This is a genomic window from Geodermatophilus poikilotrophus (assembly GCF_900111455.1).
Lineage (GTDB): Bacteria > Actinomycetota > Actinomycetes > Mycobacteriales > Geodermatophilaceae > Geodermatophilus > Geodermatophilus poikilotrophus.
In genome coordinates, this window is sequence record NZ_FOIE01000008.1 from 270,548 (window position 1) to 354,975 (window position 84,428).

General features: G+C 75.3%; 88 protein-coding genes (1 of these 88 cut by a window edge). 45 read left to right on the forward strand and 43 right to left on the reverse strand.

Translation table 11 applies throughout. The features are described 5' to 3' along the window. Together BMW27_RS18875 and BMW27_RS18880 are read left to right on the forward strand one after the other, a co-directional pair. On the forward strand, window positions 1–1,091 hold the final stretch of the coding sequence (locus tag BMW27_RS18875; RefSeq protein WP_091446806.1) for a bifunctional MFS transporter/dTMP kinase. 1,093 nt of this gene lie to the left of the window's left edge; only the last 1,091 of its 2,184 coding nucleotides appear in the window; the start codon falls outside the window, past its left edge; it ends in the stop codon at window positions 1,089–1,091. A gap of 4 nt (window positions 1,092–1,095) precedes the next feature. Next, on the forward strand, window positions 1,096–1,944 hold the full coding sequence (locus BMW27_RS18880; protein ID WP_091446810.1) for a class I SAM-dependent methyltransferase: 849 nt from the start codon (window positions 1,096–1,098) through the stop codon (window positions 1,942–1,944). A gap of 121 nt (window positions 1,945–2,065) precedes the next feature. Here BMW27_RS18880 and BMW27_RS18885 read toward each other — a convergent pair whose 3' ends face one another. Next, entirely contained in the window at window positions 2,066–3,064 is a 999-nt protein-coding gene (locus BMW27_RS18885; RefSeq protein ID WP_091446814.1) for a helix-turn-helix domain-containing protein, read from the reverse strand. Between the two features lie 81 nt (window positions 3,065–3,145). On the opposite strand from BMW27_RS18885, the gene BMW27_RS18890 reads away from it, so the two are divergent. After that, window positions 3,146–3,352, forward strand: a complete 207-nt coding sequence (locus BMW27_RS18890) for a hypothetical protein (RefSeq protein WP_012950572.1) — start codon at window positions 3,146–3,148, stop codon at window positions 3,350–3,352. A 10-nt stretch (window positions 3,353–3,362) separates the two neighbouring features. Next, window positions 3,363–3,572: a DUF3072 domain-containing protein gene (locus BMW27_RS18895; RefSeq protein WP_012950573.1), complete on the forward strand. Its 210-nt coding sequence runs from the start codon at window positions 3,363–3,365 to the stop codon at window positions 3,570–3,572. 198 nt (window positions 3,573–3,770) lie between these two features. Here BMW27_RS18895 and BMW27_RS18900 read toward each other — a convergent pair whose 3' ends face one another. Together BMW27_RS18900 and BMW27_RS18905 are read right to left on the reverse strand one after the other, a co-directional pair. Further along, window positions 3,771–4,451 carry a response regulator transcription factor gene (locus BMW27_RS18900; protein WP_091446817.1) on the reverse strand — a complete coding sequence of 227 codons (681 nt, stop codon included), beginning with the start codon at window positions 4,449–4,451 and terminating at the stop codon, window positions 3,771–3,773. Further along, complete coding sequence (locus tag BMW27_RS18905; protein WP_091446819.1) at window positions 4,448–5,692, reverse strand: sensor histidine kinase; 1,245 nt, start codon at window positions 5,690–5,692, stop codon at window positions 4,448–4,450. Before BMW27_RS18905 ends, BMW27_RS18900 begins: the two co-directional genes overlap by 4 nt. Window positions 5,693–5,915: 223 nt before the next feature. Between BMW27_RS18905 and phoU the strand changes: the two genes are divergently transcribed. Further along, on the forward strand, window positions 5,916–6,575 hold the full coding sequence (gene phoU / locus BMW27_RS18910; RefSeq protein ID WP_091446822.1) for a phosphate signaling complex protein PhoU: 660 nt from the start codon (window positions 5,916–5,918) through the stop codon (window positions 6,573–6,575). Window positions 6,576–6,740: 165 nt separating this feature from the next. Here phoU and BMW27_RS18915 read toward each other — a convergent pair whose 3' ends face one another. From BMW27_RS18915 to mshA, 5 genes are all read right to left on the reverse strand, one after another. Next, a complete protein-coding gene (locus BMW27_RS18915) occupies window positions 6,741–7,493 on the reverse strand; it encodes a phosphoglyceromutase (protein WP_245743706.1) in 753 nt (250 codons plus the stop codon). 91 nt (window positions 7,494–7,584) lie between these two features. Further along, window positions 7,585–7,887, reverse strand: a complete 303-nt coding sequence (locus BMW27_RS18920; RefSeq protein WP_139206938.1) for a hypothetical protein — start codon at window positions 7,885–7,887, stop codon at window positions 7,585–7,587. Between the two features lie 41 nt (window positions 7,888–7,928). Continuing rightward, window positions 7,929–9,500, reverse strand: a complete 1,572-nt coding sequence (locus BMW27_RS18925; protein WP_091446830.1) for an MFS transporter — start codon at window positions 9,498–9,500, stop codon at window positions 7,929–7,931. Beyond that, window positions 9,497–10,030 (reverse strand): type III secretion system chaperone family protein, encoded by a 534-nt coding sequence (locus BMW27_RS18930; protein ID WP_091446833.1) that lies wholly within the window; start codon window positions 10,028–10,030, stop codon window positions 9,497–9,499. Before BMW27_RS18930 ends, BMW27_RS18925 begins: the two co-directional genes overlap by 4 nt. Then, a complete protein-coding gene (mshA, locus tag BMW27_RS18935) occupies window positions 10,027–11,379 on the reverse strand; it encodes a D-inositol-3-phosphate glycosyltransferase (protein WP_091446837.1) in 1,353 nt (450 codons plus the stop codon). Before mshA ends, BMW27_RS18930 begins: the two co-directional genes overlap by 4 nt. Window positions 11,380–11,499: 120 nt before the next feature. Between mshA and BMW27_RS18940 the strand changes: the two genes are divergently transcribed. Continuing rightward, window positions 11,500–12,246, forward strand: a complete 747-nt coding sequence (locus tag BMW27_RS18940) for an SDR family oxidoreductase (protein ID WP_245743707.1) — start codon at window positions 11,500–11,502, stop codon at window positions 12,244–12,246. Between the two features lie 308 nt (window positions 12,247–12,554). Here the strand turns inward: BMW27_RS18940 and BMW27_RS18950 are convergent, their stop codons facing one another. Then, window positions 12,555–13,562, reverse strand: a complete 1,008-nt coding sequence (locus BMW27_RS18950; RefSeq protein WP_091446844.1) for a UDP-N-acetylmuramate dehydrogenase — start codon at window positions 13,560–13,562, stop codon at window positions 12,555–12,557. A gap of 34 nt (window positions 13,563–13,596) precedes the next feature. Here BMW27_RS18950 and BMW27_RS18955 point away from each other — a divergent pair, with 34 nt between their 5' ends. The 6 genes from BMW27_RS18955 (at window position 13,597) to BMW27_RS18980 (ending at window position 18,198) form a co-directional block, all read left to right on the forward strand. Further along, window positions 13,597–14,454 (forward strand): class I SAM-dependent methyltransferase, encoded by an 858-nt coding sequence (locus BMW27_RS18955; RefSeq protein ID WP_091446847.1) that lies wholly within the window; start codon window positions 13,597–13,599, stop codon window positions 14,452–14,454. 250 nt (window positions 14,455–14,704) lie between these two features. Beyond that, the gene (locus BMW27_RS18960) at window positions 14,705–15,841 is read left to right on the forward strand and encodes an EAL domain-containing protein (RefSeq protein WP_091446850.1); all 1,137 of its coding nucleotides are present in this window, start codon (window positions 14,705–14,707) and stop codon (window positions 15,839–15,841) included. A gap of 74 nt (window positions 15,842–15,915) precedes the next feature. Beyond that, entirely contained in the window at window positions 15,916–16,092 is a 177-nt protein-coding gene (locus tag BMW27_RS18965) for a DUF1059 domain-containing protein (RefSeq protein WP_091446853.1), read from the forward strand. Window positions 16,093–16,182: 90 nt separating this feature from the next. After that, on the forward strand, window positions 16,183–16,941 hold the full coding sequence (locus BMW27_RS18970) for a maleylpyruvate isomerase N-terminal domain-containing protein (protein ID WP_175486565.1): 759 nt from the start codon (window positions 16,183–16,185) through the stop codon (window positions 16,939–16,941). A gap of 123 nt (window positions 16,942–17,064) precedes the next feature. After that, entirely contained in the window at window positions 17,065–17,928 is an 864-nt protein-coding gene (locus tag BMW27_RS18975) for a spermidine synthase (protein ID WP_091446860.1), read from the forward strand. Window positions 17,929–17,994: 66 nt separating this feature from the next. After that, window positions 17,995–18,198 carry a PspC domain-containing protein gene (locus tag BMW27_RS18980; protein WP_091446864.1) on the forward strand — a complete coding sequence of 68 codons (204 nt, stop codon included), beginning with the start codon at window positions 17,995–17,997 and terminating at the stop codon, window positions 18,196–18,198. A 13-nt stretch (window positions 18,199–18,211) separates the two neighbouring features. On the opposite strand, the gene BMW27_RS18985 is transcribed toward BMW27_RS18980, so the two are convergent. The 10 genes from BMW27_RS18985 to murD form a co-directional block, all read right to left on the reverse strand. Continuing rightward, window positions 18,212–18,502: a DUF2516 family protein gene (locus BMW27_RS18985; protein ID WP_091446867.1), complete on the reverse strand. Its 291-nt coding sequence runs from the start codon at window positions 18,500–18,502 to the stop codon at window positions 18,212–18,214. A gap of 200 nt (window positions 18,503–18,702) precedes the next feature. Next, window positions 18,703–19,425, reverse strand: a complete 723-nt coding sequence (locus tag BMW27_RS18990) for a hypothetical protein (RefSeq protein ID WP_091446872.1) — start codon at window positions 19,423–19,425, stop codon at window positions 18,703–18,705. Continuing rightward, window positions 19,422–19,934, reverse strand: coding sequence for a helix-turn-helix domain-containing protein (locus BMW27_RS18995; RefSeq protein WP_091446875.1), 513 nt, complete (start codon window positions 19,932–19,934; stop codon window positions 19,422–19,424). Before BMW27_RS18995 ends, BMW27_RS18990 begins: the two co-directional genes overlap by 4 nt. Before the next feature lie 85 nt (window positions 19,935–20,019). Continuing rightward, complete coding sequence (locus BMW27_RS19000) at window positions 20,020–21,057, reverse strand: asparaginase (protein ID WP_245743708.1); 1,038 nt, start codon at window positions 21,055–21,057, stop codon at window positions 20,020–20,022. After that, window positions 21,054–21,611, reverse strand: a complete 558-nt coding sequence (locus BMW27_RS19005; protein WP_091446878.1) for an RsiG family protein — start codon at window positions 21,609–21,611, stop codon at window positions 21,054–21,056. Before BMW27_RS19005 ends, BMW27_RS19000 begins: the two co-directional genes overlap by 4 nt. A gap of 28 nt (window positions 21,612–21,639) precedes the next feature. Then, window positions 21,640–22,746 (reverse strand): CAF17-like 4Fe-4S cluster assembly/insertion protein YgfZ, encoded by a 1,107-nt coding sequence (gene ygfZ, locus BMW27_RS19010; RefSeq protein WP_091446881.1) that lies wholly within the window; start codon window positions 22,744–22,746, stop codon window positions 21,640–21,642. Further along, entirely contained in the window at window positions 22,746–23,225 is a 480-nt protein-coding gene (locus BMW27_RS19015; protein WP_091446882.1) for a Fur family transcriptional regulator, read from the reverse strand. The genes ygfZ and BMW27_RS19015 overlap by 1 nt, the downstream gene beginning before the upstream one ends. Window positions 23,226–23,235: 10 nt before the next feature. After that, the gene (locus tag BMW27_RS19020; protein ID WP_175486566.1) at window positions 23,236–24,138 is read right to left on the reverse strand and encodes a glutamate cyclase domain-containing protein; all 903 of its coding nucleotides are present in this window, start codon (window positions 24,136–24,138) and stop codon (window positions 23,236–23,238) included. After that, window positions 24,135–25,460: a MurL-like N-terminal domain-containing gene (locus BMW27_RS23525; RefSeq protein WP_175486567.1), complete on the reverse strand. Its 1,326-nt coding sequence runs from the start codon at window positions 25,458–25,460 to the stop codon at window positions 24,135–24,137. The genes BMW27_RS19020 and BMW27_RS23525 overlap by 4 nt, the downstream gene beginning before the upstream one ends. Next, window positions 25,453–26,790, reverse strand: a complete 1,338-nt coding sequence (gene murD / locus BMW27_RS19025) for a UDP-N-acetylmuramoyl-L-alanine--D-glutamate ligase (protein ID WP_175486568.1) — start codon at window positions 26,788–26,790, stop codon at window positions 25,453–25,455. The genes BMW27_RS23525 and murD overlap by 8 nt, the downstream gene beginning before the upstream one ends. 168 nt (window positions 26,791–26,958) lie before the next feature. Here murD and nhaA point away from each other — a divergent pair, with 168 nt between their 5' ends. Continuing rightward, window positions 26,959–28,344 (forward strand): Na+/H+ antiporter NhaA, encoded by a 1,386-nt coding sequence (gene nhaA, locus BMW27_RS19030; protein WP_175486569.1) that lies wholly within the window; start codon window positions 26,959–26,961, stop codon window positions 28,342–28,344. A gap of 409 nt (window positions 28,345–28,753) precedes the next feature. After that, window positions 28,754–29,365, forward strand: a complete 612-nt coding sequence (locus BMW27_RS19035) for a hypothetical protein (RefSeq protein WP_139206939.1) — start codon at window positions 28,754–28,756, stop codon at window positions 29,363–29,365. On the opposite strand, the gene BMW27_RS19040 is transcribed toward BMW27_RS19035, so the two are convergent. The 3 genes from BMW27_RS19040 to BMW27_RS19050 form a co-directional block, all read right to left on the reverse strand. Beyond that, the gene (locus BMW27_RS19040; protein WP_091446899.1) at window positions 29,362–31,053 is read right to left on the reverse strand and encodes a DUF885 domain-containing protein; all 1,692 of its coding nucleotides are present in this window, start codon (window positions 31,051–31,053) and stop codon (window positions 29,362–29,364) included. The two genes, BMW27_RS19035 and BMW27_RS19040, sit on opposite strands and share 4 nt — an antisense overlap. Next, complete coding sequence (locus BMW27_RS19045) at window positions 31,050–31,595, reverse strand: heme-binding beta-barrel domain-containing protein (RefSeq protein WP_091446902.1); 546 nt, start codon at window positions 31,593–31,595, stop codon at window positions 31,050–31,052. The genes BMW27_RS19040 and BMW27_RS19045 overlap by 4 nt, the downstream gene beginning before the upstream one ends. A gap of 323 nt (window positions 31,596–31,918) precedes the next feature. Further along, entirely contained in the window at window positions 31,919–32,848 is a 930-nt protein-coding gene (locus tag BMW27_RS19050) for an NAD-dependent epimerase/dehydratase family protein (protein WP_091446906.1), read from the reverse strand. Between the two features lie 128 nt (window positions 32,849–32,976). Here BMW27_RS19050 and BMW27_RS19055 point away from each other — a divergent pair, with 128 nt between their 5' ends. Together BMW27_RS19055 and BMW27_RS19060 are read left to right on the forward strand one after the other, a co-directional pair. Then, window positions 32,977–33,660: a TetR/AcrR family transcriptional regulator gene (locus tag BMW27_RS19055; RefSeq protein ID WP_091446907.1), complete on the forward strand. Its 684-nt coding sequence runs from the start codon at window positions 32,977–32,979 to the stop codon at window positions 33,658–33,660. A 218-nt stretch (window positions 33,661–33,878) separates the two neighbouring features. Beyond that, the gene (locus BMW27_RS19060; protein WP_091446910.1) at window positions 33,879–35,162 is read left to right on the forward strand and encodes a PP2C family protein-serine/threonine phosphatase; all 1,284 of its coding nucleotides are present in this window, start codon (window positions 33,879–33,881) and stop codon (window positions 35,160–35,162) included. Window positions 35,163–35,258: 96 nt separating this feature from the next. Here BMW27_RS19060 and BMW27_RS19065 read toward each other — a convergent pair whose 3' ends face one another. The 6 genes from BMW27_RS19065 to BMW27_RS19090 all read right to left on the reverse strand — a co-directional run bounded on the left by BMW27_RS19065 (window position 35,259) and on the right by BMW27_RS19090 (window position 39,070). Beyond that, window positions 35,259–35,552: a DUF1416 domain-containing protein gene (locus tag BMW27_RS19065; RefSeq protein ID WP_091446914.1), complete on the reverse strand. Its 294-nt coding sequence runs from the start codon at window positions 35,550–35,552 to the stop codon at window positions 35,259–35,261. 2 nt (window positions 35,553–35,554) lie between these two features. Continuing rightward, on the reverse strand, window positions 35,555–36,388 hold the full coding sequence (locus BMW27_RS19070) for a sulfurtransferase (protein ID WP_091446917.1): 834 nt from the start codon (window positions 36,386–36,388) through the stop codon (window positions 35,555–35,557). Window positions 36,389–36,424: 36 nt separating this feature from the next. Next, window positions 36,425–36,871, reverse strand: a complete 447-nt coding sequence (locus tag BMW27_RS19075; protein ID WP_091446920.1) for a DUF4395 domain-containing protein — start codon at window positions 36,869–36,871, stop codon at window positions 36,425–36,427. Between the two features lie 150 nt (window positions 36,872–37,021). Further along, window positions 37,022–37,462 (reverse strand): thioredoxin family protein, encoded by a 441-nt coding sequence (locus BMW27_RS19080; RefSeq protein WP_245743709.1) that lies wholly within the window; start codon window positions 37,460–37,462, stop codon window positions 37,022–37,024. An 89-nt stretch (window positions 37,463–37,551) separates the two neighbouring features. Next, on the reverse strand, window positions 37,552–38,241 hold the full coding sequence (locus BMW27_RS19085) for an LmeA family phospholipid-binding protein (protein ID WP_091446922.1): 690 nt from the start codon (window positions 38,239–38,241) through the stop codon (window positions 37,552–37,554). A 10-nt stretch (window positions 38,242–38,251) separates the two neighbouring features. Continuing rightward, window positions 38,252–39,070, reverse strand: coding sequence for a hypothetical protein (locus BMW27_RS19090; RefSeq protein WP_091446925.1), 819 nt, complete (start codon window positions 39,068–39,070; stop codon window positions 38,252–38,254). A 288-nt stretch (window positions 39,071–39,358) separates the two neighbouring features. Here BMW27_RS19090 and BMW27_RS19095 point away from each other — a divergent pair, with 288 nt between their 5' ends. From BMW27_RS19095 to pstB, 6 genes are all read left to right on the forward strand, one after another. Continuing rightward, window positions 39,359–40,108, forward strand: a complete 750-nt coding sequence (locus BMW27_RS19095) for a winged helix-turn-helix transcriptional regulator (protein WP_091446928.1) — start codon at window positions 39,359–39,361, stop codon at window positions 40,106–40,108. A gap of 7 nt (window positions 40,109–40,115) precedes the next feature. Beyond that, window positions 40,116–41,042 (forward strand): mycothiol synthase, encoded by a 927-nt coding sequence (gene mshD / locus BMW27_RS19100; protein WP_091446930.1) that lies wholly within the window; start codon window positions 40,116–40,118, stop codon window positions 41,040–41,042. Between the two features lie 261 nt (window positions 41,043–41,303). After that, the gene (gene pstS, locus BMW27_RS19105; protein ID WP_091446933.1) at window positions 41,304–42,419 is read left to right on the forward strand and encodes a phosphate ABC transporter substrate-binding protein PstS; all 1,116 of its coding nucleotides are present in this window, start codon (window positions 41,304–41,306) and stop codon (window positions 42,417–42,419) included. Window positions 42,420–42,551: 132 nt separating this feature from the next. After that, window positions 42,552–43,508 carry a phosphate ABC transporter permease subunit PstC gene (gene pstC / locus BMW27_RS19110; RefSeq protein ID WP_091446935.1) on the forward strand — a complete coding sequence of 319 codons (957 nt, stop codon included), beginning with the start codon at window positions 42,552–42,554 and terminating at the stop codon, window positions 43,506–43,508. Continuing rightward, complete coding sequence (pstA, locus tag BMW27_RS19115) at window positions 43,508–44,596, forward strand: phosphate ABC transporter permease PstA (RefSeq protein ID WP_091446938.1); 1,089 nt, start codon at window positions 43,508–43,510, stop codon at window positions 44,594–44,596. The genes pstC and pstA overlap by 1 nt, the downstream gene beginning before the upstream one ends. Before the next feature lie 23 nt (window positions 44,597–44,619). Continuing rightward, entirely contained in the window at window positions 44,620–45,399 is a 780-nt protein-coding gene (pstB, locus tag BMW27_RS19120; protein ID WP_091446943.1) for a phosphate ABC transporter ATP-binding protein PstB, read from the forward strand. A gap of 157 nt (window positions 45,400–45,556) precedes the next feature. On the opposite strand, the gene BMW27_RS19125 is transcribed toward pstB, so the two are convergent. Continuing rightward, complete coding sequence (locus BMW27_RS19125) at window positions 45,557–47,536, reverse strand: LCP family protein (protein WP_245743710.1); 1,980 nt, start codon at window positions 47,534–47,536, stop codon at window positions 45,557–45,559. A 338-nt stretch (window positions 47,537–47,874) separates the two neighbouring features. On the opposite strand from BMW27_RS19125, the gene BMW27_RS19130 reads away from it, so the two are divergent. Further along, window positions 47,875–48,993, forward strand: coding sequence for a hypothetical protein (locus tag BMW27_RS19130; RefSeq protein ID WP_175486570.1), 1,119 nt, complete (start codon window positions 47,875–47,877; stop codon window positions 48,991–48,993). Window positions 48,994–49,033: 40 nt separating this feature from the next. Here BMW27_RS19130 and BMW27_RS19135 read toward each other — a convergent pair whose 3' ends face one another. Continuing rightward, the gene (locus BMW27_RS19135; protein WP_091446949.1) at window positions 49,034–49,465 is read right to left on the reverse strand and encodes a DUF2795 domain-containing protein; all 432 of its coding nucleotides are present in this window, start codon (window positions 49,463–49,465) and stop codon (window positions 49,034–49,036) included. A gap of 40 nt (window positions 49,466–49,505) precedes the next feature. Beyond that, entirely contained in the window at window positions 49,506–49,715 is a 210-nt protein-coding gene (locus BMW27_RS19140) for a hypervirulence associated TUDOR domain-containing protein (protein WP_091446952.1), read from the reverse strand. Between the two features lie 279 nt (window positions 49,716–49,994). Here BMW27_RS19140 and BMW27_RS19145 point away from each other — a divergent pair, with 279 nt between their 5' ends. The 7 genes from BMW27_RS19145 (at window position 49,995) to BMW27_RS19175 (ending at window position 57,107) form a co-directional block, all read left to right on the forward strand. Further along, window positions 49,995–50,849: a siderophore-interacting protein gene (locus BMW27_RS19145; protein ID WP_245743712.1), complete on the forward strand. Its 855-nt coding sequence runs from the start codon at window positions 49,995–49,997 to the stop codon at window positions 50,847–50,849. A 29-nt stretch (window positions 50,850–50,878) separates the two neighbouring features. Further along, window positions 50,879–51,601 (forward strand): response regulator transcription factor, encoded by a 723-nt coding sequence (locus BMW27_RS19150; protein WP_091446955.1) that lies wholly within the window; start codon window positions 50,879–50,881, stop codon window positions 51,599–51,601. A 79-nt stretch (window positions 51,602–51,680) separates the two neighbouring features. Continuing rightward, window positions 51,681–53,201: a sensor histidine kinase gene (locus tag BMW27_RS19155; RefSeq protein WP_217638206.1), complete on the forward strand. Its 1,521-nt coding sequence runs from the start codon at window positions 51,681–51,683 to the stop codon at window positions 53,199–53,201. A gap of 30 nt (window positions 53,202–53,231) precedes the next feature. Beyond that, complete coding sequence (locus BMW27_RS19160) at window positions 53,232–53,945, forward strand: PaaI family thioesterase (protein WP_091446958.1); 714 nt, start codon at window positions 53,232–53,234, stop codon at window positions 53,943–53,945. 58 nt (window positions 53,946–54,003) lie between these two features. Beyond that, a complete protein-coding gene (locus BMW27_RS19165) occupies window positions 54,004–54,753 on the forward strand; it encodes an inositol monophosphatase family protein (protein WP_091446961.1) in 750 nt (249 codons plus the stop codon). A gap of 96 nt (window positions 54,754–54,849) precedes the next feature. Beyond that, entirely contained in the window at window positions 54,850–55,758 is a 909-nt protein-coding gene (gene cysD, locus BMW27_RS19170; RefSeq protein ID WP_091446964.1) for a sulfate adenylyltransferase subunit CysD, read from the forward strand. Further along, window positions 55,758–57,107, forward strand: coding sequence for a sulfate adenylyltransferase subunit 1 (locus BMW27_RS19175; protein ID WP_245743713.1), 1,350 nt, complete (start codon window positions 55,758–55,760; stop codon window positions 57,105–57,107). The genes cysD and BMW27_RS19175 overlap by 1 nt, the downstream gene beginning before the upstream one ends. Before the next feature lie 93 nt (window positions 57,108–57,200). On the opposite strand, the gene BMW27_RS19180 is transcribed toward BMW27_RS19175, so the two are convergent. The 3 genes from BMW27_RS19180 to BMW27_RS19190 form a co-directional block, all read right to left on the reverse strand. Beyond that, window positions 57,201–58,031, reverse strand: coding sequence for an FAD binding domain-containing protein (locus BMW27_RS19180; protein WP_091446966.1), 831 nt, complete (start codon window positions 58,029–58,031; stop codon window positions 57,201–57,203). A gap of 73 nt (window positions 58,032–58,104) precedes the next feature. Continuing rightward, window positions 58,105–58,608 (reverse strand): (2Fe-2S)-binding protein, encoded by a 504-nt coding sequence (locus tag BMW27_RS19185; RefSeq protein ID WP_091446969.1) that lies wholly within the window; start codon window positions 58,606–58,608, stop codon window positions 58,105–58,107. Beyond that, window positions 58,608–60,884, reverse strand: coding sequence for a xanthine dehydrogenase family protein molybdopterin-binding subunit (locus BMW27_RS19190; RefSeq protein WP_091446973.1), 2,277 nt, complete (start codon window positions 60,882–60,884; stop codon window positions 58,608–58,610). Before BMW27_RS19190 ends, BMW27_RS19185 begins: the two co-directional genes overlap by 1 nt. Between BMW27_RS19190 and BMW27_RS19195 the strand changes: the two genes are divergently transcribed. Beyond that, on the forward strand, window positions 60,883–62,241 hold the full coding sequence (locus tag BMW27_RS19195) for a CynX/NimT family MFS transporter (RefSeq protein WP_217638207.1): 1,359 nt from the start codon (window positions 60,883–60,885) through the stop codon (window positions 62,239–62,241). The two genes, BMW27_RS19190 and BMW27_RS19195, sit on opposite strands and share 2 nt — an antisense overlap. Before the next feature lie 111 nt (window positions 62,242–62,352). Here BMW27_RS19195 and BMW27_RS19200 read toward each other — a convergent pair whose 3' ends face one another. From BMW27_RS19200 to BMW27_RS19205, 3 genes are all read right to left on the reverse strand, one after another. Continuing rightward, on the reverse strand, window positions 62,353–63,699 hold the full coding sequence (locus tag BMW27_RS19200) for a cytochrome P450 (protein WP_091446980.1): 1,347 nt from the start codon (window positions 63,697–63,699) through the stop codon (window positions 62,353–62,355). A gap of 147 nt (window positions 63,700–63,846) precedes the next feature. After that, window positions 63,847–64,023: a hypothetical protein gene (locus BMW27_RS23530; RefSeq protein ID WP_175486571.1), complete on the reverse strand. Its 177-nt coding sequence runs from the start codon at window positions 64,021–64,023 to the stop codon at window positions 63,847–63,849. Then, complete coding sequence (locus BMW27_RS19205; RefSeq protein ID WP_091446983.1) at window positions 64,020–64,466, reverse strand: ATP-binding protein; 447 nt, start codon at window positions 64,464–64,466, stop codon at window positions 64,020–64,022. The genes BMW27_RS23530 and BMW27_RS19205 overlap by 4 nt, the downstream gene beginning before the upstream one ends. Window positions 64,467–64,686: 220 nt before the next feature. Here BMW27_RS19205 and BMW27_RS19210 point away from each other — a divergent pair, with 220 nt between their 5' ends. Beyond that, on the forward strand, window positions 64,687–65,049 hold the full coding sequence (locus BMW27_RS19210; RefSeq protein WP_091446986.1) for a hypothetical protein: 363 nt from the start codon (window positions 64,687–64,689) through the stop codon (window positions 65,047–65,049). A 25-nt stretch (window positions 65,050–65,074) separates the two neighbouring features. Here the strand turns inward: BMW27_RS19210 and hrpA are convergent, their stop codons facing one another. Then, window positions 65,075–69,010, reverse strand: a complete 3,936-nt coding sequence (gene hrpA, locus BMW27_RS19215; RefSeq protein WP_091446989.1) for an ATP-dependent RNA helicase HrpA — start codon at window positions 69,008–69,010, stop codon at window positions 65,075–65,077. Window positions 69,011–69,203: 193 nt separating this feature from the next. Here hrpA and BMW27_RS19220 point away from each other — a divergent pair, with 193 nt between their 5' ends. Both BMW27_RS19220 and BMW27_RS19225 read left to right on the forward strand, forming a co-directional pair. Further along, the gene (locus BMW27_RS19220; protein WP_091446992.1) at window positions 69,204–69,725 is read left to right on the forward strand and encodes a MarR family winged helix-turn-helix transcriptional regulator; all 522 of its coding nucleotides are present in this window, start codon (window positions 69,204–69,206) and stop codon (window positions 69,723–69,725) included. Then, a complete protein-coding gene (locus BMW27_RS19225) occupies window positions 69,722–71,506 on the forward strand; it encodes an MDR family MFS transporter (protein WP_091446994.1) in 1,785 nt (594 codons plus the stop codon). The genes BMW27_RS19220 and BMW27_RS19225 overlap by 4 nt, the downstream gene beginning before the upstream one ends. 58 nt (window positions 71,507–71,564) lie before the next feature. Here the strand turns inward: BMW27_RS19225 and BMW27_RS19230 are convergent, their stop codons facing one another. Continuing rightward, window positions 71,565–72,734, reverse strand: a complete 1,170-nt coding sequence (locus BMW27_RS19230) for a zinc-dependent alcohol dehydrogenase (protein ID WP_091446997.1) — start codon at window positions 72,732–72,734, stop codon at window positions 71,565–71,567. 52 nt (window positions 72,735–72,786) lie between these two features. Beyond that, the gene (locus tag BMW27_RS19235; protein ID WP_091447000.1) at window positions 72,787–73,263 is read right to left on the reverse strand and encodes a hypothetical protein; all 477 of its coding nucleotides are present in this window, start codon (window positions 73,261–73,263) and stop codon (window positions 72,787–72,789) included. Between the two features lie 333 nt (window positions 73,264–73,596). On the opposite strand from BMW27_RS19235, the gene BMW27_RS19240 reads away from it, so the two are divergent. After that, window positions 73,597–75,390, forward strand: coding sequence for an acyl-CoA dehydrogenase (locus tag BMW27_RS19240; RefSeq protein WP_091447003.1), 1,794 nt, complete (start codon window positions 73,597–73,599; stop codon window positions 75,388–75,390). A gap of 116 nt (window positions 75,391–75,506) precedes the next feature. Here the strand turns inward: BMW27_RS19240 and BMW27_RS19245 are convergent, their stop codons facing one another. Beyond that, entirely contained in the window at window positions 75,507–75,689 is a 183-nt protein-coding gene (locus BMW27_RS19245) for a hypothetical protein (RefSeq protein WP_091447006.1), read from the reverse strand. A gap of 190 nt (window positions 75,690–75,879) precedes the next feature. Between BMW27_RS19245 and BMW27_RS19250 the strand changes: the two genes are divergently transcribed. Together BMW27_RS19250 and BMW27_RS19255 are read left to right on the forward strand one after the other, a co-directional pair. Beyond that, the gene (locus tag BMW27_RS19250; protein WP_091447008.1) at window positions 75,880–77,325 is read left to right on the forward strand and encodes an MFS transporter; all 1,446 of its coding nucleotides are present in this window, start codon (window positions 75,880–75,882) and stop codon (window positions 77,323–77,325) included. Between the two features lie 98 nt (window positions 77,326–77,423). Continuing rightward, the gene (locus tag BMW27_RS19255; protein ID WP_091447011.1) at window positions 77,424–78,467 is read left to right on the forward strand and encodes a YihY/virulence factor BrkB family protein; all 1,044 of its coding nucleotides are present in this window, start codon (window positions 77,424–77,426) and stop codon (window positions 78,465–78,467) included. 117 nt (window positions 78,468–78,584) lie between these two features. On the opposite strand, the gene BMW27_RS19260 is transcribed toward BMW27_RS19255, so the two are convergent. Further along, entirely contained in the window at window positions 78,585–79,292 is a 708-nt protein-coding gene (locus BMW27_RS19260) for a hemerythrin domain-containing protein (protein WP_091447017.1), read from the reverse strand. 306 nt (window positions 79,293–79,598) lie between these two features. Here BMW27_RS19260 and BMW27_RS19265 point away from each other — a divergent pair, with 306 nt between their 5' ends. The 7 genes from BMW27_RS19265 to BMW27_RS19295 are packed head-to-tail and all read left to right on the forward strand — an operon-like array spanning window position 79,599 to window position 82,418. After that, window positions 79,599–80,069 carry an Asp23/Gls24 family envelope stress response protein gene (locus BMW27_RS19265; RefSeq protein ID WP_091447020.1) on the forward strand — a complete coding sequence of 157 codons (471 nt, stop codon included), beginning with the start codon at window positions 79,599–79,601 and terminating at the stop codon, window positions 80,067–80,069. Next, a complete protein-coding gene (locus BMW27_RS19270; RefSeq protein WP_091447023.1) occupies window positions 80,066–80,401 on the forward strand; it encodes an Asp23/Gls24 family envelope stress response protein in 336 nt (111 codons plus the stop codon). Before BMW27_RS19265 ends, BMW27_RS19270 begins: the two co-directional genes overlap by 4 nt. Window positions 80,402–80,424: 23 nt before the next feature. Then, window positions 80,425–80,682 carry a hypothetical protein gene (locus BMW27_RS19275; RefSeq protein ID WP_091447026.1) on the forward strand — a complete coding sequence of 86 codons (258 nt, stop codon included), beginning with the start codon at window positions 80,425–80,427 and terminating at the stop codon, window positions 80,680–80,682. Between the two features lie 36 nt (window positions 80,683–80,718). After that, complete coding sequence (locus tag BMW27_RS19280; RefSeq protein WP_091447028.1) at window positions 80,719–80,901, forward strand: hypothetical protein; 183 nt, start codon at window positions 80,719–80,721, stop codon at window positions 80,899–80,901. Then, window positions 80,898–81,311: an Asp23/Gls24 family envelope stress response protein gene (locus BMW27_RS19285; protein WP_091447032.1), complete on the forward strand. Its 414-nt coding sequence runs from the start codon at window positions 80,898–80,900 to the stop codon at window positions 81,309–81,311. Before BMW27_RS19280 ends, BMW27_RS19285 begins: the two co-directional genes overlap by 4 nt. 13 nt (window positions 81,312–81,324) lie before the next feature. After that, window positions 81,325–81,855, forward strand: a complete 531-nt coding sequence (locus BMW27_RS19290) for a DUF6286 domain-containing protein (RefSeq protein ID WP_091447035.1) — start codon at window positions 81,325–81,327, stop codon at window positions 81,853–81,855. Beyond that, entirely contained in the window at window positions 81,852–82,418 is a 567-nt protein-coding gene (locus BMW27_RS19295; protein WP_091447037.1) for an alkaline shock response membrane anchor protein AmaP, read from the forward strand. The genes BMW27_RS19290 and BMW27_RS19295 overlap by 4 nt, the downstream gene beginning before the upstream one ends. Before the next feature lie 208 nt (window positions 82,419–82,626). Here BMW27_RS19295 and BMW27_RS19300 read toward each other — a convergent pair whose 3' ends face one another. Then, window positions 82,627–83,406: a TetR/AcrR family transcriptional regulator C-terminal domain-containing protein gene (locus tag BMW27_RS19300; protein WP_091447040.1), complete on the reverse strand. Its 780-nt coding sequence runs from the start codon at window positions 83,404–83,406 to the stop codon at window positions 82,627–82,629. A 206-nt stretch (window positions 83,407–83,612) separates the two neighbouring features. Here BMW27_RS19300 and BMW27_RS19305 point away from each other — a divergent pair. After that, the coding region (locus BMW27_RS19305; protein ID WP_091447043.1) for a PRC and DUF2382 domain-containing protein at window positions 83,613–84,428 on the forward strand (816 nt) is incomplete at its 3' end.

Here is an 84,428-nt window from a genome sequence, read left to right on the forward strand (position 1 = left end):
TCAGCTGGATCATCGGCTACACGCTGATCGGCTTCGAGGTGGAGGACCGGCTGCGCGGCCGCGTCTTCGCCTTCGTCATCTCCTCGGTGCGCATCGTCCTGCTCCTGGCGGTGGCGGTCGGCCCGGGCCTGGCGGGGCTGCTCGGCACCCACGACGTCCGCCTGGGCGACCTGGTGCTCACCCTGACCGGTCCCGGCCTGACGCTGCTGGTGGGTGGGGTGGTCGCCCTCGTGGTGAGCGCCTACGCCACCCGCCAGGTGGTGCCGCCGCGCTCGCGCACCCGGTTCCGCGACGTGCTGCGGCTGCTGTGGGGCCGCTCGGACCTGTTCTCGGCCGCCTCCAGCGGCGTGGGGCTGTTCGTCGTCGTCGAGGGGGCCGACCGCGAGCTCACCCGCCGCTACGCCGCGGACCTGGCGCAGGTGCTGCGCGACTGCGGTTGCCCGGTCGAGGTCACCTCCGAGCCCAGCGACACCGAGCTGGGCCGGCAGGTGCGCGGCCTGCTCTTCCCGCCCCCGCCCGGCTCGGGCACCGGCTCCCCGCAGCCGGCGCCGGCCGTCGACGACACCGGGAGCCCGATCGGCGCGCACACCGCCGCGCTGCTGGCGGCCGCCGACCGCGCGCAGCACGTCGCGGCGGTGATCCGCCCGGCCCTCGAGCGCAGGCGGGTGGTGGTCAACACGCACTACGTGGACACCTCGATCGCCTTCCACGGCGCCGGCCAGGGGCTGGACGCCGACCGCATCTTCCGGACGTCGCTGTGGGCCACCCGCGGGTTGCTGCCGGACCTCACCGTGGTCGTCGACTCCCCCGTCACCTCCGCCCCCGCGGACGCGGACGCGCAGGCGGTGCGCCGCGCCTTCCTCGCCCAGGCCGAGGCCGCGCCCGACCGCTACGTCGTCGTCCCCGGGGAGCTGCTGGACGCCGACGGCGGGGACGGGATGGTCTCCCCCGTCGTCCGCCGCCGGCTGGCCACCCTGGTGGCCACGCGCTACCCGGCCCCCGCCGAGGACCCCGCGGTCCCCGCGGAGCCGGCGGCGCCGGACGCCACCTCCACCGCTGCCGCGGAACGGGCAGGTCGCTCCGTAGGCTGACCCGGTGGACGAGCTCACCGGCTGGACGGCCGAGGACACCGAGGACGTCGTCTGCTGCCTGTGCCGGGTGCCCGGCACGCTGGTGCACGACGTCGCCCCGTTCGGGGTCGTCCGCTGCCCGCAGTGCCAGCTGGTCTTCACCAGCCCGCGGCTGCGCCCCGAGGCGCTGCAGCGGATCTACGACGACGCCGGCTACTTCGAGGGCGGCGTGTACGGCTCAGCCGTCTCCACCGGCGCGGAGGCGCCCTCGGCCGAGGCGCGCCTCTCCCCCGCGATGCTGCTGCAGCGCACCTGGACGGCGGGCCGGCTCGCCCTGGTCGACCGCGAGCGGGGCGGCGCGGCGGCGGGCGGGCGGCTGCTGGAGGTCGGCGCGGGCTACGGCCTGTTCCTGGCCGCGGCCCGGGAGGCGGGGTGGACGACGTCCGGCGTCGAGCTCTCCCGCACCGGGGCCAAGCACGCCCAGGACACCCTCGGGCTCGACGTGTTCTGCGGTCAGCTCGAGGAGGCGCCGCTGATCCCCGGCTTCGACGTCGTCTGCGCCTGGGACACGGTCGAGCACGTACCCGACCCGCTGTCGTTCTGGCGGACCGTGCGCACGCAGGTCGCCGACGACGGCGTCGTCCTGTTCTCGACGCCCTACGTCTCCTCGCTCCCGGCACGGCTGCTCGGCACCCGCTGGTGGACGCTCAAGCCGACCGAGCACATCTGGCACTTCACCCCGCGCACCCACGCGCTGCTGCTGGCTCGGGCGGGGCTGGCGCTGACCCGCGTGGTTCGCAACCCGCTGGCCCCGGCCAACGCCGGGCGGTTGGACTCGCTGGTCGGCGTCGCCCGGCCCATCCCGGGCCCCTGATCCCGGGTCCTGTCGGCCCTCCGCAGGGTCCCGCCGCAGGCCCCGTCCCGAGGCTCGCCCCGAGCGTGCGAGGGGTGAGGAGGACGGGGTCCTCGAACGGTGGGGGGCAGGGGGTCCTCGATCATGCGGCCCGGTCGTCGTCCGCCGCGACGAGCGCGCGGCGGAAGGTCTGCCGGTAGGCCCGCGGGGAGACGCCCCGGCGGCGGGTGAACTGCTCGCGGAAGCCCGCGGCGGTGCCGAAGCCGACGAGCCGGGCGATCTCCTCGACCGGGGCGTCGCTGCCCTCCAGCAGCGCCTCGGCCGCGGCCAGCCGCTGGGCCAGCAGCCAGGCGTGCGGCGTCGTCCCCGTGGTGGCCTTGAACCGGCGGGCGAAGGTGCGCGGGCTCATCAGCGCGCGGCGGGCGAGCACCTCGACGCTGATGTCGTCGGCGAGGTTGCCCTGCGCCCACTCCAGGACCGCGCCGAGCAGGTCGTCCTCGACCTCGGCGACCGGGGCGTCGATGAACTGCGCCTGCCCGCCGTCGCGGTGCGGCGGCACCACCATCTCGCGCGCCAGCGCGTTGGCGGCCGCCGCGCCCCACTCGCGGCGCACGAGGTGGAGCAGGGTGTCGACGCCGGCCGCCGTCCCGGCGCCGGTGATGACCCGGCCGTTGTCCACGTAGAGCACCGAGGGGTCGACGTCGACGGCGGGGAACCGGGCGGCCAGCTCCCCGGCCCACTTCCAGTGGGTGGTGACGCGCTTGCCGTCGAGCAGCCCGGCCTCGGCGAGCACGAAGGCGCCGGTGCAGTGGCTGATGATCGTGGCGCCGCGGGCGTACGCCTCCTGGAGGGCGTCGAGCAGCGCGGGCGACGGCACGCGGTCGAACAGCTCCCAGGCCGTGATCGAGACGATGTCCGAGCGGGCCAGCCGGTCCAGGCCGTGTTCCACCGTGATCGGGATGCCGGTGTCGGTGCGCAGCACCCCCGGCGCCTCGCTGACCAGCGCGAAGTCGAAGCGCGGCAACCCCATGTGCCGGCGGTCGTAGCCGAAGACCTCGGCGCACACGCCGAGCCCGAAGCTGCCGACCAGACCGTCGGCGACGACGACGCTCACGACCAGTGGGCGCTCGGTTCCGGCCATGCAGGCAGTATGGCAGGAAAGCTGCGATCAGCGTCACACCTGCCACTCGTCGCGTGAGCCTCCCGGGAGCACGCTCGTCCCATGTTGCTGATCACCTGCCCCGTGACGAACACGGACGAGTTGGTCGCCGAGCGGCGCATCCGCTCGGTGGTCAACCACCCGACCCACATCGCGCTGCACGTCGAGTGCCCCTGCGGCGGCGTGCACGTCTACCGCACCGGCCGCCGGTGGGAGTCCGCCCGCCGTCCGGCCGCCGCTCGACCTGCGCCGGAGCTCACCCCGGCCTAGACTCGAACACATGAGCGAACCGACTGCCAACGACGACCGCAGCGCTGAGAAGGACCCCTCGGACTGGGTGACCGGTGACGAGCCCGCCACCGGCGCGCAGAAGAGCTACCTGCACACGCTGGCCCGCGAGGCCGGCGAGGAGGTGCCGGACGACATCACCAAGGCCGACGCCTCGCGCAAGATCGACGAGCTGCAGGACGAGACCGGCCGGGGCCAGTAGCCCCGGTCGGCCCGCCTGCGCGAGCCACCCGACGCACGCCGGGGAACGGCACGTGGCCGCGGATGCCGACGAGCGCCGCTCCGCGAGGTGCCGTCGAGGAGCGGGCCCCGGAGGGGTCCGCGACGAGGCGGCGGTGGGGCTCCGCCCAGCTGGGGAACGGCACCTGGCCGCGGTGTCGGCCGGTGGGCCGACGGTGTGTCAGGCCTCGAGCTTGTAGCCCAGGCCGCGCACGGTCACCAGGTACTTGGGGTTGGCCGGGTCCGGCTCGATCTTGGCGCGCAGCCGCTTGACGTGGACGTCGAGGGTCTTGGTGTCGCCCACGTAGTCCGAGCCCCACACCCGGTCGATCAGCTGGACCCGGGTGAGCACCCGCCCGGCGTTGCGCAGCAGCAGCTCGAGCAGGTCGAATTCCTTCAGCGGCAGCGCCACCGGCTCGCCGTCCACCGAGACGACGTGCCGCTCCACGTCCATGCGCACCGGGCCGGCCTCCAGCGCCGACTCCACCGGCGCCTCCACGTCGCCGCGGCGGCGCAGCACCGCGCGGATGCGGGCGACCAGCTCGCGGGCCGAGTACGGCTTGGTCACGTAGTCGTCGGCACCGAGCTCCAGGCCCACGACCTTGTCGACCTCGGCGTCCTTGGCGGTCAGCATGATGATCGGCACGCTGCTGCGGGAGCGCAGCTGACGGCAGACCTCGGTGCCGGGCAGCCCCGGGAGCATGAGGTCGAGGAGGACGACGTCGGCGCCACCCCGGTCGAACTCGGCGAGCGCCCCCGGCCCGTTGGTGGCCACGACGGGGTCGAACCCCTCCTTCCGCAGCATGTACGACAGCGCGTCGGAGAAGGACTCCTCGTCCTCCACGACCAGCACTCGGGTCATGACCGTCCCTTCGGGGCGTCAGCGGCGGGCGGACCGCCGGCGAGGTCGTGCTCGGCCGGCGCGTCGCCGGCGGGTCCGGAGGTGGCGGGGGTGTCCGCGCCGGCGGCCAGCGGGATCCGCAGGGTGAAGGTGGAGCCGAGGCCCTCCTCGCTCCACACGCTCACCGAGCCGCCGTGGTTGGTGGCCACGTGCTTGACGATGGCCAGCCCGAGGCCGGTGCCGCCGGTGCGGCTGGCCCGGGACTGGTCGACCCGGTAGAAGCGCTCGAACACCCGTGAGCGGTCCTCCCGCGGGATGCCGATGCCGTTGTCGGTCACGGTGATCTCCACGAAGCCGGCCCGGGCCCGGGCGCCGACGGCGATCCGGGTGTGCTCGGGGCTGTAGGCGACGGCGTTGGCCAGCAGGTTGGTGACGGCGGTGGCCAGCTGGTACTCCACACCGCGCACGACCAGCCCGCCCTCGCCGCCGGTGACGATCGCGATCTGCTTGGCCGCGGCGGCCAGCTTGGTGCGGTCGACGGCCTCGGCGATGACCGTGTCGACCTCGACCGGCACCAGCTCCGGCAGCGGCTCGCCACCCTGGAGCCGGGATAGGTCGATGAGCTCGCGGACCAGGCGGGCCAGCCGGTCGGCCTCGTGGGTCATCCGGGTGGCGAAGCGGCGCACCGTCTCCGGGTCGTCGGCGGCGTCCTCGACCGCCTCGGCGAGCAGCGACAGCGCGCCCACCGGGGTCTTCAGCTCGTGGCCGACGTTGGCGACGAAGTCCCGGCGGACCGCCTCCACCCGGCGGGCCTCGGTCACGTCCTGCAGCACCAGCGCCACCGGTCCCGCCGCCGGGCCCGATCCCCGCTCCAGCCGGACACCCAGGACGCCGACCTGCCGCGGCCCCCCGCCCACGACCGAGCCGGGCAACGACACCTCCGCGCGCCGCCGGCCGCCGTCCCGCACCGCGCGGGCCAGCTCCAGCAGCTCGGGGACCAGCAGGCGGGTGTCGCGGACGATGCCCAGGGAGCGCGCCGCCGGGTTGGCCAGGAGGACGACGTCGCCCCGGTCGACCAGGACGACCGCGGGGTCGATCAGGTCGAGCAGCCGCCGGGACAGGACCGCCTCGGGGGCCGCTCCGTCGGACGGCGCGGACCGCTCGAGGTCGGGACGGCGCGGACGCCGCAGCAGCGTGGCGACCAGGACGCCGACGACCAGACCGACGACGCCGCCGACCAGCAGGGCGACCGACGAGCTCACGCGCCGATGCTAGGCCGCGCTCCGCGACGGACACCCCCCGTCCGGGTGACGGCGACACCCCGGACCGTCACTGTTCACGTCCCGGTGCCTCCCCGTTCACCGACAGGGCCGAGGTGGGTCGACGATCGGTCCTACCCTCGGGGTCCGGAGATCGTCGGGGCCTCGATCAGCGGGTCACCCCGAGCGTTGCGCCACGGCCGACGGGCCGATGAGGAGGACGACGGTGCGTCAGCACTACCACGAGGAACTCGACGACATCAACAACTGCCTGGTCGAGATGGCGAACTCGGTCGGGTCGGCCATGAGCAAGGCCACCACCGCACTGCTGGACGCCGACATCGAGCTGGCGAACCTGGTGATCCAGGGCGACGAGCACATCGACGCCACCCGGGAGAGCATCGAGCAGCGGTGCTTCACCCTGCTGGCCCGGCAGGCGCCGGTCGCCACGGACCTGCGCACCATCACCGCGGGGATGCGGATCATCAGCGACCTCGAGCGCATGGGCGACCTCGCCGTCCACGTCGCGAAGCTCGCGCGGATGCGCTTCCCCGAGCACGCCGTCCCGCAGGAGCTGCGGCCGATCTTCCTGCAGGCCGGGAACGTCGCCGAGAGCCTGGTGACCCAGACGGCGACCGTCATCGCCAAGCTCGACGTCGAGGCGGCCGCGGCGCTGGAGGCCGAGGACGACCTGATGGACCAGCTGCACCGGCAACTGTTCAACGAGCTGCTCGTCAAGGACTGGCCGCACGGTATGGAGGCGGCCATCGACATCACCCTGCTCGGCCGCTACTACGAGCGCTTCGCCGACCACGCGGTCAGCGTCGCGCGCCGGGTGGTGTACCTGGTCACCGGCGAGCGGGAGATGCACGCGCACGCCGACTGACGAGGGCACCGCCGTCCTGCGGACGGCACCGCGGCCACGAGCCGTCCCCCGCCCGCGCGGAGCCCTCCCCGACCCTCGCCGGGGAGGGCTCCGCCGGCCCGCTCCTCGGGCCGCCCTGCGGGGCCCGTCCCGCGCGTCCTCTGCGACCCCTCCGGGGCCGGCCCGTCAGCGCTTGCCCTGGTTCCGCACGGCTTCGATGGCGGCCGCGGCGGCCTCGGGGTCGAGGTACTGGCCACCGGGGTTGGTCGGGCGCAGGTCGTCGTCCAGGTCGTAGCGCAGCGGGACGCCGGTGGGGATGTTGAGCCCCACGACCTCGTCCTCGCCCATCCCGTCCAGGTGCTTCACCAGCGCCCGCAGGCTGTTGCCGTGCGCGGCGACGAGCACGGTCAGCCCCGCGCGCAGGTCGGGCACGATGGCGTCGTACCAGTACGGCAGCATCCGGACGACGACGTCGGCCAGGCACTCGGTCTGCGGGCGCACCTCCGGCGGCAGCACGGCGTAGCGCGCGTCGCCGTCCTGGGAGTACTCGCTGCCCGGTTCGATGGGCGGCGGCGGGGTGCTGTAGGAGCGGCGCCAGACCGTGAACTGCTCCTCTCCGTACTCGGCGAGCGTGGCGGCCTTGTCCTTGCCCTGCAGCGCGCCGTAGTGCCGCTCGTTGAGCCGCCAGGAGCGCTTGACCGGGATCCACTGCCGGTCCGCGGCGGCCAGCGCCAGCTCGGCGGTGGTGATCGCGCGCCTGAGCACCGAGGTGTGCGCCACCTCCGGCAGCAGGCCGTGCTCGGCGAGGAGCTCACCGCCCCGGGCGGCCTCGCCGCGGCCCTTCTCCGACAGCGGCACGTCCACCCAGCCGGTGAACAGGTTGGCCTTGTTCCACTCGCTCTCGCCGTGGCGGAGCAGCACGAGCGTTCCGGTCGTCACACCGGCCATCCTGCCCGACGGGTGAGGTGGTGGAACGGCCTGCCTGCAGGAAGGAGGACGGGGCCTCCCACGGCGGGGGCAGGGAGGTTCCTCACCCGGTGAGCAGCGGCCACAGCAGCCAGGCCTCGAACGCCGCCGGCGGCAGCAGGCCGCTGAACAGCCAGGGGCTGCGGACGGGTCGGTCCACCCCCCAGCGCAGTGCCGCGACGGCGGTCACGCTGCAGAGCGCGCCGGCGGTCAGCCACAGCAGGGTGCCACCCACGTCGACGGCGAGGAGCTGGGCGAAGGTCAGCCGCACCGCGCACAGCAGCAGCGGGTACACCAGCGCGGTCGCGGCGAGCAGGCCCACGAGCGCCCGGACCTGCCGCTGCTGCTGACCGGGACCCTCGTGCACCGCCGCCACGCTAACCGCTGGCCGCGGCCGGCGGGCCGCCGTCAGCCCGCCGACCGGGCCCGCCGCCCCGGCAGCCAGACGAGGACGACGACGGCGGCCAGGGCGGTCGCCGCCGCGGTCCCCAGGGCGGTGAGGTGCATCGCCGCCACGAACGCCTCCCGGGCCGGGCCGACCAGGTCGCCCGCCGCGGCGGCGGCCTCGGGGTCCCCACCGGTCACGGTCCGCTGCACCGCCGCGAGGGTGCCCACCAGCGAGGTGCTCGCCTCCGCGCGGGCGTCGGCCGGCAGCGCGTCGACCGCGCTCCCGAGCTGGGCGGCGTAGGCGTTGGCCAGCAGCGAGCCGAGGACCGCCACCCCCAGCGCACCACCGACCTGGCGCACGGAGTTGTTCACCGCCGCGCCGGCGCCGGCCTTGTGCCGGGGCACCACGGACATGATCGACTCGGTCGTGGGGGCCATGACCGTCCCCATCCCGAGGCCCTGCACCGACAGGACCACGAGCAGCAGCCACAGCGGCGAGGTCGTGTCCAGCAGCTGGAAGCCGCAGACCGCCGCCGTCAGCAGGCCGAAGCCGGCGCCGACGACGGCCTTGGCGCCGAACCGCTCGGCCAGCCGGGAGCTGCCCGGCGCCATGACCGCCATGCCCACGGCCATGGGGATGAGCGCCGCGCCGCTGGCCAGCGGGCCGTGGGCGAGCACGCCCTGCAGGTAGTAGACGACGTAGAAGGTCGCGCCCATGAGGGCGAAGAAGTTCAGCCCGAGGGCGGCCGCGGCAGCGGAGAAGGCCGGGTTGCGGAAGAGCGTGACGTCCAGCGCCGGGTGCGCCGAGCGGCGCTGCAGCCAGACGAACAGCCCGAGCAGGGCCAGCCCACCGAGCAGCGGCACGAGGACGCCGGGCGAGCTCCAGCCGGCTCCCGAGCCACCGTGGATGATCCCGTAGACCAACCCGGCCAGCGCCAGCACCGACAGCAGGACGCCGGGGACGTCGAGCCGGCCCGGCGACGGGTCGCGGGACTCCGGGACGACGAGCACCGTCGCCACGATGCCGAGGATCGCGACCGGCACCGTGATGAGGAAGATCGCGCCCCACCAGAAGTGCTCGAGCACCGCGCCGCTGGCCAGCGGGCCGCCGGCGACGGCGATCCCGGCGGCGCCCGCCCACACGCCGATCGCGCGGCCGCGCTCACCCTCCGGGAAGACGTTGGTGATGACGGCGAGGGTCGTCGGCTGGACGGCGGCGCCGCCGATGCCCATGACAGCCCGCCAGGCGATCAGCTCGCCGGGGCTGCTGCTGAACGCGCCCAGCAGCGAGCCGGCCGTGAAGACCGACAGCCCGATCAGCAGCACCCGGCGCCGGCCGATCCGGTCGCCCATGACGCCCCAGGAGAAGAGCAGGCCGGCGAAGACGAGGATGTAGGCGTCGATCGCCCACTGCAGCTGGCCCTGGCTGGCGCCGAGCTCGCGCTGCAGCGTGGGGATGGCGACGTTGAGGGTCGTGTTGCCCATGATCACCACGAGCAGGCAGACCGTCATGGTGGCCAGCACCCACCACCGGCGGGCGTAGCCGGGCGGCTCCTCGGCGGCCTCGGGGAGCGACCGTTCGGTCGCCGTCACGCCCCGCCGTCCGGGGCGCCGCCGGCGCGGGACCTGCGACCGGGGTCGACGAAGTCGGCGAAGGCCTCCAGGTTGCGGAGGGACTCCCCGCGCTTGACCCGCCACTCCCACTCGCGCCGGATCGACGTGCCGAAGCCGATCTCGAGCATCGTGTTGAAGTGGTCGTCGGCGTAGCTGAGCACCGCGCCGAGGACGCGGTCGAGCTCCTCCGGCGTGACCGCGGCGTGCGGCAGCCGGCCGGTCAGGTAGACGTCGCCCACCCTGTCGACGGAGTACGCGACGCCATACATGCGCGCGTTGTGCTGCAGCAGGTAGGTCCACAGCTGCTCGCGGTTCTCGTCGGGCTGGCGGCAGACGAAGGCCTCCACCCGCAGCGCGTGCTCGCCGACGATCAGCCCGCAGACGGTCTTGAGCTTCTGGGTGCCGGGCAGGTCGACCAGCCAACGGCCCGGCGCGGGGTGCTCGTGCACCAGCTCGTTGTCGCGCAGCGTCTGCTCGATGACCGCGTCGAACTCCTCGACGACGCTCACTGGGCCACCTGCGCACCGAGCGCACGGACCCCGGCCCGCGCCCAGGCCGGGCGCAGCAGCGTGCCCGGAGCCGCCCGCTGGGATGCCGCGGCCATCCCCTCCGCAGCGGCGGTGTAGGCCGCGACCAGGCTGTCGACGGTGCGCTCCCAGGAGAAGGCGCCGGCGTGCCGGCGGGCACCCACCGAGAGCAGCTCCCGACGGGCGAGCACGGCGCGGATGGCGGCGGCGTAGTCGGCCGGGTCCCGGCCCTCGACCAGCACCCCGGAGACGCCGTCCCGGACGGCCGTGCGCAGACCACCCACGGCGGCCGCGACGACCGGCGTCCCGCAGGCCTGGGCCTCCAGGGCCACCAGCCCGAAGGACTCGTTGTGGCTGGGGACGACGGCGACGTCGGCGGCGCGGTAGTGCTCGGCGAGCAGCTCGGCGTGCACCGGCGGCAGGAAGCGCACCAGGTCGGCGATGCCGAGCCCGGCGGCGAGCTGCTCGAGCTGGCGCGGGGCCTCCAGACCGGTGCCGCTGGGGGCGCCGACGACGTGCACCTGCAGGCGGTCGCGCAGCGCCGGGTCGTCGGCGAGCATCCGCGCGGCCGCCTCGAGCAGCAGGTCGGGGGCCTTGAGCGGCTGGATGCGGCCGACGAAGAGCAGGACGACCGCGTCCTCGGCGACCCCGAGCCGGCGGCGGGCCACCGTCCGGTCGCCCGGGGTGAAGCGGTCGAGGTCCACGCCCGGCGGGACGACCAGGGTGCGCCGCGGGTCGGCGCCGTAGTGGTCGACCAGCTGGCGGGCCTCGTCGTCGGTGTTGGCGACCAGCCGGTCGGCCTCGGCCACGACCTGCTCCTCGCCGATCACGCGGGCGCGCGGCTCGGGGCGGTCGCCGACCGCGAGCGCGGCGTTCTTCACCTTCGCCAGGGTGTGCGCGGTGTGGATCAGCGGCACGCTCCACCGGTCGCGGGCCAGCCAGCCGACCTGGCCGGACAGCCAGTAGTGCGAGTGGACGACGTCGTAGTGGCCCGGCTCGTGCTGGGCCTCCTCGCGCAGGACGGCGGCGGTGAAGGCGCACAGCTGGGCGGGCAGCTCCTCCTTGCCCAGGCCCTCGAACGGGCCGGCGCTGACGTGCCGCACGGTGACGCCGGGGCTCATCTCCACCACGGGCGGCAGGTCGCTGGAGACGGCGCGGGTGAAGACGTCGACGGCGACGCCGCGCTCGGCCAGCCGGCGGGACACCTCGACGACGTAGACGTTCATGCCACCGGCGTCGCCGGCACCGGGCTGGTCGAGGGGGCTGGTGTGCACCGAGAGGGTGGCCACCCGCCGGGGCACGGCCGAGCGGGGACGGCGGCGAGCGGCCACGTGCGACCTCCCGCCTCGCTCCAGGGCGCCGGGAGGCACCCGCTCGACATTGCAGTCTGCAACAACGCCAGGATGGGCCTCATGCCCGGTCCCTCGACCCATCCTGCATCCGGTCCCCGCGTGCTGCCCGGCACGGGGCGGACCGCCGTCGTCACCGGCGCCTCCAGCGGCATCGGTGCGGCCACCGCGACCCGCCTGGCGGCGGAGGGCTTCGACGTCGTCCTCGGCGCGCGGCGCATGGACCGGCTCACCGAGCTGGCCGCCTCCATGGGCGCCCGGGCGCTGCCGCTGGACGTCACCGACCCCGACTCGGTGGCGGCGTTCGCCGAGGCCCTGGACCGAGTGGACGTGCTGGTCAACAACGCCGGCGGCGCCTTCGACGCCAACCCCGTGGCCGAGGCCGACCTGGACTCCTGGGCACGCACCTACGAGGTGAACGTGCTGGGCACCGTCCGGCTGACCAAGGCGCTGCTGCCCGCGCTGATCGCCTCGGGCGCCGGCGACGTGCTGTTCGTGGGTTCGACCGCGGGCCTGGTCAGCTACGAGGGCGGCGCGTCGTACACCGCGGCCAAGCACGGCGTGCACACGCTGGCCGAGACGCTGCGCCTGGAGCTGTACGACCAGCCGGTGCGGGTGGTCGAGATCGCACCCGGGATGGTGAGGACCGAGGAGTTCGCCCTCAACCGGGTCCGGGACCAGGACCGGGCGGAGGCGGTCTACCGCGGGGTCCGCGAGCCGCTGGTGGCCGACGACGTCGCCGACTGCATCGCCTGGGCCCTCACCCGCCCGCACCACGTCAACGTCGACCTGCTCGTCGTCCGCCCCCGGGCGCAGGCCGCCCAGCACAAGGTGCACCGCGAGGGCTGAGCCGGTGCTGGCACTCGGCGAGCACGTGGTCGGCTGGGCCCGCGACGCCGGCCACCGCGGCATCCAGTCCGACGCCGAGGTCGAGACCGACACCCCCGCCGTGTCGCTGTGGCGGTCACTCGGGTTCGTCGTCGTCGGCACGGTGCCCGGCGCGTTCCACCACCCCGAGCACGGCTACGTCGGCCTGCACGTGGTGTTCCTCGACCTGACCCGACCCGAGCCCCCGTCGCCGGGGTTCCTCGGGGGTTGCCGGTCCTGCAGCGCCGCCGGCGCACGAGGAACGCCGGCAGGGCCGGCCCCAGCGGCCGTCAGGGACGGATCGCGGTCGGCTCGCGCTTCAGGGTCACGCCGAACCGCTCCTGCACCGCAGCGATGATCTTCTCGGAGAAGGCGAGCAGCTCCTCGGCGGTCGCGCCGGGCTCGGTGGTCAGCGCGAGGCTGTGGCGGGGCGAGGTCCCCACGCGTCCGGAGCGGGTGCCGCGACCGAAGCCGGCGTGCTGCACCAGCCAGGCGGCGCTGAGCTTGACCTCACCCTCGCCTGCCGGCCAGCTCGGGCAGCCCTCGACGGCCTGCGTCACCGGGACCACCGGGTTGGTGAAGAACGAGCCCGCGCTGCGGCTGGTGGGGTCGGCGAGGTCCCAGACCATGCCCTTGCCGCGGCGCAGTTCCAGCACGGCGGAGCGGACGTCGGCCAGCGGGGCCCGCTCCCCCAGCTCGACGCCGAGGGTGCGCGCCAGCTCGGCGTAGCCCACCGGCCGGGACAGCTCGCCCGGCTCCAGCTCGAACGAGACGGTCAGGACGACGAACCGGCCGGGCTCGCGCTTGAGCCGGCTGTCCCGGTAGGCGAACCCGCACTCCTCCGCGGCGAGCACCTGCTCCGCCGACTGCGCGCGGTCCCACACGCGGACGGCGGTGACGACCTGGCCGACCTCCTGGCCGTAGGCGCCGACGTTCTGCACCGGTGTCGCCCCGGTCGAGCCCGGGATGCCGGACATCGCCTCCATGCCGGCCAGCCGCTGCTCGACGGTGTGGGCCACCAGGTCGTCCCAGGGCTCGCCGGCCTGCACGACCAGCCGGCCGCCGTCGCGCTCGACACCCCGGCTCCGGACCACGACGACGTCACCGGGCCACCCGGCGTCCGGGCCGATCAGGTTGGAGCCGCCGCCGAGGACCAGCAGCGGCCGCCCGGCGGCGTCGGCCTCGCGGACGGCGGCGACCAGCTCACCGGGGTCGGCGACCTCGACCAGCCGGTCGATGGGACCCCCCACGCCGAGGGTCGTCAGCTCCGCGAAGCGGGCGTTCCGTCGGACCTGCACGGCACCACGCTAACCGGGACTACGCTCTGGGCCGGTGAGCGAGGCAGGGGGCGGCGACCACAAGCGCCGGGCCAGCCTCCCCAGGAAGGCCGGTCCGCGGCTGGCCGCCGGCCGGGCCCGCGCCCTGGGCCTGCCGACCCGCGGCACCACCAACGCCAACCGGTTGCGCCGGGTCGACCGCTGGCTGCTGGCCACCCAGGTGCCGCGGCTGCGCGACGCCGCCCGGCCGCTGGTCGTCGACCTCGGCTACGGCTCGTCGGCGGTGACCACCCTGGAGCTGGCCGACCGGCTGGGCCCGGAGGTGCACGGCCTCGAGGTCGTCGGCCTGGAGATCGACCCCGCGCGGGTGGCCGCCGTCGCCGCCGACCGCGACCCGCCCCGGGTCGACTTCCGGGTCGGGGGCTTCGAGCTGGCCGGCCTGCGCCCGGTGCTGGTGCGGGCGTTCAACGTGCTGCGCCAGTACGACGAGGAGTCCGCCGCGCAGGCCTGGCAGACGATGTGCGCCGCGCTCGGCCCCGGCGGGCTGCTGGTGGAGGGCACCTGCGACGAGTGGGGCCGGCGCTCGGCGTGGGTGGCCCTGGACGCCGACGGACCGCTGACCCTGACGCTCTCGGCCCGGGTGTCCGACCTCGACAGGCCCTCCGATCTCGCCGAGCGGCTGCCCAAGGCGCTGATCCACCACAACGTGCCCGGTCAGCCGGTGCACGAGTTCCTCCGTGCCCTGGACACGGCCTGGGCCACCGCGGCCGGGCTGTCCACCTTCGGCCCGCGCCAGCGCTGGACCGCCGCGGTCGAGGCCCTCGCCGAGCAGGGCTGGCCGTTCGTCGGTTCCAGCCGCCGGTGGCGGCACGGCGAGGTCACCGTGCGCTGGTCCGCCCTCGCCCCCGTCTGAGCCCGTCTGAGCCCGCCGGGGGGCGCAGCGGCGGACGAGCCCGGCGACCGGGTCGGTGATCCGGCCCACACCCCACCGACTGACCTGCACCTCGTCGCCGCGACCCCGTCGACGGCCGGACGGCCCTCCGCCAGCGTCCGCGGGCCTGGTTCCGATCCGCTACGGTCCGTACTTGCGGGGCGACGCAGTCGGACTGCAGAGGGGGCGGTGCAGGCACGACCATGCACTGGCTGACCCACGGCCCGAGGCCGTGACCCCCGCCGGTACGGCAGCGGAGTGGCCACGGCGGGTGGCGTCCGTCCTCGCCGAGCCGTCGCGGCTGCGACTGCTGTTCCAGCCGATCGTCGACCTGCAGCGCGGCGTCGTCGCCGGCTACGAGACCCTCGCCCGCTTCTCCGAGCCCGATGGCCGGCCGAGCCGGGTGCCACCCGACCAGTGGTTCGCCGCGGCAGGCGCCCAGGGGGTCGGTGCACGGCTGGAGGGCCTCGTCGTCAGGCGCTGCCTGGACCTGTTGCGCACCGTGCCGCCCAACTGCTTCCTCACCGTCAACGTCAGCCCGCACCTGCTCACCGACCCCGAGCTGGCCGGGGCCCTCCTGGCCGTCCCGGACCTCGCCCCCCTCGTCCTCGAGCTGACCGAGCACCAGGACGTCACCGACCTGGACCCCCTCATCGACCTCCGCGACCGGCTGCGCAGCCGGGGCGCGCTGCTCGCGGTCGACGACGCCGGGTCGGGCTACTCGGGCCTGCAGCAGATCGCCGCCATCAAGCCCCAGCTGGTCAAGCTGGACCGGGCGATCGTGAACGGGGTGGACGGCGACGAGGTCAAGCTGGCGCTCACCGAGCTGCTCGGTGAGTTCGCCGGACGGATCGACGCGTGGCTGCTGGCCGAGGGGATCGAGGCCTGGAGCGAGGTCGAGGCGCTCCTCCGCCTCGGGGTCCCCCTCGGCCAGGGCTGGCTCTTCGGCCGGCCCGGACCCGCCTGGCCCCGGCTCGACCCGGGGACGGCCGCACCGCTGCGGTTCCGGTCGGCCAGGGCGCGCCTCGTCGAGCACGTGGCCAGCCTGGTCGAGGAGGTGCCCGTCGAGGGCGGGCCGGCGGGCGGCGTGGTCCCCGGTGGCCAGACGGGGCTGCGGGTCGACCCCGGCGGCCGGCCCCAGGCGCTGCTGCTGCCGCGCCGCCGCGGCGACGACGACCCGGGGCACCGGATCGCCCCGGTGAGCCTCCGCGTCCCCGTCTTCGCGGGGGTCCGCGAGGTGGCCCGACGGGCCGCGGCGCGCCCCGAGCACTCTCGCTTCGACCCCATCGTGTGCGTCGACGACGTCGGCGTCGCGGTCGGCGTCGTCCGCGTGGAACGCCTCCTGCTCAGACTCGCCGCCGGTGGGTAGGAACCAACGGGCACCGCCGGACGGCGGCCCGGCCCACACCCCCCACCCGTACCACCACCACGTTCGAGGCACCCGTGAAGCAGTTCTCCTGTGGCGACGTCGTCCCCACCTGCACCCGCACCTTCGTCGCACCCACCGACGAGGAGATCCTGGCCGCCGTCGCCGCGCACGCCCGCGCCGACCACGGCCTCACCGACATCCCGGCGCACCTCGTCGAGGAGGTCCGCAGACGCATCCGGAGCGACGCCTGAGGAAGGACCCCCTCCTCCCCGCCCCTCGCGAGCTCGAGGCGGCGCCCTGGAGGAGGCCGGGCCGAGAACCGCTGCGGCACCATGGCCGACGTGCCGATCGAGGAGCGCCTGCGGCTGCGCTGCGTCGAGGCCGTCGCCCGCGAGGGCGAGCGGTTCGGCGTCCTCGCCCGGGAGGTCGAGGCCGGGCTGACCGCGGTGCCGGGGCTGCACGCCCCGGTCCCCTGGGTCCCCGCCTGGAGGGTCCGCGACCTCGTCGGCCACCTGGGCGCCGTCCACCGCTGGGCGACCGCCATCGTGCGCGCCGGGACCACCGACCGCCCCGCAGCGCCGCCGCAACCGCCGGACGACGGCCTGCTCGACTGGTACGCCGCCGGTCTGGCCGACCTGCTGCACGCCCTGCGCAGCACGCCGCCGGACCGCCCCGCCTGGCACATGAGCCCGGCGGCGGAGCGGACGGCCGCCTCCTGGGCCCGCCGGCAGGCGCACGAGCTCGCCGTCCACCGGATGGACCTGGAGGCCGCTGCGGGCGTGCCGGTCACCGAGGTCGACTTCGAGCTGGCCGACGACGGCGTCGACGAGGTGCTGCGCGTCGTCGTCCCCCGGTGGGCGCACACCGAGCCGGTGTCCACCGCCACGGCAACCGTCGCGGTGCGCAGCACGGACACCGGCCGGGTGTGGACGGCGCGCGTGACGCAGGGGGACGTCGCCGTGACCGACGAGGACGCGGAGCGCGCCGACGCGCGGCTCGAGGCGCCCGCCGCCGCCCTGCTCCGCCGGCTGTGGGGCCGTCCGGCCGAGGTCGTGGTGACCGGCGACCCGGCCGCCGAGGCGTTGCTGCGCGGACGCTGACGGGCGCCCCTGCGCCACGGCAGGACCGCCGACCTCGTGCGTTCCGGGCCCCCCGACCGCGCGAGGTCGCCGATCCCGCCGGTACGGCACGATGGGCGACGTGCCCCCCGTCCCGGTGACCCGGTGAGCCGGCGCCGGCAGGCCGAGCCCGTCGTCCCGCCCGGCCCCACACCCGTCGCCGGCGGCACCGCCGAGCTGCTCGGGGACGCCGACCGCGACGGCTCCTGGGTCCTGGTGGTGGACGGCACGCCGCAGTCGCACGTCGACCTCGAGGACCCCGCCCACCTGGAGTTCGAGTACGTGCGCCGGATGGGCCACGTGCTCGACCTCGCCGCCGAGGAGGGCCGGCCGATCGACGTCGTGCACCTGGGCGGCGGCGCGCTGACGCTGCCCCGGTACGTGGCAGCGACCCGCCCTGGTTCCCGGCAGCGGGTCGTCGAGCTCGACCAGCCGCTCACCGAGCTGGTCCGGGCACACCTGCCGCTGCCGCGCGACGCCCGCGTCCGGGTGCGCGCCGCCGACGCCCGCGAGGGGCTGGCCGCGCTGCCGAGCGCCGGCGCGGACGTCGTCGTCAGCGACGTCTTCGCCGGGGCCCGCACGCCGGGGCACCTGACCAGCGTCGAGTACGCGCAGGAGGCCCACCGGGTGCTGCGGCCCGGCGGCACCTACACCGCCAACGTCGCCGACGGCCCGCCGCTGCGCTTCGCCCGCACCCAGGTGGCCACGCTGCGCGCCGTCTTCGCGCACGTGTGCCTGCTCGCCGAGCCGGGCACGCTGCGCGGCCGCCGCTTCGGCAACCTGGTCGCGGTCGCCTCGGACGCCGAGCTGCCGATCCCGGCGCTGGTGCGCCGCTGCGCCGCCGACCCGATGCCGAGCCGGGTGGTCGGAGGCGCGGACCTGGACCGCTTCGCCGGCAGCGCGCAGCCGGTGCACGACGCCGACGCGGTCGCCTCCCCGGAGCCGCCGGAGGGGGTCTTCAGCCGTTGAGCGCGGCCTCGGTGATGCCGCAGCGGATCGCGCGCAGGAGCACCGCCCGACCGTAGGGTCGGGGCCATGACCTCGCCTGCCCGACTCCCCCTGCGCCGCGACACGCACAACAAGGTCATCGCCGGTGTCTGCGCGGGGATCGCCCGGCGCTACGGCATCTCGCGGAGCGGTCTGCGCCTGGCGTTCGTGCTCTCCTGCGTCCTGCCCGGCCCGCAGTTCATCGCCTACCTGGTGCTGTGGATCGTGATCCCGAAGGACACCCGGTACTGAGTGCCCCCGCGGCTCACCAGCTGTTGCCGCCCCGGCTCAGCCCGCGCACCGCGGGCCGGACGTCGACGAGGTAGACGATCGCGGCGATGACCGCCGGCAGGCCCAGGAAGCTCAGCGGGGTCTGGAAGACGACGATGACCAGGACCGACAGCCCGAGGATGGCGGCCCAGCCGGGCTTGGTGAGCTTGCCCGCCGCGACGTAGCCGGCGGCCGGGCGGACGAGGGCGTCGACGAGCGCCCACACCGTGAGCGCCAGAGCTGCGTAGAAGAGCACCGCGTACACGGCTCCCTGGAAGCTCAGCATGCCCGGGAGGGTACCCGCCGGGGCGCGCCCGGCCGTGTCCTGCGCCCCCTCCGGGGGAGTCCCGGACGCGACAGGACCCCGGAGCGCTGTGCGCGGCTCCGGGGCCCTGGGATCGGGACGGACCTCCTACGAGGTCCCGCCGTGGCCCCGTCCGGAGCTCACCGCGAGCGGGCGAGCGGTGAGGAGGACGGGGTCCTTCGTCAGTTGCGCTTGGCGGTGCGGGTCACCCGGGCGGAGGTGCCGGCCGGGGCCGACTTCCGCGCCGCGGAGGTCGTCTTCGCCGCGGCACGCTTGCGAGCCGGCTTGACCTCGGGCTCCTCGGCCGCCTCGAGGGTGGCCTTGGCCTGCTCGGCCGCCTCGTGGGTGGCCTCCTCGGCCTGGTCGATGGCCTTCTCGGCCTTCGCCGCGGTCTTCTGCGCGATGGAGGTGACCTCGTTCGAGGCCTCGGCGACGGTCTCGGCGGTCTCCTCGAGCACGTCCTCGAGGGCGTCCTCGACGGCGTCCACCGCACGCTCGGCGCGGCCCACGACCTTGCGGACGACGGGCTGGCGGCGCAGCTCCTCGACGACCTCGGCACCGCGGACGGCGAGGGTCTCGATGGTGGCGACGGTCTGCGTGCGGGCGGTGCTCACCAGGCCGGCCACGGTGCTGGCGACGACGTCGGGGCGGACGGCGGTGGCGACCTGCTGGGCCGACGTGCGCGCGGTCCGGACGGCCTCCTCGGCGCGGGTGCGGGCCTCCTTGGCGGCCAGGTCGATCTGCACCTGGGCCTCGCCGGGCAGCGCCTCGGCGCGGGCCCGCAGGGTGCCGACGACGGCACGGGTGCGCTCGACGGCCAGGTCACCGGCGCCGACGGCGGCCAGCAGGACCTGCTTGTTCTGGACGGCGACGGTCTCGCCGTACTCCTTGAGGCTGTTCTTCATGCCGACTCCTTCGCGGGGCGGGACGGGGTGGGGTCAGAGGGGGCGACCGGGGCGGGGACGCTCGCGGCGTGCTCCCGCACGTAGGTCTCGTACAGCTCGAGCAGCACCGCCCTGTGCCGCTCGGAGAGCGACTGGTCGGCACGGATGGCCGCCACGGTGTCGGGGTTGCCGTTCCGGCGGTCGAGGATCCCGGCCTGCTCGTAGAGCGTCTCGGCGGAGATCTTCAGACCCTTGGCGATCGCCGCGAGGATCTCCGCCGACGGCTTGCGCAGCCCCCGCTCCACCTGCGACAGGTAGGGGTTGCTCACCCCCGCCGTGCGGGCGAGCTCGCGGAGGGACACCCGGGCGGCGCTGCGCTGCTCGCGGATGAACTCCCCGACCTGGGATCCGGTGGCCGAGACCTTGGAGCGCTCGGCGGCGACCGTCTCGGCGACGCTGCCCGCGAGCTGGTCCACCACGCCGCGGACGGTGGTCACCTGTTCGCGGACGAAGTCCCCCGGGTTCTGCACACCTCGACGCTAGGCCCGGGTGCTAGCTCCTGCAAGCGGAGGAGCTAGCACCTGGCTGTGAAACGCCTCACGTGCGGCGTGTCGGTCACGACAGCAGCGCAGCGGCCGCTCGCACCTCGCCGACCACGCCGTCCCCACCGGGGACCGGTGTCAGCGACCAGGCGGCCAGCTGCTCGGCCGGGACGCCGAGGCGCAGCAGCCCGGCGCACAGCGCGGGCGTGCGCCCGCGGTCGCCGCCGTCGTCGAGCTTCAGCGCGACCGCGCCACGACCCGGCAGGGCGGCGACGTGCACGCCGTCGGCCCCGCCCTTGACCAGCAGGCCGTCGACGGCGCGCATGAGGTCGGTGTCCTCCCGGCCGGTGCCCGCCACGAACCAGGGGTGCGCCCGCATCGCGTCGGCGACCGCCCGGCCGGGCGCGCCGGCCGCGGCCTCGACCAGCGAGGACACCCCCCGGGCCAGGCCCGTCAGCGGCAGCCCGTGCTGCGGGGCGCCGCAGCCGTCGACGACGACCGCCGCCACCGGCGTGCCCGCCGCCTCGCCGAGCCGGGCCTCGATCGCCTGCTGCAGCGGGTGCTCGGGCTCGAGGTACCCCTCCGTGGGCCAGCCGGCGGCGACGCAGGCAGAGAGCATCGCCGCGTGCTTGCCCGAGCAGTTCATCGCCAGTCGCTCCGGCGCCCGGCCGGCGGTCAGCCAGGCGGCGCGGGTGGCCTCGTGGGAGGGCAGCGCCGGCGGGCAGCCGAGGTCGTCGGGCGAGAGACCCGCGGCCGCGAGCACGCCGGCGACCAGCTCACGGTGGCCGTCCTCGCCGGAGTGCGAGCCGGCGCCGATGGCCAGCTCCTCCCCCGAGCGCGGTGTCCAGCCGGCGGCCAGCAGCGCGGTCGCCTGCACCGGCTTGTTCGCCGACCGCGGCAGCACCGGCCGCTCGACGTCCCCCACCGCGGACAGCACCCCGCCGTCCGGGCCGACGACGACCAGCGAGCCGCGGTGCACCGATTCGAGGAAGCCCGAGCGCTCCACCTCCACCAGCACCGGGTTGTCCGGCCAGGTGAGGTGCTGGAGCCGGCCCCGCTGCAGGGCCCCGCCGCGAGCCCGCGAGTGGCGGGGGGCAGCGGGGTCCGTCAACGGCCCTCGTCGGCGAGCAGCGCGGCGACGTCGGCCTCGCCGTTGCGGTACCGGCGGCCCAACTCGGCGGCCAGCCCGTCCATGACCTGCTGCACACCGCGGCGCCGCTCGGACAGCGACGCCTCGGCGGCGGCCAGCGCGCGGGCGGCCCGCTCCAGCTCGGCGTCGGACAGCTGGGGGACCGCGGACAGGTCGACCCCCGGGGTCAGCGAGTTGACCCAGCTCTCGTACTCCTCGGGCGCCGCCGGCTGCACGGTCTGGTGCCGGCCGAGACCGTGGGCCGGGCCCCGGCCCTTCTCCGCGAGGATCTCCGGCAGCAGGTCGACCAGCGAGCGGCCGTCGTGCTCGGCGCGGCGCTGCAGCTCGCGGCGCACGATGTCCAGCCGGCCCTGCAGCAGCCGCCGGGTGTAGGAGAGGTTGACCTCCTCCTGCTCGGCCTGGCGGCGGAGCCGGCGGACGTCGGCCATCGGCCGCTGCACTGCGGCCTCGAGGAAGCCGGGGTCGAGCAGCGCGTCGACGGCGGCGCCGCCGGCGCGGATCGGTTCGGGGGTCACGAGCGGGCCTCTCCGGTGGGTCGAGCGGTCACCGGGGGATGGTCCCAGACCGGACGGCCCGGACCCGGTCACGCGCCGCAGCGACCGTGTCGTCGAGGGTGACCGGGGCGTCGTCGGGGTCGATCGCGGCGCGGGCGCCGGCCACGGTGAGCTCCGCGTCCATCGCGACCGACTGCTTCACCAGCGCCAGCGCCACGACGCCGAGCTCGTGGTGGCGGACGACGGAGCCGACCCGGCCGACGTCGCGCGTGCCGAGCTGCACCGGCGTCCCGGCCTCGGGGAGCTGCTCGGCCAGCCCGTCGAGGTGCAGCAGCACCAGCCGCCGCGGCGGGCGGCCCAGGTTGTGCACCCGGGCCACGGTCTCCTGGCCGCGGTAGCAGCCCTTGGCCAGGTGGACGGCGCTGGTCAGCCAGCCGGTCTCGTTGGGGATGGTGCGGTGGTCGGTGTCGACGCCCAGGCGCGGGCGGCGGGCCTCGACCCGCAGCGCCTCGTAGGCGTCCACCCCGGCGGGAACGGCGCCGGCGACCAGCAGCGCGTCGGCGCGGGCGGCCAGCTCGCCGCGCGGCACCAGCAGGTCGACGACGGGGGCGCCGTCCCCGATCGGGGGCATCCGGCGCACCCACCCGCCGCCGTCGAGGGCGAGCACCGCGTAGGGCGCGGCGGGGACGGGCAGGCCGGCGGCGGCGAGCACCGCATCGCCACGCGGGCCGACCAGGGACAGCAGCGCCCACCCGTCGGTCACGAGCGCCGGCTCGACGCGGAGCATGAACCGCATCCGCTCCAGGTACGTCTGCAGCGCCGCGCCGGTGCCCGGCTCGACGTCGACCCAGGTGGTGCCGGCGAGCTCGGCGAGGACCAGGTGGTGCTCGACGTGCCCGTTCGGGGAGAGCTCGAGGGCCTCCGCGCCGGCGCCGTCGTCGAGCTGCTCGAGGTGCTGGGTCAGCAGGCTGTGCAGCCAGGTCAGCCGATCGGCACCGGGGACGCCGAGCACGTCGCGGTCGCTGCGGTCGACCAGGCCGGCGCCCTCGGCGAGCTCGCGCTGCTCGCGGAGCGGGCTGCCGTAGTGCGCCGGGACGGACCCGTCCTCCACGGGGACGGCACCGGGGCGCGACAGCAGCGGGCTGGGGGTGGACATCAGGACTCCGATCCGGCTCGTTCGCGGCACGCGCGGCACGTCCCCGACAGCGCGACGTGCCCCACGTCCAGCTGGAAACCGAGATCGGCCGCCAGACGTTCCGCGGCGCCGTCGAGCAGTGCCGGGTCGACCGAGGAGATCTCCCCGCAGCCGGCGCACACCACGTGCAGGTGCGGGTGCTCCGCGGCGTGGTAGACCGGCGCACCCTTGCCGAGGTGGGTGTGCCACACCAGCCGGAGCCGCTCGAGCAGTTCGAGGTTGCGGTAGACCGTCGAGGTGTCCGGCGCCGCGCCGTCCGGGCCGGCCTCCTCGCGCAGCCGGGTGGCGATCTCCTCGGGGGTGGCGTGCTCGAGCGCCGCGACCGCGGCGAGCACCCGCTGGCGCTGGGTGGTCAGCCGCAGCCCACGGGCGCGCAGGCGCTCGGCCAGCGGCTGGTCACCCGTCGGCGGGGCGTCGGAGGGTGGGTGCGGAGCGGGCACGCCGTCGAGCCTATGCCCGGGCCAGAGCGCCCAGATCGGTCAGCAGGTCGGCGTAGCCGGTCCCCGGGACGCCGTCCACGCTGAGCCCCGGCCGCCCGGTGACGCCGTCGATCGCGCCGGCCGCGGTGGCGGCCGCGAGCACCCGGGCGTCGACCCCCGGGGCGAGCAGCGCGGCGAGGACGTCCCGGTGCCCGGGGGCGAGCCGGGCGAGGCCGGCGACCAGCCCGGCGCAGCCCCAGTTGGAGGTCCCGGCGACGACGAGGGCGTCGACGGGCACCCGGCAGGCGATCCGGTCGCCGTGCGCGATGCACGCGGCGACGACGTCGGCGGGCACGTTGCCCATGCCGATCTCGTTGCCGCCGTCGCCCACCGCCCCGGTGACCAGGCCCGGCAGGGCGAACGCCGCGTGCAGCGGGGCGGTGGAGCCGGTGACGTCGACGCCGCGCATCGTCAGCACCCGCCCGTCCGCAGTCGGCCCCAGCCGCTCCACCGCGACCAGGTGCGAGAGGCCGAGCCCGGCCACCCGCGCCCGGACCTGCCCCTCGTCCGCGGACACCGGCAGCACCTCCGGCCGCCCGGCGCCGAGCACCGCCAGGCAGGCGGCGGTCACCTGCGCGCACGGCTCGTCGGTGAGCACCACCGGCTCGGCGCCGAGCACGGTCAGCGCGGCGGCCAGGACGGCGGTGCCGACCGGCCCGTCGGTCTCGGCCGCCGGGGTGGGCGCCCAGGCGATGTGCACGCCGGTGACCAGGCCGACGCGGCTGCCGGCGCGACCGGCGGCGGCGAGCTCCCCGGCCAGCCGGGCGAACTGCCCGGGGACGGCGGCGGCCAGCCCGGTGACGTCGCGGGCGCCGGGGCGCAGCAGCAGCCGCCCGACGTCCGCGAGCGCCTCGTCCACCGAACCGGGGCTCACGCCACCGGCGGGCGGGCCTCCGCGAGCACCCGCTGCAGCGAGGTCAGGTACCGGTCGGGCACCGAGTGGTCGCCGCGCGGCGGCAGGAAGCCCTCGACGGTGGCGCCGGTGACCGCAGCGAACGACGCGGCCTCGGCCCCCAGCGCCCGGACGACGGCGTGGTCGCCCCAGGCGGTGCTCCGCGCCAGGTGGGCCATCGCGGCGGCGCTCTCGGCCCGCTCCCCCACGCAGTCGAACGGCTTCTCCGTGGCCCACAGCCGCCGGAAGCCGTCGGCCAGCGAGGGGTCGGCCAGCGGGTCGCCGCCGAACATCGCGCGGGCCTCCTCCGGGGTGAGGAAGACCGCGAAGCACAGGAAGGTGAACAGGCACTTGTCGCAGTGCAGGCACCAGCGCTGCGTGGCCTCCCCGCCCATGTGCGCCTGCGTGTAACTGCGGTTGCAGCTGAGGATCTCGCCGCGCAGGTCCGGCAGGTCGGCCACCGCGGCGACCGTCGCCAGCTCCGAGAGCTGCCGGGTCAGGCTGAAGTAGCCGACGCCCACCTCCGCCGCGGCGGCGGCGAACAGCCGCTCGAACTCGTAGGACTTCGAGTACTGGTGGTTCACCCGCGCGCCGTTGACCGTCAGCGTCTCCTCGTCGGCGGAGCGCTCGTTGGCGAAGACCACCGGGTCGAACCCGCCGAGGACGGCGACCAGCGTGGAGATCGCCGAGTTGATCGCGGTGACCGGCACGTGCCCGTTCAGCCCCCCGGCCCGCGTGCGCTCGGCCAGCAGCGGGTCCAGCCGCCGGCGGACGCCGATCAGCGGGACGCCGGCGGCGCGGGTCACGTCGCGCTGGGCGTCGGTCGGGTTGACCGCCAGCGCGGTGGCCGGGGTGACGACGACTAGCGCGAGCGCGGAGTCCTTGCCGCCGCCGACCGGCAGCAGCGCCTCGTGCCCGCCGCCCTCCACCGGCGCCGGGAGGTCGTCGGTCAGCTCGAGGTCGAAGGCGACCTCGTGCGGCACCGGCAGCCGGTTGACCGCCGCGAACTCACCGAGCCCGTGCGTGTACGCGGCCTCCGCGACGGCGGCCTGGGACTTGGTCACCGGCCGCTCGACGACGACCCGGCCGGGCGCGCGCAGCTTGTAGTAGCTGGTGCCCATGACCAGGTGCACCAGGTCCAGGGCTGCGTCCACCCGCGCGGGGTCGGCTCCGGCGACCAGGCCCGGGTCCAGGGTGAGGCGCTCGGTGAACTCGTCACCGGCCAGCCGGTAGGTGAAGGCGGCCTCGCCGGTGGTGGGGTCCAGCGAGCGGCCGGCGACGACGAAGGCGTCCTGCTCAGACACGCGACGCTCCGGCGTCGAGGAGGATCTGCTCATAGGTCCGTGCCAACTCCTCGTAGTTGCGGAAGCGGTTGTAGCTGGGCGCGCCCGGGGAGAGCAGCACCAGGCCGCCCGGGCGGGCGGTGCGCAGCGCCTCGGCGACGGCGTCGGCCAGGGAGCCGGTCTCGGTGACCGGCGCGTCGACCCCCGCGGCGGCCGCGGCGGCGCGCAGGTCGGCGGCGAAGCGGGCGCCGGTGTCCGGGATCGTCAGCACCTGCACCGTCCCGCCGCGGGCGACGACCGCCGCGGCGAGGTCGGTGTAGTCCAGCCCGCGGTCCTGCCCCCCGGCGATCAGCGTGACCTGCTGCCCGGCGAAGGCGTCGATGGCGGCGCGCACCGACACCGGGGTGGTGCTCAGCGCGTCGTCGACGAACGTGACGCCGTTCCGCGTGGCCACCGGGGAGAGCCGGTGCGGCAGCGCCCGGAAGCCGGCGACGGCGGCGCGGACGGCGTCGGCCGCCCCGTCGAGGTCGGCACCCATCCGGACGCAGGCGGCCAGCGCGACGTGCAGGTTGGCGACGTTGTGCACGCCCGAGAGGCGCTCGAGCGGGAAGCCCGCCAGCCGCGCCTCGGGGACGACGTCGGCCGGGTCGACCAGCACCGCCGGGTCGAGGTGCTGCTCGGCGACCGGGCGGGCCTGCGCGCTGACGACCACCGAGCCGGGCCCGCAGCCGGCGAAGACGTGCAGCTTGTCGCGGTAGTAGGTCCCGACGTCGCCGTGCCAGTCCAGGTGCTCGGGGGCCAGCGAGGTCACCGCGCCCCACCCGGACCAGCCCTCGACCGCGGCCGCCTGGTAGCTGGACACCTCGACCACCAGCGGGCGGGTGGGGGATGGACTCGTGACGGCGTCGTCGAGCAGGACGTCGAGCAGCGGGGTGCCGATGTTGCCGGCGTGCACGGCCGGCCGGCCGGCCGCGGTGAGGACGACGGCGGCCAGCGCGCTGGTCGTGCTCTTGCCCTTGGTGCCGGTGACGCAGAGCGTCGGGACGTCGCGGGCGGCGAACTCGGCCAGGGCCACGCCGGTGCCGGAGGTGAGGGTGGTCCGGGCGGCCAGCGCGCGGGCGTCCTCGCGGTAGGGGCTGATGCCCGGCGAGCGGAACACCACGTCGCAACCGGCGAGCGCGGCGACGTCCGCGCCGGCCCGCACACCCGGCGGCAGGTCCGTCGGGGGGACGACGTCGACGACCACGACCTCCGCCGCCCCGGCGGTCAGCGCGGCGCGCACCGCGGCGCGTCCCTCGCGCCCGTGACCCCAGACGCCGACCCGGCGCCCGGCCAGCTCGGCGAGCCTCACCGGCCGTTCCCGGACGGCCGTGCAGCGCGGTGGGTCACGGCGCCCACTGTACGGAGCAGGGGCCCGCCGGACGGTGCCCGCGGCGGGTCGCCGGTAGGCTCCCGGGACAGGTGCGCCGGGAAGTCTGGTCGGCAACGTCCTCGCCGACCCCGTCTCCTGGAGTTGCTCGTGCCGTCCACCTCCACCGCCCGTCTCTTCGGCCGGGGCTCCTGGGCCGAGACCAGCCGGATCGCCGACATCCTGCGCAAGGAGACCGTCGGCGGGGCGCTGCTGCTCGTCGCTGCAGCGGTCGCGCTGGTGTGGGCCAACTCGCCGTGGGGCGGGGCCTACGAGACGCTGCGTGACACCCGCGTCGGGCCGGCGTCCCTGCACCTCGACCTGACCCTGGGGACCTGGGCGGCCGACGGGCTGCTGGCGGTCTTCTTCTTCGTCGCCGGTCTGGAGCTCAAGCGGGAGTTCGTCGCCGGCGACCTGCGGGAGCCACGCCGCGCCGCGCTGCCGATCGCCGCGGCAGTCGGCGGCATGGCCGCGCCCGCCCTGCTGTTCGTGCTGTTCAACCTCGGCCGGGACGACGACGCGCTGCGCGGCTGGGCCATCCCCTCGGCCACCGACATCGCCTTCGCCCTCGCCGTCCTCGCGGTGATCAGCACGCACCTGCCGGCGGCGCTGCGCACCTTCCTGCTGACCCTCGCGGTCGTCGACGACCTGCTCGCGATCGTGGTGATCGCGGTCTTCTACACCGACGACTTCTCCGCCGGGTCCCTGCTGCTGTCGCTGGTCCCGCTGGCGGTCTTCACCGTCCTCGTGCAGCGGCGCGTCCGCTCGTGGTGGCTGCTGCTGCCGCTGGCCGCGCTCACCTGGGTGCTCGTGCACGAGTCCGGTGTCCACGCCACGGTCGCGGGGGTGCTGCTCGGCTTCGCCGTGCCGGTGGTGCGCAGCGCGGCCGCGGGCGGCCCGGAGGCCGGTCCTGGCCTCGCGGAGCACTTCGAGCACCGGTTCCGGCCGATCTCGGCCGGTGTCGCCGTCCCGGTGTTCGCCTTCTTCTCGGCCGGTGTCGCCGTCGGCGGGCTCTCGGGTCTCACCGAGTCGGTGACCGACAGCGTCGCCGTCGGCATCACCGCCGGGCTGGTCGTCGGCAAGGCGATCGGCATCACCGGGGCCACCTGGCTGGTCTCGCGCTTCACCCGGGCCGAACTCGACGAGGCCCTCGGCTGGCCCGACGTCGTCGGCCTGTCGCTGCTCGGGGGGATCGGGTTCACCGTCTCCCTGCTCATCACGGAGCTGGCCTTCGGCCTGGGGACGCCGACCTACGACCACGCGAAGGTCGGCATCCTGTCCGGCACCCTGCTGGCCGCACTGCTGGCGACCGTCGTGCTGCGGCTGCGCAACCGCCGCTACAAGCGCATCCACGAGGACGAGCGGGCCGACGTCGACCGGGACGGCATCCCGGACGTGTACCAGCGCGAGACGGTGGACGACCGCGCCGACCACCGGCCGGACCGGGACGGAGCACCCCCACCCGGGCGCGCTCCCGGCGGTTCCGCCGAGGGCTGAAAAAGCGCGTTGCCGACCTCCCGGGAGCGACGTACCGTCGAGGTACACGAGAGAGGAGGTGGTCCGTAACTTGCATGCTTATCGGACTCGTGAGGTGGCTGTCCGCTAGCCGCCGTCCAGATGGGCCGCCCGTTCAGACGACAGTTTGAGCGACGGCAGATCGCCCGTCCGTCGTACGGCGGCGAGCGAGAACCGGACAGTCACCCGACCCCCGGGCCGCCGGCATTTGTCCAGCCGGCCCGCGTGCTGCTCCCCTCCTCGGAGGGCCGGGCGCCGCGGAGCAGCCCGGGGGTTGTCCGTTCTCCGGGGAGGGTCAGCGCTGACGACCGGCCGCCCCGTCGGGACCGACGTCTCCCCCGGCGCCTGGGTCGCTGCGGCCCTCCGGCGCGACCGCTCCGTCGCGTCCCTCGTGCCCCCGGTCTTCCAGGCCTACGCCCGCGTGCTGCACCCCGCCGTGCGCTACGCCGGGGACGACGACGTCGACGTCCGCTGGGACGAGGTCGCGGCCTACAACGGCACCACCGCGCACCGGCTGATGCAGTGGCCGGCGATCACCGGCTCGTGGGAGTACGTCGGCGAGGAGGACCAGCCCGACGTCTGGAACGACAGCCCCGCCGAGGGCCACCTCCCCGCGCACGTCGCCGCCGCCCTGGGCGCACTGCTCGCCGGGTGGACGACCACGCCGCAGGAGTGCTGGTTCGGCTGGTGCGACGACGCCGCCACCGACCGGCCGCACCTGACGCTGCCCACCTGCGACCTGCTGGTGCGCAGCGGTCCGATCACGCTGGCCGCGGCCAACTTCGCCCCCGAGCCGCAGGAGCAGAGCGCGGCCGTGTGGTGGCCCGCCGACCGCGCCTGGTTCGTGGCCACCGACCCCACCCTGATGAGCACCTACGTCGGCGGGCCGGCCGGCGCGGTCGACGCCCTCCTCGGCTCCCCGCTCGAGGTGCACCCCGCCGCCCCGGACGACCCGGTCGGCCACGACACCGACCCGCTCAACCCGCCCCCGACCCGGTTCTAGAGGACGGCGAGTTCCGCGGCCAGGTCGTCGAGGCCGAGCGAGCCCTGCGACAGCGCGGCCATGTGCCAGGCCCGGCGGTCGAACGCGGCGCCGCGGGCCCGCTGCGCGGCCGCCCGGCCCTGCAGCCAGGCGCGCTCCCCGAGCTTGTAGCTGATCGCCTGCCCCGGCAGGCCGAGGTAGCGGACCAGCTCGCTGTCGAGGAAGGCCGGCGTCGCACCGCTGTGCTCGCCGAGGAAGGCGCGGGCCAGCTCCGGCGTCCACGGCCGGCCACGGTGCTCGGCCAGGGCGCCGTCGGCGTCGTCCGGGACGGGCAGTCCGAGGTGCACGCCGATGTCGATGACCACCCGGACCGCGCGCAGCTGCTGGGCGTCGAGGAAGCCCAGCCGCGTGCCGGGATCGGGGAAGTGACCGAGCTCGTCCATGAGGCGCTCGGCGTAGAGCGCCCAGCCCTCGACGTTCGCGCCGACCGAGCCCAACGAGGTCTGGTACGTCGACAGCTGCCCGGAGACGTACGCCCACTGGCCCAGCTGCAGGTGGTGGCCCGGGACGCCCTCGTGGTACCAGATCGAGGTCAGGTCCCAGAGCGGGAACCGCTCCCGGCTCAGGGTGGGCAGCCAGGTGCGGCCCGGTCGGGAGAAGTCCTGCGCGGGCCGCGTGTAGTACGGCGCGGCGGCGCTGCCGGGCGGCGCGATCATCGCCTCGACGCGGCGGACCGGCTCGGCGAGGTCGAAGTGCACGCCGTCCAGCGCCTCGATCGCGTCGTCCATCATCGCCTGGAGCCGCTCCCGGATGGCCTCGACGCCGTCGACCGCGGGACCGTGCACGTCCAGCCAGCGCATCGCCTCCATCGGCGTCCCGCCGGGCACCACGCGCTCGGCCTCGGCCCGCTGCTCGGCGAGGATCCGCCGGTGCTCGGCCCAGCCCCACGCGTAGGCCTCCTCCAGCCCGTCCCCGGCGCCGAGGTCCGAGCCGGTCCAGCGGCGGGCGGCCAGCGCGTAGCGGTCGCGGCCGACGGCGTCCGGCGTCCCCTCCGTCTGCGGCAGGTAGACGTCGCGGAGGAAGTCCCGCACCTCGGCGACCGCGCCGTCGGCGGCCTGCGCGGCGGCGTCCAGCTCACCGCGGAGCGACTCCGGGCCGCCCGCGGCGAACCCGCCGAAGAAGGGCCCGGCCAGCCACTCGCCGAGCTGCGCCACGACCGTCGACACCTGGCGCGGCGCCACGAGCAGACCGCGCCGGGCACCCTCCTCCAGCGAGGCGCGGAACCCGCGGTAGGCCTCGGGGACGCGCGCCATCCGGCGGGCGACGACGGCCCAGTCGTCCTCGGACGCCGTCGGCATGAGCAGGAAGACCTGGCGGATCGAGTGCACCGGGCTGAACAGGTTCGACAGCGCCCGCAGCCCCTCCCCGACCTCGTGGACGTCCAGCTCGGCGCCCAGCCGCTCGCGCAGCAGCCGGGCGCAGCGCCGCTCGACCGGGTCGCCGTCCAGGGCGGGGTCGGCGGCCAGCACGCCGTCGAGCTCGGCGAGGGTGGTGCGGGCCAGCTGCGCCTCGGCCTCCAACCCGGCGGGGCCGGGATCAGGCAGCCGGTCGTCGCCGGGGCGGGTGCCCAGCGAGGTCGCGACGATCGGGTCGAGGTCGCACACGGCGTCGACGTAGCGGTCGGCGACCTGCCTCGGGGTGCTGCTCACCGCAGGCGCTCCAGCCGGGCCGACATGGTGGGCCGCAGCGGCTCGTCGCCGGCGGCACGGTCGATGGCGTACATGAGCGCCCCCTCGACGATGCCGTAGAGCCGCACCGCGCGGGACACCTCGGGGGCGTCCGGCGTCCGGGCGAGGACGTCGGTGGTCAGCTCCCAGCTGGTCGTCGTCCGGGCCCGGCCGACGTAGAGCTCGACCAGCCCGTCGGGGCTGGTGACCAGCAGCTCGACGTCGTCCCCGCCGCGGGGACGCCAGAAGCCGGACTCGCGGACGGCGGGCCCGACGACCGCACCGTCGTCGGTGAGCCGCCAGGTGCGCGAGTCGTAGGCCAGGAAGCCGCGGCCGTCGTGGCTGAACCGGATCCACTGGCCGAAGCGGTGGTCGCCCCCGGCCCCGGCGGCCTGTCCCTCGCCGTGCCACTCGCCGAGCAGCGGCAGGACGGCGAGCAGCTCCTCGGACACCTCCGGGCCGGAGCGGACGTCGACGGTGTCGGCGACCGGCAGCTCGGTGGCACCGCTGACGGACTCGCTCACGAGACCTCCTCGCCGGCGCTCGTCGGCCGCGTTCGCGGCGCTGCTGTGCTCATGGACGAGCTCGCGGGCTCGCTCATCTGCGCACCTCCCGCGGGCGGCGGGCGAGCCGGGCGGCGCCGTACCCGCAGCCGAGCGCCGCGAGCGACGTGAGGGCGACGAGGACCCAGGCAGAGACCATGCGCTCCACCGTAGGGCCGCCTGGTGACGCGCTGGGACGGCCCCGTCCAGGGCACCGTCCTGAGCCCGGTGACGGGTTGGACCGGCCACCCTGCAGGGTCCCGCCCGCGAGCTGGGCGAGTGGTGGGGAGCAGGGTGGTCCCTCCTCAGGCGGTCGCCGGCACCGCGGCGGCCGTCGCCGCGACCACCTCGTCCCAAAGGGTGGCGGTGAGCCCGAAGGTGGCCGTCGTGGCCGATGCGTCGATGACGTAGGGCCGGTCGAACTGGTGCCGGATGTCGACCACCTCGCGCATCACCGGCGAGACCAGCGCGACGGCACGCAGCACCGGCCACGGGACGGCGCGCACCCGGGCCGGCGGGCCGCCGACCGCCGCGGCCAGGTCGGTCAGCGCCTGCCGCTGCGAGCGCGGGGGTGCGCTGGGCACGTGCCAGGCCCGGCCCGGTGCCCGCTCGTCGGTCCCCAGGGTCACCAGCGTCGCCGCGACGTCGGGCAGGTACGCCCAGCTGCGGGGGACGTCGGGGTCGCCGACCACCCACGCGGTCCGGCCCCGGCGCAGGGCGGGGAGCTGCCGGACCAGGTGCGAGTGGGCGGCGGGCACCTGGGGACCGACGAAGTCCGCGGCGCGCGCCTCGGTCACCCGCACCCGGCCGGCCTCGTGTGCGGCCAGCGCCTCCCGCCACATCGCGACCCGGATCCTCCCCTTGAGGTCGGTCGCGGCCAGCGGGCTGTCGGGTGCCATCGGACCGGTCGGGCTCCCGTAGCCGTAGAGGTTGCCCATGGTGACCAGGACCGCGCCGGTCCGCTCGGCGGCGGCGAGGAGCGCGGCGGCCACCGGCGGCCAGTCGGTCGCCCAGCGGTGGTACGCGGGGTTGACGGGGTTGTACAGCGCATCGGCGCCCCGCGCCGCGGCGGCGAGGGCGCCGGCGTCGGCGGCGTCCACCCGCCGGTGCTCGACGGCGTCGGTCGACGTCCCGCCGCTGCGGGAGAGCACCCGGACCCGGTGCCCACGACCGGCGAGCAGGTCGGCGGTGGTCGTCCCGACCGGGCCCTTGCCGACGACGACGTGCAGTGCCATGGCTCCTCCTCGGCTCCCTGTCCAGGAGCGCGGCTCCCGGTTGCGGACGACGCTGGCAGCTGCGCCGGTCACCGTCAAGAGCACTGCTCTCGGTTGCGTACACCGCTCTCGCAGCCGATCATGGCACTGTGCCCCCGACCGTCCGGCAGCGCGTCCGCGCCGAGCTCACCGCCGAGATCACCGCGGCCGCGCGCCGGCAACTGGCCGAGGTGGGCGCCGCCGGCCTGTCGCTGCGGGCGGTCGCCCGGGAGATGGGCATGGCATCGTCGGCGGTCTACCGCTACTTCCCCAGCCGCGACGACCTGCTCACCCGGCTGATCACCGACGGCTACGACGCACTCGGAGCGGCCGCGGAGGACGCCGACGACCCGGCTGCGGCGCCCCGGGAACGCTGGCTGGCGGTGTGCCGCTCCGTCCGGTCGTGGGCGCTGGCGCACCCGCACGAGTACGCGCTGCTCTACGGCTCCCCCGTGCCCGGGTACGCGGCTCCGCGCGACACCGTCCCCGCGGCCGCACGGGTCGGCGTGGTCCTGGGCCGGGTCCTCGGCGACGCGGCCCGCGGCGGCGTACTGCCGACGGCGGCAGGCGTCGACCGGGACCCGGAGCTGGTGAGCGACGAGACGGCCGCCGTCCTCGGCGGGGACCACCCCGCTCTCGACGACGCCGTGCGGCTGCGCGCGCTGCTGGCCTGGAGCTCGCTCCACGGGACGATCGGCTTCGAGCTCTTCGGCCACCTCGTCGGGTCGGTCGCGGACACCGACCGCTACTTCGACCTGGCGATGGCCGAGCTGGCCGGGCTCGTGGGGCTCTGACGTGCCCCGCACCGGCAGCCACCCGGCCGCGGCGTCCCGCGGAGGGGGCGTGCGGCTCGCGACGGCCGTCGTCCTGGCCCTCGGCGCCGGCTGCCCGGCGGCCCGGGTCCGCCGGGCAGCCGGCGCCGATCGGTGGCACCCCGGTCGGCTGCCGACCCGATGGGGCAGGCTGGCGGACCGGAGCGGTACCGGTGGGGGCGTGGGGAGGTGGCCTGAGCGTGGGTGCACGGGCAGCCGACGAGGGCGGTGACGGCGTGGCCCTCCACGACGTGGAGACGCTGCTCTCGCGCACGCTCGCCCGGTACGAGCGCGTGCTGGCCAACGTCGCCGACGGCATCTACGGCCTCGACGCCGACGGGCGGGTCGAGTTCGTCAACCCGGCGGCGGTGCGCATCACCGGGCTCGCGGCAGAGGAGCAGCTCGGTCGCGACCAGCACGCGGTCATCCACGGCCGCCGGCCCGACGGCTCGCCGTACCCCAAGCAGGAGTGCCCGGTCTGGCGCGCCCTGCAGACCGGCCGGCCGGTCACCGCCGACTCCGAGGTCTTCTGGCACAGCGACGGCACCGCGGTGCCGGTCGAGCTGATCGCCGTCCCCACGCTGGAGGACGGCGCGGTGACCGGTGTGGTGGTCTCCTTCCGGGACCTGACCGACCGGCTGGCGGCCCGGCGCCAGGCTGACGAGCTGCGCCGGGTGACCGCGCGGGCCGCAGCGGAACGGGCGCTGTCGGACCGGCTGCAGCAGGCCCTGCTGACCCCGCCGCCGGAGCCGGACCACCTGCAGGTCGCCGTGCGGTACCGCCCGGCGGCCCACGAGGCGCAGGTCGGCGGGGACTGGTACGACGCGTTCCTGCAGCCCGACGGCGCGACGGTGCTCGTCATCGGCGACGTCGCGGGCCACGACAGCAGCGCCGCGGCGGCGATGGGCCAGCTCCGCGGCCTGCTGCGGGCCCTGGCCTACGACAACGAGGAGCCGCCGTCGGCCACGCTGTCGCGCGCCGAGCACGTCGCCCGCGGGCTGGCCGTGAGCACGATGGCGACCGTGGTGCTCGCCCGCATCGAGCGCCAACCGGACGTGCCGGTCGCCGGCACCCGGGTGCTGCGGTGGAGCAACGCCGGCCACCTCCCACCGCTGCTGCTGGCGCCGGACGGCACCACGACGCTGCTCGAGACCCGTCCCGACCTGGTGCTCGGCGTCGACCCGGACGCACCGCGCGCCGACCACACCGCCGACCTGGCCGACGGCCACACCCTGCTCCTGGTCACCGACGGCCTGGTCGAGCGCCGGGACAGCGACCTCGACGCGGGGCTGGCCGCGCTGCAGGACGCGCTGCGCGACCTCGGCGGCACGCCGCTGGAGGAGCTCTGCGACACGCTGCTGGCGCGGATGCTGCCCGAGCCCGGCGCCGACGACGTCGCGATCATCGCCGTCCGGACCCACCCCGAGGACCGTCCTCGGCCGCCCGAGGCCGGCCCGAACCGCCTGCCGCCCGGCGTCGATTGACGGACCCCGTCCTCCCCACCCCGCGCAGGCCCGGGACGGGGCCGGACACGACAGCGCCCCTCCCGCTCGGGCGGGAGGGGCGCTGTGCCGTGTCGCTCAGGCGATGGCGACCGTCGTCTCGTTCAGGCCGACGTCGGCGGTGAGCGCGCGCTCACCCCTGCCGACCGGGGCCAGCGAGCGCAGCTTCCAGGCGCCCGGGGCGGCGAAGAAGCGGAACTCGCCCTCGGGGCTGGTCACCACCTCTGCGGTGAACTCGTCGGTGGCGTCGAGCAGCCGGACGTAGGCACCGGCGACGGGGGCGCCGTCGTGCCAGACCTGGCCCTGGATGACCGTCTGGGTCGCCAGGTCCACGCCGGCCAGCGTGCCGCCCTGCTTGGGAGCGCCGCACATGCTCAGGCCCCCTTCTCGATCGGGACGCCGACGAGGGAGCCGTACTCGGTCCAGGAGCCGTCGTAGTTCTTGACGTTCTGGTGGCCGAGCAGCTCGCGCAGCACGAACCAGGTGTGGCTCGAGCGCTCGCCGATCCGGCAGTAGGCGATGGTGTCCTTGCCGGTGTCGAGGCCGGCCTCGGCGTAGAGCTTGGCCAGCTCCTCGTCGCTCTTGAAGGTGCCGTCCTCGTTGGCCGCCTTGCTCCACGGCACGTTCACCGCGGTCGGGATGTGACCTGGGCGCTGCGCGCCCTCCTGCGGCAGGTGCGCGGGGGCGACCAGCTTGCCGGCGAACTCGTCGGGCGAGCGGACGTCGACCAGGTTCTTCTCGCCGATCGCGGCGACGACCTCGTCGCGGAAGGCGCGGATCGAGGTGTCGGGCTCGGACGCCTTGTACTGCGTGGCCGGGCGGGAGACGGCGTCGGTGGACAGCGGGCGGCTGTCGAGCTCCCACTTCTTGCGGCCGCCGTCGATCAGCTTGACGTCGGAGTGGCCGTACAGCTTGAAGTACCAGTACGCGTAGGCGGCGAACCAGTTGTTGTTGCCGCCGTAGAGGACGACGGTGTCGTCGTTCCCGATGCCGCGCTCGGACAGCAGCTGCTCGAACTGCTCCCGGTCGACGAAGTCGCGGCGCAGCGGGTCCTGCAGGTCGGTGCGCCAGTCGAGCTTGACGGCGCCCTCGATGTGGCCCTTGTCGTAGGCGCTGGTGTCCTCGTCGACCTCGACGAAGACGATGCCGGGGGCGCCGATGTGCTCCTGGGCCCAGTCGGCGGTGACGAGCACGTCGTTGCGGCTCATGGGGGGTGTTCCCTCCTGTGGTGGGTGTGCGGTCGGTCAGGCGGTGCGCGCGGGACGGGCCCGGCGGACGATCAGGTACAGCTCGCAGCCGAGGCAGGAGCCGGTGGCCGCGTTGAGCAGGGCCGCCACCAGCGCGAGGCCGGTCGCGACGGCGCCGACCAGCGGCGCGCCGGAGAGGTACCCGGCGGCGGCGACGACGGCGAAGACGAGCCCGACGAGCTGCGCGAAGCGCAGCGGCGCCTCGGGCTCCCGCTCGCGGACCGGGCCCAGCCGCGGGGCGACGAGGACGCGGAACAGCACCCCGTAGGGTGCGTACCGCAGCCCGGCGAGCGCACCGACGGCGAAGACCGCCGCCTGGCCCGCGACGAGCACGCCGCTGCCGGTCAGCAGGACGACGGCGAGGACGGCGCTCGTGAGCCACGCGGCGAAGCGCGGACCACGGACGTCGACCTCGCGCGGGGTCGGGAGGTGTGCGTCAGGCATGGGGCAGGGGGGCTTCCGGACGGCGGGCGGGGCACGTCGGGGCGAGGCTGGGCTCGCCCTAGGAGGCCGGACACAGGCAGCTGCCGACGCGGCACAGGTCCACTGTGCGGCGGCTGGTCAGCAGGATGCCCACGGCGTGAGGGTAACCGATCACACGTCCCGCCCGTCCCGGGCACCGGCGGGGCGCACGTGCGCCCCGACCAGCGCGGCCAGCTCGTCGGGGCGCGGAGCACCGCTGCTGCGGCCGAGGAGGGTGCCCGCCCGGTCCAGGTAGAACAGCGTCGGCGTCCGCCGGACGTCGAGCTCCCGGACGGCGTCGAGGTGGCTCTCGGCGTCGACCTCCAGGTGCGCGAGCCCGGGCCGGGTCGCCTGCAGCTGCTGCAGCCGGGCCCGCGTCGCCCGGCACGGCCCGCAGAAGGCCGTCGAGAACTGCACGACGGTCAGGTCGGCCTCGCCCGGGCGCACGCCCAGGCCCTCGAGCACGGCGGTCGTCGTCCGCTCCCGCGCGTCGTCGGCTCCGCGCACCGCGCCGTCCCTCCTCCGCTGCCACCAGGCCGCCAGCGCGGTCAGCGCGAGGGCACCACCCAGCACGCCTGCTCCGACGGGGTCCACGTCGGGCAGCAACCCGCCCGGCCCGCCGGCTGTTCCGGGTCCCCCGTCCGGGGGAACCGGGGAGGCGGTCAGCCGCGCAGCACCGTGTCGACCGCCTCGACGCGGACCTGCGCGCCGTCGTCGGCCGACTCGACGCCGGTGACCTGCAGGCCGAAGGGCAGCTCCGGGATCGGGTAGCGCACGTCGAGGGCGTCGCTCACCTGCTCGACGAGGAAGGACGGGACGTCCACGCCGGCGCCGGAGACCTCCCCGACGTCGACCACGAGGGTGTCGCCGTCGAGCGAGACCGTGCCCCTGGCGGTCAGCGGCAGGCTCACGCCGGCCACCTCCACGGTGCGCTGCACGCGCAGGCCGTCGCCGTCGCGGGTCACGGTCGTGCCGGTGCCCAGCTCGTCGGCGAGCAACGCGTAGGGCAGCGTCACGGTCCCGTCGATGCCCTGCACCGGCACCTCCTGCACCGACCCGGACAGGACGTCGGACAGCGCCACCTGGACACCACGCAGCGACACGTCGGCGCGGGTGCCCTCGGGCTGCCCCAGGTCGGCGCCGGTCGCCGAGATCCGCACGTCGTCGTAGCGCCCGGCCACCGCCTGGCTCAGGAACGGGAAGCCCCCGATCTCCACCGCCGGTTCGCCGGCCAGGCCACCGCGCTCGGCGACCAGCCGGGCGACGCGGTCCTCGGCGACCGCCTCGGCGCCCCGGTCGGCGGCGACCACCAGGCCACCGAGCAGCAGGGCGAACACCAGGAGGAAGCGCACGGCAGGCCCTTCAGAGCGCGTTCTGCAGGACGACGGAGAACGCCACCGGGGCGGCCGCGGCGACCGGCAGCACCCCCTGCAGCAGGGACACCGCCCACGCCCGGCCCGGTCCACCCGCGACGACGTAGGACGCGGCCAGCCCGACCAGCGCGGCGACTCCACCGAGGACGAGGCCGGCGAGGAGCGCACCGAGCACCGCGGCCACGTCGTCGGCGCCGTGGCGGACCACCGCGACCGCACCCCCGGCCAGCACGGCCAGCACCAGGCCGGGCACTCCGCGCGGCACGCCCGCGGCGACCGGCGGCCGGGGCAGCGCCAGGTCGACCAGCGGGCCCACCGACAGCGCCGTCCCGACGACGAGCAGCGTGGTGACGGCTGCTCTCGCGTCGCCCGCCCGGGGCAGCAGCAGGAGCACGGCGAGCGCGCAGACCGCACAGACCAGCAGCAGGACGCCGGCCAGCGAGCCGACGACGTCGGAGCGCGGCGCCCGGCGCAGCATCTGGTGCAGCACCGCGACGAGCAGGCCCAGCCCCGGCACGGCGAGCAGCGCGCCGATCCCCGGCCGCTCGGGCAGCACCACGAGCAGGTCCGCGCCGGCCGCCGCGGCGAGCCCGAGCGCGGGCGCGCCGGCCCGGGCGGGGATGCCGGTCGCCGGCACCCACGCGACGACCAGCGCCACCTGCAGGAGGGCGACCGCGGCCAGCCGACCTGCGTCCCCCGCGGCCGCGGGGAGCAGGATCAGCAGCGCCGTCGCCGCCACGACCGCGGCGGCCGTGGGCAGGTGCCACGCGCGGGCGGGGAGCCCGGACCCCACCTCGGTCGCCGTCACGGGCCCGATCGTCGCAGACACCCGGCGCCCACTCCGCTCGGCCGGCGGCGCGGTGGCCCCGGTCCCGGCGTGTCCGGGGCCGTACTCCCCTACCGGCGGCGCGGCGGCCCCGGTCCCGGCGTGTCCGGGGCCGTACTCCCCTACCGGCGGTGCGCAGACGGTTCCGTGTCGCCATCGGTTCCGGACGGGGAGTGCAGCGACACGTCGGTTATCCTGCTGGCTCATCGACAGCGCTGTCGTGGGCTCCTGGACGACACCGGTCGTCCCCGGCTCCCCTGAGGAGACGTCATGCGACTCGTGCTCATGACCGCCGCACGCCAGGCCACGACCGAGGTCCTGCCCGCCCTCGGCCTGCTGGGCCACCACGTCCGGGTGGTCGCACCGGAGCTGTCGAGCCTGCTGGACGGTGACTCCGGCGACGTCGTCCTCGTCGACGCGCGGCACGACCTCATCCAGGCCCGGACCCTGTGCGGGCTGCTCTCCTCCACCGGCGTGGCCTCCGCGCTGGTGGCCGTCCTCGCCGAGGGCGGGCTGGTCGCGCTGTCGGCCGACTGGGGCATCGACGACGTCCTGCTCGACACCGCGGGCCCGGCCGAGGTCGACGCCCGCCTCAAGTGGGCCACCGCCCGCCGGCTGGCCGCCACCTCCCCCGTCGACGGTGCCGACAGCGGCGTGACGCAGGCGGGCGAGCTGGTCATCGACGAGCACAGCTACTCCGCGAAGCTGCGCGGCCGCCCGCTCGACCTCACCTACAAGGAATTCGAGCTGCTGAAGTACCTGGCCCAGCACCCGGGCCGGGTCTTCTCCCGGGCCCAGCTGCTGCAGGAGATCTGGGGCTACGACTACTTCGGCGGCACCCGCACCGTCGACGTCCACGTGCGCCGGCTGCGGGCCAAGCTGGGCACCGAGCACGAGGCGCTGATCGGCACCGTGCGCAACGTCGGCTACAAGCTCGACCAGCAGGTCGCCGACGCGACCGCGGCGGCCGCACGGGCCGAGGCCGGGTCCCCGGCCCGGAACGACACCGAGCTGGTCTGAGGCCCTCCTGTCCGCTGCCCCCCTCGTCCGGGACGTCGACCGGCTCGACCCGGCCGGCGTCGCCGCGGTCCTCGCGCTGCTGCGCGCGGCGACCGCGGCCGACGGCGTCTGCCCGCTGTCGGAGGAGGCTGAGCTGCGGCTGCAGCACGGCGGCCCGGCCGGCGGCCGGGACGTGCTGGCCACCTCCCCAGACGGTGCGCTGACCGGCTACGCGCGCTTCGAGGGCGGCGACAGCAGCGGGGACGCCGAGGCCGAGCTCGTCGTCGCCCCGGGGTCCCGGCGGCGGGGTGTCGGCCGCGGGCTGCTGACCCGGCTCGAGCAGCTCGCCGGGGACCGTCCGCTGCGGGTGTGGGCTCACGGCGACCTGCCCGGGTCGGCCGAGCTGGCGCAGCGACACGGCTACGTACGGGCGCGGGTGCTGCTGCAGATGCGCCGCGAGCTGGCCGGGGTCGACCCCGAGCCCCGGCTGCGGCTGCCCGAGGGCCTGCAGGTGCGCACCTTCCGGCCCGGCACCGACGAGCAGGCGTGGCTGCGCACCAACGCCCGCGCCTTCGCCTCCCACCCGGAGCAGGGCAGCTGGACGGCGGAGGACCTGCGGCTGCGCGAGGCCGAGCCCTGGTTCGACCCGGCCGGCTTCTTCCTCGCCTGGGACGGCGACCGGCTGCTGGGCTCGCACTGGACGAAGGTCCACCCGCCGGGTGACGAGGGCCCGGAGGCGGTGGGCGAGGTCTACGTGCTGGGCATCGACCCGGACGCGCAGGGCCTGGGCCTGGGTCGTGCGCTGACCGACGTGGGGCTGGCCCACCTGCGCCGCCTCGGGCTGCGCCAGGTGCTGCTCTACGTCGAGGAGGACAACACCGCGGCGGTGACGCTCTACGAGCGCAGCGGCTTCACCCGGTACGCCGTCGACGTCTCCTGGCGCCGCGCCCCCTGAGGTGGGGGTTCCCAGCCCCCTCGCAGGGCCCGCCGCGAGCTCGCGAGCGGTGGGGGCAGGGGGGTCCTCCTCCAGTCGGCGCGCCCGGGTTCACCCGATGGACGTGAGCTGGTCCACACCGCGTGACGCAAGCCTCGGCCGCCGTTCACCTGTCGTTCACCGGCGGACGGGGAGGCGTCAACCTCGGCTCCCTAGCGTCGGTCCTCGTTGGTTCCGCGCTGCCCGGCAGAAGGCCCGGGCGCACCGTCGAAGGGCCCTGCCTTGAAGCTCAGCACCACGTCGCGCGCTGTCGTCCTCTCGGCTGCGCTCGCCGGCACCCTCACGCTGACCGCGTGCGGCGCCGCCAACGAGGAGACCGCCGGTGGCGGCAGCACCAGCACCACCGGCAGCTCCACGGAGCTGAGCGGCGCGCTCGACGGCGCCGGCGCCAGCAGCCAGCAGGCCGCCATGCAGGGCTGGACCGCCGGCTACTCGGGCGTGCAGCCCGGCGTGACGGTGAACTACGACCCGGTGGGCTCCGGCGGTGGCCGCGAGCAGTTCACCTCCGGCGGCGTCGACTTCGCCGGCTCCGACGCCGCGCTCGACGAGGAGGAGCTGACCGCCGCACAGGAGCGCTGCGCCGGCGGTGAGGTCTTCGAGCTGCCCAACTACATCTCGCCGATCGCGGTGGTCTACAACCTCGAGGGCGTCGACGAGCTGAACCTGTCGCCCGAGGTGGTCGCCGGCATCTTCAACCAGCAGATCGCGAACTGGAACGACCCGGCCATCGCCGCCGACAACCCCGGCGTGACGCTGCCGGACCTGCAGATCACCCCGGTGAACCGCTCCGACGAGTCCGGCACCACCGAGAACTTCACCGAGTACCTGGCCGCCGCGGCCGCCGGCGCCTGGCCGCACGAGGCGGACGGCAACTGGCCGGTCGCCGGCGGCGAGGCCGCCCAGGGCACCTCGGGCGTCGTCAGCGCCGTCAGCGGCGGCAACGGCACCATCGGCTACGCCGACCTCTCGCAGGCCGGCGAGCTGGGGGTGGCCAACATCGGCGTCGGCGAGGAGTTCGTGACCCCGAGCCCCGAGGCCGCGGCCGCGGTGGTCGAGAACTCCGAGCGGCTCGAGGGCCGGGGCCAGTACGACTTCGCCATCGAGCTGGCCCGCGACACCGCCGAGTCCGGCAGCTACCCGATCGTCCTGGTCAGCTACCACATCGGCTGCATCCAGTACGACGACCAGGAGACCGCCGACCTGGTCAAGGACTTCATCGGCTACGTGATCAGCGAGGACGGCCAGCAGGCGGCGGCGGAGGCGGCGGGTTCCGCGCCGATCTCCGACGCGCTGCGCGAGCAGGCGCAGACGGCCGTGGACGCGGTCACCGCCGGCTGAGCACACAATGAGCGGTGACGGCCCGGGGTGCCCGACGGCGCCCCGGGCCGTTGCCGGGCCCGGCTCCGGCCGGACACCCGAACCACCCTCCGCCGGGTCCCCAGGCACCGGCCGACACACCACGGAGCAGCGGTGAGCAGCACGAGGACCACACCCCCGTCCCCTCCCGGGACCGGCCGGTCGGTCCGCCGTCCCGGCGACCGCGTCTTCGCCGGCACCGCCAAGGGCGCCGGCATCCTCATCCTCGTCATCCTCGCCGGGGTGGCCGCGTTCCTCGTCGTCGAGGCGGTGCCCGCGCTCACGGCCCCGGCCGAGGACATCCCCGGCGACCGGGGGCTGGCCGGTTACGTCGCCCCCCTCGTCTTCGGCACGCTGCTGGCAGCGGTCATCGCACTGCTGGTGGCCACCCCGCTGGCGGTGGCCATCGCGCTGTTCATCGGCTACTACGCCCCGCGCCGGCTGGCTCAGGGCCTGGGCTACCTGGTCGACCTGCTCGCCGCGATCCCCAGCATCGTCTACGGCTTCTGGGGCATCTTCTGGCTGGCCCCCAAGCTGGTGCCCTTCTACGAGTGGCTCGAGGACGACCTCGGCTTCATCCCGCTGTTCGCCGGGCCGGCCTCGACCACCGGGCGCACCATGCTGACCGCCGGTCTGGTCCTCGCCGTGATGATCCTGCCCATCGTGAGCGCCATCTCCCGTGAGGTCTTCCTGCAGGTGCCGAGCCTGCACCGCGAGGCCGCCCTGGCCCTGGGCGCCACCCGTTGGGAGATGATCCGGATGGCGGTCCTCCCCTACGGCCGCTCCGGTGTCATCGGCGGCTCGATGCTGGGCCTGGGCCGGGCACTCGGCGAGACCATGGCCGTGGCCATCGTGCTGTCCGTCTCCGGCGGCATCACGCTCAACCTGATCAGCAGCGGCAACCCGTCGACGATCGCGGCGAACATCGCGCTGGAGTTCCCGGAGTCCTCGGGCATCGACATCAACACGCTGATCGCCAGCGGCCTGGCCCTGTTCGTGATCACCTTCGTGGTCAACATGGTGGCCCGCGCCATCGTCAACCGCCGCGCCGACTTCTCCGGAGCGAACTGATGAGCCAGATCTCCACGGCACCGGTCGCCACGGGCAGCAGCGCGCCCGGCGGTTCCCGCGGCACCAGGCGCACCGGGCGGCTGGCCCGCTGGGCGCCCTGGGCCTGCTTCGCCGGGGCCGCCGTCGTCGTCGGGGTGCTCTGGCCGCTGTTCGACCTCAACATCGCGCTGTTCGTGCTCTACACCGTCGTCCTCGGGACGCTGGCGGTGTACCTGCTGACCCGCGCCGTGGAGGGCTCCCGGCAGGCCACCAACCGGCTCGTCACCTGCCTGGTGGTCAGTGCCTTCGGGCTGGCGATGGTGCCCCTGGTCTCGCTGGTCTGGGAGGTCGTCAGCCGCGGCGCCGCACGACTGGACGGCGAGTTCTTCAACTCCTCCCTCGTCGGCATCGTCGGCGAGGGCGGCGGCGCCTACCACGCCATCATGGGCACGCTGGTCATCACGGCGCTCACCACGCTCATCTCGGTGCCGATCGGCCTGATGACGGCGATCTTCCTCGTCGAGTACGCCCGCGGGCGGCTGAAGCGGGCGATCACCTTCCTGGTCGACGTCATGACCGGCATCCCGTCGATCGTGGCCGGCCTGTTCGCCTACGCGCTGTTCGCGATCTTCCTCGGCCCGGGCATCCGGCTCGGCATCATGGGCGCGATCGCGCTGTCGGTGCTGATGATCCCGGTCGTGGTCCGCTCGGCCGAGGAGGTGCTCAAGCTGGTGCCGAACGAGCTGCGCGAGGCCTCCTACGCCCTGGGCGTGCCCAAGTGGCGGACCATCGTGAAGGTCGTCGTCCCGACGTCCATCGCCGGCCTCGGCACCGGCGTCACCCTGGCGATCGCCCGCGTGGTCGGCGAGACCGCGCCGCTGCTGATCACCCTCGGCATCACCAACGCCACCAACCTCGACCCGTTCGACGGCCGCATGGCGACGCTGCCGGTCTACGCCTACTACCAGCTGACCCAGCCGGGGGTGCCGCCGCAGTTCGCCACCGACCGGGCCTGGACGGCGGCCCTCGTGCTGATCATCCTGGTGATGGGTCTCAACGTCGTCGCCCGCCTCATCAGTCGCTTCTTCGCTCCCAAGTCCGGTCGCTGACCGGCAACCCTGGAGGACCTGCAGTGGCCAAGCGCATCGACGTCTCGGACCTGAACATCTACTACGGCGACTTCCTCGCCGTGGAGGGCGTCAACGTCTCCATCGAGCCACGCAGCATCACGGCGCTCATCGGGCCGTCGGGCTGCGGCAAGTCGACCTTCCTGCGCTCGATCAACCGGATGCACGAGGTCGTCCCGGGCGGTCGCGTCGAGGGCAAGATCGTCATGGACGGGCAGGACCTCTACGGCCCGGACGTCGACCCGGTCGACGTGCGGCGTCAGATCGGCATGGTCTTCCAGCGGCCCAACCCGTTCCCGACCATGTCGATCTACGAGAACGTCGCCGCGGGGATCCGGCTGAACAGCAAGAAGATGAAGAAGTCCGACCTCGACGACCTGGTGGAGCGCTCGCTCCGGGGCGCCAACCTCTGGAACGAGGTCAAGGACCGGCTGGCCCGCCCCGGCGCCGGCCTCTCCGGTGGTCAGCAGCAGCGGCTCTGCATCGCCCGGGCCATCGCCGTGGAGCCCGACGTGCTGCTGATGGACGAGCCGGCCTCCGCGCTGGACCCGATCTCCACGCTGGCGATCGAGGACCTGATGGCCGACCTCAAGGAGCGCTTCACCATCGTCATCGTCACCCACAACATGCAGCAGGCGGCGCGGGTGAGCGAGCAGACCGGCTTCTTCAACCTCAACGGGGTGGGCCAGCCCGGCCGGCTGATCGAGTTCAACCCGACCGAGAAGATCTTCAGCAACCCGGACCAGAAGGCGACCGAGGACTACATCTCGGGCCGCTTCGGCTGAGAAGGGACCCCCTCGCCCCCCGCCGCCCGCAAGCTCGCGACGGGACCCTGCGAGGGGGCCACGGGCCGGCTGAGCTCCACCCGTCGTTCCTCGGGCGACCCTCCGGGCCCCCGCTCGTCACGACACCGCGGCCACGTGCCGTCCCCGACTCGTCCGCTCAGCAGCTGGCGGCGGCGACCGGCTCGGCCGACGGCGTGGCGGGCGCCTCGGGCGCCGGCGTCTCCGGAGCCGCCACCGGCGCGGGGGGCGTGACGACCACGGGGACGACGCTGGAGAAGCCCGGCCCGAGAACCAGCTGGATGCCGCCCCCGGTCGCGTCACTGGGCTGCAGCACCGCCCCGGGGACGGCGGCGGCGACCGTGCGCGCCTGTTCCTCGGCACCGGCGCCGTACCGGACGACGGTCTCGTTGACCACGCCGAGCTCGTTGCCGACCTGGCCGACCCCGAAGCCCTGGGCGCGCATCTGCTCGGCCACGGTGGCGGCCAGCCCGCCGGTCGCGGTGCCGTTGAGGACGTCGACGGTGATCCCCGCGGGCGCGGCGGTCAGCGGCTGCGCCGCAGGCGTGGTGACCGGCTGCTCGGCGGCCGCCGGAGCCGGAGCGGCCGCCACGTCGGCGACCTCGGGCGCCACCAGCTCCGCGGGCAGCCGGCCCTCCTCGATCACCGTGTCGAACAGCGAGCGGGTGGCGGCGTCGTCCAGCACGACGTGCGCCTGCGCGCTGCCGGCCGGCACGTAGCCCACCTGGGCGACCGGCAGGCCGATCCGCTGCACCGCGTCGCCGGGGAGGTCGCCGAGGGTGCCGCCGAGGGTGCGCAGGTCACCGAGTGTGGTGGCCTCGTCGACGGTGAGGGCGTCGGAGGCGCGGGTCAGGAACCCGGTGAGGGTGGCCGGGTTGCCGAGCGTCCCCGCAGACATCGCCGTCCGCAGGGTGGAGGTGAGCAGCAGCTGCGCGCGCTCGGCGACCGCCTCACCGGCGACGTCGGCGCCGGCGTCCCCGGGAGCCAGGTAGCCCGTGGCGCGCTCCCCCGACAGCTCGCTGGCACCGGCCGGGAGCGGCTGCGCCGACGCGGCGACCGCCGGCGTCGCCGTGGGCAGGCAGACGGCGACACCACCGAGCGCGTCAACCATGCCGGGCAGCCGGCCCAGGTCGACGCCCAGGTAGTGGTCGACCCGGAGACCGGACAGCTGCTGCACCGCGCGCACCGTGCAGGACGGCCCACCCTCGAGCAGGGAGGCCGCGAAGGACTCGGTGACGGCCTCACGGACCTCGCCGTCGGCCCGGATGCAGGTGGGGGTGTCGACCAGCGCGGTCGGCGGGATGCTGACCAGGACCGCGCGCTCCTCGTCGGCGGTCACGTGCGCCAGGAGGGTGGCCACCGAGGCGGGGCCCTCCTCGCCGGGCAGTCCCGTGCCGACGACCAGGTAGGTGGCCGCGCCCTCCTGCAGCCCGGGAGCGAGCACCTCCGCGCCGTCGGGCGTCAGCGCCTGGACCCGCTCGATGCGCTGGTCGACGTAGAAGTACAGGCCCAGGTGGTAGGCGAGGACGACGCCGACGAGGGCGGCGAGGCCCGTCGCGACGCGGACCAGCCGCCGGCGGCCGGGGCTGCGAGCGGCACGGCGGGCGGCCCGGCGCTCGCGGGGGGAGGGCGGCGTCAGCCGGGTCGCACCGGACGGCCGGGCGTCGCGGCCGGGGATCGGGGGCAGCGGCGCGACCGGGCGGGACGGGCGGTGGCCGGTCCCGTCCTCGAGCGGCGGGAAGAGCGGCACGGAGGGCCGGGCCGACGGCGGCACCGGCGGCAGGCCGCCGGGCTGTGCCTGGGGCGCGGCCGGGTCCACCTGCTGCGGGACGATCGGGGGCAGCGGGGGGACGGCGGCCGGCGGCCCGGGGGACGCCGGTGCGCGGCCGGCCGGCCCGCCCGGGACCGGGGGCAGACCGCGCTGCGGCGCCGGGGTGTCGGCGGCCGCACGCGGGACGTCACCGGCCCGCCGTCCGGAGGGTGCGCGCACCGCGTCCCGGACCGCCGGGGTGTCCTCAGCGGGGACCGGGGGCAGGCCGCGCCGGCGTTCGGGGGTCTTCTCCCCGGTGGCCAGGGGCAGCGGGATCTCACCGGTTCGGGCGGCACGGCGGCGGCCCACCTCGCCGCCCTGGCGGGCGATCAGCTGCTCGACGGTGATCGGTCCACGGGCTGGCGACCCATCACCCGGGGACGGCGCAGCGGAGCGACGCCGGCCACGGGGACGCCCGGACGAGCGGGCCTCCCCCGCGTCGTCGCTCGTGCGCTCGTTCCCCACCCGTGCCGACTTCCCATCGTCGAACCCTCGCCCTGACGGGCACCGAAGCTCCCGCCTCGCGCGCGGTGGTACCGCTGCGCAGTCGGGCAGTCACCCACCATACGGGCGCAGGGGCTCCTTCCCGGATCGGACGCGCGGGGATCGGCGGGCAGGTCGCCCGGGCCCGTCGTAGCGTCCCCGAGGTGAAGCTGCCGTTCGTCCCGGGTCCGTCCGACGTGATCTCCGCGGTGGAGGGGGTCCGCGAGGGCGTGACCGAGGCGCTGGCGCTGGTCCCACGGCTGGTCGCCGTCGTCGGGCGCGTGGAGTCGCTGCTCGACCGGGTCGAGGGGGTCGTCGACCGTGCCGACGCGGCGATCACCGCCGTCGAGAGCACGCGAGCCGGCGCCGACGAGGCCGTCGCCGCGGTCGGCGCCACACGACAGCGGGCCGACGACGCGATCACCGCGGTCGGCGCCACCAACCAGAGGGCCGACGAGGCGATCACCGCCGTCGGCAGCACGAACCAGAGAGCCGACGAGGCGATCACCGCCGTGGGCAGCACGAACCGGAAAGCCGATGAGGCGATCACCGCGGTGGGCGCTACCAACCAGAAGGCCGACCAGGCGATCACCGCGGTGGGCGCTACCAACCAGAGAGCCGACCAGGCCATCACCGCCGTCGGCGCCACCATCCAGAAAGCCGACCAGGCCATCACCGCCGTCGGCGCCACCAACCAGAAAGCCGACCAGGCCATCACCGCCGTCGGCAACACGAACCGGAAAGCCGATGAGGCGATCACCGCCGTCGGCGCCATCAACCAGAAGGCCGACCAGGCCATCACCGCCGTCGGCGCCACCAACCAGAAAGCCGACGACGCGATCACCTCCGTCAGCGCCACCAACCGGAAAGCCGACGACGCGATCACCGCGGTCGGGGGCACCATCGCCCGCTCCGACGGTGCCGTCTCCGGGGCCGAGGGGCTGATCGGCCGGATGGACCCGATGGTGGACGTCTTCCAGGAGCCACTGCTGGCCCTGGCACCCGCGGTGCGGCGCCTCGCGGCGAGCATCGACCCCGACGAGGTGGAGGCGGTCGTCGCCTTCATCGACCGGCTGCCGCAGCTCATGACCCACCTCGACGAGGACATCCTGCCGGTGATCGGGTCGCTGGGGTCGGTCGGCACCGACGTGCACGACCTGCTCGACACCATGCAGGACCTGCGGCACGTCGTGAAGGGCTTCCCCGGCTCGCGGCTGTTCCGCCGGCGGGGGGCGGAGGAGATCGCGGAGGACGAGGAGCAGGAGGCCGCAGAGGGCCGGTGACGGGCAGGAGCCGGTGCGCCCGACTCCCGCCCGCCGTCGCTCAGGTCTCGGTCGGGTAGCCCAGCGCGCGGACGACGTCGCCGATCCGCTCGTAGGTCTCACCCTCGGGCAGCCGCCGAAGCTCGTCGACGACGGCGTCGGGCGCCCGGTGGTCCAGGGCCGCCTCGACGAGGTTCGGCCCGTCGCTCGGGAAGTCGGCCCGGTCCAGCCAGCGGGCCAGCTCGGCGCGGGCGATGACGGCGTCCTCGGTCATGCCGACCGGCACGCCGCCCACCAGGGTGCCGCTCGGATCCGCCGTGATGTCCGGGTCGCCCTCGGCGATCGGCTCGACCTCGCGCCACTCCTCGGAGCGGGTCGCGTGCTCGGCCTTGAGCATCCCCTGGATCTCGTGCTCGAGCTCCTCGTCCACCCGTGGGCTGTGCTTGGTGCTGCGGGCCGCCGTGCCGGCGAACTGGTCTCCGCTCTCGCTCACGTTCCCCCTCCTCCTGGTGCGTCGTCCTGCTGGTGCGTGGTCACTTCTCGTGCAGGGCGCCGGGCTTGTGCACCGCCGTCTTGCCGGTCTTGTCGCTCTCGACCTCGTACTGCGGCTCGTCCTTGCTGGCCTTGACCGTCCGGCCGGCCGCCTCCGTCTCCGAGGTGATCTTGCGCTTGACGGTGCCCTCGACCTCCTGGCCGTGGCTCTTCCAGGTGACGTGGTCACCCTTCTTCACGTCGTCCGACACGTGGACCTCCCGGGTGCTCGGCGCGGTCCCTCGCCTCTGCCCGGCGTGGGGCCGGGACACACATCACCCGTCCGAGAGGCCGGATCACCCGTGTGGGCACTGACGTCGGCGCATCCGTCACGTAGCGTTCCCCCCGACGGAGAGCGTCCCGCCGTTCTCGCTGCTCACAGCGGGGTACGCGAGCACGCAGCGTGACGTCCTCCTCCTCGATCGCCGGCCCGGTCGACCTCATTCCCCCGGGGTCGGCCGGGTCGGCCCGCATCTAGGCTGGGTGCTGCCATGTCCGCCGCGCCCGTGACCGATCCCGACCCCACCCGGCCGGTCGACGTCCTCACCGTGACCTCGGTCGACGACGTCACCCCGTCGGTGCGCCGCATCGTGCTCTCGGGCACCCCGGCGGCGGCCGCGGCGGCCGGGCCCACGATCTCGCTGCTGGTCCCCCGCGTCGGCGACCCCGCGCCGCGCTGGCCGCGGGTGCAGCGGGACGGGCGGATCGTGTGGCCCGACGGCCCGCACGGGGTGAGCCTGCGCAGCTACACCGCCCGCCGGCAGGACGCCGAGCGCGGCGAGGTGGAGATCGACTTCGTCCTGCACGGCGACGGTCCGGCCGCGGCGTGGGCCGGCGCCGCCGTCCCCGGGACGACGGTGGCCGTCGCCGGCGGCGGCCCCCTGGGCGACCGGCCGGCCGGCTGGCTGCTGCTGGCCGGCGACGAGACCGCGCTGCCGGCGATCACCCGCATCCTGGCCGCGGCCCCGCCGTCCACCCGCGGGGTCGCCCTCGTCGAGGTCGCCGACGCCGCGGAGGAGCAGCCGCTGCCGGCACCGGAGGGCGTGGCGGTCCGCTGGCTGCACCGGGACGGCGCCCCGCCCGGGGAGGGCACGTTGCTGCCCGACGCCGTTGCCGCGCTGGAGCGGCCGGACGGCGAGGACCTGTTCGCCTGGGTGGCCGCCGAGTCCGCCGCCGTCCGTGCGGTGCGGGCGGACCTGCGCGCGCGGTGGGGGCTGGGCCGGGCGCAGCACCACGCGATCGGCTACTGGCGGCGTGGCCGGGCGATGGGTGGTGAGGGCCCTCCAGCCTCCTCACAGGGAACGCCCAGGGCTGCCCCAGCCCGGGGCTCCACCCTGCTGGCATGACCACGGCAGCGCGTTCGACAGGAGGTGCTGTGAGCAGCACCCACAGAGACTCCGCACCGGAGGCGCGCCTCCTCGTGGTGGACGACGAACCCAACATCCGCGAGCTGCTGTCGGCCAGCCTCCGCTACGCCGGCTTCGAGGTGGCCACCGCGGCCGACGGGCAGCAGGCGCTGGCGATGGCGGCGTCCTTCCGCCCCGACCTCCTGGTGCTCGACGTGATGATGCCGGGCCTGGACGGCTTCGGCGTCGTCCGCCGGCTGCGGGAGAGCGGCCGGCACACGCCGGTGCTGTTCCTCACCGCCCGCGACGCCGCGGAGGACAAGGTGTCCGGGCTGACCCTGGGCGGCGACGACTACGTCACCAAGCCCTTCAGCCTCGACGAGGTGCTCGCCCGCATCCGGGCGGTGCTGCGCCGCAGCACCGGGCCGCAGCGCCCGGTGGAGTCCCCCCGGCTGTCCTTCGCCGACATCGAGCTGGACGAGGAGTCGCACGAGGTCGTCAAGGCCGGCGAGGTCGTCAGCCTCTCCCCGACGGAGTTCAAGCTGCTGCGCTACCTGATGGCCAACGCCGGGCGGGTGCTGTCGAAGGCGCAGATCCTCGACCACGTGTGGAACTACGACTTCAACGGCGACGCCAACGTCGTCGAGTCCTACATCTCCTACCTGCGCCGCAAGGTCGACACCACCGAGCCGCGACTGCTGCACACCATCCGCGGCGTCGGCTACACGCTGCGGCTGCCACGCGGGACGTGAGCGGACAGGTGCGCGAGCACCGCAGCGAGCGCCGGCGAGCCAGGAGCGGGACGCCCCGCGGGGACGGGCCGGGGGCACCGTGACGACGACGTCGGCCCGTCCGCACCGCGGCGGCACGCGCCTGCCGCTGCGGATCACCCTGGTGGCGCTCATCGTCACGCTGGTCGGCGTCGCGCTGACCGCCACGGGCTTCGCCACGACCCGGGTGCTGAAGGACTACCTGGCCGGCCAGCAGGAGGACGAGCTGCAGCAGGTCGTCGACGACTACGCGAACGACCCCACGGTCCAGGCCGCCTGCCTCAACGGCGTGGACCGGCCCACGCCGTCCGGCTACCTCGTGGGCTGCCTGGCGCCGGGCAGTGACGACCTCACCGTCGTCTATGTCCCCCTGCCGAAGCTCGACGAGCTGCCCGACGTCGACGACGGGGTGCGCGGCCCCGGCGGGCCGCCCGGCACCACCTCGTCGCAGGACGGCGACTGGCAGCTGCTGACCGCCGACCTGCCCGGTGGCTACACCCTGGTCATCGGTGGCGACCTGGGCCGCGACGAGCGCGCCATCCGCCAGCTCGTCGCCGCCCAGCTGGTGGTCGGGCTGGCCGTGCTCACCCTCCTCGGGATCGCCGCGTACGTCCTGGTGCGCAACAGCCTGCGGCCGCTGACCGAGGTGGAGCGCACCGCCGCCGCGATCGCCGCCGGCGACCTCTCCCAGCGGGTGCCGGCCGGGGACGACCGCACGGAGGTGGGCCGGCTGGCGACCGCGCTCAACGGGATGCTGTCCCGCATCGAGTACGGCTTCCGCGCGCAGCAGGCCTCCGAGGAGCAGGCCCGCGCCTCGGAGACCCGGATGCGCCGGTTCGTCGCCGACGCGAGCCACGAGCTGCGCACCCCGCTGACCTCGATCCGCGGCTTCGCCGAGCTCTACCGGCAGGGCGCGGTGGGCAGCCCGGAGGAGACCGCCCGGCTGATGCAGCGCATCGAGTCCGAGGGTGCCCGCATGGGCGTGCTCGTCGAGGACCTGCTGCAGCTGGCCCGCCTGGACCAGCAGCGCCCGCTCAGCATCACCCCGGTCGACCTGGCCGAGGTCGCCGGTGACGCCGTCCACGACGCGCGCGCCGTGCAGCCCGACCGGCCGCTCACCCTGCACCTGGACGAGTCGCTCAGCGAGGTCCCCGTGGTGCTCGGCGACGAGGCCCGGCTGCGCCAGGTGGTCGGCAACCTGGTGACCAACGCCCTGGTCCACACGCCCCCGACCGCGCCGGTCACGGTCACGGTCTCCGACGAGCCGGCGGCCGGGGACGGGCCGGTGGACGGCGACGACGGCGGCGTGGTCGTGCTCCGGGTGGCCGACGGGGGCCCGGGCATGGCGCCCGAGGACGCCGCCCGGGTGTTCGAGCGCTTCTACCGCGCCGACCCGTCGCGGGCCCGGACGGCGGGGGGCACCGGGCTGGGGCTGGCCATCGTCAGCGCGCTGGTGGCCGCGCACGGCGGCACGGTGCACCTGGACACCGCCCCGGGCCGGGGAGCGGTGTTCACCGTCCGGCTGCCCCGCTCCGGCCCCAGCTCCGCGGTGCCGCCGGTGCCGGACGGCCCGGCGGCCTGAGCCGGCGGGCGGTGCGGTTACCGTCCGCTGGTGACCTCCGACGCGGGCGGGCAGCCCTACGACGCCGACCTGATGGCCGCGGTGACCGAGCTCGGCACGGCCCTGCGGGAGCTGGTGGACGCCTCGGTGCTCACCACCGTCCCGGCCGACGAGCTGCGCGCCGCGGCCGCCGACGCGCGGGCCGTCACCGCCCGCCTGGCCGCCGCGCAGCGGCCGGCGACGCAGCTGCCCGCGCTCGACGACCCGCTGGTGTTCCGCCGCGTCTACAACCCGGTGAGCGGGGTGGGCAGCGCGCTGGCCCCGCCGGTGCGGATCCGCCGGGTCGAGGGCGGCGTCGTCGGGGAGGCCCTGCTCGGCCCGGCCTACGAGGGCCCGCCCGGCTACGTGCACGGCGGGATCAGCAGCCTGCTCATGGACCAGCTGCTCGGCTCGGCCGCGATCGCCGCGGGGCTGTGGGGCATGACCGTGCGCCTGGAGCTGGACTACCGGCGGCCGGTGCCGCTGTCGACCCCCCTGGCGCTGCGGGCGCAGGTCACCGAGGCCGCCGGCCGCAAGTGCGTGGTCACCGGCACGGTCGCGACCGCGGCGGTGCCCGACCGGACGCTGGTCGAGGCCCGCGGCGTCTTCGTCATGCCGCGCGAGGAGCTGCACGCCGACTACTTCGGCGCGATCACCGACGCGTCCGGCCGGCACCGGCCGCCGGGGCGGCCGACCGACGCCACGGCCCTCACCGACCGCACGTGACCGGGATCGCGGGATCGTGCGGAGGCGCACCGGCGACGGGCGCCGGTAAGGAGGTCCGGTGAGCGACGTCGAGGTCGCCGCAGCCGCGGCCCGGGCGGCCGCCGCCGTCCTCACCGGGCTGCGGGAGGAGGGCCGGCTCACCGGCCGGGACCTGGGGGACGCCGGGGACGCCGCCGCGCAGGCCGCCATCAGCGAGGTGCTGGCCGAGCACCGTCCCGGCGACGTCGTGTTCAGCGAGGAGGCGGTCGACGACCGCCGCCGGCTGACGGCCGAGCGGGTGTGGATCGTCGACCCGCTCGACGGGACCCGCGAGTACGGCGAGGTGCCGCGTCCGGACTGGGCGGTGCACGTGGCGCTGTGGGCGGACGGCGACCTGGCGGCCGCCGCGGTGGCGCTGCCGGCGCTGGGCGCGGTGCTGGTCACCGACCCCGCGCCCACCGTGCCGGCGCCGGCCGGCGCACGGCCCCGGATCGCGGTCAGCCGCAGCCGCCCGCCCGCGGTGGCCACCACCGCGGCCACCGCGCTCGACGCCGAGCTGGTGCCGATGGGCTCGGCCGGGTGGAAGGTCACCGCCGTCGTCCGTGGCGAGGCCGACGCCTACGTGCACGCGGGCGGCATGTACCAGTGGGACTCGGCCGCGCCGGTCGCCGTCGCCCGGGCCGCGGGGCTCACCGCCGTCCGGCTGGACGGCTCGCCGCTGGTCTACAACGGCCCCGAGGCGTGGCTGCCGGACCTGCTGGTGTGCCGTCCGGAGCTGGCCGCCCGGCTGCTGACGGCGGTGCGGGCGGGGGCCCGGCCACCGCCGTAGGGGCATGGCGGAGACTGGGCCCCGGGAATCCTCCCCGGACCGGTGCGGTTGGTGCTGGTTCGAGCCCTGCCCCCGATCCCCCGGAGCACCGCGCCCGTGAGCACCCCTGACTACCGGCTCTCCCAGCTGGAGACGCTGGAGGCCGAGTCCGTCCACGTCATCCGCGAGGTGGCCGCGGAGCTCGAGCGCCCGGCGCTGCTCTTCTCCGGCGGCAAGGACTCCATCGTGATGCTGGAGCTGGCCCGCAAGGCGTTCGCGCCGGCCCGCATCCCGTTCCCGGTCATGCACGTCGACACCGGGCTGAACTTCCCCGACGTGCTGGAGTTCCGCGACAAGCGGGTCGCCGAGCTCGGCGTGCAGCTGATCGTCGCGTCGGTGCCCGACGCCATGGCCAGGGGCGTGGTCAAGGAGGAGCCCAACGGCTCCCGCAACCGCATCCAGACGCCCGTGCTCCTCGACGCGGTCGAGGAGCACGGCTTCACCGCGCTGTTCGGCGGCGCGCGCCGCGACGAGGACAAGGCCCGCGCCAAGGAGCGGGTGTTCTCCTTCCGCGACGAGTTCGGCCAGTGGGACCCGAAGAACCAGCGGCCCGAGCTGTGGGACCTCTACAACGGCCGGATCCACCTCGGCGAGTCGATCCGGGTCTTCCCGCTGTCGAACTGGACCGAGCTGGACATCTGGCAGTACATCCTCCGCGAGCAGATCGCCATCCCGCCGCTCTACCTCGCCCAGGAGCGGGAGGTGGTCGAGCGGCAGGGGATGCTCTACGCGGTCAACGAGTTCATCCGGCCGAAGGACGGCGAGCAGCCGTTCCGGGCGACGGTGCGCTACCGCACCGTCGGTGACGCGAACCTGACCGCCGCCGTCCGCTCGGAGGCCACCACGGTCGAGGAGGTCATCGCCGAGATCGCGGTGACCCGGATGACCGAGCGGGGCGCGACCCGCGGCGACGACAAGGTCAGCGACGCCGCCATGGAGGACCGGAAGAAGGAGGGCTACTTCTGATGGCCTCGAACACCGACACCACATACCCCACCGTGACCGACGCCGACGAGCCGGTCGACGTGCACTCCCCCGTCGCCGAGCACGCCGTGGAGCTGGCCACGGCGCGCAAGGACATCCTGCGCATCGCGACCGCCGGCTCGGTGGACGACGGCAAGAGCACGCTGATCGGCCGGCTGCTCTACGACAGCAAGGCGATCTTCGAGGACCAGTACGAGGCCGTGGCCCGCGCCAGCAAGGGCGACCACGTCGACCTCGCGCTGCTCACCGACGGCCTGCGGGCCGAACGCGAGCAGGGCATCACCATCGACGTCGCCTACCGCTACTTCGCCACCCCGCGGCGCACGTTCATCCTGGCCGACACCCCCGGCCACGTGCAGTACACGCGCAACATGGTCACCGGCGCCTCCACCGCCGACCTGGCGATCGTGCTGGTCGACGCCCGCAAGGGCATGGTCGAGCAGAGCCGCCGGCACGCCTTCCTCGCCTCGCTGCTGCGGGTGCCGCACCTGGTCGTCGCCGTCAACAAGATGGACCTCGTCGACTGGTCGGAGGAGGTCTTCGAGGCGATCGCCGACGAGTTCAGCGCCTTCGCGGCCAAGCTCAGCGTGCCGGACCTGACCGTCGTCCCCATCTCGGCGCTGCACGGGGACAACGTCGTGACGCACTCGGCGAAGACACCCTGGTACGAGGGCCCGACGCTGCTCCACCACCTCGAGCACGTGCACGTCGCCAGCGACCGCAACCTCACCGACGCGCGGTTCCCGGTGCAGTACGTCGTCCGCCCGCAGACCGAGGAGCACCACGACTACCGCGGGTACGCCGGCACCGTCGCCAGCGGGGTGTTCCGCACCGGCGACGACGTGCAGGTGCTGCCCAGCGGCCTGACGACGACGATCGCCGGGATCGACGGCCCGCGCGGCCCGGTGGACGAGGCCTTCCCGCCGATGGCCGTGACGCTGCGCCTCGCCGACGACCTCGACGTCTCCCGCGGCGACCTGGTCTGCAAGCCGGAGAACGCCCCGACGGTCACGCAGGACCTCGACGCCCTCGTCTGCTGGATGGCCGAGGAACCGCTGCGGCCTCGGCAGCGGATCGCGGTCAAGCACACCACCCGCACCGTGCGCGCGGTGGTCAAGGAGCTGGCCTACCGGCTCGACGTGAACACGCTGCACCGCGACCGGGAGGCCACCGAGCTCGGGCTCAACGACATCGGCCGGGTGCGGCTGCGGGTCACCCAGCCGCTGTTCGTCGACGACTACACCCGCAACCGGGCGACCGGCCGGTTCATCCTGGTCGACGAGGCCACCAACGCCACCGTCGGCGCCGGGATGCTGACCCCCGCCGGCTGAGGGACTCGCCCGTCCCCCACGCCTTGCACGCCCAGCAGACTCGGCCCCCTCCCCCACCGCGAGCCTGCGAGCGGTGGGGGAGTGGGTCCCCTCTCAGGCCGCGGCTGCGGGCGCCCCGGCCGCCTTCTCCAGCGCCCGGCGGGTGAGCAGCCGGGCGAGGTGGCGGCGGTAGTCCTGGTCGGCGTGCATGTCCGCCCCCGGGCTGGTGCCCTGGTCGGCCAGCGCAGCGGCCTCCGCGATGGAGGCGCCCCGCGCCAGCGCCTCCTCGGTCGCGGTGGCCCGGACGACCGAGCCCGCCATGTTGGCCAGCGCGACCCGACCGTCGACGGCGGCCGCGGCGACGATCGGCCAGTCGTTGGCCCGGCGGGTGAACTTCTCGTACGCCCAGCCGGCCGAGCCGGTGCGCGGCACCCGGATCTCGACGATCAGCTCGTCCTCTGCCAACGCCGTCTCGAAGAACCCGAGCCAGAACTCCGTGATCGGGATGTCCCGGCGCCCGCTCGGGCCCTGGACGACGACCGTGCCGCCCAGCGCCAGCAGCGCGGTGGGCAGGTCGGAGGCCGGGTCGCTGTGCGCGACCGTGCCGCCGATCGTGCCGCGGTGGCGCACCTGCGGGTCGCCGACCTGGCTGGCGACGTAGGGCAGGATCGGCACCTCGGCCGCGGCGACGGCGTCCTTCTCCAGCTCGTGGTGCCGGGTGCCCGCGCCGATGGCGACCTCGTCACCCTCGACGCGGACGTAGGACAGCCCCGGGATGCGGCTGATGTCGACGAGCACGGCGGGCATGGCCAGCCGCAGCTTCATCAGCGGCAGCAGCGAGTGCCCACCGGCGAGGACCTTCGCGTCGTCGCCGTGCTCGACGAGCGCGGCGACCGCCTCCTCGACCGATGCCGGCCGGACGAGCTCGAACGACCCCGGGATCATGCCCACTCCTCGCCGGCGCTCGTCGGGTGCACGACCCGGGCTGCTCTGTCCATCGGTGCCCTCGCGAGCTCGGTCACCGGGCCACCTCTTGCGCCTGCGGCACCTGACCGGCGGCGGGGCCGGCCTGCGCCGCGCTGCGGACCGCCCGGACGATGTTGTGGTAGCCGGTGCACCGGCAGAGGTTGCCCTCCAGCCCCTCCCGGATCTCGCGGTCGGTCGGGTCGGGGTTGTCGGCCAGGACGCCGACGGCGGCCATGACCATGCCCGGGGTGCAGAACCCGCACTGCAGACCGTGCTCCTCGCGGAACGCCTGCTGCACCGGGTGCATCTCGCCGTCCGGACCGGCCAGACCCTCGAGCGTGGTCACCTGCCCGCCATCGGCCTGGGCGGCCAGGACCGTGCACGACTTCACCGACAGCCCGTCCACGATGACGGTGCAGGCACCGCACGAGGTGGTGTCGCAGCCGATGTTGGTCGCCTTCAGCCCGCAGACCTCACGCAGGTAGTGGGCCAGCAGCAGCCGGGGTTCCACCTCGTCGGTCCGCTGCTGTCCGTTGACGGTGATCGAGATCTGCATCAGTTGCCTCCCTGGGCCTGCTGGACGGCCCGGAACACGCGCATCGGGGTGGTCGGCATGTCGATGTGCCGGACGCCGAGGTGGGCCACGGCGTCGATGACCGCGTTCTGCACGGCCGGGGTGGCGCCGATCGTCCCGGCCTCGCCGATCCCCTTCGCGCCGAGCGCGTTCATCGGGGTCGGCGTGGCCATCTCGACCAGCTCGAAGCTGGGCAGCTCGGTGGCGGAGATGAACGGGTAGTCGGCCAGCGTCGAGGTCGTCGGGTTGCCGTCCTCGTCGTAGAGGACCTCCTCCAGCAGCGCCTGCGCGACCCCCTGGGCGTAACCGCCGTGCCGCTGCCCCTCAGCGAGCAGGGGGTTGAGGATGGTGCCGGCGTCGTCGACCGCGATCAGCCGGGCGACCTCCGCCTTGCCGGACTCGACGTCCACCTCCACCACCACCACGTGGGCGCCGAAGGGGAACGTCGGCGCCGCGGCGGTGAAATGTGTCTGCACCAGCAGCTGCTCGTCACCGGCGAGCTCGGCGAAGGTGACCCCCGTCCCCGGCGTCCCGCGGACGGCGAGGCCGGCGAGACCCAGGTCGACGACCAGGTCCTCGGGGTCGACCTCCAGCTTCTCCGCGGCCCGCTGCCGGGCCAGCTCGACGAGCTCGCCGGCCGCCTGGTGCACCGCCGCGCCGCCCTGCTGCAGGCTGCGCGACCCCATCGTGCCGCCGCCCTGCGGCACCCGGTCGGTGTCGCCGTGCACGACGGTGATCCGCTCCACCGGGATGCCGAGCTGGTCGCTGGCGATCATCGCCCACGCGGTGGCGTGACCCTGGCCGTGCGGGGAGGTGCCGGTGAGCACCGTCGCCGTGCCGTCCGGGTGGACCTCGAGCGAGGCGGCCTCCCCGGTGCCGGCGCCGTTGTCGGCTCCGGTGATCTCGACGTACACCGACATCCCGATGCCCAGCTGCCGCGCGTCCCCCCGCTCCCGGCGCCGGGCCTGCTCGGCCCGGAGCTCGGCGTAGCCCGCGGCGTCCAGCGCCCTGTCCAGGGCCGTGGTGTAGTCGCCGTTGTCGTAGGTGGCGCCCATCGGTGTGGTGTGCGGCTCGCTGAACGCCGGCAGCAGGTTCTTCCGGCGCACCTCGGCCGGGTCCATGCCGATCTCGGCGGCGAAGAGGTCGACCGCCCGCTCCAGGGCCGACGTCGCCTCCGGCCGGCCCGCGCCCCGGTAGGCGCCGATGGACGTCGTCGTGGTGGCCAGCGCGCGCGCCTGCGCGTGCACCCGCGGGAAGCCGTAGACCCCGGAGGCCATCAGCATGGTCAGGGTGGGCAGCACCGTGCCGATCCGGGGGTAGGAGCCGCAGTCCTGGTCCACCACGAGGCTGTACGCCTCGATGGTCCCGTCCCGGCGACCCCCGATGGTGACCACCTGGTCCTGGGCCCGGCCGTGCAGCATGCCGATCAGGTTCTCCGACCGGTTCTCCGCCCAGCGCACCGGCCGGCCGACGTGCCGGGCCAGCCAGGCGATCAGGGCGTACTCGGGGTCGGCCCCGATCTTGGCGCCGAAGCCGCCGCCGACGTCCGGGGTGATCAGGTGGATCAGGTCGGGGTCCATCTTCAGCCAGTCCCCGAACTGCCCCCGGGCCTGCTGGGCGCCCTGGTTGGTGCACCAGACGGTGACCCGGCCATCCTCGCCCCAGGCGGCGGCCGCGGCCCGGCTCTCCAGCGGCACCGGCGCCACCCGCTGGTTGACCATCGGCTGGGTGACGACGACCTCGCAGCCGTCGAAGAAGTCCGCCGGCGCGGGTTGGCCGAACGAGGCCATGACGTTGGTGCCGGCCTCGGGGAACAGCAGCACCTCGTCGGAGGCCGCCGCGGCGGTGCCGACCACCGCGGGCAGCGGGTCGACGTCGACGGCCACCATCTCGGCGGCGTCCTCGCCCTGGTACCGCTCCTCGGTGAGGACGACGGCGATCGGGTCGCCGACGAAGCGGACGCGGTCCGACGCCAGCCAGGGTCGGGTCATCGCGCGGTTGACGAACGGGAAGGGCGGGGGGATCGGGACCAGGTCGGCGACGTCCTCGGCCGTGACCACGGCGACCACGCCCGGCGCCTCCAGGGCGGCGGAGGCGTCGACCGACAACAGGCGGCCGTGGGCGACGGTGGACCGCACGAAGGTCGCGTGCAGCGCCCCGACGAGCCGGTCGTCCGCCAGGTCGTCGGTGTAGGTCGCGCCGCGTGTGAGGAACAACGGGTCCTCCGTGCGGACCACCCGCGTACCGAGGATGCTCATGCGCTCACCTTCCGTGCGATGGGTGATCGCGGTCACTATTTCCGACCGGGCGCTCCTCCGCCACCCCGCTCCCCGCGGGACCACCGCGGCCGCGTCCGCCGGTCGGCCCGGGTGTGGTGAGCTGACCGGGATGGACGGCTCCGGGACGACGCGCTCCCGCTGGGCCACGCTGCTGTTCGGGGCCGCCGTCGTCGCCGTCGCGCTGAATCAGCGGCCGGCCGTCGTGGCCGTCGCCCCGCTGCTGGGGGAACTGCGGGACGACACCGGCCTGTCCCCGGCGATGGCCGGGCTGCTCACCACGCTGCCGGTGCTCTGCTTCGGCGCGTTCGCCCCGTTGGCGCCGCGGACCGCACGGCGGGTGGGCCTGGAGACGGCGGTCGCGGCGTCGCTCCTGGTGCTCGCCGCCGGCATCGCGCTGCGGCTGTTCCCGCCCGTGGCCCTGCTGTACGCCGGCAGCCTGCTGGCGGGGGCGGCCATCGCCGTGGCCAACGTGCTGATGCCCGCCTACGTCAAGCGCGAGGCGACCCGGCCCGGCGTGGTCATGGGGCTGTACTCCGCGTCGCTCAACATCGGGGCGGCCGTCGGAGCGGCAGCCACCGTCCCGTTCGCCGCCGCCGTCGGCTGGGGGTGGCGGGGCGGGCTGGGCAGCTGGCTGGTGCTGGCGCTGGCCGCCCTCGCGCTGTGGCTGCCGGTCGCCGGCACCGGCCGCGCGCACCGTGCCGCCCGGTCCGCGGTGCCCGGCGGGAGCTCCTGGTCGCTGCTGCGCCAGCCGCTGGCCCGGCAGGTGACGCTGTTCATCGGACTGCAGAGCGTGCAGTTCTACTCGCTCGGCGCGTGGCTGCCCACGCTGCTGGCCGATGCGGGGGTGCCGGTGTCCGAGGGCGGCCTGCTGCTCGGGCTGAGCAACGCCGCCGGGGCCGTGGGCGCGCTGCTCGCGCCGGCCCAGGCCGGGCGCATGCGCCACCAGCGGCCGCTCGTGCTCGCCGTCCTCGCCACCTACGTGGCAGGGCTCGGCGGGCTCCTGCTGGTGCCCGGACAGGGCACGCTGGTGTGGGTCGCCGCCTTCGGGCTGGCCCAGGGCAGCGGGTTCGCCCTCGCGCTGACCCTCATCGTGCTGCGCAGCCCCACGCCGCTCACCGCCGCCCGGCTCGGCGGCGTCGCACAGTGCCTGGGCTACCTGCTCGCGGCCGCGGGGCCGGTGGTGCTCGGCTGGCTCTACGGCCTCACCGGGGGCTGGACGACCCCGCTGCTGCTGCTCGTCGCCTGCCTGGTGCCGATGACGTGGGCCGGCTGGGGCGCCGCCCGGGACGCCGTCCTGGCCACCGGCGAGCAGCCCCGGGCGGTCAGCCCGGTCTGAGGGAGGACCCCGTCCTGCTCACCGTTGGAGGACCCCGTCCTCCCCGCCCTCCGCCAGCTCAGGGCGGGACCCGGGACGGGGCCGCGGCGGACCCTGCGGGGGGTCGCCGCTTCAGCGGAGCGTCACCGGCAGGTGCTCGAAGCCGCGCAGCGTCTGCAGGTCGCGGCGGACCGGCCGGCCCGTCACCCGCAGCCCGGGGAAGCGCTCGGTCAGGGCGCGGAGCGCCACGGCCGCCTCCAGCCGGGCCAGCCCCGCACCGACGCAGTAGTGGATGCCGGCGGAGAAGGCCAGGTGGTCGCGGGCGTTGCCGCGGCTGACGTCGAACCGGCCGGGATCGGCGAAGACGTCCGGGTCGCGGTTGGCCGCCCCGAGCAGCAGCGTGACGCGCGAGCCCGGCCGCACCGGGACGCCGGCCAGCTCGGTGTCGGCGCGGACGGTGCGGCCGGTGATCTGCACCGGGCTGTCGAAGCGCAGCACCTCCTCGACGGCGTTCGGCCAGCCGGTGGGGTCGGCGAGCAGGGCGTTCCGCTGGTCGCGGTGCGCGTCGAGCAGGACGACGGCGTTGCCGAGCAGGTTGACCGTCGTCTCGAACCCGGCCCCCAGGAGCAGCAGCACGGTGGCGTGCAGCTCGCGGTCGGTGAGGGCGTCCTCGTCTGACGCCGCGACCAGCCGGCTGACCAGGTCCTCCCCCGGCTCCCGGCGCAGCCGGGCGAAGTGCCCGGCCAGGAAGCGGTGCAGCGCCCGGATAGCGCGGTCGGCGGCCAGGAAGCGGCGCAGCGGCAGGCCGGGGTCCAGGGTCGCCGCGGCGGCGGCACCCCAGCGGAGGAAGTCCTCCTGGCGGTCGGTCGGGACACCCAGCAGGTCGGCGATGACGAGGACCGGGAGCGGTGCCGCGAACGCCGCGACCAGGTCCACCGGCTCCCCGCGGGCGGCGGCCGGCTCCAGGGCGTCGAGCAGGGTGTCGGCGACCCGCCGGACCAGCGGATCGGCGGCCGCCGTGGCGCGTGGCGTGAAGGCCCGCCCCACCAGCCGGCGGTAGCGGGTGTGGTCGGGCGGGTCGACGACGAGCATCGACGGTGGCTCCGCGACGCCGGTGGCCGTCGGGTCGTCACCGAAGGCCAGCGCCCAGCGGGCCGGCCCGGGCGCTGCGGACCAGTCGAAGCCGACGCCGAAGCGGTCGGACCGCAGCACCTCGGAGGCCACGGCGTGCGACGTGGTGAGCGGACCCAGCGCGCTGCCGACCAGCGGACCGCGGGCGCGCAGCTGCTCGTGGACGGTGTGCGGATCGGCGCGCAGGACGGGGTCCCTCAGCAGCCGGGCGACGAGGTCACCGCGGCGGGCCTCGCGGGTCAGGTAGGCCGCCGGCATCCCGTGGCGCACCGCCCAGCGGGCCACCGTGCGGGCCGGCCGCAGGGCCCGGGCCGCGGGCGACCCCGCGACCGGTGTCGTCGTCCCCACGCCTGCACTCCCCCGTCGTCCATCGGTGACGGGGGGATCCTCACACGCCCGGCTCCGCCCCGGGCCGGCCCCGCCCAGAGGCTCGCCGCGCCCCCGTCCGGGGTCCCGCCCTGAGCTGGCGGAGGGCGGAGAGGACGGGGTCCTCGGTCAGCCCGCGGCGTCGGCGTTCGGGTCGGGGGCCTTGCTGGCGTCGCCGTCCCAGTCCTTGCCCGCCGTGTCGGCGTGCTCGGAGATGCTGTCGGTCTGCTCGGCGACGGTCCGGACCATCTCCTCGTCGGAGAGCCCCTCGCCCGCGCTGTAGGTGTTGCCGTTCGGCTCGCTCATGCCGTCTCCTCCTCGGTCGCTCGGTTCCCCGACCCGTCCCCGGGAGTCGCCGCCCCCAAACCAGGGGCCGCGAGCTCGAACCAGACCCGCTTGCCGTCGGTGTGGTCCTCGACGCCCCAGCGGTCGGCGATCCCCTCGACCAGCCGCATGCCCCGCCCCCGGGGGGCGCCGACCTCGAACTCCCGCACCACGGGCCGGAGCGCCGAGCCGTCCGCGACCGAGATGCGCAGCCACTGCTCGGACAGGGTGAGTTCGAGCGTGAAGGAGGCCTCGTCGGCGACGTGGTCGACGACGTTCGCCACCAGCTCGGTCACCAGGAGCGCTGCGTCCCCGGCGTCGTGCGGTGCCTCCCAGGCGCCCAGCAGGTCCAGGACCAGGTGCCGGGCGACCGGGACGCTGGCCGGCACCGGGGTCAGGTCGACGGCGGCGGTGAGCGTGGACATCGGTTCCCCCCTGACCGGGGCCGCGACCGCAGCGCGATCCCGGGCGTCGACTCCATGCCGCGCCACCCCGTTGCACGCAACGTAACGACCACACCGGCTGTGCGCAACGACCATTGCCCGCCACGGAAGGTTGCGTGTCACAGGTCTTGCATCCAGCCCCAGAGGTATGGATAGTGTCCAACTGGATTGACTACGTCCAACTTCGGAGAGGCGGAGGCCCGTGTCGACGGATCACACCGCGCAGGACCCGGCCGTCCGGGCGCTGACCGAGCTCATGACCGTGCTGGACACCTGCCTGACCGAGCTCCAGGGGGCCCGGGCGCGCGCCGAGAAGCTGCTCGACGAGCGGCAGACCGGCCGGGCCTGGCTCGACATCGTGACGGCGGAGTCCCGGCCGCTGGTCGTCGAGCAGATCAGCTCGGTGATGGCCTCGCTGGCCAGCGCCGGGGGCGCCTGGCGGCGCGAGCAGGCGCACGCACTGGCCTCCGAGCAGGTCAGCATCAACCGGATCGCCGCGATGTTCGGCGTCACCCGCCAGCGCATCTCCGCCCTGCTGCGCGAGCGCGCCCGCACGGCGGGCTGAGGGCGGGGAGGACGGGGGTCCCCGCTCAGGCGAGCAGTGCGTCGATCGCCTTGTAGACCCGTTGCTCGGACACCGGCCGCGGGGTGCCGACGATCTGGGCGAACAGGCTCACCCGCAGCTCCTCGAGCATCCAGCGCACCCGGGCCACCGGGTCGTCCGGTGCCCCCGTCGACGGCACCCGCGCGCGCAGCTGCTCGTACTCGGCGGTGACCGCGGCGACCTGCTGCATCCACAGCTCGTCGCGCACGGCGTTGGCCGGCAGCTTCTCCAGCCGGTGCACCATCCCCCTGAGGTAGCGCACCAGGTCCGGCAGCCGGCGGCGTCCGGCCGCGGCGACGAAGCCGCGGTGCAGCAGGCCGCCCATCTGCCGGCGCAGGTCCGCGATCGCCGCCTCGGGCACCCGCCGTCCCGGTGCCGCGCCGATCGCGACGGCGACCTCGCGGGCGTGGGTGAGCACCGCCTCGACCCGCCGCACGGTGTCGGCGGTCAGCGGCAGCAGCTGCGCGCGGGCGGTCTGCACCAGCGCGGCGAACGCGGCCTCGTCGCGCGGCGGCCCGCCCGCGGCGGCGAGCAGCTCGTCGGCTGCGGCGTCCACGCAGTCCTCGACCAGCGCGGGGATCTCGCCGTCCGGGTTGAACTGCAGCGCCAGGCGGCTCGTCGGCGACAGCGACTTCACCACCTGCCGGGCGGGTGACCCGGCGACGAGCACCAGCAGCCGCCGGGCGCCGCGCCAGGTCAGCCGGGTGGCCTCGACCTCGGTGGCGACCACGCGGACGCCGACCGTCGTCCCCTCGTCGACCAGTGCCGGGTGGGCGGGGACCACGTGCCCGCCGCGGCGGACCTCGACGGTGCGCGGCAGCGTGCCGAACGTCCAGGCGGTCTGGCCGGTGCGCTCGACGTCCGAGGCGGCCGCGGCCAGGCTGGCCCGGCTCTGCGGCGCGACCTCGCGGCGCAGCGCCTGCAGGTCCTTGCCGGTGGCCAGCGGCCGGTGCCGGTCGTCGACGACGCGGAACGTGGCCCGCAGGTGGTCGGGCACCTGGTCCGGCGACCACGCGTCCGGGGGGACGACGACGCCCGCGGCGCGCCGCAGCTCCCGCTCCAGCGCCGGCAGCAGCGGCTCGGTCGGCGCGATGCCCGGCAGCACCTCCCGCACCCGGTCGGGGATCGGCACCAGCGCGCGGCGCAGCTGCTTGGGCAGGGTGCGCAGCAGCGCGGTGACCAGCTCCTCGCGCAGCCCCGGGACGGTGAAGGCCAGCGACTCCCCGGACGTCCGCTCGGCGACGGTGTCCAGCACGGCGAGCGGGACGTCGACGGTGACGCCGTCGGTCGGGGTGCCCGGCGCGAACGCGTAGGACAGCGGGAGGGTGAGCCCCTGGCTCAGGGGGACCTCGTCCGGGAAGTCCTCGACCCGCACCTGCCCGGCCGCCGCGGCGTTCGTCAGCATCTCCGGCGTGAACGTGAGCAGCTCGGGTGTCTCCCGCCGGGCGGCCTTCCACCACCTGTCGAAGTGCCGGGTGGAGGCGACGTCGGCCGGGATCCGCGCGTCGTAGAGCTCGAACAGCGTCTCGTCGTCCACCCGGATGTCCCGGCGGCGGGCCCGCTCCTCGAGCTCCGCGACCCGCTGCGCCGCCCTCTGGTTGTCGTGCCAGAAGCGGTGGTGCGTCGTCCACTCGCCCTCGACCAGGGCGTGCCGGATGAACAGCTCGCGGGAGACGACCGGGTCGATCGAGCCGTACTGCACGCGCCGGCCCACGACCAGCGGGATGCCGTAGAGGGTGACCCGCTCGGTCGCGACGACCGAACCCCGCTTGGCGTCCCAGCGCGGCTCGGAGTACTGCCGCTTGACCAGGTGCTCGGCCAGCCGCTCGACGACCTCGGGGTCGATGCGCGCGACGGTGCGGGCGAACAGCCGGCTGGTCTCGACCAGCTCGGCGGCGACTACCCAGCGCGGCGGCTTCTTGGCCAGCGGGGTGCCGGGGGCAAGGACGAAGCGGGCGTTGCGGGCGCCCAGGTACTCGCGGCCGCCGCGCCGCCGGTCGCCGTCCCGTCCCTTCCCCTCCTCGACCTGCAGGCCGACGTGGGACAGCAACCCGGACAGCAGCGCGGCGGAGATGCCGCGCTCGTCGGGCTCGGTCGCGAGCTCGCCCGTGGTCATGCCCAGCCGGCGGGCGGTGCTGCGCAGCTGGCCGTAGAGGTCCTGCCACTCGCGGATGCGCAGGTAGTGCAGGAACTCGCGCTTGAGGGTGCGCCGGAACTGGCTGCCCGAGAGCGTCTCCTGCTGCTCGGTGACGTACCGCCACAGGTTGAGCAGCGCGAGGAAGTCGGAGTTCTCGTCGGCGAAGCGGGCGTGCGCGGTGTCGGCGGCCTGCTGGTGCTCGCTCGGCCGCTCGCGCGGGTCCTGGATGGTCAGCCCCGCGGCGATGACCAGCACCTCCTCCAGCACGCCGCGCCGGTCGGCCTCGACGACCATCCGGGCCATGCGCGGGTCCAGCGGCAGGGCGGCCAGCGACCGGCCGGTGGGGGTGAGTCCGCCGTCCTCGCCGAGCGCGCCGAGCTCCTCGAGCAGCGCCACGCCGTCGGCGACCGCCCGGCGGTCCGGCGGGTCGATGAACGGGAAGTCCGCGACGTCGCCCAGCTCGAGGGCGGCCATCTGCAGCAGCACCGAGGCCAGGCTGGTGCGCAGGATCTCCGGGTCGGTGTACTCCGGCCGGCTCTCGAAGTCCTCCTCGGTGTAGAGCCGGACGGCGATGCCCTCGGACGTGCGCCCGCAGCGGCCGGAGCGCTGCCGCGCCGACGCCTGGCTGATCGGCTCGATCGGCAGCCGTTGCACCTTCAGCCGGGAGCTGTAGCGGGAGATGCGCGCCGTGCCCGGGTCGACGACGTAGCGGATGCCCGGCACGGTCAGCGACGTCTCGGCGACGTTGGTGGCCAGCACGACCCGCCGCCCGGTGTGCGGCGCGAAGACGCGGTGCTGGTCGGCGGCCGACAGGCGGGAGTAGAGCGGCAGCACCTCCACGGAGGGGAACCGCTCGGTCAGGACGTCGGCGGTGTCGCGGATCTCCCGCTCGCCGGCGAGGAAGACCAGGACGTCGCCCGGGCCCTCGGCGGCCAGCTCGTCGACGGCGTCGGCGATGGCGGTGACCTGGTCGCGGTCCGGGTCGGCGTCCGGGTCGTCGGGGTCGACCACCGGGCGGTAGCGGACCTCGACCGGGTAGGTGCGCCCGCTGACCTCGACGATCGGCGCGTTCCCGAAGTGCTTCGCCACCCGCTCGACGTCGATCGTCGCCGAGGTGATGACCAGCTTGAGGTCGGGCCGCCGCGGCAGGACCTGCGCCAGGTAGCCGAGCAGGAAGTCGATGTTGAGGCTGCGCTCGTGCGCCTCGTCGATGATCAGGGTGTCGTACTGGCGCAGCAGCCGGTCTCGGCCGATCTCGGCGAGCAGGACGCCGTCGGTCATGACCTTGACCAGCGTCGAGTCGCCGACCTGGTCGGTGAAGCGCACCTTCCAGCCGACGACCTCGCCCAGCGGGGTCTCCAGCTCCTCGGCGATCCGCTCGGCCACGGTGCGGGCGGCGATCCGCCGTGGCTGCGTGTGCCCGATGCGGCCGGTCACGCCGCGGCCCAGCTCGAGGGCGATCTTCGGCAGCTGGGTGGTCTTGCCCGACCCGGTCTCGCCGGCCACGACGACCACCTGGTGCTCGCGCAGCGCCGCGGCGATGTCCTCCCGGCGGGCGCTCACCGGCAGCTCGGCCGGGTACCGCAGCGTCGGGACGGCGGCGCGGCGGCGGGCGATCCGCTCCTCGGCGGCCGCGACGTCGGCGGCGATCCGCGCCTGCTGCCGGGCGCGGGCCCCGGCGTCCCGCGTCCTGCGGGTGCCGTCGAGCCTGCGGCGCAGCCGGTGCTCGTCCTCGAGGGTCAGCCCGGCCAGCCGCGCGCGCAGGTCGTCGGGCGGGGTGGTCACGACGGTCTCCTCGTCTGGACACGGGGGTGCAGGGCACGGGGCGGACGGCGGCCTGCGCGTCGTCCAGGATCGCACCGCTCGGCGGCGTGCGGGCGTGGGACGGCTCACTTGGATGCCTCGTGCAACCTGTTGCTTGAGTTGTACAACCGCTTGTAACGTGCACGTGTTCCCTCCGCCCTCCCCTGGAGCGCCCGTGCCCCCGTCCCCCGCCGTGCCCGGTCCGGCCACACCCGGCGACGACCGGTTGGCCGACCTGCGCACGCTCGGCGAGCAACTGCCGCGCTTCATGCGGCTCGTGCACGCCCTCAAGGCCGGTCAGTCCGCCGAGAGCCGCGCCGCGCTGATCCTGCTGTTCCCGCTCGAGCGCCTCGGTCCGCTGCGCCAAGGCGCGCTCGCCGAGCTGGTGCACGCCGACCCCTCGACGGTCAGCCGGCACGTGGCCGCCCTGATCGATCAGGGCCTGGTCCGGCGGGTGGCCGACGAGACCGACGGGCGGGCCAGCCGGCTGGTCGTCACCGAGGCCGGCCGCGCCGTGCTGGCCCAGGTCCGCACCGACCGCGAGGCCCACCTGGCCCGGGTCACCGCCGGCTGGTCGGCCGCGGACCTCACCACGCTGACCCACCTCTTCGGTCGTCTGCTGGACGACCTCGCCGCATCCCTCCCCTCCGAGCCCGCCGCCACGCCGGTCGCCGCATCACCGAGAGAGAAGCCATGACCCACAGCACCCGCACCCGCGCGGCCGAGCGGCGGGACGCCCGGGCGGCGGCCGCCGCCCCCGGCGTGGACGGCGCGTTCACGCACCGGCAGATCCTCACGATCATCGCCGGGCTGATGGTCGCGATGTTCCTCGCGGCCCTCGACCAGACGGTCGTCGCGACGGCGATCCGGACGATCGCCGACGACCTGCAGGGCTACGACCTGCAGGCCTGGGCGACGACGGCCTTCCTCATCACGTCGACGATCTCCACCCCGCTCTACGGGAAGCTCTCCGACATCTACGGACGTCGGCCCTTCTACCTGTTCGCCATCGGGGTCTTCGTCGTCGGCTCGGTGCTCTGCGGCCTCGCGGACTCGATGTACCAGCTGGCCGCCTACCGGGCGGTCCAGGGCATCGGCGCCGGCGGCCTGATGTCGCTGGCCCTGGCGATCATCGGCGACATCGTGCCGCCCCGGGAGCGGTCCCGGTACCAGGGCTACTTCATGGCCGTCTTCGGCACCTCCAGCGTGCTCGGGCCGGTCATCGGCGGCTTCCTCGCCGGTCAGACGTCCCTGCTGGGGCTGACCGGCTGGCGCTGGATCTTCTTCATCAACGTGCCCCTCGGCCTGCTCGCCTTCCTCGCCGTCTACCGCGTGCTGCACCTGCCGCACACCCGGCGCGACCACCGCATCGACTGGCCGGGCGCGCTGGCGCTCATCACCTGCATCGTGCCGCTGCTGGTCGTCGCCGAGCAGGGCCGGCTCTGGGGCTGGGGTTCGGGCCGGTCGCTGGCCTGCTACGCCATCGGCGCCGTCGGTTTCGTGCTCTTCGTCCTGGCCGAGCGGGCCTACCGCGACGAGGCGCTGCTGCCGCTGCGCCTGTTCGGCAACCGCAGCTTCACCATCGCCAGCCTCGGCAGCGTGGTGGTGGGCGCCGCCATGTTCGGCGGCCTGCTGCTCCTGCCCCAGTACCTGCAGATCGTCCATGGCTCCAGCGCCACCGTCGCCGGCCTGCAGATGATCCCCCTGGTCGCCGGGATCATGATCGGCGCGATGAGCTCGGGCGTCACGATCTCGCGGACCGGCAAGTACAAGGTCTTCCCGCTCGCCGGCACCACGCTGATGGCCGTCGCCCTGCTGGTGCTGTCCTTCGTCGTCGGCGCCGAGACCTCGATCTGGGCGCTGGTGCCGTTCATGGTCCTGCTCGGCGTCGGGCTCGGCTTCAACTTCCAGCCCGCGGTCCTCGCGGTGCAGAACGCCGTGCCGCCGAGCCAGATGGGCGTGGCCACCTCCTCGGTCACGTTCTTCCGGCAGATGGGCGCGACGGTCGGCACCGCCGTCTTCCTCTCGGTGCTGTTCAGCCGGCTGCCGGTGGAGATCGGAGAGTCGCTGACCTCCGCCGCGGCGACCGACCCGCGGGTGGCCCAGGCGCTGCAGAGCGGTCAGCTGCAGGCCGGCTCCGACCTGTCCGACACCTCGTTCATCCAGGACCTGCCGTCGTACCTGGCGCTGCCCTTCACGACCGGCTTCTCCGACGCGATCGACCTGGTGTTCCTCATCGCCGCGGTCGTGGCGGCCGTCGGGTTCCTCGTCTTCCTGTTCCTGCCGCAGCTGGCGCTGTCGGACAAGTCCGGCATCCAGGCGGCGCGGGAGGCGGCGCAGCAGCAGACCGCCGGCGACCCGTCCGCCGACGAGCCGGCCGACCAGGCCACGCAGGCGGTCGGCGCCGCGGCACCGACGTCCACCGCTCCCCCGGCCGGCCGCCCCGGGGACGCCGCTCCGCACCGGCACCGCGCCTGACCGACGGAGGCACCGCAGTGGCCCCCTCCCCGCTCGGGAGGGGGCCACTGCCGTGTGCTCAGGGCACGAACACCGAGCGGACGCAGCCGTCGGCCTTGTCCTTGAACAGCTGGTAGCCGCGCGCCGCGTCCTCGAGCGGCATCACGTGGGTGGCCAGGTGCTCGGTGGTCAGCTCGCCGCGGGCCATGTGGTCGAGGATCCGCGGCATGTAGCGCTGACCGTGCACCTGGGCGCCGCGCACGGTCAGGCCCTTGTTCATCATCGCGCCGAGCGGGAACTTGTCGACCATCAGCGCGAAGACGCCGAGCACGAAGACGCTGCCGCCCTTGCGGCAGGCCAGGATCGCCTCCCGGACGGCGGACGGCCGGTCGGTCTGCAGCCGCAGCTGCTGCTTGACCTGGTCGTAGGCGCCCTGGATGCCGGAGCTGTGCGCCTCCATGCCGACCGCCTCGATGCAGACGTCGGGCCCGCGGCCGCCGGTCACCTCGCGCAGCTCGGCCAGGACGTCGGTCGACGAGTAGTCGACCACCTCGGCGCCCACGTGCTCGCGGACCTGGGCCAGCCGCTCGGGCAGGCGGTCGATGACGTACACCCGCTCCGCGCCCAGCAGCATCGCGGCGCGGGCCGCCATCTGGCCGACGCCGCCGGCGCCCCAGACGGCGACGACGTCCCCCGGCTTCGTGCCGGCCAGGTCGGCGCCCATCCAGCCGGTGGAGACCGCGTCGGAGGCGAACAGCGCCCGCTCGTCGCTCACCCCCTCCGGGACGACGAAGGCACCGACGTCGGCGTACGGGACGCGGATGTACTCCGCGTGGCTGCCGGCCCAGCCGCCCATCGCGTGCGAGTAGCCGAAGCAGCCGCCCGGGCTCTGACCCCACAGCGCCTCGGTGATCCCGGGGTTGGGGTTGCCGTTGTCGCAGAGGCTGTAGAGCTCCTGCCTGCAGTACCAGCAGTGCCCGCAGGCGATGAAGGAGTTGACGACGACCCGGTCGCCGACCTTCCGCTCCCGCACGCCCCTCCCCACCTCGACGACCTCGCCCATGAACTCGTGGCCCAGGACGTCGCCGGCGCGCATGAACGGGATGTAGCCGCCGAGCAGGTGCAGGTCCGACCCGCAGGTGGTGGTGCGCCGCACCCGCAGGATGACGTCGTGGTCGTTGAGGATCTGCGGGTCCGGGACGGTCTCCACCGACACCTCGTTGACCCCGGTCCAGGTCGCCGCTCTCACGATGCCCCCCGTTCGCTCCCGGCCGGTGGCGCCGGCACGACCACCGCGCCGCTCACAGCACGCCCTCTCCCCCGGCGCGAGCCGTCGCGCCCTCGAGCGCCGCTCCCTGCGGCGTCGGCTTGCGGACGCCGTGCGGCGCCGGGTCCACCCGGAGCACCTCGCCCACCTCGATCAGCTGCTTGGCCGCGCGCAACGCCGAGCGCAGCGCGCGCAGGTCGTCGTCCGACGCCCGGTCGCGGTAGCGCGCGGCGAGCTCGGTGCCGCGGTCGCCGGGAGCGGGGGTGATCCGCAGGTCGAGGCGGTCGCCCAGCGCGGCCAGCGGCGCGGGCAGGTCCGCCCCCGCGCCCACCTGCTCCGGCGAGCACAGCACGGTGACCGCCCGCCAGCGGCGCGCAGCGGTCTCGGGGTCGTCGGCCGCCGACGACTGACCCACCCCGGGCAGCCGCACGTGCTGGAGGCGGCCGAGCAGCGCGCCCCCTGCCTCCGTGGCGGCTCCCCGGAGGGAGTCGAGGAACCTGGGCACGGCCATGACGCGTCCTCCTGGGCATCGACGTCCGGAGACGGCGGGCTACCCAGGACCCCGACGGGGTCAATCGCCGGAGCGGGACCGTCCGCCACGGGTCCCCTCGGTCGGCGTCGATCATGGGGGTGGTGCAGGCGACACGGACGGGCACGCCGGGGCGGCCGGCGACCACCCCGTGATCGACTCGAGGGGGTCGCGGGGTCGCGGGGTCGCGGGTCGTCGACCGCGGGCGGTGGTGCCGGGACCGCCGGCGCGCCCGCCGGCCGTCCGCCCGACGTCCTACTGTGGCGGGACCGGGCCGGATGGGACCCGGGTCCCTGCCGTTCGCGTGGAGGCGTCGTGCGCTCGTCGTTGATCCTGTCCCGCCGCGACCTGGACTTCCTGCTCCACGAGTGGCTGGGCGTCGAGGACCTGGTGAAGCGCCCGCGCTACGCCGAGCACTCCCGGGAGACCTTCGACGCGGTGCTCGACCTGGCCGAGCAGATCGCGACCGAGCACTTCGCGCCGCACAACCGCACGGCCGACGAGAACGAGCCGCGGATGGTCGACGGGAAGGCCGTGCTCGTCCCCGAGGTGAAGCAGGCCCTCGACGTCTTCGTCGAGGCGGGGCTGATGGCCGGGGAGTTCGACGAGGAGTACGGCGGCATGCAGCTGCCGCACGTCGTCGGGCAGGCCGTGTTCGCGTGGTTCAAGGCCGCCAACGTCGGGACGTCGGCCTACCCGTTCCTCACCATGGGCAACGCCCGGCTGCTGCTCGCGCACGGCAGCCGCGAGCAGATCGACACCTACGTGCGCCCGGAGATCGAGGGCCGCTGGTTCGGCACGATGGCGCTGTCGGAGCCGCAGGCCGGCTCCTCGCTGGCCGACATCACCACCAGGGCCGTGCCGCAGGACGACGGCACGTACCGGCTGACCGGCAACAAGATGTGGATCTCCGGCGGCGACCACGAGCTGACCGAGAACATCGTCCACCTGGTGCTGGCCAAGATCCCCGGCGGCCCGCCCGGGGTGAAGGGCATCTCGCTGTTCATCGTCCCGAAGTTCCTCGTCGACGAGGACGGGTCGCTCGGTGAGCGCAACGACGTCGTCCTGGCCGGGCTGAACCACAAGATGGGCTACCGGGGGACGACGAACACGCTGCTGAACTTCGGCGAGGGCGTGCACACCCCCGGTGGGCAGCCCGGCGCCGTCGGCTACCTCGTGGGAGAGCCGCACCGCGGCCTCACCTACATGTTCCACATGATGAACGAGGCGCGGATCGGCGTCGGCATGGGCGCGACCGTGCTGGGTTACACCGGCTACCTGCACGCCCTCGAGTACGCCCGCACCCGTACCCAGGGCCGCCGCGCCGGCGCCAAGGACCCGGACAGCCGGCCCGTGCCGATCATCGGGCACCCCGACGTGCGCCGGATGCTGTTGGCCGCCAAGTCCTACGCCGAGGGCGGACTGGCCCTGGGCCTGTACTGCGCGCGACTGGTCGACGAGGAGCAGACCGCGGAGACCGAGGAGGAGCGCGCCCGCGCCCACCTGCTGCTGGACACCCTCACCCCGATCGCCAAGGCGTGGCCGTCGCAGTGGGGCCCGGTCGCCGACGACCTGGCCATCCAGGTGCACGGCGGCTACGGGTACACCCGGGACTACCCGGTCGAGCAGTTCTACCGGGACAACCGGCTCAACCCCATCCACGAGGGCACCAACGGCATCCAGGCGCTGGACCTGCTCGGCCGCAAGGTGGTCGCCCGGGGCGGGGCCGGACTGCGGCTGCTCGCCGAGACGATCGGCGCGACCACCGCGCGCGCCGCGGGGACGCAGTGGGCCGGTCTCGCCGCCGACCTCGACGCCGCGGTGGCCCGCACGGGCTCGGTGACCGCGACGCTGTGGGGCACCGGCGACCCGGACGTCGCGCTGGCCAACGCCAGCGTGTACCTGGAGGCCGTGGGCCACCTGGTGGTCGCCTGGCTGTGGTTGGAGCAGGCGCTGGCCTGCGAGGGCTCGACCGACGCCTTCCACGAGGGCAAGCGCGCCGCGGCCCGCTACTTCTGGCGGTGGGAGCTGCCGCGCACCCGCGCGCAGTTCGACCTGCTGGAGTCGCTGGACCGCACGGTCCTCGACACCGACGAGGCCTGCCTCTGACCCACGGCCCCGGGCGCACCCGCGCCCCGCCACTCCGAGGAGTCACGGGGCGCAGGGGTCGTCTCACGGTGCGGAGGACGGGGTCCTCCCACGAGGCGTGGGGGGGTGGTCCTCCGTCAGGCGGCGCGGGCTCCCACCGGTTCGCCGGTTGCGGTCCGGGTGGTGGCCGGGCGGGCCGGGACGGCCGTCGCGGAGCGCTGCTCGCGCTCGTACCGCGCCGTCGAGGAGGTCCCCATCACGATCACCAGTGCGGTCAGGACCAGGAACCCGACGAGGGTCACGGCCGGCCACAGCACCATCAGTCCAACCCCTTTGTGCAGGAGGGTCGCCACAGGGGTCGGAGGCCCCCGTGGCACGTCGTCGCAACGGGACTACCCAACCCGACCCCGGTCCCAACCGTCGAGGTGGGGCCGCACCTGGTGGTGTGTGAGCGACTCCACTCCGGGGCGCAGACGCGCCCGGGATCCCCGACCGTGGTCTGATCGCCGGGTGTCCCGCGCCGCCGATGACGAGCAGCGGTCACCCCGCCCGGGACCGCTGGTCGCCGTCCTGGCCCTCGGGACGACGTCGCTGTCGCTCATGCAGAGCCTCGTCGTCCCGCTGCTGCCGACGATCGGTGCGCAGCTCGGCGTGTCGGCCAACGCCGCCGGCTGGGTGCTGACCGCCAACCTGCTGGCCGCCGCCGTGGCCACCCCCGTGCTGGGCCGCCTCGGGGACACCTGGGGCGAGCGGCCGGTGGCGCTCGGCGTCCTCGTCGCCATGTCGGCCGGCACGTTGCTCGCCCTGGTCACCTCCTCGCTGCCGCTGCTGCTGGTGGCACGGGTCCTGCAGGGCGCCTCCTACGGCCTGTTCCCGCTGGCGATCAGCGTGCTCCGCCGCGAGCTGCCCGCCGGGCGGCTGGACGTGGCGATGTCCGTGGTCAGCAGCACGCTCGCGGTGGGCGGCGTGGTGGGCCTGGTCGCCGCCGGGATGCTCACCCGGGACGGTGCCGACTACCACCGCCCCTTCTGGATCGGCCTGGTCGTCTGCCTCGTCACGCTGGTGCTGACGGCGGTGGTCCTCCCCCGCCGGCGGGCCACCGGGTCGGGCCGGGTCGACTGGGCCGGCGCCGCCGTGCTCGCCGTGGGCCTGGTGCTCCTGCTGCTGCCGGTCTCGCAGGGCAACGCCTGGGGCTGGACGTCGCCGGGGACGCTGGGCTGCCTGGCCGGAGCGGCGCTCGTGCTGCCCGGCTGGGTGCTCCTGCAGCGGCGGCGGGCCGAGCCACTGGTCCGCCCTCGGCTGCTGGCCGACCCGCGGATCGTCGTCCCGAACGTGGCCGGGCTGCTGACCGGGATCGGGCTGTTCGCCTCCTTCCTCGTCGTCCTGCAGTTCGTGCAGACGCCGCCTGGAGCCGCCGGGTACGGCTTCGGCGCCTCGGTGCTGGAGGCCGCGGTGGTCTACCTGCTGCCGGGCGGGGTGGCCGGGGTCCTGCTCGCGCCGGTCGCCGGGCGGGTGGTGGCCCGGCTCGGCGCGCTGACCACGCTGCGCGCCGGCGCGGTGTGCGGGCTGGCCGGCTTCGGCCTGTTCGCGGTGCTGCGCGACACCCCGGCGCAGGTGGTCGCCGCCGGGCTGCTCACCCAGATCTGGGTGACGGTGGCCTACGCGGCGCTGCCCGCGCTGGTGGTCGCCGCCGTGCGCCCCGAGGAGACCGGGGTGGCCAACGCGGTGAACTCGATCGCGCGCTCGGTCGGCCAGGCGGTGGGCAGCACGGTGACCGTCGCCGTCCTCGCCGCCGGGACGGGGGCGACCGGCTTCCCATCGGCGGGCTCGTTCACCGCGGTCGCGCTCGTCGGGGCGGGCAGCGCGGCCGCCGTCGCCGCCGTCACGCTGGCCGGGCGGGGACGGCGCGGCACGGCGGTGGCGGGCGGAACGGTCCCGGTCGCCGACGCGCGCTGAGGTCACGGCCCGGTCGCGACACACCGGTCGCGGGTATGGACCACGATCATCCGGGGCACTCCGTGCGGGATCGCTCCACACCCGACGGAGGACTGACGATGGCCCGCTCCACCGGTCCGCGCGGCAGCGGTACCGCCGCGAACGAGACCCAGTTCGCCGGCAACACCGCCGGTGACCCCGCTCCGGACGACCCCAAGGTCAACGAGACCCGGCTCGACAGCGCCCCCAAGGGCGCGGACAAGAAGGCGACGACCGGCGGGACGCTGAAGCGGACGCTGACGGAGTTCAGCGAGGACAACCTCACCGACTGGGCGGCCGCGCTCACCTACTACGGCACCCTGGCGCTGTTCCCGGCGCTGATCGCGCTGCTGTCGATCATCGGGCTGCTGACCGACCCGCAGGAGCTCACCGACGCCCTCACCGCCGTGGTGCCCGCCCAGGCCGCGAACACGCTGACCCCGGTGGTCGAGCAGCTGGCCGGCAACACCGCGCCGGTGGGCCTCGGGCTGGTCGTCGGTCTGGCCGCCGCCATCTGGTCGGCCTCGGGCTACGTCGGGGCGTTCACCCGCGCGGCCAACGTGGTCTACGAGACCCCCGAGGGCCGCAAGGTCTGGAAGCTCAAGCCGCTGCAGCTGCTGGTCACCCTGGTCGGCGTGCTGTTCGCGGCGCTGATCGTGGCCATGCTGGTGCTCAGCGGCCGCGTGGTCGACGCCGTCGCCGGGGCCATCGGTCTGCCCGACGAGGTGGTGACCGTGTGGAGCTGGGCCAAGTGGCCGGTCGTCGTCCTGCTGGTGGCGCTGATGATCGCCGTCCTCTACTACTCGACGCCCAACGTGAAGCTGCGCGGCTTCCGCTTCACCAGCCCGGGTGCCGCCGTCGCGCTGCTGGTGTGGGCCGGCGCGTCAGCGCTGTTCGCCTTCTACGTGGCGAACTTCAGCAACTACAACGCCACCTACGGCGCCCTGGCCGGCGTGATCGTCTTCCTGGTGTGGTTCTGGATCACCAACCTGGCGCTGCTGTTCGGCATCGAGCTCGACGCCGAGATCGAGCGCAGCAAGGAGCTGAAGGAGGGCGTGCCGCTGGCGGAGAAGGAGATCCAGCTGGACGCCCGCGCCGAGCCCAAGGACCGGCAGACCCACTGAGGAAGGGCCCTCCTGCCCCCCGCCGCTCGCCAGCTCGCGACGGGACCCTGCAGGAGGGCCGTTCCAGCACGTCACCGACGAGGGCCCTCACCCGACCGGGAGGGGGCCCTCGTCGGCTCAGCGGGACGTCGGCGGCCGGTCGCCCCGGCGGGCCGGCGGGGTCCGCTCGACCAGGCCGGCGAGCCCGGCCAGCCCCTGGCTGACCAGCCGGCCGACCGGTGCCAGCCTCGCGGGGGCGCGGCGGACGGCGGCGTCGACGACGTCGCGGCTGCGGTCGAGCACCGTCAGCGGCAGCGCCGAGAGCGCGTTGCCCGGCGGACGCCGGGACACCGTCGGGTGCGGCCGCGTCGGCGAGATCCGGCGGACGACGTCCCAGCGGCGACCCAGCGCGCGCAGCTCGTGCGGGTCGAGCCGTTCCTGCAGGCGGGGCAGGAGCACGTCCTCCTCGTCGCGGACGTCCTCGTTCAGCACCTCCACGAGCCGGGACAGCCGCTGCGCGCGCCGCGGGTCGTCGTGCCCGAGCGTCTCCAGCTCGCTGACCAGCTCGTTGACCTCCTGGTGCTCCTTCTCGATGCGCAGGGTCAGCTCCTCGCCGTCGGGCAGCACCCGGCGCACCACCGGCCAGAGCACGCTCTCCTCCGCGAAGGCGTGGCTGAAGACCAGCCGGTCGATGCGGGCGAGGACCTCCTCCTGGGCGCTGCCGGTCGTGCCGTCCAGCTCGTGCAGGAGCCGATCCAGCTGGACGTGGTCACGGCGCTGGCGGACCAGGACGCTGCCCGGCCCCCCGAGCTCCTCGACCGACTGGTCGGCGATGGAACGGCTCACGACGGGTACCTCCTGGTGGTCCGGCTGAGGTTGCTGTCGTGCCCGCAGGGCGCCGTCGGCATGCGCCCGGGGTGGTAGGGCCTCGACCGGCGCGGACCGGCGTGCACGGCAGCACGCCCTGCCCCCCGCACCGGCGGCAGGGCCGCGACGACACGCTCCCGGCCCGGCCCGGCCCGACCGCACGGCCGGCCGTCGTCTCCACCCAGAGCCCGCTATTCGATGGTGGACCATCTTGTTGTTTACCCGAGAAACCCGCTGGGGACTCGTCGGGGGTCACCCCGCTGCAGACGAGGAAGGTCCTGATCGATGAGCCAGTCGACGAGCCCCACCACCGGCACGAGCACCAGCACCTCGACCGCCCTCAGCCAGGCCTCGCCGTCGGCGCTGCAGACCGGCCAGGGCAACACGACCATCGCCGACGGCGTCGTCCAGAAGATCGCCGGGCTCGCCGCCCGCGAGGTCTCCGGCGTGTACGCCCTCGGCGGCGGCGCGGCGCGCGCCTTCGGCTCCCTCCGCGAGCGCATCCCGGGCGCCACGCAGACCGCCGGTCAGGGCGTGTCGGTGGAGGTCGGCGAGAGGCAGGCCGCCGTCGACCTGGACGTCGTCACCGAGTACGGCGCGCCGATCGCCGAGATCGCCCGCTCCGTGCGGCGCAACGTGGTGAACGCGGTCGAGGGCATGACCGGGCTGCAGGTCACCGAGGTGAACATCGCCGTCAACGACATCCACCTGCCGACCGACGACGAGGGTCCGCAGGAGCCCGCGCGGGTCCAGTGACGTCCGGCGCCGGCTCCGCGGCCTCCACGGACGCGGACGCCATCGCCGCCGCGGTCCTGACCGCACCGGCGGTGACCGCCCTGCACGCTGGGGGGCTGCGCCCGGTGGTCACGCTGCTCCCGGGCCGCCGGGTCGACGGCGTGCAGGTGACCGACGAGCGGGTGACCGTCAGCGTCGTCGTCGCCCAGGGCGTCCCGATCCCGGCGCTGACCGACCAGGTCAGGGCCCGGGTGGCGCCGCTGGCCGGTGGCCGCCCCGTCGACGTGCACGTCGCCGACCTGCAACCGGCCGCCGAGGAGCGACCGGCCCTGCCGCCGGGCCCGTCGGCCTGACCCACCCCGGAGGAGCCCGCGCCATGCCGACGCCCCTGACACCCGACGAGCGGCGCCGGCGGCGCGCGGCCCTCCGCCGGCACCACCCCGACCTCGGCGGCGACGCCGAGGAGTTCGCGCGCACGCTGCGGGCCTGGGGTGCCCGGTCGCCGGCCGGGACCCCCGGCCCGGCCGGCTCCGAGGTCCGCTTCGTGCGCCGTCCCCGCGGCGCGCGCCGGCTGCTCGCCTGGTGGCGGCGGAGCCGGTCGCGCCGCTCGCCCGCTCACCGCCGAGTCGGGTGAGCCCGCTCCCCTCTCCCTCTCCCTGGAGGTACCGCCATGCCCCCCACCGTGGTGGGTCTGTTCACCGGTCTGCTGCTCGGCCTCGCGTGGGTGGTCGGCGGGTTCGACGCCTTCGTCGGCACGGCCGTCCTCGGCGTGCTCGGCTCCCTCGTCGGCAGGGTCGTCTCCGGCCAGCTCGACCTGACGCCGTACCTGGGCGGCCGGGGGCAGGGCCGGTGACGGCGCCGGCCGCAGACGCCGGGACCACCGGCGGCACACCCGGGACCAGGGCGCCCGAGGACCGCGGCACCCTGTCCATCGCCGACCGCGTGGTCGAGCGGGTGGCCGGCCACGCCGCCACCCAGGTCGACGGCGTCGCCGCCGCGCCCCGCCGGCTGCTCGGCATCCCCGTCGGCGAGTCCCGCCCGGACGCCGAGGCCGCCGTCCGCGCCACCGTCGACGGCTCGATCGCCACCGTGGAGGCGACCATCGCGGTCACCTGGCCGCAGTCGGTCCGCGCCGTGACCGACCGGCTGCGCGCCCACGTCCGCGAGGACGTGCGCCGGGTGACCGGCGTCGAGGTCGCGCACGTCGATGTCGACGTCGTCGACTTCAGAACCGCTGCGGCGCCCGCCCGGCGCGTGCAGTGAGGGGAGGACGGCGATGACCGTGGTGAACCGGGTCCTGGCCACCCTCCTGGCCCTGGCCCTCCTGCTCGGCGGCCTGCTGGCGGTCGTGGAGGTCGTCCTGGCCGCCCTCGGGCGGCGGCCCTGGCTGGTGCCGCACCCGGACTGGACGTCCTGGCTGACCGACCAGTCCCTCGACTCGGGCGCGGTGCGGGCCGCCCTGGTCGGCGCCGTGGTCCTCGGCCTGGTGCTGCTGGTCCTGGCGCTGCGCCGCGGACGCCCGGGGGCACTGCCGCTGCCCGCGCGGGTCGAGTCGGTGCGGACGACGGCGTCCCGGCGCGGCATCGAGCGCACGCTGCGCGCCGCCGCGACCCGGCCCGACGGCGTCCGCGACGCGCGGGTGCGGGCCCGCCGCCGCACCGTGCGGGTGCGCGCGGCCACTGCGCTCCGCGAGCCCGGGGACCTGCAGTCGCGGGTGACCGAGGCGGTCTCCCAGCGCCTGGAGGAGCTCGGTCTCGCGGGCACGCTGCGCCCCCGCGTCACCGTCTCGAGGGGAGCCGGACGATGAGCCGCCGCGTCGACACCGCCAACCGCACCGTGCTGACCCTGCTCGGCATGCTGCTGCTCGGCGGCGGCGGTGCCGGGCTGGCCGCGGGCTCCGGCGCGTTCGGCGATCCGCCACCGGTGCTGCCCGCGGCGGCCCGCCGCTTCGAGGACGACCAGCCGTGGTTCTGGTGGGCCGTCGCCGGCGCCGGTCTGCTGATCGCCCTGCTGGCGCTGCGTTGGCTGCTCGCCCAGCTGCACACCGACCGCCTGAGCCGGCTGGACCTGACCCGCGACGACCGCGAGGGGCGCACCGTCGTGCACGCCGGCGCCCTCACCGACGCCATCGAGGAGGAGGCCCAGGCGCTGCGCGGCGTGGTGGGCGCCTCTGCCCGGCTGGTCGAGGACCGCGGGCGGAAGCTGACCGTCGCCGTCGAGCTGGCCGACCACGCCGACGTCGCCGAGGTCCGCCGGGCGCTTGAGGACCGGCTGGTCGCCCACGCCCGCCAGGCGATCGACGACCCCGACCTGCCGGTGGACGTCGAGCTGCGGCCCGGCCGCCGCTCGGGCAGCCGCGGCCTGCGCTGAGCGGAAGGCGTCCACCCGGTGGACCACACCGCCGAGCCGCTCGCCCGCCCGGAGGACCGGTGACGCCCGACGCCGCGTCGGCCTGCACCCACCGCCGGGCCGGCGGGCGGCCCGAGCCGCGCACGTCGTCGGGGACGGCGCTCCAGGAGCCGGGACCGACCGGGGTACCCGACCTGTCCGACGTCGTGACGGACTGGTCCCCCGCAGGTCAGCGGGGCGGACCGGGACGCTGCGACTCCCGGAGCACCCGCTGCAGGCGCTCCAGCAGGTTCTCCAGGGACTCCTCGAACTCCGCGGTCGACTCGTCCTCGGACAGCAGCGCGGAGAACCGGCGCACGAGGGGGAACGCGGCCAGCGAGCGGTCCTCGACCTGCGGCGCCCCCTCCGGGTCGTCCAGCGGGCTGATCGGCACGCCGCGCTGGGAGACCTCGAGCAGCAGGTGGCCGAGCAGGAAGCTGGTGTAGGCCCGGTAGGCGGCGACCGCGGCCCCGTCGCTGAAACCGTGGGTGGTCAGCGCGTCGAGGAAGGACTCCAGCCAGCGCAGGCTGCGCAACGGCGGTCGCACCCACGGCGCGGCCGGCGGCCGCGTGGCGATGAGCGGGAAGACGGCAGGGTGGGCGATGGCGATCCGCCGGACCCCGTGCGCGAGCCGCTGCAGGTAGTCCTGCCAGCCGTGCTGGGGCGCCAGGTACACCTCCGGGTCGCCGTAGAGCTCGTCGACGACCAGTTCCACGACGCCGTCGAGCAGGTCGTCGCGGCCGGTGACGTGGCGGTACAGGGCCATCCCCTCGACGCCGAGGTGCGCGCCCATCCGGCGCATGGTGAGCGCCTCGAGCCCGTGCTCGTCGATGAACTCGATGGCCGCGGCGAGCACCCGGCGCCGGTCGAGCGGGGTCCGGACGGGGCCGGGCGGAGTCTCCCGCACCGCACGCGTGTAGGCCGTGCCGTCGTCGGGCACATCGGTGGGGGAGTTCGCGTCGTCTGCCACGCTGCACGCTCCCGCCGTCGTCCCGCTCCGCCCCCGTTGTACGCCGACCGGGCCGGGACGGGGCCCACCGGTTCCACGCAGCCATCCCGGCGAGACGTGTTTACGGTGTAAGCAGCGGGTACCAGGGGCTCAGCGCCTGCACGACGGAGCGCCACGGAGCGAGCTGCGGACCGCAGCCCTCCCCACGACCCTCGACAGGAGGACCCATGATCAACGAGACGCAGATCCAGCAGGTCATCGGCACCACCGCGATCGACGCCGACGGCGACAAGATCGGCAAGGTCAGCGAGGTCTACCTCGACGACGAGACCGGCCGCCCGGAGTGGGCCACCGTGCACACCGGCCTGTTCGGCACCAAGGAGACCTTCGTGCCGCTCGCCCAAGCCGACCTCACCGACGACCACCTCCGCGTCCCCGACAACAAGGAGAAAGTCAAGGACGCGCCGAAGGTCGACACCGACGGCCACCTGTCGCCGCAGGAGGAGCAGGAGCTCTACCGCTACTACGGCCTCGGCTCGGGCACGACGACCGACACCACCACGCAGACCACCACGGGCACCGCCGGCCTGGCGGGCACCGCGGGTGTGGCGGGCACCGCCGGCCACACCGACAGCGACCGGGACGGGCGAGCCGACCACACCGGCGAGGCCGGCGTCGTCGGCCGGGACGTCTCCGGCCCGACCACCGACAACGCGATGACCCGTTCGGAGGAGCGCCTCAACGTGGGCACCCGCTCCGAGGAGGTCGGCCGGGCCCGGCTGCGCAAGTACGTGGTCACCGAGAACGTGACCGAGACGGTGCCGGTCTCCCGCGAGGAGGTCCGGGTCGAGCGCGAGCCGATCACCGACGCCAACGTCGGCAACGCCCTGGACGGGCCGGCGATCTCCGAGGAGGAGCACGAGGTCACCCTGCACGCCGAGCGTCCGGTGGTGGAGAAGGAGGCCGTGCCGGTCGAGCGGGTGCGCCTGGACAAGGAGACCGTCACCGACCAGGAGCGGGTGTCGGAGGACGTCCGCAAGGAG

What these genes read in the sequence shown, in the direction of transcription:
- BMW27_RS19075 (WP_091446920.1), bottom strand. Translation starts at nt 36,871, where the DNA reads ATGCCTGACGCACACCTCCCGACCCCGCGCGAGGTCGACGTCCGTGGT.
- BMW27_RS19225 (WP_091446994.1), top strand. Translation starts at nt 69,722, where the DNA reads ATGACCCACAGCACCCGCACCCGCGCGGCCGAGCGGCGGGACGCCCGG.
- BMW27_RS19145 (WP_245743712.1), top strand. Translation starts at nt 49,995, where the DNA reads ATGTCCGCCGCGCCCGTGACCGATCCCGACCCCACCCGGCCGGTCGAC.
- BMW27_RS19070 (WP_091446917.1), bottom strand. Translation starts at nt 36,388, where the DNA reads ATGAGCCGCAACGACGTGCTCGTCACCGCCGACTGGGCCCAGGAGCAC.
- ygfZ (WP_091446881.1), bottom strand. Translation starts at nt 22,746, where the DNA reads ATGTCCACCCCCAGCCCGCTGCTGTCGCGCCCCGGTGCCGTCCCCGTG.
- BMW27_RS19280 (WP_091447028.1), top strand. Translation starts at nt 80,719, where the DNA reads ATGCCCCCCACCGTGGTGGGTCTGTTCACCGGTCTGCTGCTCGGCCTC.
- BMW27_RS19235 (WP_091447000.1), bottom strand. Translation starts at nt 73,263, where the DNA reads ATGGCCGTGCCCAGGTTCCTCGACTCCCTCCGGGGAGCCGCCACGGAG.
- BMW27_RS19290 (WP_091447035.1), top strand. Translation starts at nt 81,325, where the DNA reads ATGACCGTGGTGAACCGGGTCCTGGCCACCCTCCTGGCCCTGGCCCTC.
- BMW27_RS19180 (WP_091446966.1), bottom strand. Translation starts at nt 58,031, where the DNA reads ATGATCCCGGGGTCGTTCGAGCTCGTCCGGCCGGCATCGGTCGAGGAG.
- BMW27_RS19175 (WP_245743713.1), top strand. Translation starts at nt 55,758, where the DNA reads ATGGCCTCGAACACCGACACCACATACCCCACCGTGACCGACGCCGAC.
- BMW27_RS19095 (WP_091446928.1), top strand. Translation starts at nt 39,359, where the DNA reads ATGCGACTCGTGCTCATGACCGCCGCACGCCAGGCCACGACCGAGGTC.
- BMW27_RS18895 (WP_012950573.1), top strand. Translation starts at nt 3,363, where the DNA reads ATGAGCGAACCGACTGCCAACGACGACCGCAGCGCTGAGAAGGACCCC.
- BMW27_RS19265 (WP_091447020.1), top strand. Translation starts at nt 79,599, where the DNA reads ATGAGCCAGTCGACGAGCCCCACCACCGGCACGAGCACCAGCACCTCG.
- BMW27_RS18980 (WP_091446864.1), top strand. Translation starts at nt 17,995, where the DNA reads ATGACCTCGCCTGCCCGACTCCCCCTGCGCCGCGACACGCACAACAAG.
- BMW27_RS19255 (WP_091447011.1), top strand. Translation starts at nt 77,424, where the DNA reads ATGGCCCGCTCCACCGGTCCGCGCGGCAGCGGTACCGCCGCGAACGAG.
- pstA (WP_091446938.1), top strand. Translation starts at nt 43,508, where the DNA reads ATGAGCCAGATCTCCACGGCACCGGTCGCCACGGGCAGCAGCGCGCCC.
- BMW27_RS18890 (WP_012950572.1), top strand. Translation starts at nt 3,146, where the DNA reads ATGTTGCTGATCACCTGCCCCGTGACGAACACGGACGAGTTGGTCGCC.
- BMW27_RS19050 (WP_091446906.1), bottom strand. Translation starts at nt 32,848, where the DNA reads ATGGCACTGCACGTCGTCGTCGGCAAGGGCCCGGTCGGGACGACCACC.
- BMW27_RS18900 (WP_091446817.1), bottom strand. Translation starts at nt 4,451, where the DNA reads ATGACCCGAGTGCTGGTCGTGGAGGACGAGGAGTCCTTCTCCGACGCG.
- BMW27_RS19275 (WP_091447026.1), top strand. Translation starts at nt 80,425, where the DNA reads ATGCCGACGCCCCTGACACCCGACGAGCGGCGCCGGCGGCGCGCGGCC.
- BMW27_RS23530 (WP_175486571.1), bottom strand. Translation starts at nt 64,023, where the DNA reads ATGAGCGAGCCGAACGGCAACACCTACAGCGCGGGCGAGGGGCTCTCC.
- BMW27_RS18990 (WP_091446872.1), bottom strand. Translation starts at nt 19,425, where the DNA reads ATGAAGAACAGCCTCAAGGAGTACGGCGAGACCGTCGCCGTCCAGAAC.
- BMW27_RS18985 (WP_091446867.1), bottom strand. Translation starts at nt 18,502, where the DNA reads ATGCTGAGCTTCCAGGGAGCCGTGTACGCGGTGCTCTTCTACGCAGCT.
- BMW27_RS19065 (WP_091446914.1), bottom strand. Translation starts at nt 35,552, where the DNA reads ATGTGCGGCGCTCCCAAGCAGGGCGGCACGCTGGCCGGCGTGGACCTG.
- BMW27_RS19195 (WP_217638207.1), top strand. Translation starts at nt 60,883, where the DNA reads ATGCGCTCACCTTCCGTGCGATGGGTGATCGCGGTCACTATTTCCGAC.
- BMW27_RS19295 (WP_091447037.1), top strand. Translation starts at nt 81,852, where the DNA reads ATGAGCCGCCGCGTCGACACCGCCAACCGCACCGTGCTGACCCTGCTC.
- BMW27_RS19185 (WP_091446969.1), bottom strand. Translation starts at nt 58,608, where the DNA reads ATGCAGATCTCGATCACCGTCAACGGACAGCAGCGGACCGACGAGGTG.
- BMW27_RS19245 (WP_091447006.1), bottom strand. Translation starts at nt 75,689, where the DNA reads ATGGTGCTGTGGCCGGCCGTGACCCTCGTCGGGTTCCTGGTCCTGACC.
- BMW27_RS19205 (WP_091446983.1), bottom strand. Translation starts at nt 64,466, where the DNA reads ATGTCCACGCTCACCGCCGCCGTCGACCTGACCCCGGTGCCGGCCAGC.
- BMW27_RS18885 (WP_091446814.1), bottom strand. Translation starts at nt 3,064, where the DNA reads ATGGCCGGAACCGAGCGCCCACTGGTCGTGAGCGTCGTCGTCGCCGAC.
- BMW27_RS19190 (WP_091446973.1), bottom strand. Translation starts at nt 60,884, where the DNA reads ATGAGCATCCTCGGTACGCGGGTGGTCCGCACGGAGGACCCGTTGTTC.